The 115,343-nt window shown below is 50.8% G+C and carries 105 protein-coding genes and 2 rRNA genes (2 of these 107 only partly in view); 51 read left to right on the top strand and 56 right to left on the bottom strand.

Annotated elements, in window-relative coordinates:
* The 7 genes from QWY82_RS06975 to rimI form a co-directional block, all read left to right on the top strand.
* Positions 1 to 2,450 (top strand): 23S ribosomal RNA (locus tag QWY82_RS06975) (it extends 438 nt beyond the left edge of the window).
* Positions 2,451 to 2,701: 251 nt separating this feature from the next.
* Positions 2,702 to 2,817: ribosomal RNA gene (gene rrf / locus QWY82_RS06980) — 5S ribosomal RNA — on the top strand.
* Between the two features lie 862 nt (positions 2,818 to 3,679).
* The gene (locus QWY82_RS06985; RefSeq protein ID WP_353958679.1) at positions 3,680 to 4,162 is read left to right on the top strand and encodes a glutathione peroxidase; all 483 of its coding nucleotides are present in this window, start codon (positions 3,680 to 3,682) and stop codon (positions 4,160 to 4,162) included.
* Positions 4,162 to 4,602, top strand: a complete 441-nt coding sequence (locus QWY82_RS06990; RefSeq protein WP_290260845.1) for a MarR family winged helix-turn-helix transcriptional regulator — start codon at positions 4,162 to 4,164, stop codon at positions 4,600 to 4,602. The genes QWY82_RS06985 and QWY82_RS06990 overlap by 1 nt, the downstream gene beginning before the upstream one ends.
* 274 nt (positions 4,603 to 4,876) lie before the next feature.
* Positions 4,877 to 6,424: a 2-isopropylmalate synthase gene (locus QWY82_RS06995; protein ID WP_290260846.1), complete on the top strand. Its 1,548-nt coding sequence runs from the start codon at positions 4,877 to 4,879 to the stop codon at positions 6,422 to 6,424.
* Positions 6,425 to 6,442: 18 nt separating this feature from the next.
* Positions 6,443 to 7,213 (top strand): hypothetical protein, encoded by a 771-nt coding sequence (locus QWY82_RS07000; RefSeq protein ID WP_290260847.1) that lies wholly within the window; start codon positions 6,443 to 6,445, stop codon positions 7,211 to 7,213.
* 13 nt (positions 7,214 to 7,226) lie between these two features.
* Positions 7,227 to 7,679, top strand: a complete 453-nt coding sequence (gene rimI, locus QWY82_RS07005; RefSeq protein ID WP_290260848.1) for a ribosomal protein S18-alanine N-acetyltransferase — start codon at positions 7,227 to 7,229, stop codon at positions 7,677 to 7,679.
* A gap of 32 nt (positions 7,680 to 7,711) precedes the next feature.
* Here rimI and QWY82_RS07010 read toward each other — a convergent pair whose 3' ends face one another.
* Positions 7,712 to 8,230 carry a response regulator transcription factor gene (locus tag QWY82_RS07010; protein WP_290260849.1) on the bottom strand — a complete coding sequence of 173 codons (519 nt, stop codon included), beginning with the start codon at positions 8,228 to 8,230 and terminating at the stop codon, positions 7,712 to 7,714.
* 11 nt (positions 8,231 to 8,241) lie between these two features.
* A complete protein-coding gene (locus QWY82_RS07015; protein WP_290260850.1) occupies positions 8,242 to 9,546 on the bottom strand; it encodes an ATP-binding protein in 1,305 nt (434 codons plus the stop codon).
* A 150-nt stretch (positions 9,547 to 9,696) separates the two neighbouring features.
* On the opposite strand from QWY82_RS07015, the gene QWY82_RS07020 reads away from it, so the two are divergent.
* Positions 9,697 to 11,043: an MATE family efflux transporter gene (locus QWY82_RS07020; protein WP_290260851.1), complete on the top strand. Its 1,347-nt coding sequence runs from the start codon at positions 9,697 to 9,699 to the stop codon at positions 11,041 to 11,043.
* A gap of 42 nt (positions 11,044 to 11,085) precedes the next feature.
* On the opposite strand, the gene QWY82_RS07025 is transcribed toward QWY82_RS07020, so the two are convergent.
* The 8 genes from QWY82_RS07025 to QWY82_RS07060 form a co-directional block, all read right to left on the bottom strand.
* A complete protein-coding gene (locus QWY82_RS07025; RefSeq protein WP_290260853.1) occupies positions 11,086 to 11,862 on the bottom strand; it encodes an SDR family NAD(P)-dependent oxidoreductase in 777 nt (258 codons plus the stop codon).
* A 10-nt stretch (positions 11,863 to 11,872) separates the two neighbouring features.
* Complete coding sequence (locus QWY82_RS07030) at positions 11,873 to 12,640, bottom strand: SDR family oxidoreductase (RefSeq protein ID WP_290260854.1); 768 nt, start codon at positions 12,638 to 12,640, stop codon at positions 11,873 to 11,875.
* A 45-nt stretch (positions 12,641 to 12,685) separates the two neighbouring features.
* The gene (locus tag QWY82_RS07035) at positions 12,686 to 13,660 is read right to left on the bottom strand and encodes an NADPH:quinone oxidoreductase family protein (RefSeq protein ID WP_290260855.1); all 975 of its coding nucleotides are present in this window, start codon (positions 13,658 to 13,660) and stop codon (positions 12,686 to 12,688) included.
* 21 nt (positions 13,661 to 13,681) lie between these two features.
* Positions 13,682 to 14,728, bottom strand: coding sequence for a phosphotransferase (locus QWY82_RS07040; RefSeq protein ID WP_290260856.1), 1,047 nt, complete (start codon positions 14,726 to 14,728; stop codon positions 13,682 to 13,684).
* Positions 14,729 to 14,844: 116 nt separating this feature from the next.
* A complete protein-coding gene (locus QWY82_RS07045) occupies positions 14,845 to 16,056 on the bottom strand; it encodes an acyl-CoA dehydrogenase family protein (RefSeq protein ID WP_290260858.1) in 1,212 nt (403 codons plus the stop codon).
* 34 nt (positions 16,057 to 16,090) lie between these two features.
* Positions 16,091 to 16,771, bottom strand: a complete 681-nt coding sequence (locus QWY82_RS07050) for a histidine phosphatase family protein (RefSeq protein WP_290260859.1) — start codon at positions 16,769 to 16,771, stop codon at positions 16,091 to 16,093.
* Between the two features lie 319 nt (positions 16,772 to 17,090).
* The gene (locus QWY82_RS07055) at positions 17,091 to 18,050 is read right to left on the bottom strand and encodes an HlyD family secretion protein (protein WP_290260860.1); all 960 of its coding nucleotides are present in this window, start codon (positions 18,048 to 18,050) and stop codon (positions 17,091 to 17,093) included.
* Between the two features lie 3 nt (positions 18,051 to 18,053).
* Complete coding sequence (locus tag QWY82_RS07060; RefSeq protein WP_290260861.1) at positions 18,054 to 18,371, bottom strand: DUF3302 domain-containing protein; 318 nt, start codon at positions 18,369 to 18,371, stop codon at positions 18,054 to 18,056.
* A gap of 195 nt (positions 18,372 to 18,566) precedes the next feature.
* Here QWY82_RS07060 and QWY82_RS07065 point away from each other — a divergent pair, with 195 nt between their 5' ends.
* Positions 18,567 to 20,144: a peptide chain release factor 3 gene (locus QWY82_RS07065; protein WP_290260862.1), complete on the top strand. Its 1,578-nt coding sequence runs from the start codon at positions 18,567 to 18,569 to the stop codon at positions 20,142 to 20,144.
* Positions 20,145 to 20,219: 75 nt separating this feature from the next.
* On the opposite strand, the gene QWY82_RS07070 is transcribed toward QWY82_RS07065, so the two are convergent.
* The 4 genes from QWY82_RS07070 to QWY82_RS07085 all read right to left on the bottom strand — a co-directional run bounded on the left by QWY82_RS07070 (position 20,220) and on the right by QWY82_RS07085 (position 23,146).
* The gene (locus QWY82_RS07070) at positions 20,220 to 20,921 is read right to left on the bottom strand and encodes a gamma-glutamyl-gamma-aminobutyrate hydrolase family protein (RefSeq protein ID WP_290260863.1); all 702 of its coding nucleotides are present in this window, start codon (positions 20,919 to 20,921) and stop codon (positions 20,220 to 20,222) included.
* Positions 20,918 to 21,907, bottom strand: coding sequence for an amidoligase family protein (locus QWY82_RS07075; protein WP_290260864.1), 990 nt, complete (start codon positions 21,905 to 21,907; stop codon positions 20,918 to 20,920). The genes QWY82_RS07070 and QWY82_RS07075 overlap by 4 nt, the downstream gene beginning before the upstream one ends.
* An 85-nt stretch (positions 21,908 to 21,992) precedes the next feature.
* Positions 21,993 to 22,502: a Dps family protein gene (locus tag QWY82_RS07080; protein WP_290260865.1), complete on the bottom strand. Its 510-nt coding sequence runs from the start codon at positions 22,500 to 22,502 to the stop codon at positions 21,993 to 21,995.
* Between the two features lie 89 nt (positions 22,503 to 22,591).
* Positions 22,592 to 23,146, bottom strand: coding sequence for a BON domain-containing protein (locus tag QWY82_RS07085; RefSeq protein WP_290260866.1), 555 nt, complete (start codon positions 23,144 to 23,146; stop codon positions 22,592 to 22,594).
* A 719-nt stretch (positions 23,147 to 23,865) separates the two neighbouring features.
* Here QWY82_RS07085 and QWY82_RS07090 point away from each other — a divergent pair.
* From QWY82_RS07090 to QWY82_RS07110, 5 genes are read left to right on the top strand one after another with little or no spacing between them, the layout of a single operon-like run.
* On the top strand, positions 23,866 to 24,456 hold the full coding sequence (locus tag QWY82_RS07090) for a 1-acyl-sn-glycerol-3-phosphate acyltransferase (protein ID WP_290260867.1): 591 nt from the start codon (positions 23,866 to 23,868) through the stop codon (positions 24,454 to 24,456).
* A 9-nt stretch (positions 24,457 to 24,465) separates the two neighbouring features.
* The gene (locus tag QWY82_RS07095) at positions 24,466 to 25,065 is read left to right on the top strand and encodes a 1-acyl-sn-glycerol-3-phosphate acyltransferase (RefSeq protein WP_290260868.1); all 600 of its coding nucleotides are present in this window, start codon (positions 24,466 to 24,468) and stop codon (positions 25,063 to 25,065) included.
* 22 nt (positions 25,066 to 25,087) lie between these two features.
* Positions 25,088 to 25,840 (top strand): TSUP family transporter, encoded by a 753-nt coding sequence (locus QWY82_RS07100; protein WP_290260869.1) that lies wholly within the window; start codon positions 25,088 to 25,090, stop codon positions 25,838 to 25,840.
* Complete coding sequence (locus QWY82_RS07105; RefSeq protein ID WP_290260870.1) at positions 25,841 to 26,182, top strand: hypothetical protein; 342 nt, start codon at positions 25,841 to 25,843, stop codon at positions 26,180 to 26,182. It begins immediately after the preceding gene.
* A gap of 55 nt (positions 26,183 to 26,237) precedes the next feature.
* Complete coding sequence (locus QWY82_RS07110; RefSeq protein ID WP_290260871.1) at positions 26,238 to 27,308, top strand: AI-2E family transporter; 1,071 nt, start codon at positions 26,238 to 26,240, stop codon at positions 27,306 to 27,308.
* Here QWY82_RS07110 and QWY82_RS07115 read toward each other — a convergent pair.
* The 4 genes from QWY82_RS07115 to QWY82_RS07130 all read right to left on the bottom strand — a co-directional run bounded on the left by QWY82_RS07115 (position 27,286) and on the right by QWY82_RS07130 (position 31,628).
* Positions 27,286 to 27,612 carry a hypothetical protein gene (locus QWY82_RS07115; RefSeq protein ID WP_290260872.1) on the bottom strand — a complete coding sequence of 109 codons (327 nt, stop codon included), beginning with the start codon at positions 27,610 to 27,612 and terminating at the stop codon, positions 27,286 to 27,288. The two genes, QWY82_RS07110 and QWY82_RS07115, sit on opposite strands and share 23 nt — an antisense overlap.
* A 288-nt stretch (positions 27,613 to 27,900) precedes the next feature.
* A complete protein-coding gene (gene sthA / locus QWY82_RS07120) occupies positions 27,901 to 29,301 on the bottom strand; it encodes a Si-specific NAD(P)(+) transhydrogenase (protein WP_290260873.1) in 1,401 nt (466 codons plus the stop codon).
* Positions 29,298 to 30,161 (bottom strand): HDOD domain-containing protein, encoded by an 864-nt coding sequence (locus tag QWY82_RS07125; RefSeq protein WP_290260875.1) that lies wholly within the window; start codon positions 30,159 to 30,161, stop codon positions 29,298 to 29,300. The genes sthA and QWY82_RS07125 overlap by 4 nt, the downstream gene beginning before the upstream one ends.
* 51 nt (positions 30,162 to 30,212) lie before the next feature.
* Complete coding sequence (locus tag QWY82_RS07130) at positions 30,213 to 31,628, bottom strand: protein adenylyltransferase SelO (RefSeq protein ID WP_290260876.1); 1,416 nt, start codon at positions 31,626 to 31,628, stop codon at positions 30,213 to 30,215.
* Between the two features lie 85 nt (positions 31,629 to 31,713).
* Here QWY82_RS07130 and QWY82_RS07135 point away from each other — a divergent pair, with 85 nt between their 5' ends.
* Positions 31,714 to 32,262, top strand: coding sequence for a hypothetical protein (locus QWY82_RS07135; RefSeq protein WP_290260877.1), 549 nt, complete (start codon positions 31,714 to 31,716; stop codon positions 32,260 to 32,262).
* A gap of 55 nt (positions 32,263 to 32,317) precedes the next feature.
* Here QWY82_RS07135 and QWY82_RS07140 read toward each other — a convergent pair whose 3' ends face one another.
* Together QWY82_RS07140 and QWY82_RS07145 are read right to left on the bottom strand one after the other, a co-directional pair.
* Positions 32,318 to 33,523: a TonB family protein gene (locus QWY82_RS07140; protein ID WP_290260878.1), complete on the bottom strand. Its 1,206-nt coding sequence runs from the start codon at positions 33,521 to 33,523 to the stop codon at positions 32,318 to 32,320.
* Positions 33,524 to 33,689: 166 nt separating this feature from the next.
* Positions 33,690 to 34,214: a hypothetical protein gene (locus QWY82_RS07145; protein ID WP_290260879.1), complete on the bottom strand. Its 525-nt coding sequence runs from the start codon at positions 34,212 to 34,214 to the stop codon at positions 33,690 to 33,692.
* 197 nt (positions 34,215 to 34,411) lie between these two features.
* Here QWY82_RS07145 and QWY82_RS07150 point away from each other — a divergent pair, with 197 nt between their 5' ends.
* Positions 34,412 to 35,107: a cyclic nucleotide-binding domain-containing protein gene (locus QWY82_RS07150; protein WP_290260880.1), complete on the top strand. Its 696-nt coding sequence runs from the start codon at positions 34,412 to 34,414 to the stop codon at positions 35,105 to 35,107.
* 5 nt (positions 35,108 to 35,112) lie between these two features.
* On the opposite strand, the gene QWY82_RS07155 is transcribed toward QWY82_RS07150, so the two are convergent.
* Together QWY82_RS07155 and glpE are read right to left on the bottom strand one after the other, a co-directional pair.
* Positions 35,113 to 35,505 (bottom strand): ComEA family DNA-binding protein, encoded by a 393-nt coding sequence (locus QWY82_RS07155; RefSeq protein ID WP_290260881.1) that lies wholly within the window; start codon positions 35,503 to 35,505, stop codon positions 35,113 to 35,115.
* Between the two features lie 13 nt (positions 35,506 to 35,518).
* Complete coding sequence (glpE, locus tag QWY82_RS07160; protein WP_290260882.1) at positions 35,519 to 35,836, bottom strand: thiosulfate sulfurtransferase GlpE; 318 nt, start codon at positions 35,834 to 35,836, stop codon at positions 35,519 to 35,521.
* 196 nt (positions 35,837 to 36,032) lie between these two features.
* Between glpE and QWY82_RS07165 the strand changes: the two genes are divergently transcribed.
* From QWY82_RS07165 to QWY82_RS07180, 4 genes are all read left to right on the top strand, one after another.
* On the top strand, positions 36,033 to 37,148 hold the full coding sequence (locus tag QWY82_RS07165; RefSeq protein WP_290260883.1) for an efflux RND transporter periplasmic adaptor subunit: 1,116 nt from the start codon (positions 36,033 to 36,035) through the stop codon (positions 37,146 to 37,148).
* A complete protein-coding gene (locus tag QWY82_RS07170) occupies positions 37,145 to 40,330 on the top strand; it encodes an efflux RND transporter permease subunit (protein ID WP_290260885.1) in 3,186 nt (1,061 codons plus the stop codon). Before QWY82_RS07165 ends, QWY82_RS07170 begins: the two co-directional genes overlap by 4 nt.
* 117 nt (positions 40,331 to 40,447) lie before the next feature.
* Positions 40,448 to 41,107, top strand: a complete 660-nt coding sequence (locus QWY82_RS07175) for a flagellar brake protein (protein WP_290260886.1) — start codon at positions 40,448 to 40,450, stop codon at positions 41,105 to 41,107.
* The gene (locus QWY82_RS07180) at positions 41,104 to 41,751 is read left to right on the top strand and encodes a hypothetical protein (protein WP_290260887.1); all 648 of its coding nucleotides are present in this window, start codon (positions 41,104 to 41,106) and stop codon (positions 41,749 to 41,751) included. Before QWY82_RS07175 ends, QWY82_RS07180 begins: the two co-directional genes overlap by 4 nt.
* Before the next feature lie 3 nt (positions 41,752 to 41,754).
* Here the strand turns inward: QWY82_RS07180 and QWY82_RS07185 are convergent, their stop codons facing one another.
* Complete coding sequence (locus QWY82_RS07185; protein ID WP_290260888.1) at positions 41,755 to 42,981, bottom strand: CaiB/BaiF CoA transferase family protein; 1,227 nt, start codon at positions 42,979 to 42,981, stop codon at positions 41,755 to 41,757.
* Between the two features lie 64 nt (positions 42,982 to 43,045).
* Positions 43,046 to 44,236 (bottom strand): acyl-CoA dehydrogenase, encoded by a 1,191-nt coding sequence (locus tag QWY82_RS07190; RefSeq protein ID WP_290260889.1) that lies wholly within the window; start codon positions 44,234 to 44,236, stop codon positions 43,046 to 43,048.
* A 125-nt stretch (positions 44,237 to 44,361) separates the two neighbouring features.
* Between QWY82_RS07190 and QWY82_RS07195 the strand changes: the two genes are divergently transcribed.
* Entirely contained in the window at positions 44,362 to 45,252 is an 891-nt protein-coding gene (locus tag QWY82_RS07195) for a LysR family transcriptional regulator (RefSeq protein ID WP_290260890.1), read from the top strand.
* Positions 45,253 to 45,285: 33 nt separating this feature from the next.
* Here the strand turns inward: QWY82_RS07195 and QWY82_RS07200 are convergent, their stop codons facing one another.
* The gene (locus QWY82_RS07200) at positions 45,286 to 46,143 is read right to left on the bottom strand and encodes a hypothetical protein (RefSeq protein ID WP_290260891.1); all 858 of its coding nucleotides are present in this window, start codon (positions 46,141 to 46,143) and stop codon (positions 45,286 to 45,288) included.
* A 507-nt stretch (positions 46,144 to 46,650) separates the two neighbouring features.
* Here QWY82_RS07200 and dinB point away from each other — a divergent pair.
* The 3 genes from dinB (at position 46,651) to QWY82_RS07215 (ending at position 49,608) form a co-directional block, all read left to right on the top strand.
* Entirely contained in the window at positions 46,651 to 47,718 is a 1,068-nt protein-coding gene (gene dinB / locus QWY82_RS07205; protein ID WP_290260893.1) for a DNA polymerase IV, read from the top strand.
* A gap of 100 nt (positions 47,719 to 47,818) precedes the next feature.
* Entirely contained in the window at positions 47,819 to 48,697 is an 879-nt protein-coding gene (locus QWY82_RS07210; RefSeq protein WP_290260895.1) for a heme-dependent oxidative N-demethylase family protein, read from the top strand.
* A 104-nt stretch (positions 48,698 to 48,801) separates the two neighbouring features.
* Positions 48,802 to 49,608, top strand: a complete 807-nt coding sequence (locus QWY82_RS07215; RefSeq protein WP_290260897.1) for a GIY-YIG nuclease family protein — start codon at positions 48,802 to 48,804, stop codon at positions 49,606 to 49,608.
* Positions 49,609 to 49,616: 8 nt separating this feature from the next.
* On the opposite strand, the gene QWY82_RS07220 is transcribed toward QWY82_RS07215, so the two are convergent.
* Entirely contained in the window at positions 49,617 to 49,964 is a 348-nt protein-coding gene (locus QWY82_RS07220; protein WP_290260899.1) for a HopJ type III effector protein, read from the bottom strand.
* Between the two features lie 277 nt (positions 49,965 to 50,241).
* Here QWY82_RS07220 and QWY82_RS07225 point away from each other — a divergent pair, with 277 nt between their 5' ends.
* Entirely contained in the window at positions 50,242 to 50,664 is a 423-nt protein-coding gene (locus QWY82_RS07225; protein ID WP_290260901.1) for an ExbD/TolR family protein, read from the top strand.
* Positions 50,665 to 50,721: 57 nt separating this feature from the next.
* Here QWY82_RS07225 and QWY82_RS07230 read toward each other — a convergent pair whose 3' ends face one another.
* The 4 genes from QWY82_RS07230 to QWY82_RS07245 all read right to left on the bottom strand — a co-directional run bounded on the left by QWY82_RS07230 (position 50,722) and on the right by QWY82_RS07245 (position 53,599).
* Entirely contained in the window at positions 50,722 to 51,330 is a 609-nt protein-coding gene (locus tag QWY82_RS07230; RefSeq protein WP_290260903.1) for a class I SAM-dependent methyltransferase, read from the bottom strand.
* A gap of 108 nt (positions 51,331 to 51,438) precedes the next feature.
* The gene (locus QWY82_RS07235; protein WP_380736169.1) at positions 51,439 to 52,851 is read right to left on the bottom strand and encodes a sugar porter family MFS transporter; all 1,413 of its coding nucleotides are present in this window, start codon (positions 52,849 to 52,851) and stop codon (positions 51,439 to 51,441) included.
* Positions 52,852 to 53,030: 179 nt separating this feature from the next.
* Positions 53,031 to 53,354, bottom strand: coding sequence for a putative signal transducing protein (locus tag QWY82_RS07240; RefSeq protein WP_290260905.1), 324 nt, complete (start codon positions 53,352 to 53,354; stop codon positions 53,031 to 53,033).
* Positions 53,355 to 53,470: 116 nt separating this feature from the next.
* Positions 53,471 to 53,599, bottom strand: a complete 129-nt coding sequence (locus tag QWY82_RS07245) for a hypothetical protein (protein ID WP_290260908.1) — start codon at positions 53,597 to 53,599, stop codon at positions 53,471 to 53,473.
* A 278-nt stretch (positions 53,600 to 53,877) separates the two neighbouring features.
* Between QWY82_RS07245 and QWY82_RS07250 the strand changes: the two genes are divergently transcribed.
* Both QWY82_RS07250 and rhlP read left to right on the top strand, forming a co-directional pair.
* A complete protein-coding gene (locus tag QWY82_RS07250; protein WP_290260910.1) occupies positions 53,878 to 57,081 on the top strand; it encodes an alpha-amylase family glycosyl hydrolase in 3,204 nt (1,067 codons plus the stop codon).
* A gap of 152 nt (positions 57,082 to 57,233) precedes the next feature.
* The gene (rhlP, locus tag QWY82_RS07255) at positions 57,234 to 58,097 is read left to right on the top strand and encodes a rhombotarget lipoprotein (RefSeq protein ID WP_290260912.1); all 864 of its coding nucleotides are present in this window, start codon (positions 57,234 to 57,236) and stop codon (positions 58,095 to 58,097) included.
* Here rhlP and QWY82_RS07260 read toward each other — a convergent pair.
* From QWY82_RS07260 to QWY82_RS07270, 3 genes are all read right to left on the bottom strand, one after another.
* Positions 58,061 to 58,642, bottom strand: a complete 582-nt coding sequence (locus QWY82_RS07260; protein WP_290260913.1) for a rhomboid family protein — start codon at positions 58,640 to 58,642, stop codon at positions 58,061 to 58,063. The genes rhlP and QWY82_RS07260 overlap by 37 nt on opposite strands.
* Positions 58,624 to 60,018, bottom strand: coding sequence for a MipA/OmpV family protein (locus QWY82_RS07265; protein ID WP_290260916.1), 1,395 nt, complete (start codon positions 60,016 to 60,018; stop codon positions 58,624 to 58,626). The genes QWY82_RS07260 and QWY82_RS07265 overlap by 19 nt, the downstream gene beginning before the upstream one ends.
* Before the next feature lie 72 nt (positions 60,019 to 60,090).
* Positions 60,091 to 62,232 (bottom strand): ATP-binding protein, encoded by a 2,142-nt coding sequence (locus QWY82_RS07270; RefSeq protein ID WP_290260918.1) that lies wholly within the window; start codon positions 62,230 to 62,232, stop codon positions 60,091 to 60,093.
* A 91-nt stretch (positions 62,233 to 62,323) separates the two neighbouring features.
* Between QWY82_RS07270 and QWY82_RS07275 the strand changes: the two genes are divergently transcribed.
* Entirely contained in the window at positions 62,324 to 63,382 is a 1,059-nt protein-coding gene (locus QWY82_RS07275) for a PLP-dependent cysteine synthase family protein (RefSeq protein ID WP_290260920.1), read from the top strand.
* A gap of 128 nt (positions 63,383 to 63,510) precedes the next feature.
* Here the strand turns inward: QWY82_RS07275 and QWY82_RS07280 are convergent, their stop codons facing one another.
* Entirely contained in the window at positions 63,511 to 64,185 is a 675-nt protein-coding gene (locus QWY82_RS07280; protein WP_290260922.1) for a glutathione S-transferase family protein, read from the bottom strand.
* Positions 64,186 to 64,290: 105 nt separating this feature from the next.
* On the opposite strand from QWY82_RS07280, the gene QWY82_RS07285 reads away from it, so the two are divergent.
* From QWY82_RS07285 to murI, 4 genes are all read left to right on the top strand, one after another.
* Entirely contained in the window at positions 64,291 to 64,884 is a 594-nt protein-coding gene (locus QWY82_RS07285; protein WP_290260924.1) for a uracil-DNA glycosylase family protein, read from the top strand.
* Positions 64,885 to 65,054: 170 nt separating this feature from the next.
* A complete protein-coding gene (locus tag QWY82_RS07290) occupies positions 65,055 to 65,540 on the top strand; it encodes an RDD family protein (protein ID WP_290260925.1) in 486 nt (161 codons plus the stop codon).
* 94 nt (positions 65,541 to 65,634) lie between these two features.
* Positions 65,635 to 66,453: a M48 family metallopeptidase gene (locus tag QWY82_RS07295; RefSeq protein WP_290260927.1), complete on the top strand. Its 819-nt coding sequence runs from the start codon at positions 65,635 to 65,637 to the stop codon at positions 66,451 to 66,453.
* Positions 66,454 to 66,602: 149 nt separating this feature from the next.
* Positions 66,603 to 67,403 (top strand): glutamate racemase, encoded by an 801-nt coding sequence (gene murI / locus QWY82_RS07300; protein WP_290260929.1) that lies wholly within the window; start codon positions 66,603 to 66,605, stop codon positions 67,401 to 67,403.
* Positions 67,404 to 67,431: 28 nt separating this feature from the next.
* On the opposite strand, the gene QWY82_RS07305 is transcribed toward murI, so the two are convergent.
* Entirely contained in the window at positions 67,432 to 68,457 is a 1,026-nt protein-coding gene (locus tag QWY82_RS07305; RefSeq protein ID WP_290260931.1) for an AraC family transcriptional regulator, read from the bottom strand.
* 266 nt (positions 68,458 to 68,723) lie between these two features.
* Here QWY82_RS07305 and creB point away from each other — a divergent pair, with 266 nt between their 5' ends.
* The 6 genes from creB (at position 68,724) to QWY82_RS07335 (ending at position 76,442) form a co-directional block, all read left to right on the top strand.
* Complete coding sequence (gene creB, locus QWY82_RS07310) at positions 68,724 to 69,407, top strand: two-component system response regulator CreB (protein WP_290260933.1); 684 nt, start codon at positions 68,724 to 68,726, stop codon at positions 69,405 to 69,407.
* Positions 69,408 to 69,424: 17 nt separating this feature from the next.
* On the top strand, positions 69,425 to 70,837 hold the full coding sequence (gene creC / locus QWY82_RS07315; RefSeq protein WP_290263494.1) for a two-component system sensor histidine kinase CreC: 1,413 nt from the start codon (positions 69,425 to 69,427) through the stop codon (positions 70,835 to 70,837).
* 103 nt (positions 70,838 to 70,940) lie between these two features.
* On the top strand, positions 70,941 to 72,302 hold the full coding sequence (gene creD / locus QWY82_RS07320) for a cell envelope integrity protein CreD (RefSeq protein ID WP_290260934.1): 1,362 nt from the start codon (positions 70,941 to 70,943) through the stop codon (positions 72,300 to 72,302).
* 73 nt (positions 72,303 to 72,375) lie between these two features.
* The gene (locus QWY82_RS07325) at positions 72,376 to 72,816 is read left to right on the top strand and encodes a VanZ family protein (protein ID WP_290260936.1); all 441 of its coding nucleotides are present in this window, start codon (positions 72,376 to 72,378) and stop codon (positions 72,814 to 72,816) included.
* Positions 72,817 to 73,035: 219 nt separating this feature from the next.
* A complete protein-coding gene (locus QWY82_RS07330; protein ID WP_290260938.1) occupies positions 73,036 to 73,596 on the top strand; it encodes an ECF-type sigma factor in 561 nt (186 codons plus the stop codon).
* Positions 73,551 to 76,442: a serine/threonine-protein kinase gene (locus QWY82_RS07335; RefSeq protein WP_290260941.1), complete on the top strand. Its 2,892-nt coding sequence runs from the start codon at positions 73,551 to 73,553 to the stop codon at positions 76,440 to 76,442. Before QWY82_RS07330 ends, QWY82_RS07335 begins: the two co-directional genes overlap by 46 nt.
* A gap of 5 nt (positions 76,443 to 76,447) precedes the next feature.
* On the opposite strand, the gene QWY82_RS07340 is transcribed toward QWY82_RS07335, so the two are convergent.
* The 11 genes from QWY82_RS07340 to QWY82_RS07385 form a co-directional block, all read right to left on the bottom strand.
* Positions 76,448 to 77,368, bottom strand: coding sequence for a hypothetical protein (locus QWY82_RS07340; RefSeq protein WP_290260943.1), 921 nt, complete (start codon positions 77,366 to 77,368; stop codon positions 76,448 to 76,450).
* Positions 77,369 to 77,587: 219 nt separating this feature from the next.
* On the bottom strand, positions 77,588 to 78,475 hold the full coding sequence (locus QWY82_RS07345; protein WP_290260944.1) for a hypothetical protein: 888 nt from the start codon (positions 78,473 to 78,475) through the stop codon (positions 77,588 to 77,590).
* A gap of 651 nt (positions 78,476 to 79,126) precedes the next feature.
* Complete coding sequence (locus QWY82_RS07350; RefSeq protein ID WP_290260946.1) at positions 79,127 to 79,543, bottom strand: response regulator; 417 nt, start codon at positions 79,541 to 79,543, stop codon at positions 79,127 to 79,129.
* A gap of 13 nt (positions 79,544 to 79,556) precedes the next feature.
* Positions 79,557 to 80,438, bottom strand: coding sequence for a GGDEF domain-containing response regulator (locus tag QWY82_RS07355; protein ID WP_290260948.1), 882 nt, complete (start codon positions 80,436 to 80,438; stop codon positions 79,557 to 79,559).
* Entirely contained in the window at positions 80,435 to 82,576 is a 2,142-nt protein-coding gene (locus QWY82_RS07360) for a CHASE domain-containing sensor histidine kinase (RefSeq protein ID WP_290260949.1), read from the bottom strand. Before QWY82_RS07360 ends, QWY82_RS07355 begins: the two co-directional genes overlap by 4 nt.
* A gap of 247 nt (positions 82,577 to 82,823) precedes the next feature.
* Entirely contained in the window at positions 82,824 to 83,576 is a 753-nt protein-coding gene (gene blaDIM / locus QWY82_RS07365) for a DIM/SIM/IMP family subclass B1 metallo-beta-lactamase (protein ID WP_290260951.1), read from the bottom strand.
* 87 nt (positions 83,577 to 83,663) lie between these two features.
* On the bottom strand, positions 83,664 to 84,017 hold the full coding sequence (locus QWY82_RS07370; protein ID WP_290260953.1) for a hypothetical protein: 354 nt from the start codon (positions 84,015 to 84,017) through the stop codon (positions 83,664 to 83,666).
* A 1,034-nt stretch (positions 84,018 to 85,051) separates the two neighbouring features.
* Positions 85,052 to 86,272, bottom strand: a complete 1,221-nt coding sequence (locus QWY82_RS07375; protein ID WP_290260955.1) for a hypothetical protein — start codon at positions 86,270 to 86,272, stop codon at positions 85,052 to 85,054.
* Positions 86,273 to 86,415: 143 nt separating this feature from the next.
* The gene (locus tag QWY82_RS07380; RefSeq protein WP_290260957.1) at positions 86,416 to 86,784 is read right to left on the bottom strand and encodes a hypothetical protein; all 369 of its coding nucleotides are present in this window, start codon (positions 86,782 to 86,784) and stop codon (positions 86,416 to 86,418) included.
* A 90-nt stretch (positions 86,785 to 86,874) separates the two neighbouring features.
* A complete protein-coding gene (locus QWY82_RS19900) occupies positions 86,875 to 87,234 on the bottom strand; it encodes a nuclear transport factor 2 family protein (RefSeq protein ID WP_353958680.1) in 360 nt (119 codons plus the stop codon).
* 80 nt (positions 87,235 to 87,314) lie between these two features.
* Complete coding sequence (locus QWY82_RS07385; RefSeq protein ID WP_290260958.1) at positions 87,315 to 88,097, bottom strand: translation initiation factor IF-2 N-terminal domain-containing protein; 783 nt, start codon at positions 88,095 to 88,097, stop codon at positions 87,315 to 87,317.
* 794 nt (positions 88,098 to 88,891) lie between these two features.
* On the opposite strand from QWY82_RS07385, the gene QWY82_RS07390 reads away from it, so the two are divergent.
* The 5 genes from QWY82_RS07390 (at position 88,892) to QWY82_RS07410 (ending at position 95,229) form a co-directional block, all read left to right on the top strand.
* Complete coding sequence (locus QWY82_RS07390) at positions 88,892 to 89,857, top strand: integron integrase (RefSeq protein ID WP_290260960.1); 966 nt, start codon at positions 88,892 to 88,894, stop codon at positions 89,855 to 89,857.
* 165 nt (positions 89,858 to 90,022) lie between these two features.
* The gene (locus QWY82_RS07395; protein WP_290260962.1) at positions 90,023 to 90,616 is read left to right on the top strand and encodes an FMN-binding negative transcriptional regulator; all 594 of its coding nucleotides are present in this window, start codon (positions 90,023 to 90,025) and stop codon (positions 90,614 to 90,616) included.
* A gap of 45 nt (positions 90,617 to 90,661) precedes the next feature.
* Positions 90,662 to 91,267 (top strand): DUF2238 domain-containing protein, encoded by a 606-nt coding sequence (locus tag QWY82_RS07400; protein WP_290260964.1) that lies wholly within the window; start codon positions 90,662 to 90,664, stop codon positions 91,265 to 91,267.
* Between the two features lie 30 nt (positions 91,268 to 91,297).
* Complete coding sequence (locus QWY82_RS07405; protein WP_290260967.1) at positions 91,298 to 92,950, top strand: VRR-NUC domain-containing protein; 1,653 nt, start codon at positions 91,298 to 91,300, stop codon at positions 92,948 to 92,950.
* Between the two features lie 29 nt (positions 92,951 to 92,979).
* Positions 92,980 to 95,229 (top strand): ATP-dependent DNA helicase, encoded by a 2,250-nt coding sequence (locus tag QWY82_RS07410; RefSeq protein WP_290260969.1) that lies wholly within the window; start codon positions 92,980 to 92,982, stop codon positions 95,227 to 95,229.
* A 52-nt stretch (positions 95,230 to 95,281) separates the two neighbouring features.
* Here the strand turns inward: QWY82_RS07410 and QWY82_RS07415 are convergent, their stop codons facing one another.
* Positions 95,282 to 96,079, bottom strand: a complete 798-nt coding sequence (locus QWY82_RS07415; RefSeq protein WP_290260971.1) for a substrate-binding periplasmic protein — start codon at positions 96,077 to 96,079, stop codon at positions 95,282 to 95,284.
* A 100-nt stretch (positions 96,080 to 96,179) separates the two neighbouring features.
* Between QWY82_RS07415 and QWY82_RS07420 the strand changes: the two genes are divergently transcribed.
* The gene (locus QWY82_RS07420; RefSeq protein WP_290260972.1) at positions 96,180 to 96,629 is read left to right on the top strand and encodes a GNAT family N-acetyltransferase; all 450 of its coding nucleotides are present in this window, start codon (positions 96,180 to 96,182) and stop codon (positions 96,627 to 96,629) included.
* Here QWY82_RS07420 and QWY82_RS07425 read toward each other — a convergent pair.
* Positions 96,605 to 97,789 (bottom strand): acyltransferase family protein, encoded by a 1,185-nt coding sequence (locus QWY82_RS07425; RefSeq protein ID WP_290260974.1) that lies wholly within the window; start codon positions 97,787 to 97,789, stop codon positions 96,605 to 96,607. The two genes, QWY82_RS07420 and QWY82_RS07425, sit on opposite strands and share 25 nt — an antisense overlap.
* A gap of 188 nt (positions 97,790 to 97,977) precedes the next feature.
* On the opposite strand from QWY82_RS07425, the gene QWY82_RS07430 reads away from it, so the two are divergent.
* Positions 97,978 to 98,817 carry a LytR/AlgR family response regulator transcription factor gene (locus QWY82_RS07430; protein WP_290260976.1) on the top strand — a complete coding sequence of 280 codons (840 nt, stop codon included), beginning with the start codon at positions 97,978 to 97,980 and terminating at the stop codon, positions 98,815 to 98,817.
* Positions 98,818 to 99,047: 230 nt separating this feature from the next.
* On the opposite strand, the gene QWY82_RS07435 is transcribed toward QWY82_RS07430, so the two are convergent.
* From QWY82_RS07435 to QWY82_RS07445, 3 genes are all read right to left on the bottom strand, one after another.
* Positions 99,048 to 99,521 (bottom strand): CBS domain-containing protein, encoded by a 474-nt coding sequence (locus QWY82_RS07435; RefSeq protein ID WP_290260978.1) that lies wholly within the window; start codon positions 99,519 to 99,521, stop codon positions 99,048 to 99,050.
* Between the two features lie 406 nt (positions 99,522 to 99,927).
* On the bottom strand, positions 99,928 to 101,016 hold the full coding sequence (locus QWY82_RS07440; RefSeq protein ID WP_290260981.1) for an efflux RND transporter periplasmic adaptor subunit: 1,089 nt from the start codon (positions 101,014 to 101,016) through the stop codon (positions 99,928 to 99,930).
* Positions 101,009 to 104,344, bottom strand: a complete 3,336-nt coding sequence (locus QWY82_RS07445) for an efflux RND transporter permease subunit (RefSeq protein ID WP_290260983.1) — start codon at positions 104,342 to 104,344, stop codon at positions 101,009 to 101,011. The genes QWY82_RS07440 and QWY82_RS07445 overlap by 8 nt, the downstream gene beginning before the upstream one ends.
* 105 nt (positions 104,345 to 104,449) lie before the next feature.
* Here QWY82_RS07445 and QWY82_RS07450 point away from each other — a divergent pair, with 105 nt between their 5' ends.
* The 3 genes from QWY82_RS07450 (at position 104,450) to QWY82_RS07460 (ending at position 105,630) form a co-directional block, all read left to right on the top strand.
* Positions 104,450 to 104,638, top strand: a complete 189-nt coding sequence (locus QWY82_RS07450) for a YgaP family membrane protein (RefSeq protein WP_290260984.1) — start codon at positions 104,450 to 104,452, stop codon at positions 104,636 to 104,638.
* A 62-nt stretch (positions 104,639 to 104,700) separates the two neighbouring features.
* Positions 104,701 to 105,054, top strand: coding sequence for a rhodanese-like domain-containing protein (locus QWY82_RS07455; protein WP_290260986.1), 354 nt, complete (start codon positions 104,701 to 104,703; stop codon positions 105,052 to 105,054).
* A gap of 114 nt (positions 105,055 to 105,168) precedes the next feature.
* Positions 105,169 to 105,630, top strand: coding sequence for a hemerythrin domain-containing protein (locus tag QWY82_RS07460; RefSeq protein ID WP_290260988.1), 462 nt, complete (start codon positions 105,169 to 105,171; stop codon positions 105,628 to 105,630).
* Positions 105,631 to 105,716: 86 nt separating this feature from the next.
* Here the strand turns inward: QWY82_RS07460 and QWY82_RS07465 are convergent, their stop codons facing one another.
* The 4 genes from QWY82_RS07465 to QWY82_RS07480 form a co-directional block, all read right to left on the bottom strand.
* The gene (locus QWY82_RS07465) at positions 105,717 to 106,145 is read right to left on the bottom strand and encodes a hypothetical protein (protein WP_290260990.1); all 429 of its coding nucleotides are present in this window, start codon (positions 106,143 to 106,145) and stop codon (positions 105,717 to 105,719) included.
* A gap of 18 nt (positions 106,146 to 106,163) precedes the next feature.
* Positions 106,164 to 106,610, bottom strand: a complete 447-nt coding sequence (locus tag QWY82_RS07470; RefSeq protein WP_290260992.1) for a hypothetical protein — start codon at positions 106,608 to 106,610, stop codon at positions 106,164 to 106,166.
* Positions 106,611 to 106,780: 170 nt separating this feature from the next.
* The gene (gene feoB, locus QWY82_RS07475) at positions 106,781 to 108,865 is read right to left on the bottom strand and encodes a ferrous iron transport protein B (RefSeq protein WP_290260995.1); all 2,085 of its coding nucleotides are present in this window, start codon (positions 108,863 to 108,865) and stop codon (positions 106,781 to 106,783) included.
* 25 nt (positions 108,866 to 108,890) lie between these two features.
* Entirely contained in the window at positions 108,891 to 109,115 is a 225-nt protein-coding gene (locus QWY82_RS07480; protein ID WP_290260997.1) for a FeoA family protein, read from the bottom strand.
* Between the two features lie 245 nt (positions 109,116 to 109,360).
* Between QWY82_RS07480 and QWY82_RS07485 the strand changes: the two genes are divergently transcribed.
* The 3 genes from QWY82_RS07485 to QWY82_RS07495 all read left to right on the top strand — a co-directional run bounded on the left by QWY82_RS07485 (position 109,361) and on the right by QWY82_RS07495 (position 112,649).
* Entirely contained in the window at positions 109,361 to 110,563 is a 1,203-nt protein-coding gene (locus tag QWY82_RS07485) for an MFS transporter (protein WP_290261000.1), read from the top strand.
* Positions 110,564 to 110,639: 76 nt separating this feature from the next.
* Positions 110,640 to 111,830 (top strand): GAF domain-containing sensor histidine kinase, encoded by a 1,191-nt coding sequence (locus QWY82_RS07490; protein WP_290261002.1) that lies wholly within the window; start codon positions 110,640 to 110,642, stop codon positions 111,828 to 111,830.
* Positions 111,831 to 112,001: 171 nt separating this feature from the next.
* Entirely contained in the window at positions 112,002 to 112,649 is a 648-nt protein-coding gene (locus QWY82_RS07495; protein WP_290261004.1) for a hypothetical protein, read from the top strand.
* Here QWY82_RS07495 and QWY82_RS07500 read toward each other — a convergent pair.
* A protein-coding gene (locus tag QWY82_RS07500) for an EAL domain-containing protein (RefSeq protein WP_290261006.1) crosses the window boundary here: on the bottom strand, positions 112,642 to 115,343 show its 3' portion. 1,222 nt of this gene lie beyond the right edge of the window; only the last 2,702 of its 3,924 coding nucleotides appear in the window; its start codon lies off the right edge, out of view; its stop codon occupies positions 112,642 to 112,644. The genes QWY82_RS07495 and QWY82_RS07500 overlap by 8 nt on opposite strands.

Raw genomic sequence — 115,343 nt, forward strand, 5'->3', positions numbered from 1 at the left:
AGTGAACCAGTACCGTGAGGGAAAGGCGAAAAGAACCCCTGTGAGGGGAGTGAAATAGATCCTGAAACCGTATGCGTACAAGCAGTAGGAGCACCTTCGTGGTGTGACTGCGTACCTTTTGTATAATGGGTCAGCGACTTATTGTATGTGGCAAGGTTAACCGTTTAGGGGAGCCGTAGGGAAACCGAGTCTTAATAGGGCGTTTTAGTCGCATGCAATAGACCCGAAACCGGGCGATCTATCCATGAGCAGGTTGAAGGTTGGGTAACACTAACTGGAGGACCGAACCCACTAATGTTGAAAAATTAGGGGATGACTTGTGGATCGGAGTGAAAGGCTAATCAAGCTCGGAGATATCTGGTTCTCCCCGAAATCTATTTAGGTAGAGCCTCGGACGAATACCACTGGGGGTAGAGCACTGTTTGGGCTAGGGGGTCATCCCGACTTACCAACCCCATGCAAACTCCGAATACCAGTGAGTACTATCCGGGAGACAGACAGCGGGTGCTAACGTCCGTTGTCAAGAGGGAAACAACCCAGACCACCAGCTAAGGTCCCAAATGTTAATTAAGTGGGAAACGATGTGGGAAGGCTTAGACAGCTAGGAGGTTGGCTTAGAAGCAGCCACCCTTTAAAGAAAGCGTAATAGCTCACTAGTCGAGTCGGCCTGCGCGGAAGATGTAACGGGGCTAAATTAGCAACCGAAGCTGTGGCTACAGACTTTGTCTGTGGGGTAGGGGAGCGTTCTGTAAGCTGTTGAAGGTGTGTTGAGAAGCATGCTGGAGGTATCAGAAGTGCGAATGCTGACATGAGTAACGACAAGGGGAGTGAAAAACTCCCCCGCCGGAAGATCAAGGTTTCCTGTCCAACGTTAATCGGGACAGGGTTAGTCGGCCCCTAAGGCGAGGCGGAAACGCGTAGTCGATGGGAAGTAGGTTAATATTCCTACACTTTTTGTTACTGCGATGGAGGGACGGAGAAGGCTAGGCCATCACGGCGTTGGTTGTCCGTGTTTAAGGTTGTAGGCTGGGGGATTAGGCAAATCCGGTCCCCTAAGGCTGAGAACTGATGACGAGCTCAATTTATTGAGCGAAGTGGTTGATGCCATGCTTCCAAGAAAAGCTTCTAAGCTTCAGGTAACAAAGAACCGTACTGTAAACCGACACAGGTGATCAGGTAGAGAATACCAAGGCGCTTGAGAGAACTCGGGTGAAGGAACTAGGCAAAATAGTACCGTAACTTCGGGAGAAGGTACGCCACTGACGGTGAAGGATTTACTCCGTAAGCTGTCGGTGGTCGAAGTAACCAGTCCGCTGCAACTGTTTATTAAAAACACAGCACTCTGCAAACACGTAAGTGGACGTATAGGGTGTGACGCCTGCCCGGTGCTGGAAGGTTAATTGATGGGGTTAGCGTAAGCGAAGCTCTTGATCGAAGCCCCAGTAAACGGCGGCCGTAACTATAACGGTCCTAAGGTAGCGAAATTCCTTGTCGGGTAAGTTCCGACCTGCACGAATGGCGTAATGATGGCGGAGCTGTCTCCACCCGAGACTCAGTGAAATTGAAATCGCTGTTAAGATGCAGTGTACCCGCGGCTAGACGGAAAGACCCCGTGAACCTTTACTGTAGCTTTGCACTGAACTTTGAACCTATTTGTGTAGGATAGGTGGGAGGCTTTGAAGTCGAGACGCTAGTTTCGATGGAGCCGTCCTTGAAATACCACCCTGGTATGTTTGAGGTTCTAACGTAGGTCCCTTATCGGGATTGCGGACAGTGCATGGTGGGCAGTTTGACTGGGGCGGTCTCCTCCCAAAGAGTAACGGAGGAGCACGAAGGTTGGCTAATCCTGGTCGGAAATCAGGAGGTTAGTGTAATGGCACAAGCCAGCTTGACTGCGAGACTGACACGTCGAGCAGGTACGAAAGTAGGTCATAGTGATCCGGTGGTTCTGTATGGAAGGGCCATCGCTCAACGGATAAAAGGTACTCCGGGGATAACAGGCTGATACCGCCCAAGAGTTCACATCGACGGCGGTGTTTGGCACCTCGATGTCGGCTCATCACATCCTGGGGCTGAAGCCGGTCCCAAGGGTATGGCTGTTCGCCATTTAAAGTGGTACGCGAGCTGGGTTTAGAACGTCGTGAGACAGTTCGGTCCCTATCTGCCGTGGGCGTTGGAGATTTGAGAAGAGTTGTTCCTAGTACGAGAGGACCGGAATGAACGAACCTCTGGTGTTCGGGTTGTCATGCCAATGGCATTGCCCGGTAGCTACGTTCGGACGGGATAACCGCTGAAAGCATCTAAGCGGGAAGCCTCCTTCAAGATTAGATCTCCCTGGGACTTTAAGTCCCCTAAAGAGCCGTTGAAGACTACGACGTTGATAGGTTGGGTGTGGAAGCGCTGTGAGGCGTTGAGCTAACCAATACTAATTGCTCGTGAGGCTTGACCATATAACAGAAACGATTGTGTTGACGTTGTACTTTTTAGAAATAGAAAATGATTTGAGAACGATCTGAAGTATTGCGTGAGAGATCACACAACAAATTAATCAGATTTATGTAACACGAGACTCAGCATCGACAGAATTATTACGACGACTTTGTTATCGAAAGACAACAGAGCACATTTACCGCCCTATTTGGATAACGCATGCCGTTGCTTATTGAAAGTGACATAAGACACAGCGATCCATACCAGTTTGCTTGACGACCATAGCGATTTGGAACCACCTGATCCCATCCCGAACTCAGTAGTGAAACGAATTAGCGCCGATGGTAGTGTGGGGTTTCCCCATGTGAGAGTAGGACATTGTCAAGCATCTAAATTAAAATACCCCGAATCAGCAATGGTTCGGGGTATTTTTTTATGTGGCCCACATACCACTGAGGTGCTTGCCAATATCCTACGCTCGCATGGGGCAAGTCGGAGTGCCGCACCACCCTCTCTTTATTTGTGGGGCCGCTCACGCGGTCCGGCCGACAAGCGTAGCTTGCCGGCGCTCCGCGATGCAGGTTGCTGATCGCAACCTAAGCGCATCGCGGAGCCCCCATGTGAGAGCGTGCGAATAGCGAGTTATACTCGTACTTGATGACGTCCAGTTTGCGAAGATTGAGCGTAAGTAAGCGGATGGCCGTGCCGAACTTCGTTAAGTCGCAGCCGGAATGAATGCCGACCAACTGAACCGACGGATGGCGGGTGGCCGCCCCTCCGCCCCGTATCACTGGCCGCGCTATTCTGCGTAGGTTGCTGGTCGCAACCACAACGCGCAGACTAGCCCCATGTAAGAGCTTGCCACTAGCTGCTTTGTAACGAAAATAGCGCATTGCGGCCGTGCCGCTTGCTGTTAAAAGAAGATCCACAAAAAGCCCAATCGATTGCTCGGTTGGGCTTTTTTATTTGTGATTGGGTGTTAGCAAACGCACAATTTTGGCTTGCAGCTTGCAGCTTGCAGCTTGCAGCTTGCAGCTTGCAGCTTGCAGCCATCCGTCTTGCAGCTTGCAGGGGCCCGAGCTATCGGGCTAGGCGCTCCGCCGTTTGCCCTCCCGCCCGTCCTGTAAACTGTACCCTGTCAACTCAATCCTTCTTCAAACCCATCAATCACCCTAATAGCAATATCTTGCTGGCAATTATATTGTGCACAATGTAAATTCGACTTTTCTTTAAAGAGAGAGTGATTGCCGTGAGTGATATCTACCAATTTAGTGCACCCCGTTTGTCGGCTGAGCCAGAGGATTTTAGCGCCTATAAGGGCAAGGTTTTGTTAATAGTGAATACCGCCAGTAAGTGTGGTTTCACGCCCCAGTACAAAGGTCTCGAAGCACTTTATAAAAAGTATAAAGATCAGGGGTTTGAGGTTTTGGGTTTTCCCTGTAACCAATTCGGCAAGCAGGAGCCTGGCGATAGCGCTGAAATTAGCGAGTTCTGCGAGCTCAATTTTGGCGTCACTTTTCCGCTCTATGCGAAAGTCGATGTGAACGGTGAGACTGCCCATCCTCTGTTTAATTGGTTGAAAGCTGAGGCGCCTGGCGTTTTTGGTACCGAAGGTATTAAGTGGAATTTCACTAAGTTTCTTATTGGGCGCGATGGCAAAGTCATTAAGCGATTCGCCCCAAAAGATAAGCCGGAGGCCTTGGAGTCCGAGCTTAAGGCAGCGCTTGGCTAATGGGTAATGCAATTGATGATGCCAAGCTTGTGCATCTGGATCAGCAGCTGTGTTTTAAGTTGTACGCTGCTAGCCGCTTGGTCATTCGGGCCTATAAGCCACTGTTAGATAGCATGGGGGTTACTTACCCCCAGTACCTAGTACTCATGGTGCTTTGGCAGAGTGAATCGGCTGTCACGGTGGGGCACTTGGGCGACAAGCTGATGCTTGATTCTGGCACCTTAACGCCGTTGATTAAGCGTATGGAGGCGCTGGGCTTGGTCGCGCGCCAACGGGGATTAGAGGATGAGCGGCAGGTATGGGTACAGCTTACTGACGCGGGAAAAGCCTTGCAGCCTATGGCTATTAACTGGGTTAAGCAGGTAGCAACTGCTACGACTGAAGTCGATCTGGTCGCGCTGCGTAAGCAACTTGACTCGCTCTTGGAGAAAATAGGATAAATCATTCGTCTTAGGTTGTTTTTACGTAATTATACTTCTTTAGCTTTGGCTTAATGATCAAAGTTAGGATGGGTGTTCTTTTTCTGCTTGCTAAATGGAGGAGTAATGTTCTAAACTTCGCCCATTAGTAATGTAGAGTAGAGATTGTGTCTTACACGTCCTCCAAGTGCCTCCGACTTATCACCACACTTACAGGCTATTAGCCCTGTAAGTGTCTTTGGCTTGTCCAAGCCAGCCCGTTATTTCCCTATAAAATTTTGCTGCAAGGATTCCCATGAGTACTGATCGTTTGGTCATATTTGATACAACGTTGCGCGATGGCGAACAAAGCCCAGGCGCGTCCATGACAAAAGCCGAAAAAATTCGCATCGCCAAAATGCTCGAAAAAATGCGGGTTGACGTGATTGAGGCTGGTTTCGCTATTGCCAGCCAAGGCGATTTTGAATCTGTTAAAGCTGTTGCTGAAGCAGTAAAAGACTCCACTGTCTGTAGCCTCGCACGTGCTGCCGATGCAGACATCGACCGCGCTGGTGAAGCATTGGCGCCAGCGGCTGCAGGTCGCATTCACACCTTTATCGCTACCTCGCCAATCCACATGAAATACAAGTTGCAAATGCAGCCGGATCAGGTGATTGAGCGCGCGGTTCGGTCGGTGAAGCGGGCGCGTAATTTGGTTGCGGATGTGGAGTTCTCGTTGGAGGATGCGAGCCGCTCAGAACATGAGTTCATGTGCCGAATTATTGAGGCGGTGATTGATGCCGGCGCCAGCACCATCAACTTACCCGACACCGTTGGCTATGGTGAGCCGCTGGAATACGGTTTGATGTTTTCGCGTTTAATCGCCGCGGTACCAAACGCCGATAAAGCGATTTTTTCAACCCATTGCCACAATGATTTGGGCTTGGCGGTTGCTAACTCGTTAAGCGCCGTAAGGCATGGCGCTCGCCAAGTGGAGTGTACGATTAATGGCTTGGGCGAGCGCGCAGGCAACGCGTCACTGGAAGAAATCGTCATGGCCATGCGAACCCGCAAAGATGTGTTGAATCTAGACACCCGTATCGATGCCACCCATATCGTGCCAACCTCTCGCTTGGTGGCTAGTGTTACCGGCTTCCCGGTACAGCCAAACAAGGCCATCGTTGGCGCTAACGCCTTTGCACACGAGTCCGGTATTCATCAAGACGGTGTGTTGAAGCATCGCGAAACCTACGAAATTATGCGCGCCGAAGATGTGGGTTGGCACTCCAACAAGTTGGTGTTGGGCAAGCACTCGGGTCGCGCAGCGGTTAAATCCCGCTTTGAAGAGTTGGGTATTAGCTTTGAAACTCAAGAGGTTTTTAATGAAGCCTTCGTGCGTTTTAAAACGCTGGCCGACAAAAAGCACGAAATATTCGACGAAGACTTACAGGCCTTGGTGTCCGATGTGCGCGAGAGTCTGTCGAGCCATCAGTTTCAGTTCGAGACCTTAGAGGTGCTGTGTAAAACCGGTCAAGTGCCCAACGCAAAAGTGAGTGTCACGGTAGACGGTGAGTTAAAGCATGCCGAGGCCGAAGGCAGTGGTGCGGTGGACGCCACATTCAAAGCGATAGAGAAAATTGCCTGTAGTGATACCGAATTACAGCTTTATTCGGTGAACGCTATTACCCAAGGCACCGAAGCGCAGGGGGAGGTGACGGTTCGTCTGAGCAAGCAGGGTTTAATCGTCAATGGTACCGGCGCCGATACCGATATTGTCATCGCCTCTGCTAAAGCCTACATAGATGCGTTAAACTTGTTGGCTGAAGATAAGCACAAAGAGCACCCGCAGCGCGAGGGTGTCTAAGAGACGGTGAGCTAAACAATGCAGGAAATGGCCAGGCAGCAATATTTAGAGGCAATGGGTATACAAACCTACATGCCCAAGTGGGTATTGCCGTCTGCGCCCGTGCCGCTGCAGTGTGACTTAGCCAGCTTAAGTGTCGAGCTGACTGCAGCCGCGCCTAGTGAGTCTCCAGCGACTAGTTCCGTGCGTCAAGATCGCGCGCAAGAAGCGGCAGCGCCAGAGGCAGTGGGTAATATACTGCAATCGATGTTGGCGAACGCCAAAGTGACAGAGCCTGCTCGGTCGCCGAGTAAAGTCGCTAACTTATCCTTGCTGGCGAAGCAGCAGTCGGCCATCAGTGATGCCTTTGCGGTGAACTTGTGGCAGTTTGCTGGCTTAATCGTGGTTGCGGATCGGCAGGTACAGAAGGCGTTGCCGGTTAATGTTTTGCTAAAAAATATTCTCATTGCCTTGGGTCGCGCTGTGGTTGAAACGCAAAAACCGGAGGTTATTAAATGGCCTTTGGAGGGATTGAGCGCGGCGCAGAGTGGCCCGGCTGATACCTATTTAAAGTCAATTTTGCTGGCGCGCAGATTTGCTGGTCAAGCCACAAGCTTGTTGTGTTTTGGCGAGATGAGCTCGCGCAATTTGCTCGAGCAAGATACCGCGCTCTACGCCCAAACTCAGATAACCTTAGCGGAGGCAGATGTCATGCCTGCCGTTTGTCTGCCCAGTCTTGAGGCACTTATTGAAGCGCCGGCCATGAAAGCACCCGTTTGGGCCGCTATTTCGCACCTGCGTATTGCCTAAGAACCGCGTCGCCATGAATACTACTGAATCGCCTCTGCGTCTCCTGTTTCCGGCCGATATCGATCGAGTGATGGATATTGAGTCGATTGCGCATTCGCATCCTTGGAAGCGTAAAAATATGGACGATAGTTTGGCGGGCCATCATCGCTGTGTCGGTTATTTTGACGATGAAAAATTGCTCGGGTTTTATATCGCCTCGGCCGCAGGCGGCGATGCCGAGTTGTTGGACATCGCCGTAAGCCCAAAGAGTCAGCGCAAGGGGGTGGCGTCTGCCCTGATGGATGACTTGCTGCACTGGGCCGAGAAAAAAGCCGAAACCGTATTTTTAGAGGTGCGCGTTAGCAATAAAAAGGCGATACGCCTCTATCAACGCTACGACTTTATGGAAGTGGGCGAGCGGCCCAATTATTACCCAACCCTTAATGGCAAAGAGCATGCGCTGATCATGGCGCGGTATATGGCTTAAGCTGATTTATCTAAACCAAACTCATTCGAGTGTTAGCATTTTGCTGGGTTTTTCGAGAGTTTCCTTTGCAGAGTACGTCTATGCATATTGAGTGCGCGCGCCGTGGCAGAAATGTTGCCGTCCTGCTCGTGTAAGATCCGTTGAATATGTTCCCATTCCAATCTTTCCACCGACGGTGGCGCAATATCAATTTTTTCTGCTGTTAGCTTGTCGCCAAAGGCATTTATGATTTCGTCCGTATCGGCAGGCTTTGGTAAATATTGCACGGCGCCACGTTTAATGGCTTCCACCGCTGTCACAATACTGGCATAGCCGGTTAACATCACAATGGCGCAGTCTGGCTGGCGTTGTTGGATGCGCTGGATGGCATCTAGTCCGCTCTCGTGGGCCATTTTTAAATCGACGATCGCACGATCAAATTGCGCCTCAGACAGCCGCGAGTCTAGCTCGGCTAGGTTGTGACATTGGCTCACAGTCTGGCCGCGTCTTATTAGCGATCGGCTTAAGGTTTCCGTGAGGGCAGTATCGTCATCGAGTAAAAGATAATGCAATGCTTGGCGTCCTATTGGCTGGGTTCAATAATAATCGGTAAATCGATGCGGGTAATCTTACGCGCTTGTTCTTCGAGTAAAATTAACTTGCCCTGATGTCGCTCTATGGTGCTATTGGAAAGGTAAACGCCCAAGCCTAATCCCTCGGCTTTATTGCTGTTAAACGGTTGGCCCCACTGCTGTTTAACCTGCTCGGCAATGCGCCCGCCGAAATCGATGATATCGAGCTGTAACCTTGGGCTTGAGGTGTCGATGTGTAGCAACTCAATCTGCAGTGTAATTGCTTGTTCAGATTGTTCCGCCGCATTGTTCATCAGGTTGATTAGTGATTGGGTGAGTGTGGTGTCTGCATTTAGAAATGCATTGTCGGCGAGCGAGCTGAGGTCGTGCGCCAGGCATTTTTGCGGATTGATCAGCTGCCACTGGTCGATAGTGTGTTCGAGCCAGATTTTCAATTGTTGGCGCTTAAGTTGTATGTGCATGCCGGCTTCGGCTTGATCGCGTAGCTTTCTAAGGGAGTTTTGGCAGGCGTCTATTTGCGCGCTAATAACCGCTGCGTCTTCAGCGATATCTGCGCTGGGAGCTGCCGCCATAATATCTTTGGCGGCAATTTTTATAGTGGTCAGCGGTGTGCCTAATTCATGCGCTGCACCGGCGGCGAGTGTCGCTATGGCGGTGAGTTGTTCTGAGCGCAACACATGTTCTCGCTGGTTTTGAATAATTTGATCTTGTTCGCGCAATTCCCTCGCCATGCGGCTGAGAAAGGTTGCGATAATGCCGGCGCTGAACACAAAATTTAACCACATGCCATAAATATGCAGCGAAGAATCTTGCGTGGGCGCATGATGCATAGGGTGGGTGGGCGCTAAGTTCTGCACCGGAATATAACTACTGAGTAGCCACCAATAACAGCCGATGCACAGCGCCGCAATGACAAAGGTGAGGCGCGCGGGTAAGGCGATGGCGGCAATGCACAGTGGAATCAGTAGATAACTGACAAAGGGGTTGGTGGCGCCGCCGGTAAAATACAGCAGGGTTGATAAGCCAATAATGTCTACGGTCAGCTGCGCCATAAATTCGGCGTTGCTGGCGCGCACTTGAGATTGGATTCGCCAATGGGTGAGTAGGTTTAATGCGAAAAATACGCCAATGAGCCACAACAGTGTTTGGTATTCCAGCACCAAGTTTAGTTTGAAGTAGGCGGCACTTAGCGATAGGAGCAGTGCGGTCAGTAGCATCCAGCGCAGCAATACCAAGGTGCGTAGGTTTTGCGTCACTTGCCGTCTGGGTGAGTATTCAGGTTGGGCTATTTTCATGGGCGCATTATAAAGCTAAATCGCTGAATGTTACCGGGCTGCGACAATAAGCCGCAGCAATCCGATGGATGCCTAGTTGGCGCAGCCGCAAGCGGCTCCTGTTCGGGCGCCTTGGTGTATAATTGCGCTTTTCCAAGACCTTGAAGGCTCATGAATCCAGCTAGTCGGCCAGTCCTCACTGAAGGCGCGGTAGGTCCGCATTTGCGCGACATGGCAATGCCCATGGTGTGGGGCTTATTGGCCACCATGTCATTTAATGCTGTCGATACCCTTTTTGTGGCTCAGCTCGGCCATACCGAACTGGCGGCAATGAGTTTTACCTTTCCCGTTGTTATGGTGCTGACCAGTATTGCCATCGGTTTGGGCGCCGGCACCTCGTCTGCGGTTGCGCGCGCCATTGGCAGCAATAACCACCATCTCGCTCAGCGTATGGCAACCGACTCCATGACCTTAACCACTGTCATCAGCGTGGTGATGTGCGCCATTGGTATCTTTACCATCAACCCCTTGTTCACTTTGTTGGGTGCCGAGCCAGAACTGCTGCCGCTGATTCACGACTATATGTGGATTTGGTATTTCAGTGCGCCCTGTTTAATGGTGCCCATGGTGGGTTTGGCCTCATTGCGCGCCATGGGCTTGGCGCGTATTCAAGGCACGCTGATGATGGCGGCGGCGGTGTTAAACTTAATACTCGATCCGATCTTGATTTTCGGGCTATTCGGTTTTCCCCGTTTAGAGCTTGAAGGTGCGGCACTAGCAACCTTAATTACCCGCGCGATGAGCCTTGTAGTGGTGATATTCGTGTTAGACAAACGCCTATCGATGCTGGTAAATCCGTTTGCCAAGTGGGATGAGGTGATGGTGTCTTGGCGGGCGATAGTGCACGTCGGTGTGCCGGCCATGGTGAATAATATTATTATCCCGCTGGCTAGTGGGGTGGTGGTTTACTTAGTGGCTGCCTACGGCACAGTGGCTGTGGCAGGGCTTGGCATTGCCATGCGCGTCGAGCCCATTGTGCTCATTGTTTTCTATGCGTTGTCCGGTGTCGTCGGGCCATTTTGTGGGCAGAATTTAGGTGCTAAAAAGTTTGATCGCTTAGATGAAACCTTGAAAGTGATGACAAAGTTTTGCTTGAGTTTTGGCTTGGTGTTGGCCTTGTTCCTGTGGCTAGCAGGAGAGTATCTGGTCCGGTTATTTTCCGATGCCGATGCTGTTGTCGCTATCGCAATGAGCTATTTATTGATCGTGCCGATCAGCTATGGCGCCTATGGTTTAGTGATGTCGGTCAATGCTGCCTTCAATGGCATAGGTCAGCCAATGCCCGGTGTGGCGATTTCTTTTTTGCGGGTTATGGGGTTGTATTTGCCTTTAGCCTGGTTGTTTCAGTGGCAGTGGGGTGTTACAGGATTATTTGTTGCCACGGCGCTTTGTAACGCATTGGTTGGCTTTATTGCGTGGTATTGGCTTAAGCGACGCTTTCAACGGGTCGCCGCTTAAGCCTTTTATCGTTCAGGTTTTAGAGCGTAGATAGGCAGAAAATTAGATAGCCGATACACCGCCATCCACGGCAATCGCTAAACCGGTCATGTAGGTATTGCCCGGCGACAGCAACAATATCATCGCATTAACAATCTCTATGGGTTCCGCGCACCGACGTATAGGAGCGTTGCGGCTAAGTGTGGCTTTCGCCTGCTCTACGCCTGCGGCCGATAAGGCCGATTCCGTGACCAAGGGCGTTAAAGCAAAAAACGGGCAGATCGCATTGACGCGAATATTCAGCGCGGCGTTTTCAACGGCGGCGGTTTTCGATAAGCCAATCACAGCATGCTTTGCCGCACTATAAGCGGCGAGGCGTGGTGCGGCACCAAGGCCCGCCATTGAGCTAACATTGAGAATGACACCACTACCTTTGGTTTTCATTGCCTTGAGTTGGTGCCGCATACCGTATTGCACGCCCATCACATTGACGCGCCATTGCGATTCGAAGTCTTTGTCGGAAACCTCTTCTGTCAACTCTAATGCTTGGCCAATGCCGGCATTGTTGACGGCGATATCGAGTTGTCCGAACTGATCCATCGCGGCATCAACCATCGCCTTGCCGTCCGCTTCCACGGCAACGTTACAATTTTGCGCAATTACTTTTGCGCCGTTGGCCTTTAGCTTTTTTGCCAGCGCCTGCAGTGGCTCGGTTTTAATATCGCCGAGTACTAAATTGGCGCCGCGGGCGGCAAGCTCTTCGGCCAAAAGCGCGCCGAAGCCTTGCGCAGCGCCGGTGATTAAAACAGTTTTACCGGTGAAATCGAGTAATTTATCCATTTGAAATTCCTTAAGCGTTTAGGCCGCCATCGACCACAATACATTGCCCAGTGGTGTAGCTGCTGGCCGCAGAAACTAAGTACAACACAGCGCCGGCCATCTCGTCGGGCTCGGCGTGGCGCTTCATGGGGATATTGGCAATGGCGTGGTTGTAGATGCCGTCATCGGTAAACAGAGCGCCGGCAAATTTTGTTTTGGTGAAACCAGGCAGCAGTGCGTTGCAGCGAATATTAAACTCGGCACACTCGCGCGCGAAGGCTTGAGTCATATTTACTACAGCGGCTTTGGTGATCGAATAAATACCTTGAAAGTGGCCTGGGCTAAGTGCGTTGACGGATGCTGTATTCACGATATTGCCACCGCCGTTTTCGCGCATCAACTTGCCGCCTTCGACAGACATGAAAAAGTAGCCGCGAATATTTACATCCACGGTTTTTTGAAAGGCACCGAGATCGGTGTCGAGGATATGACCGAAATAGGGATTGGCAGCGCCATTGTTGACGAGAATATCGAGTTTGCCTTTGTGCTTGTCGCGAACAAATTGGAAGGTATTGGCAATGCTTTCCATATCCCCTACATGGCAGGCCCAGGCTTCGGCGCTACCGCCATCGGCGATAATCTCGTCGGCGACGCGTTGGCAGTCCGCCACTTTTCGGCTGGATACAATAACGTGCGCACCATAGGTGGCTAAGGTTTTAGCGATGGACTCGCCGATGCCTCGGCTAGCACCGCTAACGAGGGCTATTTTTCCTGTGAGGTCAAACAGATCTTTTTTCATTGCTGGTTTTCCGATAATAAATAAGTTTGAGGTTAGATTTTCTAATTAGGGCTTTAAAATTACTTTGCCAATGACCTTGCGGCTCATCACTTTTTCTAGGGCTTTTACGGTATCTTCAAGCGCAAACACTTGGTCGACCACAACTTTGACCTTGCCTGCCAAATACCATTGCAATAATTCCTGCATATTGGCGCCGAAGTCCTTAGGTTGCTTTTGGGTAAAGGTGCCCCAGAATACGCCCACTAAGCTAAAACCTTTCACCAAGGCGAGATTGACAGCCAGCTCGGGAATTTTCCCACTGGCAAAGCCAACCACTAACAACCGACCATTCCAGGCCATGTTGCGTGCGCAGGCGTCAAAGGTATCGCCGCCAACACATTCATACACAACATCCACACCTTGGCCATTAGTTATTGTTTTTAGTTCAGTTTTTAAATCTTTTTCTGAATAGTTAATTAAAATATCGGCGCCGTTGAGGCGCGCTTGTTCCAGTTTTTCAACGCTTGATGCCGCCGCGATAACCCGCGCACCCATCGCCTTGCCAATTTGTACTGCTGCTAGCCCAGTACCACCGGCAGCGCCGGTAACGAGTAGGGTTTCACCGGGTTGGATATTGGCGCGCTGTTTGAGTGCGTGATGCGCGGTGGCATGGGCGGTGATTAAACCCGCCGCTTCCTCAAAGGGAATCTGATTCGGCAGCGGCAGCACCATTTTGGCATTAATGGCCAATTTTTCTGCGTAGCAATTGAGCAGGTTGCAGCAAACTACGCGCTGTCCTGCTTTTAAATGCTTTACCTCTGCGCCAACGCTTTCGATAGTGCCGGCGGCTTCTGTTCCGGGAACGAAAGGTGTCGGGGGCTTCATTTGGTAGAGGCCCTGCACCAAGAGACCATCGGGGAAGTTAACGCCGCAGGCTTCAACGCGAATCACAACTTCATCGGGCTTTGCTACCGGGTCGGGCAGGTCACCGTAGTGAAGTTGGTCGAGCGGGCCAAAGTTTTTACAGATAACGGCTTTCATCTTGCTTATCCCTTTATTGAATTATTTTTCGTGTAAACACTGCAGCCCAAATTGCGCGAGTGGCGCAACCATGGCACCCACGGCGGCGGCCTTTTTATTCGAGGCGTTGCCTTGGCTGGCGCGCTTGGCCACGCCTTGGGCGATGGCGGCAAGACGGAAAAAGCTAAAGGCGAGATAAAATTCCCAATGCTCTATGCCACTGATGCCACGGTTTTCGCAGTAACGCGCGACATATTCTGCCTCGCTTGGAATGCCCAAGGCTTTTCGATCGACGCCCATTAAACCAGACATGGCCGTTCTATCAGTCGAATGGGGCAAGCGCATTTGCATGCATTGGTAGGCGAGATCGGCATAGGGGTGGCCGAGGGTGGATAGTTCCCAGTCCAACACGGCGATAATTCGACTGTTATCTTTGCTGAACATTAAATTATCTAAGCGATAATCGCCGTGCGCGAGCGCGACCATGCCGTCGGCGGCGGGCATGGCTTGTGGTAACTGCTCAATGAGTTGGTTCATGGCGCTGATTGGCTGCAATTCTGATGCGATATATTGACCGCTCCAGCGCTCAAATTGACGCGCAAAATAGTTGCCGGGTTTGCCGTAGTCACTGAGGCCCGCCGCGTCTATGTCGACATCGTGCAGCGCCGCCAGTACACGATTCATTTCGTAGTACATGGCGGTACGCTGGCGGTTGTCTTGCGCCTCCGGCAGTGCTGCGCCCCAATAAATATTCCCGTCGCAGAAATCCATGATGTAAAACATGGAACCCAGCACACTGGTGTCTTCGCACAGGTGGTGTACCTTTGCCACCGGAACCTCGGTGTTTGCTAAGGCTTTGAGCACGCGGTATTCGCGATCTACTGCATGGGCAGATTTCAACAGTGTTCCCGGCGGTTGACGCCTTAGCACATAAACGCCGGAACTGGCGGTGAGTTTGAAGGTGGGGTTGGATTGCCCGCCGGAAAACTTTTCTGCGCTAAACGGCCCGCGAAAGCCGGGCACATGTTGTTGTAGGTAAGGCCTGAGCTTGTCCGTGTCTAGATGTTGTACGGCATCTTTGTTAGACATGTTATTTTCCTGTCGCTATTTTTCGCTGCTGGTTTGGATCAGCTCGCACATAAAATGTTAAATCAGTGCTCAAGACATTTATGGTTCTCAAGACGCTTCTAGTTCTCAAGTCGATTTTAGTCTTCCAAGCGTTTCGCTAAATTTCTACCCAGTTGCATCATGTGCACTTGATCCGGGCCGTCGGCTAAGCGTAGCGTGCGCTGGCCGGCAAATTGCTGCGCGAGGAAAGTATCTTGGCTAACGCCAACGGCGCCGTGAATTTGAATGGCGCGGTCGAGTACGTCGAGCGCTACATTCGGCGCGACAATTTTAATCATTGCAATTAAATCTTGGGCTTCTTTATTGCCGGCTTGATCCATCTTTGCAGCGGCTTTTAAGGTAAGCAAACGCGCTTGCTCGATTTGGCAGGCCGAGCGGGCGATATCTTCGCGTACCGATTGATTCTTTATCATCGGCTGCCCAAATACCACGCGGGTATTGGCGCGCTTGCACATCAATTCAAGCGCCCGCTGAGCAACACCCACGGAGCGCATACAGTGGTGAATACGGCCCGGGCCTAAGCGCCCCTGCGCAATTTCAAAACCGCGGCCCTCGCCCAAAATTAGATTGCTCGTTGGCACGCGCACATTGTCGAAAATAACTTCGGCGTGGCCTTCGGGCGCGTCGTTGTAGCCGAACACGGTCATTGGGCGAGTGACCTTAACCCCCGGTGTATTCATGGGCACCAATACTTGCGATTGTTGCAAGTGGCGGCTCGGGTTGGTGGGGTCGGTTTTACCCATCACAATCATAATGGCGCACTGCTTGCGGCAGGCGCCGGAAATATAAAACTTCTTGCCATTGATAACGTATTCGTCGCCGTCGCGTTCGATGCGGGTTTCGATATTGGTGGCATCACTAGAGGCAACATCTGGCTCAGTCATGGCGAAAGCCGAGCGAATTTCACCTGCTAGTAGAGGCTCCAACCATTGTTTTTTCTGCGCGTCATTGCCGTATTTGGCCAAGACCTCCATGTTGCCGGTATCGGGAGCTGCGCAGTTAAAAACCTCTGGTGCCCAATGCACTTTGCCCATTTGTTCAGCCAGTGGTGCATACTCAAGGTTGGTAAGTCCGGCGCTGTATTTGCCATAGCTAAGGGGTAAAAATAGATTCCACAGGCCAGCTGCTTTCGCTTTCGCTTTTAATTCCTGCATCAAGACTGGGGTGTTCCATTGATCGGCTGCCACTTGCGCGTGCATTTCGGCTTCATTGGGATAGACGTGCTCATCCATAAACGCACATAGCTGTTTAAGGAGTTGTGACACTTTTTCAGAGTATTCGAAATTCATTGCTCATTCCTCAGTTATTTTCGGCATTTCATTTTTAGAAAAACGATATGTGTTGGCTTTTCTCTATCTCGTGCAAATGGGGTAGGTGATTAAAGCTGTGCAAACTGAAGCCCTGCGGATTGAAGTGACAGCGACTCACCGCGGTGTTGGCGGTTTGTAAATTTAGCGCAATCATCGTTTCTGCGTCGGCGCGTAAAATTTGCCGCAAGGCCATGGAAATGGCGCCACCAGAGCTTACGATGAGCACTTTGTTTTTATCGGGTTGGGCGATGATATGGCTGAGTGACGCGCTTACCCGTGTTTCAAATGTCACCCAGCTTTCATCTAGCGTCTGTTCAGGTAGTTCGCCCTTAGACCAGGCTTGCAGGCTCTTTTTCAATACTTCAAGAAATGCCCGCTTCGGCGCATCGGGCGCAGGTTGCATGTGTGGGTTGAGTGCGAGGTAGGCGGCCGCCAGTTGCTGAAACTGAAATTCATTCCAGCCCAGGTCTTGCTCTGCTTCGCAGCAAAAACCCCCTATGCCTTCACCAATAGCTGTTAGGGTTTGCCGATGCCGTTGCATGCCACCGCAAATGATTCTGTCGAAGGTGATCTCGCGCTCGCGAAAATATTGCCCAAGTAGGCGACTCTGCTCAAACCCTAAGGGTGACAGCTGATCGTAATTCGCAGCGCCAAATGATGCTTGACCATGGCGCACGAGATATAGCTCGGACATCTGTATTCACCCTTAACTGCGTTGAGTATAGATACTAGCTGAGTCATACAGATCAATATAATTTATTATAGTTATTCAGTGATATTCATCATGATGATTTTGCTTGATTGTGAGTCCAAACTATAGACGGCTGTGGCGTGCTTGAATTGGGCGGGTTGGTGCCTCGCTTTGCCGATATGGCGATGGGTGTCAGTGGTGGTCGGCGATCTGCCAAGGGCGGGCGATGCGATCTAGCGTTCGTTAGGTTGCAGCGATGATAAAATTGTTTGCTGGTATGAAAGCACAGGGCGTTTTAACCCGCCCTGTGCTTTTCTGGTTCTTAGTGCAGCGGGTAAATGTAGTTCATCCATGCTGCCATGCGCAGCAGTATCCTGCGGATAATGCCAAAGTGATGGGCGTGTTCAGAATAGACCGCGGCTTGGCCAAAGCTACCTAGAGGCAATTGGCTGGCGTACTTTGCATAGGCGGGGTCGGTAATATTTATCACTACGGCCACCCGGCCGGCCGGGATGCCGGCGTTAAAGGCAACCAGGTCGCCGGTTGGCTGCAGTTGACCTTCGCGCAGTGCCGGCACGACTTGCACCACTTCACCGCTGAAGACTTCACCAGGGATGCCATCTAGGGCAATTTCCGCCTCGTAGCCCGGTTTCAGACGCAGGGCGGAGTTCTGCCGAAAAAAGGCGGTGTAGTAATAGTTTTCCTTGTGCACAAACACCATCACTGGTCGCAGCGGCATAGCCACGGCGCGCATGCCTGGGCGCAGGAATAGTTGGGTCACATAGCCATCCGTAGGTGCCAGCACCTGAGTGGACTTCAGGTCAAACTCTGCTGAGACTAACTGCGCCTGGAGGTCTTCAAAGTTAGCCTGAGCCCGGTCCAAGTCGGCCTGACTTGCCACCTTGCGTTGCACCAGGGTTTTCTGTCGTTCGAAATCCGCTCTGGCCGACACAATCCGAGCCTGCAGTGACGCAACCTTGGCTTCAAAAGGCGTCGGATCAATAGTGAATAGCAGGTCACCGGCTTTCAGGGGTTGGTTGGGCTTTACGTCCACGCTCACTACCGTGCCACTGACATTTGGAATCACCGGTGTGGTGACAAAGTACTCGCGGGAATTCTCGGAATAGGGGTGGTTGTAGTTCATGATGAGCATGATGGCGCCCACCAGCACAATGCCGCCCAACACCGCTGTCGGTACTGTCCACTTGTTTAGTGGCACCTTGAATACCTTGAAGACGACGATGCATAAACCGGTGTATGTGAGTATTAACAGTAGATCCATGGCTTATTGCTCCTTCGCCGTGAATTGCTTTTCCAGCGCAGCGAGACGCGTCTGTAGTTCGGCCAATTGGGCTCCAGGTGAGTCTTGCCCGGAAAATCCCCAGCCGCGGTCATCGCGATACAGGCTGGCCCAGATCCAGAGGAACGGCCAGATCACGTGCAGGGTCATCAGGCTGACCCATCCGGCGATGTGGATAGCGTCTTGGTGGGGGTGGTTGCGGTGCTTGGCGATCTCGTAGGGTATGTCGTGAATGACAATGACACCGTAAAACACGGCCAGAACGGCAAAAATCAATATGAAAAGTGCCACGTAATCCAGCATGGGTAATTCCTTTTTTGTGGTGGGTGACTTGGTTTTGATTGTTGGCAGCTGAGTTTAGGTTAATTGGCATGGTTTGGGTATATTCCATGGCCATGTGCGACCGCCTCTCGATAGGCGTCAGGCGGAATTTCGGCTACCGGCATCTGGCCTTGGGCGCTATAATGGCGAGCTTTATGCCTCCATTTGAGTAACGCCATGAGCCAGCATCAGGCTGCAATCGCCAAACGCCGCACCTTCGCCATTATTTCTCACCCGGATGCGGGTAAGACCACCGTCACCGAAAAACTTTTGTTGTTAGGCCAGTTAATTCAGCTGGCTGGTTCAGTTAAGGGCAAGCGCGGGCCACATGCGCGCTCAGATTGGATGGCGATGGAGCAAGAGCGAGGCATTTCGGTGACCTCCTCGGTGATGCAGTTTCCCTACCATGATCGCGTGGTTAATTTACTGGATACGCCCGGCCACGAAGATTTCTCTGAAGATACCTACCGCGTATTAACCGCGGTGGATTCCGCGCTGATGGTAATTGATGGCGCCAAAGGTGTAGAAGATCGCACCGTTAAATTGATGAATGTGTGTCGCCTGCGCGATACCCCCATTCTGTCTTTCATTAATAAACTGGATCGCGATATTCGCGACCCCGTTGAAGTAATGGATGAGATTGAGGAAGTATTGAACATCGCCGCAGCGCCAATTAACTGGCCGCTGGGCTCTGGCTCCTTATTTCGGGGTATCTATAATTTGTATACCGATACCATCACCGTGTTTGAAAACGGCTTTGGTCACACCTTGCACGACTTTCGCGAAATCAAAGGCTTGGCCAGCGATGAGGCAACGGCTTTGCTGGGGGACGAAGCCGATGCTATACGCGATGAAATTGAGCTAGTGCGCGGCGCTACCCACGTGTTTGATCGGGACGCCTATCTTGCCGGCAAACAAACACCGGTATTTTTTGGCACCGCCTTATCTAACTTCGGCGTGAAAGAAATGTTAGATGGCTTCGTGGAGTATGCACCAGCACCCCAGTCGCGCGAAGCCGAGCCGCGCACTGTTGAAGCCAGTGAAGAAACGTTTTCAGGCTTTGTTTTTAAAATTCAAGCTAATATGGACCCGAAGCACCGAGACCGTATTGCGTTCATGCGCGTGTGTTCTGGTGCTTACAGCAAAGGCATGAAAATGCGCCATGTGCGCATCGGTAAAGATGTGAAAATTGCCGATGCGGTAACCTTCTTGGCCGGTGACCGCGAACAGGTGGTCGAGGCCCTAGCGGGAGACATTATCGGCCTGCACAACCACGGCACGATTCAGATTGGCGATGCTTTCACCGAAGGCGAAGAGCTAAAGTTTACCGGTATCCCCAACTTTGCGCCGGAATTATTCCGCCGTATTCGTTTAAAGGACCCACTGAAAACCAAACAATTGCAAAAGGGGTTGCAGCAGCTATCGGAAGAGGGCTCGACCCAGGTGTTTTTCCCCATGGCCAATAACGACTTAATCGTTGGCGCCGTGGGGGTGTTGCAGTTTGAAGTGGTCGCCTACCGACTCAAAGACGAGTATAAAGTGGACGCGATTTACGAACCCATTAGTGTGAACAGCGCGCGCTGGGTTGATTGTAAAGACGCTAAAAAATTCGAAGAGTTTAAGCGCAAATGCCACGATAATTTAGCCTTAGACGGTAGCGGCCACTTAACCTATTTGGCACCCACGCGGGTTAATTTATCGCTAGCTGAAGAGCGCCACCCAGACGTGCGCTTTAGAGCAACGCGGGAACACTAATCTTTTCCTTCTTTTCGTTGGTTATCGCTATTAGTGGGTTAGTGGTGTTGGTTAACGATGACGAGATCGCGAAGTTTAGCAGTTGAAAAGGCGGGCTTGGCTCGCCTTAGCTGCTGTGCAAAGGCCACGGAAAATGTGCCGCTGGCTTTGCTTGTAAGGCAGGTATTCCGGATGCCACTGAACGCCCAGTACGAATTGATCATTTTCGCCCTTGGCCTCCACCGCCTGCACTAGTTGGTCCTTGTCTCGCGCAACGACGGTTAAATTTTTCCCTGGTCTATTAATCGCTTGCTTGTGCAGGCTATTTACCTTGAGCTTGTTACGCTGGGTTAACTTTTCTAGGCGCGAGTCTGTAGCAATCGTAATGAGTTTCGAGGGCGTGATGTAATTTCTGTTGCTGCTGTGTTGTCGCAGCGGTCGAACATCGGCAATTAAATTCCCACCTTTAGCCACGTTTAACAGTTGCGCACCGCGGCAAATGCCGAGTATGGGTAGCTTGTGCGCCAGCGCTTGTTTGATTATGTCTAATTCAAAGCTGTCGCGCGCAGGGTCGTAGGGGTAACCGATAATCGGATCGCCCTGATAGTGGCTCGGTTGGATATCGCTGCCGCCGCCGATGATGACGCCGCTAATCGGAACTTTCGGCGGTTTATTTGACGGGCTCATATAGTGCGCCTGCGCTTCTAGCCCGCGCAGAATACAGTAACTTGCCCACCAACCTAATTTTAGCCCGCGATCTGGACCAGTGACCGCAATGTGTATCGGCTCTGTGTTCATCGGGCTAATTCCGCGCTGGCCCTTTTCTGCCATTGGTTGTCGACGTGATGGCCAAACCGATTTAATTCTTTACGGTAGGCGCTGCACATCTGTGTTAGGCGCTTTTCATCCTGCGCCAACCACTCTACCGCTAGCCATTCGTGCCAGGCGATGTGGATGCCCCAGTTAGGATTGTCAATGTCTGAGTTGGGTAGGCGAAAATGAAATGTAGGCCGCGACTTAATGCGTGGATCGTTTAGCGACTGCTTAATAAAGTCTTCGTTTAAAAATTGAAATAGAGGCAGTAAATCCAAGCTTCGATTGCGTGTGGGGTTATGTTCCACATAATCCGCCATCAGCGTTTGAAGGTCCGGCGCATAACTCGCAGCGATTATTTTTAAAATATAATCCTTATCAAAGTGGCGAATGTGCGGTGTTAGTTGACGGGCAAAATTCGGTCGCTCGCGCGCAACTATTCCGTCGTAGAGGCAACAATAGGCTTGTAGGTACTGTAAAATAGTCGCGGCGGTTAAATCGGGGAGGTCGGGATTTAAGTGCATGCCAAAAGCATACTGCGCGGCTTTGCGTGTACCCAAGGCTCCTTGATGGCGTAGGTCAATAACCAAATCATTGATTTGATCTAGCTGGGATACAGGTATTGGCGGGCTAACGAGTTCCCAAGGTACCCAGTTTTCGGCTAAATCTTTAACAATAGTATTGGCGTCTTCGAGCGGCCAAGGTAAGTCTGCATCATCAGCTAGTTTGTAGGCCTTTTTAACGGTTCTGGAATCCAGCTCAACTTTAAAATTACCCAGTTGAGAGTCTAATAATGCGTATTCTAGCGGCCCGTTCAACGCCTCATCGCCACCGAAGTGGCGCTTAATGGCTGCAATGATTTGTTTTGGCGCGAGGCCCGCCATTTCAATTTCTATACCGACTTGCCGCTCTTGGCTGCAGTGGTTTAATCGTTTGGGTGGAATTTCACAGTGCTTGTTTAAGGTGTTCATAGCTATTCCTGAAACTGATCGGTCGGTAGAGTATTCGTAAACGGTGGCTGGGTGAGTAGCTCGATACTTTTTAGCTAGATACTTTTTAGCTAGATACAATGGCTCTTAACATCCAGGCATTTTCTTCGTGCTGGCCAATGCGATCGGTTAATAAATCGGCGGTTTTGACATCTTCTATTTCTTCGGCGGCAGCCACTGCAACGCGTAGGCTTCGTGCGCAGCGCTCGTTGTCATCAGCCAATTGATTAATCATATTTTCCGCGCTGGGTGTTCCCGACTCCTCAATAATATCGGTCAGCTCGGCAAACTTGGTTAAGCTACCTGGTGCGACAAATCCCAGTGCGCGAATCCGCTCGGCGATCACGTCGATGGCGTCGGTTAGATCCCGGTATTGTTCCTCAGTTAGTTTGTGCAAACTGTAAAAAAGTGGGCCCATTACATTCCAGTGAAAATTTAATGTTTTCACGTTGAGTAAAAATGTATCGGCCAACGCTTTGGAAAGAAATGTCGCTAACTCACTTCTGTCGGCGCGATTTATGCCGTTCTCTGTAAGTTGCTCTTTGGGTTTGCTGCTTAATACTGTTGCGGTATTCATACCTACTCCTTGAACGTTGAAACTGGTTTGTCATTAATGGCTATTCGGGGTAACTAGCACCGCCGTATTTAGGCGGTGCTAGTTAGGTCTTAACTTGCTATTTGTAAGTTGTTGATGACCTTTTCCACATCTGATGTGTTTTCTGCAATGGCTTGTGCAAGTTCTCGCTCTGCGCTAGACGACACGGTGCCAGATAAAATGACGGCACCTTGATTCACTTCTACTTCAATGCTAGTTCCTGACACCTCTGTGTCCATTAACAGTCGCGCTTTCACGAGCGACTCGGTTTTGGTGTTCTGCATTTCATCCAAAATGGCATCGGTAGCATAGGTGTCTGGCGCCACCTTGAGTTGGTTGTTAACACTCGTAACGCCTTCAACACTGAGTACTAGTTCTTCGGCTAAGTGTTTATGAATTTCGCTATCGACATTACCGCGCAGGGTGACTTCACCATTTTTTACCAGTGTGTCGATAGTGAAATTATTGAGATTGGGGCTTAGCAATAATGTGGCTTCGGATTTTCCGTCGAGCCAGGCATCGTTAATCGACTGGTTTTTCCAATCTGATTCGTTGTCAGCCAGTGTATGGGCGCTCGCCGCCAATAAAAATGCTGAAGCGAGAAATTTTGCCTTTGGATAGTTCATAGGATGACTCCTTGTGTATAAGGTTCGACGTTTATGCTTTGCGTTCAATTACTTAAGTAGCAAGCGATGTGCCAGTGCTTTAATTGCCTGGTTTGTGGGCTGAATCAGTGGTTTTTGCGCGGAGTAGGGAGTGATAGTTGAAAAATTTTCATTGCTTTTTGTAAGTTTTACCAAGCCACTGGCAGCTCATTTTGGCGTCACCTAGTTCGATCGTCGCGAATTTTTCTAATAGTAGATGGTCGAAAATCTTTTATACGGGTGCTAACTGGCGCAGTTGGCGCCAATTGTAATTTTTGGCTGATTAAAATCTTAAGCGCAAAAATGCAGCGCCTGTCTCTGCGGCTTCTCAATGTCTAGAATTGAAAAATTGAATCGCGCTTCGGCGCTTTGGGTGCGAATTGTGGGTATTTATCACTGGTGCGAGACTAGTGCGTGCTAAGGGGTAGGCTAAGGTTGCGGTTATTTGGCCATACTAAAGGCGCCTTTTAGGGGCGAATCTAGGGGCGCATCGAGCCTATGGCAATTGAGATTACCCGAGCTGGAAACAGAGCTAACGCGCGGTGCAGCTGTGGGTTAGCGTTAAAACCCCCGGTGGCAGGTTAGAGATGCGCCGATTGGATGACTGATACTTAGGTAGGCACTGGCCGAACAGGCAGGTGCTAAACACCCTCAAAAGTACTAAAATCTCGAGCTGACTGTTAATAGACTAAAATAACACTATGTCCGTCGTTCCCCATCTTCCAGAAAATGCACCTGCATTAGGTAATTCCCTCTCCAAGGCTCTCGGGCGTTTCATACTCCGTGTGTTGGGCTGGAGGCTAGAGGGCGACTTGCCCAATGAGAAGAAGTTGATGGTGGCGCTCGCGCCGCACACGTCCAACTGGGATTTTGTGGTGGCTATGCCGATCATTATGGCGCTGGGGATTAAGGTTTCTTACTTGATGAAAAAAGAGGCCTTCATTTGGCCTTTCAGCATTCTTTTTCGTTGGTGGGGCGGTATCCCGCTAGACCGCGGTGCCTCGGGAGAGGTGGTTAACCAAGTGGCGCAATGGTATGCCGATCACGATGCGGTATGGGTCGCCATCACCCCGGAGGGCACCCGTAAAAAAGTCGGCCAGTATAAAACCGGTTTCGTGCGCATTGCGCACGCGGCCGGCGTTCCGATTGTGACCATCGCTTGGGACTTTCCCTCGAAATCCATGGTGGTCGATCGCGTCTGGACGACCACAGGCAATCATGAAGCTGATGCTGCCCTGATTCGCGCGCATATTAATAGTCACTATCGTGGCGCAGCGCCACAATTGCAGTAGGCCAACGCCATGACACAAGTGCCCGTTGTCCCCAAAACCCCAGCTGCATGGCCAAAACTTGGTAATGCTTTCACCCGGTGGCTTGGCCGCAATGGTCTGCGGGTGATGGGTTGGCGTTGTATCGGCCATATTCCGGAAACCGGTAAGTTGGTGGTGGTTGGCGGCCCGCACACGTCCAACTGGGACTTCGTTATTGCGATGTTTACGATTATGGCCTTGGGCGTGAAGGTGTCTTGGCTGGCAAAAGATTCTATATTTCGTTGGCCGGTAAAAGGCCTGTGGTTGAAGCTCGGCGGTATTCCGGTTGATCGCGCTTCTGCCAGCGGCATGGTGGGGCAGGCCATCGAAAGTTTACAGCAAAATAGCGCGCAAATTGTCTGTTTGATGCCGGAGGGCACACGCTCGAAAGTCGATAAATGGCGCACCGGTTTTTTGCATATTGCCAAGGGCGCACAGGTGCCCATTTTCATGGTGGGAATGGACTACCCTTCTAAGACAGTCACCTTTGGTAATATTTTTACTGTGGGTGATGATCTCGATGCCGACCTTGAAAAGGTAAAGCTGTTCGTACGCAGCTTTCGCGCTAAGAGACCTGCATTCCAATCATAAGGCGTAGGCACAGGAGTTAAGTTTGGATTGGCCCCTGTGGATCTACCTGCTACTTTCTTGTACCGCTTTCGTGGCTGGATTCGTCTCTTCCATCGCCGGTGCCGGCGGCATGATCGTTTTGCCCGTGTTGCTATGGGCGGGTGTGCCGCCGTTGAACGCTTTGGCGGTCAACAAGTTTCAGAGTGTGTTTGGCACCCTTAGCTCGACCATTAATTTTTTTAGTAAAGGCCATCTGGATTTCAAATCCAACAAACTGGGTTTGCTCTGCGCTTTCGTCGCGGCGTTGCTTGGAACTTGGTTGATTCAACGAATATCGAACAATGTGTTGATGTCTCTGCTACCGTGGATGCTGCTTCTTCTCGCGGTTTACTTTGCCTTTTCACCGGATATTTCCGATGAGCCTAAGCCGGCGCGTTTATCGAATGAGGTTTTTAATCTAACGGTGGGCAGCGGTTTGGGTTTGTACGGCGGTTTTTTTGGCCCAGGCATGGGGTCCTTTTATGCGGCCGCGTTTGTTCGCCTGCGCGGTCTTCCCATGAGGATGGCGACGGCGCAAACAAAACCTTTCGTGCTGGTCGTCAACACCACCTCTATGTTGGTGTTCATCGTAGCCGGCTATCAATGGTGGGATCTAGCGGTGCTAATGGCGGTTATGCAGTTTATTGGCGCCAGAATAGGCTCAAACATGGTGATTCAACGCGGTGTAAAACTTATTAAGCCGCTGCTCATCATCGTCACTTTTTTGCTTGCCATTAAGTTGCTGTGGGCGGCATAAATGTTGTTAACTTTTTTTATCAGTCTGCTTCTCTTTGGCCTAGTGATTGTTGCTTCACTGACCTATTTACGGCCAACTTATCGGGTGAACGCCAGTCAACTTATTGTGTTGTTCGATCAGGTGTTGGCCGGGCGCGCTAGCACGCAGGATTGGTTGGTGTTTACTGCAATGCCGATTAGATATGATCCTGATTTGGAGGCTATTCGGCTCCAATGCTTGGTGCTCGAGCAGGCGCATTTTCTTGGCGATGCATCGCGCTTTTTGTTTGATAGTACGGGCCTTGAGGCAATAGCGCACATACGGCAAGGGTTGATGGAGCGACAAGGCGGCGGGCACTTGTGACCTGTGGTATAAGGTGGTTCAATCACCGAATTAAAATTGCTCAAAGGAATGCGCTATGAATGACTCCCAATCTCGCCCGGTACTCCTTTTTATGATGGGGCTTGCGGCCTTCGTTGTGGTGGTTGCCGGAATGCGGGCTGCAGAAACCCTGCTGGTACCTTTCCTCTTGTCGCTGTTTATCGCGGTAATTTGCTCGCCGCCGCTACTTTGGATGAAAAAACGCGGTGTTCCGAATGCTATCGCGGTGCTGTTAATCATCGCGATTATTGTCTTGCTGGGCGCACTCATTGGTGCGGTTGTAGGCGCATCTATTACCTCTTTCAAAGCGGATTTGCCGCAATATCAGCAGCGCCTGCAAGAAATGAGTGGCGGTTTTCGCACTTGGTTGGAGCACCGAGGCGTGGTCATCGATCGCGCCTTTTGGGCCGATAATGTTAAGCCCTCCGTTGCCCTGGCGTTTGCTGGCAATACCCTGACGCAGTTGGGCAACCTCATGGCCAACGCGTTTTTAATTTTGCTCACGGTAATTTTCATTCTGGGCGAAGAGATGCGTTTTTCCGAGCGTCTGGGCCGGTCCAATCAAAATTTAAAAGCCACTATCGAAGGTATTCACCGCTTCACAAAGAGTGTGAATCACTACATGGCGCTGAAAAGTGGCCTCAGTTTTGTCACCGGCATTGTGGTGAGCCTGTGGTTGTGGTTTCTTGGGGTTGATTACCCGCTGCTGTGGGGCACCATGGCTTTCATTTTAAACTTCGTTCCCAATTTAGGTTCCCTGTTGGCTGCGGTACCGGCGGTCTTGCTGGCACTGGTTCAATTGGGTGTGCCTGAGGCCGTTTACACGGGCTTGGGTTACTTAGTGATAAATTTGGTTATCGGCAATGTGGTAGAGCCGCGCATGATGGGTAAAGGCCTGAACCTGTCGACCTTAGTGGTGTTTCTATCTTTGGTGTTTTGGGGCTGGGTGTTGGGTCCCGTGGGTATGTTGTTGTCGGTGCCCTTGACGATGACCGTGAAAATCGCCTTAGAAAGCTACCCAGGCACCAGTTGGATGGGTATTTTGCTGGGTGATGGTGCCGAGCCCGCTAATGGCGGGGCTGACGTTAAAAGCGATACGCCGCACTAAGTTCCATGCCATCGTCGGTGGACAATGTTTGTATTTGAAAGCCTCGGCTATAGGTGGGGCGCTCTAGCTGTGAAGTCGATACCGCTTTGTTGAGCAGTGATTGTATGCCTGAGGATGTTGGCGCGACTTTCTTGGCCTTGGCAAGTTGGGCGTAGTGCTGGAAGTGTATGGCTTGGGTTGTAGCTTGTTCAAGCGCGCTGTCTTCGCCGGTATAGAAAGTCTGGGAGAAGGTTTCACCAGCAAGGCAAGCGGGGCAAAGCGCGACGGCGGTGAGGGTTAATAGTGCTGCCAATGTTGTTTTCATGGTGACTACTCGCTACGGGGTAATATTCGCGCATCCCTTCCCGTGAATCCATGGCTTAACTATGCCTAACTAATCGCCTAGTTTCTGCTAACTGGTTCCGTTACTCATGCTAAATGACTATAGATGGGTTAAAAGCTATTCCAGAATCGCGTGTGCGGCGTCTTTTGGTTATAAAAAATGGCAATCCAGACAATTTCGATCCCATTGGGGCCGGACTGACTGAGGTGATGATCTTGACTTGCGGCTTGCGGCTTGCGGATCAGGCTCATCAGAGCCTGATCCGCGCGATTAATCGGCCTCGCGCAAGCTCCGTTGACCAATTACGGCCAGCGCGGCGACTCGGTAGGCTTCTGCTAGGGTTGGGAAGTTAAAAATGCTCTCAACGAAGATATCGACGTCTGCCTCGGCCAGTAGTGCCATTTGACCTATATGAATCAGCTCGGTGGCGCCTTCGCAGACAATGCTGACCCCCAGCAGCTTTCTCCCCTTGGCATCGCATATCAATTTCAGTAAGCCATCTTGTATGCCGGAAATTTGCCCGCGCGCAATCTCTTCAAAATTGGCTTTGCCAACGACAACATCGCCGTGTTCTTGTTGCGCCTGTTGCTCAGTTAACCCTACGGCGGACAGCTCGGGAATGGCATAGATACCTGAGGGAATGGTGCTGGCGATACGACCCAAGCTCATGCCCAAGGCATTACAGGTGGCGCGCCGCCCTTGCTCCATAGACGCTGAGGCCAAGCTCGGCGGGCCTATCACATCGCCGGCGGCATAAATATTCGGCGTTGCTGTTCGAAGGTTGTTGTCAACTGAGATTAATCCGCGCTCGTTGAGTGCCAAGCCCGCATTTTCAATTTGTAGATCTTTGACGTTGGCCAACCTGCCGGCAGCGCAAAGTAATTTTTCACTTCGAACTTCGACGCCGTTATCGCACTTAGTAATGACACCCGCGAGACCATCAAACTCAACCGAGGTGACATTGTGTTCGCCCAGCCAAGTACCGCCCATATTGGCAAAGGCGTGAACAAATTTTCCCGTGAGATCGGCATCTAAAAAACCGAGTGGACGCGGGTATTTATCGATCATCGTGACCTTGACGCCAAGCGCTTGAAAAATGGATGCATACTCGCTGGCAATTACACCACCACCGAGCACCACCAAACTCTTGGGAAGGTACAGCATGGAGAGTATTGAGTCGCTGTCGAAGATGTACTCATGATCTACGGGAATGTTATCCGGCTTACGCGGATAGGAACCGCTGGCAATAATGATATTTTGGGCGCTAATGGTTTCTGCTTCGCCGCGCACTTTAGAAATCTGTAGTTGATGGGGATCAACAAATTTAGCGCGGCCGTGGATAGTTGTAATGTTGTTGCGAAGAATTTGCCGACGCATGTATTCATCGTGCGCGCTCAGCACTTGATCTAAGCGATTGATGAGCGTCGCCATTTCGGTGTCTTCGGCCAGCTTAAAATTAGACAGCGCAGCGTTGGCGCGCATGTTTTTTACTCTTAGCGCATTTTCCCGCAAGGTTTTTGATGGAATGGTACCTCTGTGAACGCAGGCGCCGCCGAGCACTTTATCGCGTTCAACTAAGGCAACTTTTTTGCCGGCTTTTGCACCTTGTACAGCCGCCTTTTGCCCCGCAGGACCACTGCCGATGACAATGAGATCGAAGTCGTAATTCATCGCCCTAACATCGCCTCCATAGTGCTTTTTATATCGTCTTTTTTATCCATCAAGGTTTCGATTTCATCTTCGTACAAATTAAGATCGGCGAGAACGGGTAGTTCAATCAAGTTGGCTGCCGAAAGTAGATCTGGCGAGAGCTGGTGGGTGGCAAATACGGCGCCACCATTAATCATGGTGGTTTGCTCTTTGGCCAAATTTGCGTCTTCGTACTGGTGGAAAAACTCAATCGACTCGCAAACAATTTTCGGCATAGCCCAGCGCTGTGCCACCGCCATACCGACCTGTGTGTGATACTGTTCTTCTAGTTGCTGCACATCTTCTTCGCTGAGCTCTAGTTTCGCTTTGTGCGCCAGTTCGAGCACAGATTGCAAGGTGACAGGCCTACCAATGGAGTGAAGAAGGCCGCACAAAAAAGTAGCCTCCACATTGCGTCGACATACTCTAGCAATTTCTTTGCCCCAGAGTGCAGTAGCCAGGGCGTGTCGCCAAATCCCGGTTATGTGTTTTTCGTAGCCTGGTGCTTTAAACATCTTGGCGGAAATGGATGCTGCGAGTGCTATATCGCTAATGAGATTCATACCTAAGCGGGTGATGGCTTGTTGCAAGGAGATCAAGGACCCATTGGGCGAATAGGCGGCGGAATTGGCGATATGCATCACGTGACCCGCTAAGGCCTGATCACTTTGGATAAGCTGAGCAAGTTTATTCGCATCTGACTCTGGGTTTTGAGACAGGGTGACGACTTTACTGGCAACTTCCGGCAGCATGGGAACATCAAGTTGACTTTGCGCTATGCGGGTTTGGAGCATGCTAGCGACTTGGTTTGCCGCTTCTGAGAGGGCGGGGGTTTGGTTCATGGTCTATCTCAATTGGGTTGGTCTAAGCAAATTGGATAGACTGAGTGTAGATCAACTTGAGCAACTTACGGCGAGATGCTTGTCTTTATCTGCGGGGGGCTGGGCAAGATGGTCTAGCGCAGGATGTTCCTCAAAGGGTGAGGCCAGTACGCTGAGAAGCTGGTCAAGTCTACTTAAATCGCCGTTGTTTGTGCTTTCGATCACCTGTTGTGCCAGATAATTTCGCAAAATGTATTTTGGGTTGACCGCTAGCATTTGTGTAGTGCGTTGTGATTCCGGTATGTGGGCGCTGCAGGCTCGGTATTTTTCGAGCCATGCTTGTCCTGCTGCGCGGTCTATCAATAAGTCTAGGGCGTTGTCTGGGGCGCGACTAAGCGTGCGAAAAAAATAAGTGTAATCGGTGCGATCTTGCGCAAGTAATTTCAGCAGTTGTTGCAATAGCTGTTGGTTGTCTTCACTGAGTGTTGAGCTCAGGCCAAGCTTGGTCATCATTAATTGGTAATAGTGGCTGGATAGCACTTTTTCATAGGCGGCTAGGGTATTTTTAATATCGGCAATGTCAATGAAATTCGATAGCGCGTGTGCGAGCGCATTCAAGTTCCATAGCCCAATGTTAGCTTGGCGATCGAAGGCATAGCGGCCTTGATCGTCGGAGTGATTACAAATGTGCCCAGGCTCAAAGTCGTCGAGGAAAGCGAAGGGGCCAAAGTCAAAGGTTTCACCTATTAGCGACATGTTATCGGTGTTGAGTACCCCGTGTGCGAAGCCAATGGCCTGCCACTGAGCGATAAGTTTTGCCGTGTTCTGTGTTGCCATGTCGAGTAGGGCAAGTGCATTGTCACGGGTGTTCGGCGTATTCAAATTTAGATAGCGTTGAGCGCAGTAGTTGATAAGTTGCGCCTGTTCTTCTTGCATATTTTGGTAATAAAAATATTCGAAGTGACCAAAGCGGATATGACATTGGCTTACGCGCAGCAGAACTGCACCAGGCTCTAAGCTTTCGCGCCGGACCTGCTCCGATGTTGTGGCAATCGCTAACGCCTGGGTGGTTGGAATCTGCAAGCCCTGCATTGCGTTGGAGCCGAGATATTCTCTCAGCGAAGAGCGCAAGACGGCTCGACCGTCGCCGAAGCGAGAATAGGGCGTTTTCCCTACACCTTTTAAATGTAAATCCCAAAGCTGTTGGTTGCATCCTAGTTCGCCCAGTAACACGCCGCGGCCGTCGCCCATCTGTGGGCTGTAGCCGCCGAACTGGTGCCCAGCATAAACCATGGCGAATGGCTTACAGTTTGCCGGAAGATCGCTGGCTGTGGTCAGCGCCTTGATGCTGGGTAAATCGAGACCTAAATTTGCGGCGAGAGCGCTATTGTAGTGCAATAATTGCGCGTCCTTTAACGCCGTTGGCGCGACGTAGGAGCCAAAGCTTGAGCCAAGGTTTGCAAAGGTAGTTTCGAATTGGGCTGTCATTCATCTATACTCGATTAAAACTGCAGGCTATGATGCCATAGATGGCTTTCATTAGTGGCGAACAAGTATTTGGGGCGACGCTTTCATGGAACAGAATAAGGATCTCGTTTGGGATCTCGATAGTTTTGCCCACCGAGCTAGAGCTCATGAATTTGTAATGGGGTTTGAAAATAAACTGTGTGTATTCTCTCACTCGGTTAATCAGCTCTATACCAACTACAACATTTTCGTGCCGCGTGAAGAAAACCGTAAATTAGTTATATTGCCTAACCCTTACGCGCACCACGATACCTTTAACAACGTAGACCCTGCCGCTCTGGTTCCTACAGGATTACATATTGTTCCCGGTCATTCAGCGCAAGCGCCGCTGTTGTTGAGCATCCCGTTTAAGAGTGGCAAAACAAAACATCGCTTAGTGCCCTTACAGATGGGGGTACGTTTAGTTAATCAGAAGCGCACACCGGAAAATCCGTTTTTGCCCGTGTTGATGAAAGGCGATTTGCGAGAGATGAATGCGAGCACGCCCTGTTTGCATTTGCACGCATTAAGCCTGGCGAAGATGGGCGATCTGTCGGCGCTGGATCGGGGCGCTATTGCGCGGGTTATTCAACAGCGCTTGGCGGCATTGGGTTAAGTGCTTTGTTTTAAGTAAAAAGGCCTCATGAGAGGCCTTTTTTTGTTTTACCGGGTTATTCTTTTGGAATACTGAAGGTAATGGGCAGGGTGAATTCAAATTTCTCGCCCAGTACATCTTGCGGCATGGGGGGGAATGGGTCTGACCGCTCCACGGCCTTTATCGCTTCGGTATTAAGCAAAGAGTATTTTGTGCCCTCTAGTTCCATACTGTTCAGCACCTTGCCATTGCGGTCGATAGTGACGGCGATGCGAACACTGCCCTCCTGTTCCCGCTGAAGTGCACGCTTGGGATAGCGAATGTTTTTGTAGGTCCAGCGCAGCAGCTTGGAGTGGTAGAGCTGGCGGCTTACCAGTGATGCCGCTGTCAGCAATGGCTCTTCTTCTTCGTCGAGCTCGTCGTCATCTAGAAAGGCGTTGTTAGCGGTTTTAACGGTGGCCACTTGGGTGGGCTTCGGTGTTGGCTTGGCCGGTGCAGGTTTGGCGGCCGCTGGCTCGGGTTTGGCTACCTCAGGCTCTGGTTTGTCTATTTTTGGTGCGGCGGCAATGCTCGGTGCTTGAATGGTTGGCGCACTCACGGATGGTTTTGGTGCTGAGGGCGTAGGTGCCGCGGCGACCACTGTCGCTGCGGCGGCAATTGCGGCTGGTTTGGGTGCTGCCCATTCTTTCACGTCAGCAACGCGGTCTGTGGTGGGTTGTGTGGCTCTGAACCGAGACAGTAAGTTGGCATCGATGTTACCGGACGCCATGATGCGGTCGCGGAAATCGGATGACAGGGGCACCGAGCCAATCCAAGTCGATAACAACATGTTAAAAAGGTCGGGCGCACGGCGAATTTTCGCGACATTGACCCCGTTAATGGCCACGCTAATGCCTTCATTGGGCATGTCATCAACGGTTATGGTATCGCCAGCCTGTAGCCGCCCTTTGACGATCTTGGTGAATTCGACCATGCCGTCGGCGTTGTTCTGTAAGGTGTCTCCGGCGATGTTAATGGCCATGCCTTCGATCCACATACGGCTTAAGCCGCGGGAGGAGACGTCGCTGGCGGTAATGCGCAGTTCGATTCGGCGCTCGCCGGACTTGGTCATGGCTGCGGCCACATCAGCCGTAGTAGCGGGTAGGTAGAGGCCGGCTAAGAACTGCTCTTGACCTAATTTGGAGTAGGGCGCAATACCGTTCAATGTGGGCTCAGCCTGTGCCAAGCTGAAGATTAAGCTGGCTGTAACAGCGATGAGCCAGCGGTTTAAGCAGATTGTCATGGCGGGAAGTCACTCTAGTTAGTCAGCAAAATCGCTATCTTTATAGCGTATTGTTATGTGAATACATGTTTTTTGTAATCATGCCAAAGGCTTACTGTACAGCGTTTGGTTTTTACTTCAATAGGCAAATGGCCCCCTTAAGGTGCTCGAGGGCCGCGCTGCGGGTTTAGAGGTGGGCTGGGTGAAGAGGGTTATTCCAAGTGCTGCCGGAGCCAGCTGCTACCGCATCCGGGTGGTGTGCCATGAGACTTTCGACGGCTGTGCGCCTCTCCGTTGGCGTATCTACCATGACTAGGATGCTGCCAGCGTCTAATTCGTCCTTGAACATGCCTAATTTGTAATGTCGCAGGCCTATACCGATAAAGCCGCCTAACCAGGTAAAAAAACTTGTACATAGTACCATCAGCCCGACGTAGGCCATCCAGTAGGTTTTGATATCTAGCCCATAAGCGTATAGCCCTAGGCAGGCACAGGCGCCGACAACCAACCCGATCACAAGGCCTCCCTCACCGGCAGGCAAGATATCCGTTGTTTCCAGCGGTGAGGCGGTGGGTAAATGGTGTTGTTCTAGCTCGCCGTCATTTTTGGCGATGAGATGAAGTTGATGTTTGAATAGGCCGTGGTTGAGTAAATCCGATGTTACGTGCTCAGCCGCTTGTAGGGTTTTGGTGAGATAGTAGAGGCGTTGCATGGGTGTGCCCTCACTGAAGTTGAATTTTAGCTCGGATGTTAGTGACTTTTGGTGGCTCCAAAATGTTAACAGCACCATGAACTATAGTGGATTGATAGGCTAAAATGATGCCTTGCTCAGATTGACTGGTGCTAACTTTACGTCCTTTTGTTATAGCCACTCGACATCAATTTTGATTCCACATAGGTTTGCGTTTTATGGAAGTTAAGCCACTGGCGCGTTTCCCTCGTGCAACCATAGAGGCTCTCCTCGCACCTATCCCGTTTTATAAAACCGTAAAGACGGAAGACGCCCAGCAGTTTGAGATGCTGTTAAGGCACTCGCAGATTGTCGAGTTCAAACCCGGCGAGGTTGTGTTGCGGCGGGGAGAAAAGGACCCGTGGCTTTATTTCCTGTTAAAGGGCCAGCTCGCAGTGTTTGCGAATGATAATCAAGGCCAGCAAATCATCAACTACATAACACCCGGTGAAGTATTTGGTGATATTGCCGCGCTGGTCGAGCAAGAGCGCTCGGCTACGGTGATTGCCGACCACAACTGCAAACAGGTGCTGGTATTCGGCACTGACTTTAAAGCCTTCGGTGCGCTGGAAAATTTTGGCGTCATTAATTTACAGACTAAATTGACCTACTTCAGAAATTGCACCCACAGCTTGCGGTGGAAGTTAGAAGTGTATCGGATGCGCTACCCAGAAAGTGCCTTAGCCTCAAAACACCGCTCGGTGAAGCTGTACACGGGAGCCAAAGGCGGCATTGAGGAGTTGCGCGCCGTGCATGCACAAGCGCGTGAACTCGCGTGCTTATTGTTGAAGTGGAATCAGGAGTTCGGCGCGCCGTTTATGGGCGCGGGCGGAAAGTCCGCTCCTTTACCGGAGCTGGTCGACAAGGTTCGCTAGTGTGCTTACACGGTCAGCAAGCTTTTTAACGAATCTCGCTGTGCTTTGGTCAGACCTTTAACGGCATCTAATTGGGTTAGGTCGGTATAGGGTCTCGCATCGATAACCCGTTGCGCCGCCGTAGCACCAATACTGGGAATACGCTGCAAGCCGGTTTTAGAAATGGTGTTGATATTTATCCGGTCTGTGGCCTTGATGATCTCGTCCGCCGAAATGCCTTTTTTCACCGGTGTTGGCAATGGCTCTTGAACCGGCGCAGGTTTCGGTTTTGCTTGCCGAAGTGCCGCCACCTCTTTGCGAAGATCTGCTAAGTCATCGCCGTAGGCCGTAAGCAAGAACCGAATGCGACTGAGTAAATACGCAATAACGGCGAGAAGCACTAGTATCAGCAAGCTCATTGCTTAATCCTCTTTATTGACAATATTCTGGAAATTGCAGCTGCCACTGCTGAAAGCCGCCATCTAGGCTGTACACCTGAGTGAAAGCCTGGGACGCTAAATACTGCGCGGCACTTTGGCTAGAGTTGCCATGGTAGCAACATACTATAGTGGCAAGGTCTTTGTCAGCAGCAGCGATAAAAGCGGCCGCAGATTCGTTACTCAGGTGGATAGCCTGCTTTATATGACTCGTCTTGTAGCTTAGCTCATCCCGAATATCGACAATCACGACTTCGGTTTCACGCATGAGTTGCCATGCGCTCTCGCAACTTAGGTGTTTGAACTCGGTCATAAAATAATGCACTCCAAAGGGGTTGGGTTTAGTGGCTGGGCTGCTAGCCATATTGCCATGAGAGTGGCTAGGCTGCGGTATTAAAATTTCAATTTAGTCTTTTTAAAGGCTAGAATGCCGAATCACACTGGTCAGTACAATTTGCTGGCGATCAGCGTGTCGATTACTTCAAATTCATTTAAACGAGTGGGTCTCCATGAATCGCGTGCAAGAAATTTGGTCACACAAAAACTACCGTATGGCCATTATCTTTAGTCTTGTGGTGTTGGTCTGGATGGCTAGCGGGCTGCTCGGTAGCGAACCAGAGCAACCCAGCTTAAGCGCTGCGCCGGAAGTGACTGTACCTAGCGTACAAGCGCAAATAATACACGCGCAACAATACAGCCCTAGCCTCGTTATTCGCGCGCGCACTGAGCCCAATCGAGCGGTGCATCTGAAGGCAGAGGTGAGTGGTCGCGTTGAAGCATTACCCATCAAAGAGGGCGCGCCCGTGAAGCAGGGTGACGTTATCTGCCAGTTGGCGGAGGAGGATCGGGCACTGAAGGTTCAGGAGGCGGAAGTTAATTTACGCAAGGCGCAAATAGATTTCGACGGCTCGCAGCGGTTAAAAGTGCAAGGTTATCAATCTCAGTCGGCCATTGCTGCAGCCGAAGCCCAATTAGCGCAGGCGCGCTCCTTATTAAAGCGACAAGAGTTGGAGCTAGCCTACACCAAAATCCGCGCGCCCTTTGATGGCATATTGAATAGCCGGCAAGTGGAAATCGGTACTTTTATGCAGCGTGGCGATATCTGCGCCAGCGTGATTGATCTCGATCCTTTGGTGGTGGCCGGGCAGGTGTCTGAAAATGAAATTGCCGGCTTGCGGGTTGGCAGTTTAACGCAAGTGCAATTGGCTGATGTGAGTCGCGATGGGGAAATTCGCTATATAAGCCGCGATGCGTTAGAGCACACCCGCTCCTTTTTAGTCGAAGCGTCGGTCGCCAACCCTGGCATGAAAATTCCGGGCGGTTTAACCACCACCTTGACCGCGCAACTCGCGAGCTTTAATGCGCAATCCCTATCGCCAGCGTTATTGACCCTCGATGACGCGGGCAAATTGGGTGTGCGTATTATCGATGAGCAGTCGCGGGTGCAGTTCGTCAACGTTCACATCGTAGGCGACAGTGCGGAAGGCGTTTGGGTGACAGGTTTGCCTGAGACAGTATTGCTGATTACCGTTGGCCAGGAATACGTGGCGGTGGGCGAGCAGGTGACTTATCAGCTGGTGGCTGCAGAAGCGTCGAGCGTAGTGGCTGCTGGAGCTGCAGAATGAATGTCTTAAAGTCTGCGGTGAGTCGCTCGCGCGCGACGCTGTCAATTTTGGCGTTGATATTGCTGGTGGGTATTTTCGCTCGCGTCACCATGACCGTGGAGGCCAATCCAAATATCCAAGTGCCCTATATTTTTGTGCAGGTCTATCTCGATGGCGTATCGCCCGAAGACGGCGCTCGATTACTGGTGCGACCGTTAGAAAAGGAGTTGAGAATCGTAGAGGGTGTGGATGAAATTATTGCCACCTCGCGCGAGTCTATTTCCTATTTGTTGGTCAAGTTTGAAGCGGATGAAGACCCGCATAGAGCACTGCGTGAAACCCGTGTGGCGGTAGATAGGGCCAAGGCAGAGTTGCCGCCGGCTGCCGAGGAACCGGTGGTGAAAGAGCTGGCAGCAACACCCATGCCGGCCATTGTTTTGACTTTGGCCGGCGACGGTGCATCTGAGCGATCCATTTACCGCACGGCGAAAACGTTACAGCGCCAAATTGAAAATATGCCCACGGTGCTTAACGCCAATTTAGTAGGCTATCGCGAGGAGATGGTCGAGGTTATTGTCGACCCGGCACAACTGGAACACTACCGTATTACTGCCACCGAGCTCGCCAACGCGGTGGTTAACAACAATCGCCTAGTGCCCGCCGGCGAAATGGATACCGGTAAGGGTCGCTTCTCAATTAAGGTGCCTGGCTTAATTGAGACCGCAAGTGATGTTCGCTCCCTGCCAATAAAATCAACCGCCCAAGGGGTTGTGACCTTGGGTGATGTCACAGATATTCGCCGAACCTTTAAAGATGCGGACCGCTTCACCACGGTCAATGGTAAGCGCGCGATGACCATCGAAGTGGAAAAACGCAATGGGGCAAACTCCACCGATGTCGCCGAAGGCGTGCGCGCTTTGGCTGAATCTATGCGCTCAGACTTGCCGCCCGGTGTGAGCTTGGGCTTTGTTTTGGATCAGTCTGAGTTTACGCGCAGCATGGTGAGTGAAATGGAGGGTAATATTGTCACCGCCATGGCCTTGGTGATGATTATTGTGGTGGCAGCCTTGGGCTTTCGATCTGGCGCCTTGGTGGGCTTTGGCATTCCCTTCTCGCTGCTGTTTGCCACCATCGTGGTAAGCATGATCGGCTTTTCCTTCAATTTCATGGTGATGTTCGGCATGTTGCTGGCATTGGGAATGTTGATTGATGGCGCCATTGTTATCACCGAGTTTGCCGACAGGAAAATGGCAGAGGGTTTAACTAGCCGCGTGGCTTATGAAATCGCCGTTAAGCGCATGTTTTGGCCCGTGGTTGCTTCTACCGCAACAACCTTGGCGGCTTTTTTACCGATTATGTTTTGGCCTGGGGTAGCCGGCCAGTTCATGCGCTATTTACCGGTGACCGTATTCGCCGTGTTGGTGGGTTCGTTGATCTACGCATTATTTTTTGCGCCGGTGTTGGGCTCGCTCATGGGGCGAACCAAAATGTCACAAAAAGTGCAGGATTATTTAAAGAGTTTAGAGCGCGAATCGCCCTTAACCTTATCGGGCATTACCGGTGCCTACGCGCGCTTGTTGCATCGGGTCATGCGCTGGCCGGTGTTGGTAGCCATCGGTACTTTTATGGTGCTCTACCTCATTTTTACAGTCTATGGCGCCTTCAACGCCGGGGTCGAATTTTTTACCGAGACAGAGGAAAAGTACGGCACCGTGGCGGTGCGGGCGCAGGGCAACTTTTCCGTTTATGAAATGGATGCATTGGTCTCCGAGGTCGAACAGCGGGTGATGAAAATTGATGGGGTGCATGTGGTTTACACTGCCACGGGCGCTGGGTCTAGTAGCCAAGCCGGCAACCGCGAGTCGTCTAAAGATCAAATTGGAACCATGTTGGTGGAGCTGCGGGACCCCGCAACGCTCGGTCGTTCTAGCCACGATGTATTTCGTGAAATTCGAGAAAAAACCGCCGATATTCCCGGTGTTAAAGTGGCTGCGGATGCCTTTGAGGGTGGCCCCACCCAAGGCAAGCCGATTCAAATTCAATTGGAATCGATTAACAGCGAAAAGTTGATGGCAGCAACGCGATTATTGCGCGACCGACTGGAACAAGAATTTCCAGGCTTGCGCGATGTGGTTGATACCAGCCCACTGCCTGGCATCGAGTGGGAAATGAAAGTGGATAGAGCAGTCGCCGCGCAGCTAGGCGTTAATATGACTGACGTTGGCCACGCTGTTTCTTTGGTAACTAGCGGTGTAAAAGTAAGCGAATACCGACCCGACGATGCCGATGACGAGGTGGATATTCGCGTGCGCTTTCCTCTCGATGCCCGCGGCGTTGGCGTGCTCAATACCCTGCGGGTGAATTCGGCTAATGGCCCTGTGCCAATGAGCAGTTTCGTCACCCCCGTCGCCAAGCCCAAGGTCGATAAAGTCCAGCGCAATAACGGCATAGAGTTTATGACCGTAAAAGCCGATGTACAGGTGGGCGAAAACGTCGATCAGCAAGTAAGCTTAATTCAAGAGTGGTTAAAGAATAACCCGTTAGACCCTGACGTACAGGCGGCCTTCCGTGGCACCAATGAAGAGCAGGCCAAGTCGTTACAGTTTTTGGGTGTGGCCTTTTCGCTCGCGTTGTTTTTAATGTTTATTATTTTAGTGACGCAGTTTAATAGTTTTTATCAAGCCTTCTTAATCTTGTCGGCCGTGGTCATGTCTACCGCTGGTGTCTTGCTTGGCTTGTTGATTACCCAATCGACCTTTAGCGTTATTCTCACTGGCGTTGGTATCGTTGCTTTGGCCGGTATCGTGGTGAATAACAACATTGTGCTCATTGATACTTACAATTATGTGCGCGCGAAGAATCCCGATATGTTGCCGATCGATGCCATTGTCTCTGCCTGCGCACAGCGTTTGCGCCCAGTATTTTTAACCACGGCAACCACGGTGTTAGGGTTGCTGCCTATTGCGATTAATATGTCTGTGGATCTCATCGGTCGACATGTGGTTATGGGCGGAGTTATCGCCTCTTTTTGGGTGCCGTTGGCGAGTGCCATCGTGTATGGCTTGGTGTTTTCAACCTTGCTGACACTGCTGGTGACCCCCGCCATGTTGCTAGTGCCGGCGCGCTTGAAGTACTTTTTTGTCGCCTTGAGCGGGCGATTACGCAGGCATTCCAGTGCTGCAGCCGTGGAATCGCACCAATAGCAGCCTGTTTGGCGCTACCCTTGAACTGGCTGCGGCAAACCTCGTGGTTTGAGTCTAATATAGCTAGGGGCTTGGCGTTAATGAACGGCCCCTTGTTGATATGAAAAATGGCTCTCAATGAAATTTGAAGATTATAAATTACCTTTCGGTTATCCCTTGTCGCTAGAAGGTGCTAGCGCTGGTGGTGTGCCTTTTAAGTTCGCGAGTAAAGTTATTGGCTGCATCCCTGGCGACGTATTGATTCTGTCTCACCCCCGCGCTGCTAAGGCGTCGACATTGCGCCCGGGGCAGAAAATTCTTGTCACCATTATGGCGGGTAATGGCGTCTTGGCCTTTGCCTCTGTGATTGATCAAATTATCGCTCAACCGCGGCCATTGGTGTTTTTAACATACCCGACGAAATTAAGTTTTAAGGAAATTCGCGGTGCTACCCGGGTCGAAATTCGAGTGCCTATCGAAGCGGTTTGTTTATCGGGATTAGTCGCGACAAAAACTACCGGTGTTATTACCGACATTAGTACATCGGGTGCCAGAATCGAATTAACTGAATCCATCGGCGATATCGGTGGCAGCATGGAAGTGTCTGGTGCAATTACTATCGCTCGCATGGAAGAAAAGTTTAACTTTCCGGCCGTTATTCGCTCGCGCGTTGAAAGAAGTACACGCGAAAGCGAGGCAGAATTTCCGGCTATTTATGGCATAGAGTTTGTTGAGGTTCCACATTCACAGCGGCTGCTACTCTATGCGTTCGTTTACTCATTGCTGGCGACCAAATGAAATTATTAGCACAAGGTTTACTGTTTTTTACTTGGCTCTGTTCGAGCACCTTAATGGCTCAGGAACCTGAACAAACGCTTGATATGAAGCGGTTATGGTTGCCCAAAAGCTATAGTCAATATTGGGCGAATTTACGGCAAGTGGCAGAGTATCAGCTCGCGCAAGAGCGCTGCGCCGAGGTTATAAGGGCGGAATTGGATCGCGGCCAAAGCAGCTTAGAGGCTCCCGTTTTTGCCGTTATTTGCCGCGACGCGAATAGACGAACCTTCGTAGAAAAGTTTGACGGGGTGAGCCTAGTTTCGCTCGCGCCGGTGGCCGATGAAGCCCCAGAGGCAGTGTTAGAGGAGGTTGCCGTTGATTTACAGCCGGTTATCTACCAGCGTTGTCAGGAGTTGTGGCGCACTGACGTCGCTCTGATGGCGGGCCTGCAATGGCTCGATGACATTGAAAACCCGGCTGTTACCGAGCGCTCAGAAGTCGACACCGACGACAATCCAGAAACCACCACAACAGTGACGCAATTTACCTTTGTGCGTCGTTTTAATGCCAATGATGCTGCTGGCAATGAACTCAAATATTTGGCCAGCTGTACCGGCAATAGTTTAGAAACCACGCTGACAGAGGTGTCTATTCGGCGAGACTAGGCCTCAACGGACAATCTTTTTCAAGGTCAGCTGATCTATCTCATCAGCGCCGAGGCCGAGTAGATCGCGCAGAACTGTCTCTGTATCTTCACCTAATAGCGGCGGCGCTTTCGTTTGGTTTAATTGGCTTCTGCTGTAGCGAATAGGGTTGCCGGCGAGCTCCACGGAGCCGGCCAAAGGGTGCTCCACTTGGATGCGCATATCTCGACTTAACAGTTGCGGATCATTGAATACCTTGTCGATGGTGTTGATGGGGCCGCAGGGCACACCTTTCTGTTCTAGTGCTGCTAACCAATCTTCACTGTTTCGTTGTTTGATAAGCGTGGCGATGTGTTCGCATAGCACCAGTCTATTGGCCACCCGGCTAGGATTGGTTGCAAAGCGAGCGTCGAGTGCTAATTCTGGGCAACCGGCTAGGTCACAAAACTTTTTAAACTGACCGTCGTTGCCAACGGCCAAAATAATATGGCCGTCTTTACTGGCAAAGGCTTGGTAGGGCACGATGTTCGGGTGCGCATTGCCCATCCGCTGCGGTGTAATGCCGCCGACCAAATAATTAGATGCCTGATTAGCTAAAACGGCGGCCTGAACATCAAATAAAGCCATGTCGATATGTTGGCCGAGGCCGGATGCTTGGCGTTCGATGAGCGCGCCTTGTATGGCAATGGTAGCGTAAAGCCCGGTGAACACATCGGTAACTGCAACGCCTACTTTTTGTGGCCCGGCTCCTGGGTTACCATCGGCTTCGCCGGTAATGCTCATCAGCCCACCCATACCCTGAATCATAAAATCGTAACCCGCGCGCGCGCGGTAGGGCCCGGTTTGACCGAAGCCGGTAATGGAGCAGTAGATCAATTTTGGGTTTAACGCGCTCAGGCTTGCGTAGTCGAGGCCGTATTTTTTCAGGCCATCGACTTTATAATTCTCGATCACGATATCCACATGAGCCGCTAATTTTTGAATCAGTGCTTGGCCTTCGGCCTGAGTGATATCCACCGCGATCGAACGCTTACCCCGGTTGGCCGATAAAAAATACGCGGCCTCCGAGGTATCTTGGTTGTCTGAATTTTTTAAGTAAGGCGGGCCCCATTGCCGAGTATCGTCGCCGGCTTTGGGATTTTCCACTTTGATGACATCGGCGCCCAAATCCGCTAATAATTGTCCCGCCCAAGGCCCAGCTAAAATGCGGGAGAGGTCAAGTACGCGAATTCCATTGAGTGGCGTATTCATGCTTAGGCTCGATGTTGTAGTAGAAAAGTTTGCTCGCCACCCATAGGGTGGCGAGCAGTGCGGATCAATAGAAGGCTTGAATACCGGTTTGCGCCCGGCCGAGAATTAACGCATGCACATCCTGAGTACCTTCGTAGGTGTTAACCACCTCAAGGTTGACCATGTGGCGCATAACGCTGTACTCGTCGGAAATGCCATTACCACCGTGCATGTCGCGCGCCTCACGGGCGATTTCGAGAGCTTTCACACACGAGTTGCGCTTGAGCAATGAAATAAGTTCAGGCGCGAGTTGGCCTGCATCTTTTAATTGCGCTGCGCGTAAGCAACCTTGTAGTGCCAGGCTAATGTCAGTTTGCATAATCGCGAGTTTCTTTTGAATCAGCTGGTTCGCAGCCAGTGGGCGGTTAAATTGCTTGCGCTCCATGGTGTACTCTCGAGCCGAGTGCCAGCAAGCTTCCGCGGCGCCGAGTGCGCCCCAAGAAATGCCTAAGCGGGCGCTGTTTAGGCAGCCGAAGGGGCCTTTAAGGCCGGTCACATTCGGCAGTAGATTTTCCTCGGGCACGAAAACATCTTCCATCACGATTTCGCCAGTTACCGACGCGCGCAATGCCAGCTTGCCTTCAATCTTGGGCGCACTTAAACCTTTCATGCCCTTGTCGAGAATGAAACCGCGAATAACACCTTCGTCATCTTTGGCCCACACCACAAAGACATCGGCAATGGGGGAATTGGTGATCCACATTTTGGCGCCGCTGAGTTTGTAACCACCGTCGGCTTTACGCGCGCGGGTTATCATGCCGCCAGGATCAGAGCCGTGATCTGGCTCTGTCAATCCAAAGCACCCTATCCATTCGCCGCTGGCGAGTTTAGGTAAATATTTTTCCTTCTGTGCTTCAGATCCATAGGCATAAATGGGATACATGACCAAGCTCGACTGCACGCTCATCATCGAGCGGAAGCCAGAGTCGACGCGCTCGACTTCGCGGGCAATCAAACCATAACTGACATAGCTAACACCAGGGCAGCCATAACCTTCCAGCGGTGAGCCCAATAAACCCAGCTCGCCCATTTCTCTAAAAATAGCGGGGTCGGTATATTCGTTGCGAAACGCTTCCCGGACCCGCGGTTGTAATTTTTCCTGTGCGTACTGGCGCGCTGTATCCCGCACCATCCGCTCTTCTTCGCTGAGTTGCAGATCCATAAGAAAAGGATCTGTCCAATCGAAATGCTTTGACCAGTGATTTTGCGCGCTCATTAGGCAGGTTCCGTCGTGAGGTTTGTGGGAAATATCTGTGCAGGTGAGTATAGCAACGAGAAAACCATACATAAAATATATAATTTGTATGATAATGATCTGTTTAAGTGATTTAAGGGGCGGTGATGGATCTCAGGCAACTCAAGGTTTTTATCCAGGTGGTCGAAACTGGCAGCTTTACCCGCGCCGCAGAAAAACTGCATATTGCGCAATCGGCCATCAGTGTTTCAGTGCAAAAATTGGAGCTTGAGTTAGGTCTCACCTTGTTCGATCGCGCCGAGCGCAGACCGCGCTTAACAGCGGAGGGCGAGGTGCTATTTAGTCGCGCGCGGAAATTAGTTGAAGAATTCCAGAAAACACAACAGGAAATGCGCGAGTTAAGCGGCGGTGCAAGCGGTACGGTGCGCTTGGGCACCTCGGCAATGCTGGGCTCCTATTATTTACCCGAACAAATTGTGGCCTTTCGCCAGCGCTACCCGAAGATTAATTTCCAGGTTGTGGGCGAGGGCACAAGTCGTGCGCAAACTCAGCTCATTGCCGGCGACATTGATATGGCGATGGTGAATCTGGTGAACCTTCCCGCCGAATTGGAGGCTTTTCCGCTCGTGACGGAACCCGTGGTGGCCTGTGTGGCCAGTTCACACCCATTGGCTAAGCGAAAGACCATCACATTTGAGCAATTTGCTCGCGAGCCTCTCGCGCTCTATGGCGCTGGCTACTATTTACGAGAATTGGTTGACCAGCAGTGTAAGCAGGTACAGGTAAAGCCCAATATCGTACTGGAAACAAATATTCTTCGCTTGATGACGAGTCTGGTAATAGCAAAAGGTGCCATTGGTTTTGTATTGGAGCGGGTAGTCAATGAAGAGGCAAAGTTAAAAGCGATACGCTTTGATAAGCCATTGACACTGAGTTTGGGGATTGCGTGGCGAAAAGATAGCTATCTTTCGGTGGCGAACAAGCGATTTGCGGATTTTTTAGTGGCGCAGATGCAGGGACAGAGGTTGGAGAGTTAGGTCAGGCGCAAGGCACCTGACCTACATCAGGGCTTAAGCAGCCTTTGGCTTGCGACCGCGCTTAGCGCCGGCTTTTTTTGGTGCTTTAGCTTTCTTGGCTTTAGGAGCCTTTGGCGCTTTAGCAGCTTTCGGTGCCTTTGGCGCTTTAGCAGCCTTTGGAGCTTTGGCTGCTTTTGGTGCTTTGGCTTTTTTAGCTTTAGCAGCGGCTTTCTTAGCTTTTGCTTTTTCTTTAGCAGCGGCTTTCTTAGCGGCTAATTTGGCTTTAGCAGCGGCTTTCTTAGCTTTTGCTTTTTCTTTAGCGGCGGCTTTCTTAGCAGCAACTTTAGCTTTGGCAGCAGCTTTCTTGGCTTTTGCCTTCTCTTTCGCTTTCTGAGCTTTGGCTTTAGCCTTGGCTTTTACCGCAGCGGCTTTAGCAGCAACTTTGGCTTTAGCGCCAGACTTCTTGGCTTTAGCTTTGGCTTTAGCAGCGGCTTTCTTCTCGGCAGCGGCTTTCTTCTTAGCGATAGCAGCTTGCTGCTTGGCGTAGGCCTTGTCTAACTGAGCGGCAACTTTGTTGTCTGCTTTGATGGCTTTCAGCGCGGCTTTGGCATCGGCAACAGCGGCTTTGGCGGCAGCGGCGGCATCTTTAGCAGCGGCGGCAGTGGCAGCGGCTTTAGCTACGGCTTTAACAGTAGCGGCAGACTTCTTCTTCTTTTTGGCAGCAGCCAAAGCGGTTGCTGCTTTTTTGGCATCGGCAGATGCTTTAGAGGCAGCTTTGGTCAATGCAGCGATTTCTTTGGAAGCATCGGCTTCTTGTTTAACGCGTGCTTTGCTCAATTCGGCCTGAACTTTGGCCAGTTGTTGTTGCAGTTCTGCAACGGGGTTAGCAGCTTTGGTTTTACGTGCAGCCATGGTGTATTTCCTTGGTTGTTTTTGTTGAATAGATGCCAGCTGTTAGCTAAAAAATATTAGGCGTGTATAAGTTAAGCAATTGTGGTGAAAATTCAAGCAAATTACAAAAAAAATCTGACGAAAAACGATTTTTTTTGCATAAAAATCAAAAAAAAATCCAAATTAGGGGGGTTCTGGGTGTCGAGCCGTATTTTTTTTCGTTTTTTTGTAAAAAGTGATGTTTTTTGGAGCCGGCCAAAGGTCTTGAAAACGGGCCTCCAAAAATTCGTTTTCGAGTGGGTAAAGGTTGCTACTACCGACACCGGTTCGACCTGTTTTTGGGTTTGCAATCGAACCTTAAAAGAGTCTTTTTTTGAATCTTTGGGGTTTTGCGGTTTTTGTACTTCGGCGAATTAGAAATAATTCTCAAAATTGGTTTTGTTGGTTGTTGCGGAGGCAAAAATTTTATCTTTGGCCGTTGCTCCCGTAGGTGTACTGTATATAATTACAGTTGGTGTAAGGGGGCTCATGCAGCGAAAAATAATTCATATTGATGCAGATTGTTTTTATGCGGCCGTCGAGGTGCGAGATAATCCTGCATTGCAAAATAAGGCCGTGGCTGTTGGCGGTGATCCTGGCCGGCGGGGGGTTATTTCTACTTGCAATTATGCCGCTCGCGCTTTTGGGGTACACTCGGCCATGGCAACAAAAACTGCGCTGAGACTTTGCCCCCATTTGACCTTGTTGCCACACAGATTTGATGTATATCGCCAAGCCTCCCTGCAGATGCGGCAGGTATTTGCAAAATTTACAGACTTAATTGAGCCCTTATCCCTCGATGAAGCTTTTCTCGATGTAAGTCAGTGCGATCAATACCAAGGTAGTGCCACCAGAATTGCACAAGCAATTCGCGCCGAGATTCAACGCGAAGTTGGTATCACTGTCTCCGCCGGTGTAGCACCAAACAAGTTTTTGGCCAAAGTGGCCAGCGATTGGCGCAAGCCCGATGGGCTGTTTGTGATTCGACCTGATCAGATAGATCAATTTGTCGTGCAGCTACCGGTGAAACGCATTTTTGGCGTCGGCAAGGTGACGGCTGCGAAGATGCTTAGCTTAGGCGTAGAAACCTGTGCGGACCTGCAGCAATGGAGTGAATTGGAATTAACGGTTCAGTTCGGTAGCTTTGGCTCGCGCCTTTATCAGCTAGCACGAGGTATCGATAACCGCTTGGTAAGTTCTGAGCGGGTGAGAAAGTCTTTGAGTGTCGAAAATACTTACGCTACCGATTTAAAAAGCTTTCTCCAGTGTCGCGCCCAGCTACCCAGTTTGGTTGAGGATCTGCTCGGTCGCTTAGCTAAGTTAGACCAAGCCTATGTGCCGGTTAAGTGCTTGGTTAAGGTTAAATTTGCCGATTTCACCAGTACCACATTGGAGCGCACCGGCCTTGCGCCCAACCTAGAAACCTATGCGGCCCTGCTAAAAGAGGCGCTGGAACGCAAATCTTTACCCATTCGCTTATTGGGTGTGGGCGTTAGATTTAACGAGATGGATTCCGAGTTAGCGCACCAGTTAGATTTGTTCGAGTCCAACATTTAACAGTATTTCTTCAGCTGGATTTACCCTGTAAGTTCATGCTTCTATATATAGGTGCTATAGCGCAGCAAATGTTTTGTCCGTTCAGCCCGGGAAACTCTCCATGTCTCGATATGCGTTTCAGGATCACAGCAAGCTGTTATCGATGGGGTTGCACAAACTCGATTTGGCCGACTGGCTGATAGAGGACGATCTTTTAATCGAGCAAATTGCCTTAAAGCGAGCGCTATATGATGCCGACGTAAAACAGGTCTACCAAGCCCTGCCTCAATCTGTTCCGGCGCAGCGCGAAATTGCACAAGCGCTCGCGCTTTATTTAGTCAATAAATACCCAAACCTCTACCGCGCCTCAAAAACGGGTATCTACTGCAAGTTCAACGAGACTGAGCTGGATTTGTTGGAGGATGAAAACACGCTATTGCGCGCATCTTGGGCAGTGCAGGAGGATCTTTGTCTGCTTGAAAGCCCAGATGGCTTAGAATATTTTCTGACTGCAGCGAGTTTATGTGCGCCTAGCTATTGGCGCCTAATGGAAAAAATCGGTAAAAGCCTCGACCTCATACATGCCCCTATTCCCGAATATCAGGATAAGCTCGGCGCTAGCGTCAATCGATTCTTTCAGAAGCTGAAAGTCGATGCGCCCGTCTGGCGGGGTAATTGGTCGGTGGTCACCAGTTCCCGGCTCTATCAACCCGGCGATAGCGAGGCCATGTACATCTCCGACCCCGAGGTTATTGCCAATAATTGCTATCTCCGCGCCGAGCGGCAAACCTTGCGCCGCTTACCTCGGTCAAATGCCATAGTCTTCACCATTCGCGTATCGGTTGAGCCAATTGCGGCGATTGCGTCTGATTTGGCTGCGTTGCAAAGCTTGCATTTGGCGTTAAAGAGTATGTCGACAGAGGAAAAGATCTATAAATCGCTCGACCACCTAGAGCCAGCATTATCTATTTGGTTATTGCAACGGATAAATTCACTCTGAATTTGTAAAATCACCGGCTTTTCTGCTTTGTCAATCTAGTGCTTTTTTTAACGATCTCTATAATTTCCTGCCTTTGTCAGTAAGCTATTAACCGAGGTATTTGCGTGATCGTTTTTTCCGCCACACACAACCCCACTGGACGGGCATTTGTGGGCAGCTGCCGTATCGAATTGGACTTTCATTGGGCTCTTTTAGAAACTCAGGCTGAAGAGGGGGTTGAAGGTTCATTTTTTGACCTGATTCGGGCGGATGGTGGCCGCGCTTTTTCAGTGGCTGAATACGGTGAGGCGGAGTCGGCTAAAGAGTTGGCTGAGTTGAGTCGCGACGCCCTAGACGACTTGGATGCAGAACCGATTAAGTCTGCCGCTCGGCAGCCGACGAGACTCGCGCAAGCACCTGGCAAGGCTAAAGACGACGAGCTCTTGAATATCGATCAAGAGGCAGATGCCGATGATGATGTGGACGGTTGGATCAGCGACAGGCGCGAGGCATCGGCTAAACGCTCAGCGTCTTTGACCGTTGCCGTGCCCAAGGTCACCGCCCCCAGTGCCGACGAGGCAGCCAAGAAAGGCCCCTTGCGGGAATCAAAAAGCACCACTGAAGCAGCCGCCATGAAGGCCGTTATGGCTGGTATTGAGGCGCGCCGTTTATCCCAGCGCAAGAGCCCACCTAAGAAGCCCGCCAAGCGTGGCCCCAGCGCTCGCGCGGCACAGGCGGCGGCCGCAGCACCGAAGAAAGAAAGTGCGGCTGCGCGCGAACGCCGGATCAAGGCGGCGTTGGCCGAGCAGAAGAGCCAGCGCGACGAGGCTAAGGCCTTAAGTGTTCAGGCCCAAGCCGACGAAATGGCTGCGATTTTAAATCGACTAGACGAGCGCGCTAAGGTTGCCGACAGTATTCGCCGGCGCCGTTAAGAGGCAGCCTAGGCTTTTAGCCGCAGCGGGAAATGGTCGAAGCTAATCTGGGCCAGCCCAGTTTTCAGTAATTGGCGAATGTTGCCGTGATCGTGGCCATCTGGGTTTTGCAGCACGTCGATGCGATAGAAGTCACCGAAGCATGCCAAGCAGGCTTGATCAGAGAGTTTGAGGTGCTGAGCGAGGGCAAAGATTTTACACGAGCCCTCGTTTTGACCGGCCTCGCTGCGCAGGCCGGCGTTATCAAATCCGCTCGGTTGGTAGTCAAAGTGCTGCTCGATGAGTGACATAACGGCTGAAAACTCAATATCTGCTGGCGATGCGATCAGTTTGTTTGAAAAGTGTTCTAGATTCACCTGGTTCTCCTGTTTTTCGGGTTGGCATGAGATTTTAAAGCTAAATACGTCCTTTTAGTGACTCGCAAGGGTTCTTTGGGGCACAATAAGGGCTTGCTTGAGATGGGGTTAAATGGGTATCGTACCCGCCCATCAGGCCTGTGGGTCATCAGAGTGGAGAGTCTGGTGAGCCAAATTGGGCAAGTTAGGTGGTTATCGGGCTTACAGCGGTTCGCTGGGTCAGAATATCGTGGTAAATACGCACAGGCACGAACCTGTGAGCTGAGGAGAATAAATAGTGAGTCGTAGAAGAAAGCACGGCGAAGCAGAAGATAATTCAGAAATCGATTTGACGCCCATGCTCGATGTGGTCTTCATTATGTTGATTTTCTTCATCGTTACTGCATCGTTTGTTAAAGAGTCGGTTATCGATACCATGATTCCGCCACCAAACGAACAGCAAAATCCACCGGATGAGGACAACCCCTCTATCGTGGTGACTATTCGCAGTAATGACGATATTTGGATGGAAGATCGTCGTATCGATGTTCGCGCCGTTCGCGCCAACATTGAACGCATGCACGCCGAGCACCCTAAAGCGGCTGTTGTTGTTCGCGCCCACATTAAGTCGAGCGCGAAGAGCTACGTGGCCATCGCCGATGCGGCTCGCGAAGCCAAGGTGTACAACATCGCACTGGTACCTTACGACGAACAAATCTAAGCGCCTGCGAATCAAAAAAACCCGCTTCGGCGGGTTTTTTTATGCCTGTCGTTTTATTTATAAATCGAGTATTAAGCCCCAGGCATTGTGCGGTTCAGGCACGTCCCAGTCGGTATAGGTGCTGTCTGGCACTCGCTCGTTGAGTTGCTCGGCCATGGCGCGAAACGGCGGTCGGCCTGGATCTGCCAATATAATTCGGCCAACGTCCGCGGCCAGCGCGCGCTCCATCAGCTGAGTCAGAGGTTGTTGCAGTTCATCCCAGAAACAGATGTCTGCACCAATCACCGCATCAAAACCGCTGAGGTCTTCTTCGCTAATATCCTCGAAGCGCCCGCAGTAAGTGTTTACGCTGACCTTATTGATGTCGGCGTGTAATTCTAAAAACGGGAAGACACTTTCATCTGCATCGAGCGCGACGGCGTCTGCGCCGAAATGCTTGGTACAAAAAATACTGCCCAAGCCCCAGCCGCAGCCAAGTTCGAGCACGCGGCTGTGTTTTTCCAGCGGAAATTCGAGCAGGTAATCCATCATTACATAGCTGGATTTCCACAGCTTATTGCCGTGCAGCTCGGCAACACCCTGAGCTTTGCGCAGCCGGCGTATGTCTTTATGTTGGCTGCTGAGAATGTGTAAGCCGAAGGCTTCGGAGCTATTTGAGGTTGGCATAACAGCGTTTCTAAGTGGAAGAAGTGGAAGCGGGTGAGTTTATCAGTATTGAAAAGTTATGGGCATGGTTTGGCAAACATCGCGCCACCACGTGGGTGGCGCATTGGTTTAGCCCTGCATGTCTTCCAGTTCAATGCCGCGGGTTTCGTGCACGAATTTCAGTACGAAAAATACCGAGATCAAGGCGCAGGCGGCGTAAAAGCCGTACGCACCCGCGAGTCCGATGCTGGTGAGAAAGATGGGGAAGGTCATGGTAATAATGAAGTTGGAGCCCCATTGAAACAGGCCCGCAACGGCAAGGCCCGAGCCGCGAATTTGATTGGGAAACATTTCGCCCAACATCACCCACATTACCGGGCCCCAGGAGGCGTTAAAGAAAAACACGTAGGTGTTGGCTGCAATCAGCGCCACTAAACCTTGCTGGTCACTTAATTGCAGTTGACCTTGGCTATCGATATCGCCGGTAATAAAACAAAGCGTGAGAAGGGCCAGGGTAATCGCCATGCCCACAGAGCCAATCCAGAGTAGTGGTTTGCGCCCGATGGTGTCGATGATCAAAATCGTTAACACACAAGCGCCAATGCTGACGCCGCCGCTGATAATATTAATGAGCAGTGCATCGCTCTCGGAAAAACCCACCGATTGCCATAGAACTGCGCCGTAGTAAAACACCACGTTAATACCTACTAATTGCTGGAAGGTCGCGAGGCCGATACCAATCCAAACGATGGGTCTAACTTTGCGGGTCACTTTGTCCAGTAAATCGCTGAAGCGGGGCTGATGGTCGGCTGCGAGGGAGGCTTCAATGTCGGTTACTTTTTGCTGTGCTCGTTCATGGCCATAAAGCCGGCCGAGTACCTCTAGGGCCTTGGTTTTACGGCCGCGGCTGACTAAAAAGCGCGGGCTTTCGGGAATGAAAAGTAAGGTCAGGAAAAAGAGCACCGCGGGCACAAGCTCGATCCAAAACATCCAGCGCCAGGCCTCAAAGCCGAGCCATAAATTGAGCGTTGCCGAGCCCGCGGACTTGGCCAGAAAATAGTTACTAATAAAAGCGCAAAACAACCCGGAAATAATGGCGATTTGTTGCACGCTGGTCATGCGGCCGCGATAGCGGGCTTCTGCCACCTCGCTGATATAGGCCGGCGCCATGACACTGGCGGCGCCCACGGCGATACCGCCGATAACCCGGTAGATAACGAACTCCATTGAGCTGGCGGCGATGCCTGAACCCCAAGCCGAGACAATAAAAAATAGTGAAGACACAATCAGCAGTGCACGCCTGCCGTAAATATCCGCCAACCGGCCAGCGAAAAATGCCCCCACGGCGCAACCCAAAAGCATCGAGGCAACATTAAAGCCCGTGCCCACGCTATCGGAATTAAAGGCGGCCTGTAATCCATCGACAGTGCCATTGATAACGCCACTGTCAAAGCCGAATAAAAAACCGCCAATGGTGGCGATGCAGCTAATGAGAATAATAAAACCTGTGTTGCCTTGCTGTGTTTGAGCTGTGGAGGTCATAACATTGCCTGTGCCGTGATTATTATTGTTGCCAGAATTATTTGGTTTTTGGCCAGCATAGCACTTTTTTTGTTAAATAGATTAGCGCTAGTATAGGTGCGTCACGACCTTGAATAAGTTGCACGTCACTGCATAAGTGTTGGGGTGGTGGATTGTGTTAGATTACACAAAATGATTATCTATTCTTCGCAAACTATTAGTGGAGCCTGGCAGTGCCAGCAGCGCTGAAAATTTCCCGGGCAAGCATTGCCACAAATCGTGCAGCGAATTTCTGGCCGTTCCGCGTCGCTCGTAGGTGAAAATAAGGCAACAATAGCCCTAGCTTTGTCGAGTTTAGATTCGTCTAGCAACCAAAGTTCTGGCCAGCAATCCCAAACGGGCAGCTCGCCCATCGCTCCGCCGGCAAACTCGTTGCGCACCTGTGTTTCTAGCCCTGCGAAGTCGAACTGATTGCGAATTAGTTGTAGTTCGAACAGCGTATTTGCAGTGAAAATCTTTATCATACGGTGTTGTTCCGAAAGCCCAAGCTGTAATTTTACCTTGTGATGAGAAGACGTGTGCAGACCTAAGTTATCCGTTATTGCCATGGGTCTAAATATAGTCGATTTATGCCGCCAGGCTACTCGTGGCTGGGCGCTCGTGACGTAATCGTGGCTTTGGTCATTTTAATGTCGAGAAAAACACCGTGGATATCTGGCGCCACCTTTGTGTTTCTGCGCGCCGCATCGCCTTTTGAATACGTATTCATTTTCACTTTGCTTGAATTGAAACCCCAGTTGCGCTGATTATTTGTCGCGCCGAAACAGCGGTTATTGCTGGATTTGGCAGCGGAGTCATAGTGTGGCTTGCGTGTATTCCCTCAGAAGCTGGTATCCCCTGAGTGCCATTGCTGGTGCTTTTCGAAACCTGTTAACCACGTGCGTTAACCAGATGCGTGAAAGCTGATGTCCAGTAACCGAAATTCGGTTACGCGCTGATTGTCGGTAAGAAATCAAAGCCCTAATAACAATAATAGAGGCAATGAAAATGAAAAAAATGCATGTTACGGCGTTGGCCCTCGCTTGCGCGGGTGTCAGTGGTTTTACCCAGGCGGATTGGTTTTTTCGCGGTACTTCCAATGCGTGGGCTGCCACTGCCATGGTGGCAGAGTCGGCCACGCAATATTCCACCTGTCAGGTTTTCGCCGCCGGTGATGGCGGCGGTGGCGCGCGATTTAAAATTGATCGCACCGGTAATTGGGCAGAAAGCTATCCGGCAACGGATTTCAATGTCACCAGTGGCAGCACGCTAAAAATTTTGTTTAATAGTCAGACCAAGGTTATTAGCGTAAGCCCTGTCGAGAGCTGCGGCCAAACAGGATTTGATAAAGTATTTAGCCAGCTCAATGCGCGCGGCACGTTTAATGGCTGGGCCTCTACGTCGATGACCTTAAGTGCCGATCATCAATGGCAGCTAGATGTTCATTTGGATGGCCAGTCGCAGCAGCGTGTAAAGTTCGATGTACTAGGCGATTGGTCGACTAACTATGGCGACACTAATAGCGATGGCGTGTTGGAAAAATCCGGCGCCGATATTTATGTCACCGGCACGGGCGATCATCGATTAACGGTGAATGATCAAACCTTGGCCTACACTGTGCAGCCCTTGGGCACGTCCAATCAATTGCCGATGGCGGTCATCAATCCGGCATCGCCCATCACTTTATTGGTCGGTGAAAACATTGCACTCGATGCCTCCAGCTCGGTCGATACCGATGGCTATATCGCGAGTTACGCCTGGAGTGATGGCACCAGTGCCGATATGACAAATTTTACCGCCGTGAGCCCCGGCACCTTTACCGTTGAATTAACCGTAACCGATGATCAGGGAGCCGAAGCTAGCACCTCAGTGACCATTCAGGTGCAAAGCGTCAGTGCCGATCAGTGGTATTTTCGCGGTACGCCAAACAGTTGGTCTGCGTTGAGTATGGCATCCAGCGACGGCACCAACTTTTGTACCCAACAACATTTTGCGAGTGACAATCCGCGCTTTAAGATTGACCACTTTGGTGACTGGACCGAAAGCTACCCCGCGCAAGATTATATTGTTGCCGCGAATCAGACCTTTGATATTTGTTTCAATGCCAGCACCAACGTTATTGATGTGCAGGCAGTAGCGGGTGCGGATACCCTTGCGCCCACGGTAACCGCCAACCCCAGTGCCGGAAGTTACGCTGCATCACAGGCCATTAGCTTAAGCGTTGCCGATAATCAGGATTTAGCGCCAGCGGTGTATTACACCTTGGACGGCAGCCAGCCGACGCCTTCTTCAAGCCGTTACAACGGAGAAGCGATTGTCGCGAGCGATATCAATGGCGACATCGACTTGATGTTAAAGACCTTGGCCGTGGATGCCTCCGGTAATGAAAATGTGCAGGTGTTTAATTACCGTATCGGCGCGCAACCCCTGTCCGGTGATTTTAGAAGCGAAACTATTTACTTCCTAATGACCGCGCGTTTTTACGATGGCGATGAAACGAACAACTACTATAACCGCGATAGATACAAAGCCGGTGATCCCCATTGGCGCGGTGATTTTAAAGGCCTTATCGCCAAGCTGGATTACATTAAAGACCTCGGCTTTACCGCGATATGGGTAACGCCACCGGTGGAAAATCGCTCGGGGCTAGATTATCACGGCTACCATGCCTACGATTTTTACAAAGTTGATCCACGGCTCGAATCGCCAGGTGCGGATTACAAAGCCTTTATCGATGCGGCGCACGCCAAGGGCCTGAAGGTTATTCAAGACGTGGTGGTCAATCACTCCGGGCAATACGGGTTGCGCAATCACGTGTGGATTGATCATCTGCCCATTAAATATTTTGTGCCCGCCGGTTCATCACAGGGCTTAATCGATAACGGCCCCTATCAAGGCAACTTGGGTGATTATGTTAGCCTTAACCGCTGCGACGACGATAACGCCAAGGCACCCGATTGGTATCGCGCGCGCTGCAATTCAGATCCCGAGGGCGTGACTCCCTTGGTCGACCCGAAGACCGGCGTCACCGTGCCCTTGGCAGGCTATAACGCTAATCGATTTTTTGGCATAGATGCACAGGGGCTAGATCCCGCTTGGTACCATCTGGACGGTTTTATGGCTGGTGGCGATTGGGAAAACCCCGATGCGCTACAGAAAAAACATCTGGCCGGCGATACCATTGATTTGGCAACGGAAAATCAAAACGTCAAAGATTATGTGAATAACGCAATTCATCAGTATTTGGATATGGGTGTTGATGCCATTCGCATTGATACGCTAAAGCATATCGAGCGCGATGAAATGTTGAGTTATGTACACGATTGGCAAGCCTATAAACCCGGCTTATTTGTCTTTGGTGAAAACCTTGTTAAGGGCACCGGTTTCGGTTCGGAAATTGCCAATGACAATGCCTCGGCGGTTATTCGGCCTTGGTGGTATACCCGCACCACGCAAGATCCATCCAACCCAAATGCGGGTGGCGACTCGGGCCTGTCGGTGTTGGACTTCTCACTGTTTTCCACTTTCCGCGATAACGTTACCCGCGGTCATTTTGGTGGCGTGGGGGGTATCTTTGCCATGGATTGGATATATGGCGACGCCACCAAGCTGGTGACTTTTTTCCAAAATCACGACGTAGGCCCAGATAACGATTTTAAATATCGCTTCGGTGGCGAGCAGGCGAATGCGGCCTTGGTTTACAATTTACTGTGGACAGCACGCGGTATTCCGACGCTCTATTACGGTGAGGAAATCATGTTTAAAGCTGGCTTCCCGCAAGATATTGCCAGCGCCAACGACACCTTAGATCAAACTGGACGGGCGTATTTTGGCCCGCACTTGGACGATCTAGCGACCACCCAAAGTCACCCCATGTACCAGCACATCAAGCGGTTAAATCAAATTCGCAAAGCGGTGCCGGCGCTGCAAAAAGCACCCATGAGCCAGGTTAATGAATGGGGCGCTGGCATCAGTTTTGTGCGCGATCTCAGCACCGAAGGCAGCTATGCACTGGTGGGATTAGCGGCTTCGGGCGCGCAGAGTGTGTCAATGTCTGGCATTAAAAATGGTACCTACCGCGATGCGATAACCGGTAGCACTCTGGCGGTCAGTAATGGCAGCGCGAGTTTTACCGTGCCGGCCTACGGCGCTCGCATCTGGGTGCTCAATGGCCCGGGCAAAATAGGCGTTAGCGGTACATACCTGAATTGATATAGGCGTTGTAAACCCCTGGCGGCCTAGCTCAAATAGGGCTGGCCGCCTTTTTGTTTTTACTTCCAAATTACCCTGCGCTGATACAGAATCGATGCCTCGCTCAACCAATCGGTTGGTGTGTGAGTCACTTTCTTGGCAGGGATATTTACATGAAACAGATATTACTTGTACTACAAGGACTGATGTTAGTCGCGTTATTTGGCTGCAGTTCGTTGGTTAACGAGGGCAGTAATCGCAATGCTGTCTCCAGCAGTTTGGTGGATTATCTCTACCCAAACAAGGACGATCGCAGCGAGGTCACAGCTCAGCTACCCCTGCTTCAACTGCCGGTGAAAGTCGGTTTAGCCTTTGTGCCATCGGCTGGTTTTAGCCCTAGGCAACAACTCTCTATGGCGCAAGAAATGGCGCTGTTGGAGAAGGTAAAAGCGTCGTTTACCCGCTATGACTATATTGATCGTATCGAATTAATTCCCAGTACCTATTTGCGTAACGGCCGGGGTTTCGATGCCCTTGAGCAATTGGCGCGCTTGCACGATGTGGATGTAATGGCCCTGGTTTCTTACGATCAGGTGATGCAAACAATCGATAACAACGCCTCGCTACTGTACTGGACGATTGTCGGCCTGTATGTGATTCCCGCCAGTGACAACTCCATCCAAACCTTTGTCGATACCGCAGTGTTCGATGTTAAATCGCGCAAGATGTTATTTCGTGCCCCCGGTGTGAATCGCATTGATCAGCGCTCTACCGCCATCGGCGTAGCCGACACCATGACCGAGAATAGTTTTAAGGGTTTTGATGCAGCGGTTCAGGACATGGTAGTCAATTTAGATGCCGAGTTGGGTCGATTTAAAGACCGGGTTAAAAACGAAAAAATAGCCAAGGTTGAGCATCGCGAGGGTTATTCTGGTTCGGCTGGCGCGCTTGACTTTGTCTTTTTAGGGCTGTTGTTGTGCGCCTGTTTGGTACAGCTTTTTCAGCGCCAATGGCGCCAGCCGCGAAACAGACCATAAAGAAAAATACTGATACCTGCCGCCGCTAAATGTACATCGGTGGCAGCCGGCAGATCGGTGTTCGACAAGGGGTAGAGAGCCAAATAGCTGGCGCCGAATTGCATGGCCAAGGCAAGTAATATCAGCATACTCATGACTTTCTGTTGGCCAAACTGGCTCAACGCCGCAAACAGAAATAAGCCGTACAAAATGGATGACAGGCCGAGATAGAAATCTAAGCGATAGAAAAAATATAAGTAAATATTGGTGCCAACTAGTAATGCACTCACCAGCAGCGCGAAGGCGAGGGCGGTAAAGCAGCGGCTATAAAGTAGCGCGAAAATACCGAGCCCCGTTGCGTTAAGCGCCCAGTGTTGCAACGATGTGTGGCAGACGTGGCCGGTGAGCCATTGCAGGCTTAGAAGATCCCGTGCAGGGAAAATACTGCAGGCTAGGAATGATTCGCTTTGGCTGGGAATAAACGCCAGAAGCAGGGCGGCTAGCAGTAACAGCGGCAGCCCCGCGTGGTGGGTAAAGCGCGCCAGCCTTAGTGGTTGACTTTGCATTGCAGGTAAAATGTATTCCAGTTGGAGCCGCCGTTTACGTTGTTGTAAATTTCTGTCTTGCCGAAAATACCCGAGCGATGGTGAATGCTATAGCCCAGGTAGCAATGCTTGGCCGAGGGCGCTCTGAACAGGTCGCCCATATTCACGTCCCAGCTGTAGTCTAGGTATTGCAACAGACGCGAGTCATTAATGTTTTTTTCCAGCACGCTTTCGGTCTCCTGAAAGGGGACTTTATCGCCGTAAGAAAAACCGTAGCCAAAGCCAACGCGTGTTTCCACAATGTGCGACCAAGGGAATTCACTGAAGTAGCCCTTTAACGCAAATACATATTCGTTGAAGTCGCTCTGTAAATCTTTCTCGAAATGCCGCACCAGGCCGCCGGTGACGTGCATTTGAATCGGCAGGTCGAAGGTGCGCTCGGTGATTTTTTTACTTAAAAATGCACTCACCATGGCGGTGTCGTTGGTATCCACGGCCATGTTGTTGAGGTAAATCATCTCGATGAAATTGCCATCTTTGTAGTAGCCGCCGGCCAGGCGCCACTCCCAATCGCCCTGGAGCCATTGCGTCTCGCCAGCTTTAGCCACAGCCTGCGCGGCTGGGTTGTTGATAAATTCATAGCGATAGCTGAGGCGCAATTCCGTGCGGCTGCTGGCGTCGGTAATCGGGCTTTGCTCGACACTGGCGTCGTATAGCGTGTGGCTCAGGCCGGCGCCGAACAGGTGTGGGCCACCTAGGCGATACCAGCTGTCCACACCGAGCCGATAATTGATGGCGCTATCGGCTCGGTAGGCAGCTCGCTCTGAGGTTGCCTCCTCGGGTTTGACGCCAAAAAAGTAATCGTTTACCTCGGCGCTGTCGTAATCCATGGCCACAAAGGGCTCGAGTTTCCAGCCATTGGCCTGCCAAGCGCCGCGCCATTCGAGGCTCGAAGACCAACCCTGATGGCGGTTTAAGGTGTCGTGGCTGGCGCCGATGCTGAACTCGCCTAGCTCGCTGTCAAATGCCAGCTTGGCGCCGGCCTCCAGCGTGCCCAAGCGGCGCATACCTTGCAGCGCATCTGCGTTCTTTTCGCTGTAGCCGCCAAAGCGGTAGCGGCTGAAGGCATCGAGATAGAAGCCCTGGTGGTTGCCGCTGCGCCAGCCCGCTTGTGTGCCATCGATATACCACTGCTCGCCCTGATAATTAATTTCAGGAATGAAATCGTTTCGCAGGCCCTCGCCCTCGTAGGGGGAGTCGAAGCTTCTCGTGGTCATCCCCATGGACCAAACGCCGGTACTTGGCTCAGTGGTTGGCGAGGGTTCGATGGCGAAGGTTGGGGCTGTCACGGCGGCGATCCCGACGCACAGGACGGTCAGAGGAAGTGTGGCTTTCATGGCCGAAAGAAATCCTTGGCAAGCTAGTAATGGCGCGCATGATACCAGAACTGCTGTGCCTAGGTGCGCGGTTTAGAGGGCGTGTTTGGCCAGCGCTTCCTTGAGGGTGTTTAAGCTTAGAGGCTTGGTTAACACATCATCCATGCCGGCCTCTCTATAGCCGTCCAGCTGCGATTGGTAGGCGTTGGCTGTGAGTGCTAATACCGGCGTGCGCGTCGCTTGCTGCTGGGCCTCAATTTCCCGAATGCATTTAAGTGCACCAACGCCGTCTAGCACGGGCATTTCGCAATCCATGAGCACTAGATCGAAGGGGCGGCTGTTATTGATAAATTGGCTGACGGCGTCTTCGCCATCGCAGGCGAGGGTGCAGCGATGGCCAAGTTTGGCGAGCATGGCAGACACCACCGTGCGGTTCACAGAATTATCGTCGGCGGCGAGAATATTCAGGGGCCGGATACCCGTGTGTGGGTCATGTTGTTTGGCTTTGGTTGAATCTAGATGTAGGCAATCTAGCAAGAGTGGTTTAAGCAGTGCACCAAAGGGGGGCCGATCCTTAAAGCCAGAGCTAACTTCGCCGTGGCTGTTGACCCACTCGTTACTTTGGCCAACATCGTAGAGTTGCAGCGCTTTATGGCCGGCCTGTTTGCACTGTGTTGCTAGGGCGTCGCTTTTAGCGTGGTCACTGAGGTCGATGACCGCAATGATCGGTTCGGCGCTCTCCCTAGCCGCTGAAAAACTTGGCTTATCGGTATCCAGCTGTTCGGTTTGCAAGCCCCAAAATTGACAGTATCGTTGATAGTCGTGCATCCGTTTTGGGTCTTCAATGCACAATTGGATACGCGGTTTTGGCGCTGGGAAGTCGATGTCTTGCTCTCGCTCGGCCAGCTCGGCGGGGATATCGACTATAAACTCACTGCCTTGTTCCGGGGCGCTTTTTACCCTTAGTTCGCCCTGCATTTGCAAGCAGAGTTCGCGGCTGATAGTAAGGCCGAGGCCGGTGCCGCCGAAGCGGCGGTTGATGCTGGTATCGGCCTGGGTGAAAGGCGTAAATAGTTGGCTAATGGCTTGCTCTGTCATGCCAATGCCGGTGTCGACACAGCTGAAACACAGGCGCCCACCCTGGCAGCGAATGGTCAATTCCACGCCGCCCACCTTAGTGAACTTGAGTGCATTGCCGACGAGGTTGACCAAGATTTGATTGAGCCGCACCGAGTCGCCCATAAATTGGTCGGGAATTTCTGGTGCTATATCGATGTGCCATTTCAATTGTTTTTCCGCCGCTGTGTGAACGAACAGATAAAACAAATTACTCAACAGGCCGCGCAGTGAATAAGGAATATGCTCCAGCGACATTTTGCCCGCTTCTATGCGCGAATAGTCCAACAGGTCGTTGATAAGAATGAGCAGAGATTGCCCTGAGCTGTGAATGGCTTGGTTGTAACGCACTTGTTGTTCGGTCAGTGGTGTTGCACCTAACAACTCGCTCATGCCTAGCACGCCGTTCATGGGGGTGCGGATCTCGTGGCTCATCTTGGCGAGGAAGCCAGTGCGGCTGTGCGAATCCACCTCTACTTTGATGGCATTGCGCACAATGGCGGCCACGCCTATGGCGACCACTAGGCTGGCGAAGATGACGATAAATAATGTGGCAATATAATAATTGCCTGCCGTGTCGTGCAAGGCGTCAGCTTCTAAGCCGATATCGCGTTCGAGCCGCTCGGTAAAATCGTGCAGTTGGTTTGCCGGCTGTCGATCAATACCTCTAAGTAAACTGTCGACTGCTTTGAAATCGAGATTGGATTGCAAAAAAATGTCGAAACCTTGCCGATAACGCTTCGCTAGGTCTTTGTGCGAGCGCTGGAATTGATGCAGAGCTTTTCGTGTTGCAGGGTTCAGTGCTTTGCTTTCTAGTTCGTCTAAGGCTTTGCTTACCTCGGCCTCTGTACTTAAAAAGCTTTGCCAATACATGTCGCGCTGGTTTGGGTCGTGGCCGCGCAACAGAGTATTTTTCCATTCCTGAACTTGCCGTTTAAAGAGCGTGTCTATGTGATGCAGCTGGTTCAAACTGGCGATTCGCGTGTCGACTAAGGTGGAGTAGCGCTCGGTGATGCCATGTAAGGCAATCTGGGCACCCAGCGCCGTAACAAGCAGCAGGGCACCACCCAATAAAATGGTTAAAGTGGCCTGGTGGCGGGATGGATGAAATAGGTTCATGGGCTTAGGGTGTGACCGACACCCTTTGAGTATAGTAAGGTCTCGGCAAAGCGCTGAACCTATTGGTGTAATTTTATAAATTGAGGCAGATATGCGCACCTGGATTGAACAAGCCATTGAGATTATCAACGCCGATTTTCAGCGCTCGGCCGACACCCATTTGATTAAGCTCTCGCTACCGGCATCGCCGCACATTACTTTGTATTTAAAGGATGAGTCCACTCACCCCACGGGCAGTTTAAAGCACAGGTTGGCGCGCTCACTGTTTTTGTATGGCTTGTGTAACGGCTGGATTCACCGCGAAACCACGATTATTGAAGCATCGAGCGGCTCTACGGCGGTGTCTGAAGCGTATTTTGCCCAATTGCTCGGGCTGCCCTTTGTGGCGGTCATCCCTAAAAACACCTCGCCGGAGAAAATTGAAAAAATCGCCTTTTATGGCGGCAAGTGTCACTTGGTGGAGCCCTCCCAGTTGTACGACGAATCAAGGCGTTTAGCCGATGCACTGAACGGCCATTTCATGGATCAGTTTACCTACGCCGAGCGCGCCACCGACTGGCGCGGCAATAACAATATCGCCGAGTCAATCTTCTCGCAGATGGCGCACGAGCCGAACCCGGTGCCGAGCTGGGTTGTGGTGGGCGCGGGCACTGGCGGCACCTCGGCCACCATTGGCCGCTTTATCCGCTACCAGCGCTACCCCACCCGTCTGTGCGTCGCCGACCCGGAAAATTCGGTGTTTTACGATTATTTCCACAATCGCGACGCCAGTATCGTCGCCTCGGTGCCGTCTCGTATTGAAGGTATAGGCAGGCCCCGGGTGGAGGCGTCTTTTGTCCCGTCCATTGTCGATGACATGATGCAAGTACCGGATGCCGCTTCCGTTGCAACGGTGCGGTTTTTAGAGCGGCATCTCGGGCGCAAGTGCGGCGGCTCGACCGGTACTAACGTATACGCGGCCTTCCAGTTGATGGCGGAAATGCAGTTGCGCGGCGAGTCGGGCAGTGTGGTGAGCCTTATTTGCGATGCTGGCGAGCGCTACCTGCCCACCTATTACAACGACAATTGGGTGGCAGCGCAAAAGCTCGACCTGCAACCCTATCTGGCTCGGCTAGAACATTTTTATGAAACTGGCCTGTGGCAGGTTTAACGCCGCCACCGCGCAGAGGGCTTGCGCCTATGACGAGCCTAGGCGGCAAGGCATAGGCAGCTACCTAGGGTAGCTCGGCCAAGCACTTAAGCCAGACACTTATGCCTCCGGGTAACTAGGCCAGGCACTTAGGCATAGGCGTATTCGCCGCCTCGTTTAAGCGCGCGTTGGTAGGCTGGGCGTTGGTGGCAGCGCTCGACAAAGGCGCGAATGGCCGGAAAGCGTTCATCGATTAAACCCGAGGCAACACCGGCTTCCAAGGCAAAGCTCATTTGAACATCGGCGCCGGAAATGCGCTCATCATTGAACCATTGGCGCTGGTGCAAGTGGCTTTCAATAAAGGCTAAGTTTCGGCTGATGTTCGGCTGGACAAACTGAGCTAACACTTTTGAGCAAATAGAGCGCGCTATGGGTTTCGCAAAAAAGGGCATGGGCGCTTTACTGACGCCAGCCATCACTAAGCGCATCACCAAGGGCGGCATGACCGAACCCTCGCTGTAGTGCAGCCAGAAAACATAATCCCAGTATTCAGCTTGGTCACGGTGCCTTTGCCATTGGCTGTCGCCATAGACTTGAATCAAGTATTCGATAATAGCGCCGCTCTCCGCCATAACCATCTGATTGCTTTCATCGACGATCACCGGGCTTTTGCCGAGCGGGTGTATGGCTCGCAGGCTCGGCGGTGCGAGCTGGGTTTTCGGGTCGCGTTGGTGTTGTACTATGTCGTAGTCAACGCCAAGCTCCTCCAGTAGCCAAATAATGCGCTGGGATCGTGAGTTGTTAAGGTGGTGTAGGGTAATCATGGCGGGTCCTGAATAGAGAGTGCTAGCCCTTACGTAGTCAGGGGCGGTTTGGATCTTCGCTATAGGCGTAAATGAATAAACCTAGCACCTGCAAGAGGTATAGATATGACTACAAAGGCTAATTTGGCGCGGGATATTGCCAACTGCCAATTGTGCGCCGGGTTATTGCCCGACCCGCCTAAACCGATCTTGCAGCTAGGTTTCAATGCACCGATTTTAATTGCCGGTCAGGCGCCTGGGCGTTTGACCCGCGTTAGGGGGCTCGCCTTCGATGATGCCTCTGGTGATCGATTGCGCGCTTGGTTGGGGGTGACGCGCGAGCAGTTTTATAACCCCTCATTGTTTAGCATCCTACCCATGGGTTTTTGTTACCCCGGCACTGGCACTAATGGCGATCTAGCGCCAAGAGCGGAGTGTGCCGCACACTGGCGCCGCAAGGTCTTAATACAGCACGAAGGCTTAGCGTTGCAGCTCGTCATCGGTCACTATGCGCAGCAATGGCATTTGAATAGTCAGACCAACCTTACTGAAACGGTGCGCAACTGGCGCGCCTTTTGGCCCGCAGCGCTACCGCTGCCGCACCCAAGCCCGCGCAATAACCGCTGGTTAAAAGCCAACCCCTGGTTTGCCGAACAGGTGCTGCCCGAGCTACAGGCTCAGGTAACCCGATTGCTTGCCGGCCGCGCTGGGTTGTACTAACACTGGCGAGGTCGATTGGCGAGCTTGATTGGCGATCGCGATTGCCGGTTAAACCCAGGGTCAGCATGGGCCGAATATTTGGCTTGCTTAAGCGCTGTCTCCCGCGCTAATCGGCTTTGATTGTGCATCAGCTTCGAGCTACAGTGCTGGCTTTATCTAGGAGCAAGGCCATGGAATTACAGCTAGATCTCGACCACACCGAGCCTAAATACGCCGGCTTTTGGATACGCTTCTTGGCCTTTGTAATCGATTCAGTGGTGTTTGGCGTGGGTTTGGCGCTACCGTTTTATTTCATCTTCGATAACCCTCTCGCAACTATGGACTACAGCGCACCGCTGGACCAGCAAATGCTGGCGTTGGCGGCGCTTGGCCAGCAGTTTTTGGCCAAGGGTGGTGTTTACTTAGCTATCTACGTCTTCTGCTGGATGAAGTTTCTCGGCACACCTGGAAAGCTGGTGTTAGATACCCAAATCGTCGATGCGAAAACCTTGGCGCCGTTGAGTTTCGGTCAATCCTTAATTCGCTATCTGGGCTATTTTGTCTCTGCTTTTGCGCTCTTCCTGGGATTTATTTGGGTTGGAATCGATGCGAAGAAGCGCGGTTTCCACGACCTGATGGCAGGCTCTGTGGTGATTTACAAACCCGATGCGCGTTAGCAAGCTGAGACGGGGGCGCTACTTAGCGCGTCGGTATGCCGTATAATCGCCGTCATTGTTGACTAGGTTAATTAAAAAGGAAGCTTTGAGAACCATGATTAAACACCTGATTTACCTGTTGTGCCTTTCTACGCTGGTGGCGGCCTGCACCACTAGCCCTACCGGCCGTCGCCAATTAATGCTGATATCGCCGGAATCTGCCATTGTCGAATCGAAAAAAGCCTACTTAGGTACGGTGGCGGAGTTGGATCAGCAGAAGAAGTTGGTAACCGACCCGAAAGTCGTCAAGCGGGTGCAGAATGTGACTGGGCGCTTGGTCACTGAAGCCGTGGCTATGTACCCAAACAGCGCTGATTGGGAGTGGAGTGTCGCGATTATCGATGACCCGGAAACCATCAATGCCTGGTGTATGGCGGGTGGTCGCATGGCTATCTATACCGGCATTATCAACAAGCTCGATTTGTCCGATGATGAAATGGCGCAGATCATGGGCCACGAAATATCCCACGCCCTGGCCAATCACACGGCCGAGCGCATGTCGCGGGCTATGGCTATTAATTTAGGTGTGGTTGCCGCCGGTGTGGCCGCCGATAACCACGCCGTGGCGCTAACGGGAGCGGCCTTGGCTGCGAAGTTGGCGCTTGAGTTGCCTAATAGCCGCACCGCGGAATCAGAGGCCGATCGCATTGGCACCGAGCTGGCCAGTCGCGCCGGTTACAAGCCCGAAGCGGCGGCAAGTTTGTGGCGTAAAATGGGCGAGCAAAGCGGTGGTGCTGGTGGCCCAGAATTTCTAAGTACCCACCCCGCGCCCGGCAATCGCGAGAAAACCCTTACCGAACTAGTGCCAGAGATGAAAGCGCTCAACCCCAGTGGTAAAAAATCGGCGGTTTACCCGATTACCATCGTGCAGTAGTTTGGTTGTCTAAAGCCGATTGTCTAAGCCGCCCCTAAGGGCGGCTTTTTTATGCGGCGCATAAGGCAGCCTCAGATGGTTAGGCTTGGCGACACTGTTTATTAAAAAAATACGTTAAAAATACATGACGTTGAAACAAAGGGTGATGTGTGATTGGCTCAGAGCAAGCGATAGGTGTATTTGATTCGGGGGTGGGAGGCCTGTCTATTGCACGTGAGATACGAGCGCTATTGCCCGGGGAAGATATCGTTTATGTTGCAGACACGCTGCACGCGCCTTATGGCGAAAAAACAGAAGCTTTTATTTATAAAAGAGCGTGCAGTATTGTCGATTTTCTATTGGCGCAGCAAGTTAAGATTGTGGTGGTGGCCTGTAACACGGCCACTGTCTCGACCATTGAAAAACTCAGGCAAACGTATTCGATCCCCTTTGTGGGTGTGGAGCCTGGTATCAAGCCCGCTTGCCAAGCGAGCAAACGCGGGGTGGTGGGCGTTTTGGCGACCCATCAAACCATCAAGAGTCCGGCTTTTCTGGCGTTAGTCCTGCGCTTAGCTGATGCGGGGCGTATTGAGCTGCAAGCTTGCCCCGGCCTAATGGAGCAGGTGGAAAACCTAGCCTTTGATGAACCTGACACTAAACAGTTAATACAACAATATGTGCAATCCTTAGTGGCTCGAGGTGTCGATCAGCTGGTGCTGGGTTGCACCCACTACGCTTTTCTAACCGATGCTATAAAAACCATTGCCGGCCCGAAGGTAGGTATTATTGATACCGCGCAGGCCGTCGCCCGAGAGGTGATAAGGCGGTTAACGCAATTACATTTGATTCGTCAGGGGCGCCTGCCGGGGGCTGATATTTTTTTTACCAGCGGCAGTGAAGGGCGCGTTAGCGAGCAGTTTTCAGTGCTTTGGGGAAGACGCGTTAAGGTTGCTAAGGCCTCAGCGCTGTGAGTTGAGTAGCCGGTTGAGGCTAAAAAGCTTAACGGTTAGCGGCTGATTGTTGTATCGCTAGTTCCAAAAACTGTGTCGGCGTTAAGCCATGCCAGCGCTTGAATGCGCGGGTAAAATTGCTGTGGTCGGAAAAGCCGAGTTGGTGGGCAATATCGGTTAATGATTTTTGTCTGCTCTTTAGTAACGCTAACGCACTTTCTTTTCGGATACTATCCACTAAATCACTAAAGCTGGTGTTAAGCGCCTTTAGCTTTCTTTGCATGTGACGACTGCTGATATTTAGCTCTTCAGCGATCTTGGTTTGATTAATGTGCCCCGCGTTTAACTGCTGGCGTAGTCGCGCGGTTACTTGCTCGATAAAGGTGTTTTTTTCAAAATCGAAGCCCTGTTTCTGCAGTTGTTGTTGCACCAGTTTTTCATGGTGTTCGGTTAATTCTGCGTTGGCAAAGGGCAGGGGCAAATAAATGTCTTTACGGTAAAAAACTTGTTTGGCAGAGGCTTGGCCGAAGAAAACGTCCTCACACTGATAAAATTCCTGATAGCTTGTCGCGTCGCAATTTTCAGTGCGGGTTAAGCTCAGGGATTTTAGCTTTAACTGCGCAGGAAAAATCGCGTTGAGTAGCTGAAACCCAGTGGCCATGCCAAATTCGAGTGATTCAACACCCGGCAATTGTTTCGATACCGGAAAGGTTTCTAGCGTAAATGTTTCAGTGCCTTCATAAGCCTCAATTCGAATCGAATCGCTGATAAAAGCCGGGTATTTAAGCAACAGTGAAATGGCGTGATGCAAATTTTCGCAGGAAAGTACGGCGTGCCCCAGCGCTCCCCAGCTTGCTGGGTGAATCGCCTTGGCAGCATGTATGCCAATTGATGGTTGGCCAGATAATTGCGCGGCTAGGCGCCATGCTTCAGCGGTTTTTTCCGCCGGTAGGCGCTCGCCCTCTTTGTGATTGGCGAGCCCGAGAGAACTAAGTAAGGCGTGCCCGTCAACGCCAAAACGGGCGAGCACATGCGGAATAGGTTTTACCCAGTTGCCATAACTCGAAAATTGCACGTTTGTACCTACTTATGACTGGCAAAAGCTTGCGGGTCAGAATTTTAACGGTGTCGGTCAAGTGGGGGAAGGGGTAGAACTTGTCGGTCAGCGGCCGGAGTAGTCGTTTCACCTAGGCCGTCAGGGTGAAAACTCGGTTGAGTCGAACAGCTGCGTTGTTGCCTTTCTTTCGAGTGAGCAAGTTTAGACGATTGCATAGCTCACCCAATAAGCTGCGCATCAATGTTGTAGAATCCAATTTTAAACTCACGCATCCCAGTAGATTCATGCCGCATATATTGATTTTGGAAGATGAAGCCGCCATCGCAGAAAGCTTGAGTTTTGTGTTGCAGCGGGAAAGCTTTACCACCCACTGGCAAAGTCTCGCCGCTAATGCACTGAATTATGTGCGCGAGCAAGCGGTGGACTTGGTGATCATGGATGTTGGCTTGCCCGACATAAGTGGTTTTGAAGCGTGTAAATTGCTGCGCGAGTTCTCGCAAGTGCCGGTGTTATTTCTAACGGCGCGCAGTGATGAAGTCGATCGAGTTGTCGGCCTAGAAATCGGTGCCGACGATTATGTGGTTAAACCTTTTAGCCCGCGCGAAGTGGCAGCGCGAGTAAAAGCTATTTTACGGCGTTATGCCGTTGTCCAGCCCAGCGCGCAGATGACGCCAGCCCAATTTTCCATTGATACCGCGGCGATGAAAGTTCATTACTATGGCCAAACCCTCAATTTAACGCGTATTGAATATCTACTGTTACAAACACTCCTGTCCCAGCCGTCGCGAGTTTTCAGCCGAGATCAGTTACTCAATACCATCGGCAGTTCAGTCAACGGCGCCTATGATCGCAGCATTGATACCCATATCAAAGCATTGCGCGCTAAACTTCGGGCAGTCAACGCTGGGGTTGAGCCCATCAAAACAGAGCGTGGTTTTGGCTACAGTTATCAGCCGGGCTTAAATTAAGGTCGCTTAGTGCCCGCATTTTTCTGCTCTATGTCATTTTCATGTCCATTGCCGGCTATGTCTTGGTCAACAGTGTGTTGAATGAAATCAAGCCGGCTATTCGCCAAACAACCGAAGAAACCTTGGTGGATACCGCCAATCTTTTGGCTGAGATATTGCGCGATCCATTAAAGACGAACCGTTTAGGTGATACAGCACTGGCGGAAATTTTTGCAGCCTATGGGCAGCGGACATTAGACGCCAATATTTGGGGGGTAGATAAAACCTCAACCAATCACCGCATTTATGTAACCGATGACGTGGGGCGAGTGGTGTTTGATTCAGCCAATCAAGCTGCGGGCCAGGATTACTCGCGTTGGAATGATGTTTATCTGACCTTGCGCGGGCAATACGGCGCTCGCTCTTCTACCGAAATGTTTAATGGGGAGCCTTCGAGTGTTATGTATATTGCGGCACCTATTATCGACAAGGGCAAAATTATTGGTGCGGTGTCGGTGTCTAAACCGAATCACACCATGGAGCCGTTTTTACAAAAGGCGCGCAATCGGCTGATACTACAAAGTGTTCTGGTGATTACTGTCGGCTTGTTGTTGGGTTTGTTGTTTACCTGGTGGTTAACCCGTGAGTTGCGGCGTTTACGCCACTATGCATTAGCGGTGAGTCAGGGGCAGCGCCCAGCTCTGCCAATTGGCAAAGTGACCAGCGGCGAACTCAATGAATTGGCCTGCGCCTTGGAGTCGATGCGCGTTGAGTTAGAAGGTAAGGCCTATGTGGAGCGCTATGTGCAAACCCTGGCGCACGAAGTGAAATGCCCGTTAACCGCCATTCGGGCCGCCACCGAATTATTGCAATCGCCCATGACAGAAGCAGAGCGCCGGCGGTTTATAGATAATATCGATAGTGAAAGTTTGCGCATGCAACAGATGATCGAGCGCTTGTTAGGTCTAGCGAAAATAGAACAGCAGCAAGGCTTAAATACGCGCGTGGCCGTTGATATCAGCGAACTTTGGCAAAGCATTCTAGCGAGCCAGGCTGCCCGTATTATTCAAGCGCAGCTACAGCTAAAAAATCATCTGGCAGAGGGGCTAATGGTGCAGGGGGACCCATTTCTTTTGCGCCAGGCCTTTACAAATTTGCTCGACAACGCCTTAGATTTCTGCCCGGACGCTGGACAAATAGAAATATTTTCGCAAGCGCAGCCAGGGACCTTGACGCTCACAATAACAAACACTGGGCCACAAATCCCCGAGTTTGCGCTGGCGCGGTTAACCGAGCGCTTCTACTCCTTAGCGCGTCCAAAAACGGGTAAAAAAAGCACAGGGTTGGGTTTGAATTTCGTTCAAGAAGTCGCTCATTTACACGCGGGTTCACTCTCCATTTGCAATACTGGCGCTGGTGTAGCGGCTTCAATCCTGATCTCGACAGTTTAAATCTGCTGGGTGCTCGTAAAACTCACCCGATCTTCACAATATCCACATCCTACCCACACACAGGGCGTTCAGACTAAAGCTTCGACCTAACTCGGAGTTTAGAATGAAGCGCCCTTTACTGTATAAATGTTTATCGCTAGCAGCTTTGATACTGCTGCTATTGGTGCCTATCAGCATGATTGATGGCGTTATTGAGGATCGGCAGCAGACACATCAGCAAGTCCTGCACGAAATTGCACAGAGCTCTACGTTTAGTCAAAAAGTTTCTGGCCCCATTCTGGTGCTGCCCTATCGAAAAAAGGTATTGCAGTGGAAAGTTGAGGCTCAAACCAATGCCCGTGTACAGGAAGAGGTGTGGCAGGCTGGTGTGCACTATCTGCTGCCGGAGAAATTTGACCTCAATGCCAATTTGACTACCGAGGTTCGAAGCCGTGGTATCTACGAGGCATTGCTCTACCACGCAGATGCGACATTGTCGGGCCACTTTCAGGTGCCCAGTAATTTTGGCGTGCAGGGCGACGACGAAACAACACGCTTCTCTGATCCCTATATCGCACTGGCAATCGAAGATATTCGCGGTATCGAAAATGCGCTGACTATCGAGGTAAATGGCAAGGCCATCACCATGGCGCCGAGTGCCAATGTGTCCAAGCTTGGCGAAGGCGTGCACGCCATGTTGGAGCGGTTAGATATCAGCAAAAAGACGCGCATGGATTTCTCTCTCGCCTTGCGCTTACAGGGTACCGAATCCCTCAGTATTACCCCTGTCGGCAAGGAGACCCGCGTTCAATTGGTTTCTGACTGGCCGCACCCAAGCTTTATGGGAAATCAGTTACCCGCAAGTCGAAGTGTTGGCGCCGAGGGGTTTTCAGCTACGTGGAATACATCGTATTTTTCAAGCAATATTGTTGAAAGCTTTGATCGTTGTATGGCCGGTGAGTGCAACGCTTTTGGTAGTAAAGCCTTTGGTGTTAGTTTAATCGACCCCGTTGATCGCTACGTGAAAAGTGATCGTGCAATAAAATACGCCTTGTTATTTATCGCCTTAACATTTGGTAGCTTCGTATTATTTGAGGTGTTGAAACGGCTGGTGGTACACCCAGTGCAGTACGCATTAGTGGGGTTGTCATTAGCTTTCTTTTATTTATTGTTGGTGTCTCTTTCTGAGCACATTAGCTTCGGCTTGTCCTACACCATTTCCGCTGCCGCCTGCATATTACTTATTGGTTTCTACCTTAGTTACGTGTTGGCTAGTGTCTATAGAGCCCTAGGTTTTACAGCGGGGCTAACCGCGCTCTACGGGTTTCTTTATGCCTTGCTTTGCGCCGAGGATTACGCCTTGTTAATGGGCGCGATACTGCTGTTTTCGGTGTTAGGTCTGTTTATGTTTTTGACTCGTCATATCGATTGGTATTCGGTTGGTCAAAAGCCACTCGATAGAACGTCAGACTCAGCCTGCCAGTAAAAATCATAGTCAAAGGTCAATCGTTAATATGCGGCCATTGTGGCCGCCTTTCACAATAAGATCCTAGTCGAAAATGCGCATATTTTTTGGGCTTCTAACCTTGCTATTCTTTGTTTTCATCTGTTGGATAATTATTTCAGCGGATGTCGGCTTTCAAGGTGCAATATTTGAATGGGTAAAGCGAGTGCCTTATGGCGACAAATTAAGTCACTTTACGCTCTACCTTGTGCTCGCCTTATTGCTGAACATGGCATTACAAGGTGCCGCATTTACAATGGAGTTTGCTTTTTTTCCGCGTTTAGGGTCGGTAAATTTCATGTGGGGCAGCGGGTTGGTTTTTGTGTTCTCCGTTATTGAAGAGATAAGCCAGTTCTACATTCCTGTCAGAACGCCCGATGGCGGCGATGTATTGGCGAATTTGTGCGGTGTTTATGTGGCAGCGATATTGGCTCGGCGTTTTGGCGTCGCGTCGATGTTTCGATTTAAGGGTTTACCTAGTGGGAGACAGGATTAAGGGTTAGTGCCTAGACGTCTAAAAATGGTACTTTCTTCGTAAGAGCCAGACGTTAGTCAATATTCTACCTGAGCCATTAGATTTGTATTCGGTAGCGCCAAGATTGAAATAGGTTGGCATTCGTGACATCGGGTTACCGGGATCACAGACAGGCTTCGCGCTTTACGTTAGCCTATACAATAATAAAAACCGATGTGTCGTTCGACGAGGTCTTTGGCTATGCCCTATAACCTGGATATCACCCAGCTACTCAATGAACACCTGCAGGGTAAAGACGACGTTCTCGATCGTATTTTTCCGGTCGTCTATGAAGAATTGCGCAAGATTGCCCGCAGTCAATTGCGCAAGGTTTGGTCGGTGGACACCATCTGCACCACGGCTTTAGTCAATGAAGCCTATTTAAAATTACTCAATAACCAGCAGGCGCAACCCGGCAATCGGGAACATTTTTTTGCCATTGCGGCAACGGCTATGCGTCATGTATTAATCAATTATGCGGAGCAAAAAAATGCGCAAAAACGAGGCGGCGACTGGCAGCAGGTTACCTATGCTGAGGCAGACCTACAGGGCGATCACAATGTGAGTACGCTATTGGCCGTGAACGATGCGCTCGAGGAAATTCGAGCGATTGATGCACAGCTTGCAAGGTTGGTAGAGATGCGCTTTTTTGGCGGTATGAATGAAGCTGAAATAGCGTTGGTGTTTGCCGTAAATGAACGCACGGTTAGGCGTAATTGGCAAAAGGCCAAGGCACTATTAAGTCAGGCACTGATGAATTAATTTATATGGCGATAAAATACTCCAAGGCGCGTTGGCAGGAAATTCAGTTGGTTCTCGATCAGGTGTTGGATCAACCTGAATCTGAACAATTGGCTTATTTAGCCGCCCAGTGTGGGCAAGATCATGAGTTGTTGGAAGAGGTTGCAGCGTTGCTGCGAGCTGGCCAGCATGCTCCAGCGTTTTTGGATAGGCCAGCATTGGATTTGGCTGGCGATTTTTCGCAATCACTGCCACTTGAAACAAGCACCTCACTTGAGCAATCTAGTTCGCCCTCTGACTATACCGGCGCACTGATTGGCCCCTACCGTTTGTGTGAGGAAATTGGTCGCGGTGGCATGGGGCTTGTCTATCGTGCCGAGCGCACCCAGGGCGCATTTGAGCAGCAAGTCGCGATCAAATTACTGCTTAATGATAAGGGCCGGGCGTTAGTGATCGAGCGCTTTCAGCGTGAACAACAGTTGCTGGCATCGCTGGTCCATCCCAATATTGCGCAGTTGTATGACGGTGGTTTGACCGCCGACGGTTTGGCTTATTTTGTTATGGAGTATGTGGCCGGGCAGCCTATTCACACTTATTGCGATAGCCGTAAGTTGTCGGTAGATCAGCGCTTGCGCCTGTTATTACAGGTGGCTAACGCGTTGGGCTTTGCCCACCAACATTTGATTGTGCACCGCGATATCAAGCCCTCCAATATTTTGGTCACGGCTGATGGCCAGGTTAAGTTATTGGATTTTGGCATTGCAAAGCTGTTGGGTGAGACAGACCTGTCGGATTTAACGCGCACGGGCGAGCAACTTTTAACACCGGGTTTTGCGGCGCCAGAGCAATTAACGAATAGCGCAATTACCGTGGCAACCGATGTTTATCAATTGGGGTTGGTGGCTTATGAGTTGCTCACTGGGCGTCGCGCCTACCGCAATCTAGCCACGTCTGTTGCTAAGCTTGTTCGAGCTATTTGCGAGCAGGAGCCGACCCGGCCAAGCTCTGTGGTGATGTTGCCGGTAGCGGATGGGAGCGATCAGCTGACCTACACGCCTGAGCAAATCAGTCAATTGCGCGGGGTTGAATTGCCGTCCTTGCGGCGCAAACTTAGCGGCGATCTGGATGCCATCATTGTTAAAATGTTGGCCAATAAAATGCCGCAGCGCTATGCCTCCATGGACATGTTTCGCGCCGATGTGGAAGCTTACTTTGAGCGAAGGCCGCTGCTAGCGCAAAGCCCTAGCTGGTCCTACCGCAGCACTAAATTTGTCCGTCGTCATTGGCGCGCATTAGCAGCAGTGTCGGCTTTCGCACTACTATTGGTGGTTTATGCGGGCACCGTTACCTACCAATCCGGCCAGATTCGACGCGCCTTAAGCGCGAGTCAAATCGAGCGCGACAAAGCGCAGCAGGTGTCTGATTTTCTGGTTAATGTATTCAAAGCTGCCGATCCAAATGTTGCTGGCCTAGATTCCATTACGGCCAAACAACTGCTCGATAAAAGTCAGTCGAAAATATTGACCGACTTGGATAATTTGCCTGAAATTCAGGCTCATATGTTGACCTTGATAGGCGAGGTTTATTTCAGCCAAGGTAACTACAGCAACAGCTTGGCTTTGCTCGAGGATTCGCTTGCGCGTTTGCGCCGAATGGATAAACCGGTCGGCGTGGAGCTGGGCAACACCCTCACCCAGCTGGCTTACGTTTACGCCTACACCAACCGTTATGATGAGGCCAAAGCGCTATTCGATGAGAGCTTGGCCATTCATCGTCAGTTAGCTTTAGCCACTGGCGCACAGCCCAGTTATGAATATGGCGAAGCGCTTTCCGGTTACGGCTTATTACAATACCAGCAGCGCCTGTATCCGCAGGCCAAGGCAACGCTGCATCAGGCATTGGCAGTGCTGGCACGGTTTAATGCTGGTAACAATGAAGAGCATGCCAATGCGCTAAATAATTTGGCGCTAGTGGAGCACTTACAGGGTGATTTTGAGTCGGCACGGGAACACGTCGAAAAGGCTATCGCTATTTTAAAAGTTGTCTTGGGTGAAGCGCACTCTTACTACACCGTTCATTTAATGAATTTTGTCATCATGCTGACGGATATGGAGTATTACGGGCAGGCGGAGGAGATTGCCGCGCAAGCGCTGCAATTACAAAAATCCATACTGGGTGAGCGCCACGCTTATGTGGCTAGCAGCCTGCGCAATATCGGTGTTTTACAGTACCGGTTGGGCCGCTTAACCGAGGCAGAAGCTTATTTGCGTGAAAGTTTGGCGCTGAGTATTGATTTGCAGGGCAGCAACCGTATGCAGATTGGTGCTACTTATATGTGGCTGGGCGCGGTGTTGCGCGACGCCGGTGACTATACCGCTGCGGCTGAGGCGTTGGAAAATATGCAGGAAATATTTATCACCACAACCAAAAGCGGAGAAATAATTGGCCGCGGTAAATCCCAGTTGGCGCTTTTGGCGTTGGCGCAGGGGGATGTAGATCGGGCCGGTCATACGTTTTCTGATGCACTAGAAATTATGTCGCCAGAGCAAATTCGCACCACTTATGCGCAAGTGGGCTACGCCCAAACGTTAATTGAAGCCGGCCAGCCAACGGAGGCCGAAACCTTGTTGCGCCAGGCGTTGCAAATACGCCTTGATCATTTTCCTGAGCAGCACAGTTTGGTGGCTGAGGCGCAGGTGTTGCTCGGTCTGGCGCTGTCAGAGCGCGGGGCTAGCGAAGAGGCACTGGCGTTGTTAAATGTGGGCATGGTGCAACTCAGCAAGCATGCCCTGTTTCAGGTGGGTTACCGGCAACGTTTGTTAGCGCGTGGCGCGGCGGTGCAGCAAACCTTAACCTCGGTAAATTAATGGGATTAATTGGTCAGGTCGAAATCTGGCAGCCCTACACAGTTGAGATGTTCACCTTCGCCAGGCGGTAGGCACATCACGACCGGTTTGGCGGTGAGATCTAGCGCGCCGTCGCCGTTAAAGCCGGGCATGTGACCGATGATTACAGTTGAGCTATCGGGGCAGCAGCCTGGGTCATCCACAATGGCCACCTTGTCGCCTGGGCGGTGGGTGCAGGGAAAACTACCGGGCCCACAACTTACGGCGGTTGAAATTGGCAAGCAAAAGCCGCCAACCGCATGTTTAGTCCAAAACGTTGGGCAATCTCCCGCCGGTGGCGTGATACCAAAATTCACCCGGTCACTGGTGTTGCGAGCGACGCTGTAGGCGATGCAAAAGTGCACGTGGGGTGGTTTGATGAAGCCCGGTGCGCAGTCGGGCATCGCGATGCTGGCGTCTGTTGCTTGGCCTTGCCCCGTCTGAATGGCGGTGCATGAACGCGCTTTAGGCAACTGCTCAAAGCCTTGCGGACAGGCCAGTTTTGGCGCCAGTAGTGTCAGCGTTCTGTCCACCAGCGCCAAGGATAAGTGAGTGGCAATACACACTTGGCTGCCGGGTACGCGGCTGAAGTTGCTCGGGCAATCCTTGTGAACGGGGCCGGTGACCAAATAGTGTTCGTTTTCCCAGTTCAACGCCACATTAGGCCGGCTACAAAACTGGGTGCCTGGCGTGTGCTCATAGGTTGACGGGCAGCCGTTCGCGCTGGACAGGGGTGTGATGGTATCGCTGTTAAGACTACTGGCCACGCAGACGCCGGGTAGCGTTGAATAAAAGCCTGTCGGACAATCGCTGCCGGCACTCTCTTGCGCTTGCGCCGGCGCGGTGATTAAGGCACCTAAAGTGAAACTAGTGAAAAGTATTAAAGAAAAATAGTTTGAATATTTCATGGTAAAGGCACTCCGTTTGCCTGAGGTTAAATTGCGCCCTTTGTAATGCCTGAGCGGTAAAAAGGGGGCTTATCGGGTATTCGGGAACTGACACAAGCCAATACAACAGCTATGTCAGTACTAAAACAAGAACGCGCTAAAAAACCGGACACTGATTTCCCTGTGGCTCCGCGCGGAACACAGCCGCGCGGTCCAGTTTACGCCTTATCTTTGCCAGCGTTAACCGGCAGGGTCGAGGCTTTCAGGGATGCAGGTGCGAGTAGCGGTGTGACCAACCACAAACAAGCCTTGCTCGTCGTACACTGGCATATCCCACCAAATTTCAACGCTACCTGCTGGGCAGGGCGCTAACTCATCGCCTTCATAAGCTGGCTTGATGGCGATAGTGGCAAAGTCGGTGCCGCATTCGCGGCCACAGGCAGAGGCAATGTTTTTGGGAACGCAGAAGTTTACGTTGCGTGGTTTGGTCCAGCCCTCTGGACATATGCCCTGTGGTGGTGGCAAGTCGTTAAGGCGGCCCTCGTCGGCGAAAAGCATGTTGGATGCTATGCAGAAATGTACACCTGCAGGGCGGATAAACCCGGGCGGGCAATCCTGAGAAGGTGGTGCCGACAGGGTTTTAAGGGTCAGATTTTCGGCTACGCAAAAGCGCGAGCCAAGCGGGCGGTGGAAGCCACGAGGGCAGTCGCCGGTAAAGCGCGCGAGCTTGACCTCGTTGTCTACCAGATCCAACACCAGATTATCGGCGGTACAGATAGTGGTACCGGGTGCCCTTGAAAATCCAGGGCCACAGTCGCTGCCGACAAATTTGCTGATTAACAAGGTGTCGTCTTGCACGTCTAACGACAAATTGCTGGCAATACAAAAGCGCACGCCGGCAGGCCGCTCAAAGCCTTTTGGGCAATCCGTGCCTGGTGGAATATCCCAGCTGATATCGCCGGTCAAGTTAACCGCGGCACAGGCTAAACCAGAAGGAATGGGCGCAAAGCCCTCGGGGCAGCCCAGGGTTCCTGAGCCGGTGGTGGATTGCGCCAAACTATTAACTGATTGGGTGGCGGCAAATATGACCCAACAACTGAACAGTAAGGTTTTCAGGGGTGTTTTCATTGGTAAACTCTCCATAGTGATGTTGTCTGTAAAAAGGCATGAATCATTCATCCTTGTATGCCTTAACAGGGATGGAAAGAAAAAGCGGACACCCGCAGCAATCTTTTTTTGTGCCCGACAAGCTGGGCGTTTCGGCAGGGCACGCAAAGCCCAGAAGCAGAGCAGCAGGCCAGCAGAGGATTAAAGGGTTGGAGGCTTTGACTGAATCCCCCGGTGGTGGGCTAGCTCGCGCGATCCTATTGTCGTGGCCGGATAGTTACGCCGCGAGGTGCCAAGCGTCGGCGGCTTTTTCCACCGGCAAGCGCCCGCCTTCTTTGTGGTTCGCAAGTCCGAGGGAATCGCGTAAGGCGTGCCCCTCTACGCCAAAGTTGGCGAGCGCATGGAGAATGGGCTTTACCCAGTTGCCATAACTCGAAAATTGTATGTTTGTACCTGTTGGTGGCTGGTAAAAGCTTAGGAGCCTGGATTTTAACGGCGTCGGCTGGCTGAAGAATTAGGGAACGCTTGTCGGTCTACGTCGACGGGTGAAGATTGCGATAACGAGTAGCACCTAAAGCGTTGTGGCAATCTGTAAGCGTGCGCTTTCGCTGCCATTAAGCGTCATTCATTTGATGCTGCGAAAAGAGAGTTTAGCCGGCGACAGATTGTAGGCTAGTTGCCGTTAGGTACGACGCAAACCTCAAGCCAGTAGCGAATAAAGTGCTTGAGTTTATCTTTCATTGGCCCGAGGCCGACGGGCTTGGTGATGTAGCCGCTGGCGCCGGCGCTATAGCTTGCGGCGATATCGATTGGATTTGCCGATGTCGAGAGCATGATGACAGGTAGAAGTGCGAGCTGTCTGTCGGCCTTTACCCATTTTAATAAATCGATGCCTGATCCATTGGGTAATTTTACGTCCGCTAAAAGTAAATGTATGTCGCTTGATCTATCTTGTAGCCGAGTAAGCGCGAGCTCCGCTGTTCCTACATGGCTTAGTGTGATGGCGCTTTCATCGAGCGCAGTCTTAATTAGCATGGCGTGATCCTCGTTATCCTCAACGAGCAGCAAATTAAGGTGTGCACTTTTCATATTTTCTTTCAATCTACTCAGACACTACGCAGTTTTTACAAGCGCTTTTGGCTTGGTAGAGCTTTGCATCGGCGCGCTCCAGAATGGACTGTAGGCTAGCTTCTCCACAACTGACGAGGCCACAGCTGGCCGTTAAGCAATAGTCTTTCCCGTCCACCGTTAAGCTATTGTCCTGTAGATGGGCTAAAAATCGCAGCAACGACGTTTTGGCATCGGCAATCTCTGTGTTTGGAAAGATCATGAGGAATTCATCGCCGCCAAATCGCGCGATAATGTCGCCTGATCTAACCACCGTGGTCATGGCGTCGGCAATGAACTTGATGGCCTTATCGCCGGCTAAGTGGCCGAGCGAATCATTTATCGATTTTAGGTCATCCATGTCAATAATGGCGAGGGAAAAATTTCTACCGTAGCGTCTTTTATCGACAATCAGCCGGGTAATTTCTCGCATCGCGAAGCGTCTGTTGTATAGGCCGGTTAATGGGTCGTGCCAAGATTCTTCGATAAACTGGTTTAAGATACACTGGCGTTCAAGTGCGTGGCGAATAATACGTTTCAAAAGCCTGGGAGATAGTTCACTTTTGGAAACAAAATCGGCGGCGCCTTTTTTCATCAGTTGTGAGTCTAAATCATCATCCTCGTGAACCGTTGCGACAACGACCGGCACGCCCTCAAACCATTTGAGCATGTCTTCGCTGGTGCTATCACCCATTTGGTAGTCAAGTATCACCAAGTCGAAATGGTTGTTGCTCGTGTCCAGTAGCGCCTTTACTTCCTCGCGACTTTTACATTGCACGAGATCGTGAGCAAGCCCGGCTTTTAACAGCATGAACTGCATGATCTTCAAGTGATCAGGCGAGTCATCGATATGAAGGATGTGTAGAGGTTCACTCATTGTTGACGGCCTGCGTGGATCAGTGAACCTGTCTGCGCCGGGATCGTCACCAAAAAGGTCGCACCGGCATCTTCTTCGCTCTCGACAGAAATACTACCGTGATGGCGCTCAACCACAGATTTACAAATTGACAAGCCCACCCCAGAGCCCAAGCCATCGCCTTCGCCCTTGCGCACAAATAAATCGAATACCCGACTCTGCCATTCAGGCGAAATGCCAATGCCATTGTCTTTTATCTGGCTGATAAATGAGCCTTTGTTATCTGTTTGCATAGATACGTCTACTTTAAGCGTCCGAAGCGGTGACCGATACTTAACGGCGTTACTGATGAAATTGGTATAGAGTTGTAGCAGCAGCGTCTTGTGGGCATTGAAGCATCCCTCAGTGAAGGTTACATTCAAGCTGCCTCCGCAGGCTTCAACGGCTTCCTTGTTAAGTAGCAACACTTGTTCAGCAAGGTCGGTGATATCGACAGGCTCTAGTTCTAGGGCTTTATAGGCCACTCTAGACACCTCGAGTAAGTCGTTAAGCAGGCGTTCCATTTGCCGAGTGTTGGCCGATATACGTTGTACTAAATAGTCTAGTTCACTGTCTTCATTGTTCTCCAGTTTGCTGGAAACCAAATCAGCTAAACCGGAAATGGCCACCAGCGGCGACTTTAGATCGTGCGATACTGCGTAAACAAATTGCTCCAAATCCGAAGACTTTCGGCGTAGCAGATTTTCTTGCCGCTTGCGTTCGCTAATATCCACGATCGAGCAAACAGTATAGCCAGACTTATTCAGTTGTGCCGGCATGATGGCGATATCAACCGGAAGCTCCACACCATTTTTGGTTTGACAGTACAAGTCACGGCCGGAACCCATGGCTCGCTGCTCTGGTTTTTGTAAATATTTAGCTCGGTACTCTGGGTGCTCGGCCCGAAATCTGTGTGGTACTAAATCTTCAATGGATAATCCAACTAGCTCTTGTTCTGAATAGCCAAAGAGTTGCAGTGCTTGTTGGTTGTATAGGTCAATCTTGCCGTGTTTATCCACGGTAATCAGCGCGGTGGGCGCAAAGTCGGCCATTTGTTGAAACTTTTTCGAAAGATGCAACTGGTCAGATAGCTGTTCGGCGTTCTCCAATGCCGATCGGCGATGTGAAAAAAGCGTTAACGCCATGATAAACAGCAGCAAGCTATCCACTAAGCCTGCAATCAACACGAGTAGGGCGCTATTATCAGTTTGCTCTAGGTCAAATGCCTCTGTGCTTAACGTGTTGATTTGCCACGTCCTACCGGCAAAGGTCATATCGCGTTGGTCAAAAAAACTGCCCGGCGTTTGCGTTTCGTCCGGGTCTGAATGAAATAACTCTAAGGTTTCTACGGCGTCAGCGGTGTCGGTTATACGGTAGATAAGTTGGGTGGCACTGGCGTCGGCGATGTTGGCCAACAACTTTTTCATTCGAAATGGGGCATACACAAAACCCTGCAGTTGGGCGCGTTTGGCCATCAAATCTTCAGGTACAAATTTTCCACGATAAACGGGCAGGTACATAAGAAATCCCGCTTGTACATCTTTATCAGTTTCCTGCACGAGCACAACATAGCTACTAATGCTCGCCTCACCAGTATCGCGGGCGCGTTCCATTGCTGCGCGACGCACGGGTTCGGATAGCATATCGTAGCCAAAGGCGCGTTGATTGCGCCAATCGAAAGGCTCTAAGAAAGTGACAGGCGCGTAGTAGTCGCGTAGGTATGAAGGTTCCAGCGTGAAGTTCTCAAAGCCCTCTGCACGTATTGCCGCCTCAAAGGCTTCTCTTTCCGAATGGGGAAAATACTGCGCATAACCAATGCCTTGAATACCCGGGTAAAAGCGCTGTATCTCCAGCGTTTCTACAAACTTTTGCCATTCGCTGCGGTTGAGTGAGTCAGACGCGTAATAAACCCCTACACCGGCACGCAATAAGCCCAAATAGGTGTCTAGATGGTGCAGTATATCGGCGTTAAGTTTCTCTACTTGCCGCTGGAATCGCTCTTGTCCGGTTTTTTCGGATTGTAAATTGGTAATATGAGCAGCGAAGAAACTAATAGTTAGTGATATAAGAAGCACCAACCATGGTGGTTTAGCCGTTAATGACGCTGCTAGAGATTTCAATCCTGGGCACCTAACCGAATCCTTTGCTTAAATCTAGCTAAAGAAACCTAGGTCTGCAGAGTTTTCGCACTACTTAAGCGCTTTGTCATTTTCTGTTTGTGGGCGCTTGGGCAATATTTACTAGTAAAATTTCGCTAGCAATGTTGCGTCAGATGCATGAGGTGTAGTGTGTATGCCGATGGAAACAATAGATTTAAATTATATGCAATCTGACGGTGCCGGTATAGAAATAGAGCCCGTGATTATCTTAATCTATCGATGCATCTATATTGACTGGCGGGAGTTTTGTCGCAGCTAACTTGGCGAGTGCTATCGTGTGATCCAATATATCTACTTTACCAACTGAGCCATGCCCGGGCACAACTATGTCAATCGTGTACTGCCTGGCTTTAATGTTTTCAACTGAGCTCGCCCACATGTGAATGGAGGCGTCCCCTACGTAACCTAAGCTTTTCCATTCATGGCTTCGCACCAAACAGCCGCCAAACAGAACCTTATTTTTTGGCAACCAGACGACAATATTATCAGCTGTATGCCCAGCACCCGGGTAATAGAGTTCAATAACCCCCTGTTTCAACGTGAACTCATTGCCCTTGAATGTATGTGTTGGAATAGGCTTGCCCGCGCTAAAAAGAATCGACTTGGTGAGTTCCGATGTGTAGGTCGGCACTGTGTGGCTATTGAGCAGTTCGATGCCTGCGGTACGGTCTTCGTGCGAGTGGGTAGAAATACTGGCCGCCAGGGTCAAGCCTTGAGCCGCAATCCAAGCGAGTAGTGACTCAGTATCCGCTTCAGACCAAGGCGTATCGATAATATAGGCGTCACCCGCGTCCACCACAATTAATCCATTCGAGCCCACTTGCCCGTAGCCCTCTATTATTTTGTAAGAGGTGTGCATGTATACCCCTGGTGCTATTTCCGTAATGTCTAATGCTGCGCCGCTCTGTGCGCAGGTGGAAAATGCGACAAGCAGGAGAGTAAACGTGAGGCTTTTTTTCATGGGCGCTCCGGTCGTTTGCCATGGATTCGGCATATAGTTGATGTATATACAGCTTGTGTGCATGACTCCGAAGGTCGAGAAAATAATCTATACACATCCCTTACACCTTGCAGGGTGATTTTCATCACTGCCGGGTTGGTTTGGTCTAGCGATTGCCAGCACCGGGTGGCCACAAGACCAACACGAAAATGCGATATTGCTTCCTAGTGCATCGGCCAGAATGCCATCGCCGTTTTTATACAAGATAAGAAAATCCGACATTTCCAAGTTTTCTACCTTATTAAGTAGGCGGCCCAGCACGAGATTTTCCTGTACGGCGTCTCGAGCACTGCAAACTATGATGTCTTCTTGCCAGCCATTGTTCAACAATCTTGTCGAGATCAACAAGGTTCCAGGGCAGGCTTTTCTGCCGATAAAGTCGCCTTCCTTCACGGAAAACACGTCGTTACTTATTTATGCGTCCGCTACACCCTCGAAAATATAAGCGCACTCTTCTTCGTGATAGTGATTGTGAAACTCTGTAGATTCATGACCGAGCTCTACTTCAATGATAGGGAAGCTAAAACTTGTTATACCGGTTAGATTGCCGAGAAATGTATTAACTCGCTTTGCATTGTCGTTGAGAAAATGCGTTTTTGATAGCCCTTAAAGTGTTTCAATTTCTTCTTTGGTAACGCGGTATTTATCCATGAATTTCTCCAGCGGTAGAATTCTGTACTTAAGCTGCACCATGAAGCGTAGCGTTCTGGCTGACCCATCCGTAGGCGCTAAGGAAGACTTGTATGGTTTCTACGAGATCCATAGAACCTTGCATTCAATATTTTCTCTATTAGAAAAGTCTTTTACTTTCACTTTACATTGTTTTGAAGATGAAGATAGAGGCCCATTCCAAACCATATATTTAAACGTGTAGAAATTTTGTTGCGGTTCGAATACGTCCGAAAAACTGACTCTCGTTATCCCATTTCCGCAATCGAGCAGCTTATAGCCATAAATTTTCATAGATAACTTAACTGCATCAAGGCTAAATGTTGAATCGCCTTTTAAGCAGAACTCCATATCCGTTGGAACCATCTGCTGAAGCGCGTAAATCACTATCAAGTCTTTACTTACCGTATCGTAACGATTAACGAAAGTATTCTCCTTCAGGTACCGGAGTTTATCCTCATCGGTCATTGCCGTCTTATTTGACGTGCATGCCGTCAGGAATATAACCATCAGAAACAGTTTCTTCATGGATTGACCATTAACGCCAAGCTAATAGGCGTTTTTGTTGTTGATTGTTTTGTGCTATTTAAGCACAAAACGAGCGACGGCAAAAACGTCCTACTGAGCGTCTTGTTAGAGCTAGCGGCTGCACTGCCCTGCTATCTGCACTTGGGCGTAGCGCCAGCAGGAGTATTTGCGATAGGTATTAAAAGCACAATCATATTAAGTTGCATCTATCTTGAAAGACGGCTTCAGTCATATAAGTATTAGGGGCTTTCTCCAATCGTGTTCCAACCACCTATACTAGAACCTTTCTCCGAATAAATTTCAGCCGCCAACACCTCGAGTAGCTCGTACTCACTATTTGTTTGAATTAAAACCCTAACAGACACCTTATCACTCAACGCGATCTTGAACTTTTCAGACGCTGATGCAATTTTATTTTTTAATGATTTATCAAGAATTTGATGCTCAGAATTTTTCTCGTCAACGAACACATATCCTTCCTTGCTTTGCTTAAGGTTACCTTTCCAGCTAACAATTCGCCCATTAAAATATTCTGGGTAGGACATGTTTAGACCTTCGTCAACCTCATCTAAGTCTTCAATGGTGACTATTTTAGGATAACGTATCCACTCAGGAGGCATATAGATGCCATCAACTAGGGCGGCCGCAACAATTGCTTCATCCAACGACATTCCAGGTTGAATCTCTACAAAGAACCCGCTATTGGTTCCCAATGCACGGCTTCTTAAGCGCAGCACCAACAAATGCTCTACATTCCCTTGCGCAAAGGACCAAACATATCCTAAGTAGCCATTTAGTCTATATGATCTTCGATATGCAATGCCGTTATTGGGAACGAATCCTGACCTGTTAATCATTTCTCTCGCGCAGGATTCAAAAGCCGGTATATACCAATTCCAGATTTTCGAAGGGTATGGCGCCGCTATCTCTTTGCCTGAGAAATCCCCATTCAAATCTGCCAATAATTTAGTGGGATCATCAATCACATTACCGTTTGAATCATAATGACTAACTTCTTTTCGGAGCTTATCTATAGCTTCTGGTGTTAGCTCTTCTTTGCTACTTTCCCACTCGCACCCAATTTTTATGTCACCCAGATCCTTATGCCACCAATCGTAGATCAGGGGCATTAAGTCTGTATCACCCTGCGGATCTATAGATTTACATGTAAGCATTCCAGCATTGATGATAAAAAAGTGTTCATCCCATCCCTCTCCCCTAAAGTAGGCCCAGACTTTATGGGTGGTGTTTCTTTTCATATAATATAGGCATGCTTCAACTCTCTCCTTGGACAAGCTCGAAACCTCATAAAAACAGATATTTCCAAATATTTTATTTCGACATTCAAACAAATATTCTTTTTTGAGGCCGAACATCAATTCCTCAAAAGAAGATTGAAATTCTTTTTCAACTAATAATGCGAATAACTCCTCATCACCTGACATAAACTTTATAATCATAAGCTAACCTAATTTTAAATAAGTAATAATTTTAGTGATAAACTTGGGGGGCCTAGCGCCGCCAGCAACCGCGAGCGAAACGAAGTGTAGCGAGTCGAGGCAACGTGTTTTTTGCGTTGCCGGTGTTGGCTGGCCTTGTTAGGCTATTGATCTTCACCAAGATGCTTCTCAATTTTCTTAACCTGTGGTGGCAGCTCACCATATATTTTTGCTTTTCTAATAGACTCCAAAGTCTCTTGCTTCCGACCAAGGAAAAAGTTTTTCGTGACATTTTTTAAATGATGCATTCGCCGCTGATCTTGGATTTCTTGGCCTTGGCTTAATTCAACTTTTTCCGCAATATAAAAGAATGCCAATGCAACAGGAATCATGACAACTAGTGGCAACAGCGTCTTGAAAATCACTATAATTGGAATACAAATAATTACCAAAAACAGGGTAATACCCACATAAGGAATCGTAGCAGCTCCACTACCTGATGGTTGTTTATATCCGTATCTTTTGTACCACATCTGATTGCCTAACGCCCGCAACAAACGCGAGCGTAGCGAGTCGAGGGCGACAGCCCGTTTTGGTTGCGTTTGTTAAGGTATGATCTATTACTACTCAATGCTTGTACCTTGATGAAAAACCATTTTCCAAACATCTCCATATCTCTTCCAAATACTACAGCGTAGGGAATTTTTACCTTTGCAATTACCCGACGCCCTATGGAATGACTTATAAACCAACATACAAATATCTTCACTGAGACGGCTAAATTCAAAGTCTTGAGCTTTAGCTTCCCATCCGTTTTCTTTAGGTAGCCTCTCTAAGACATCTTGTAGATCTACGATTTCACCTGTCGAGGCTATCTCCCTAAATTCGGGTGCAAGCCGACTTCTAAGCTCGGAAATAGAGCTGCGTATGTCACTTTGGAAAAGTGATTTTTCTAGCTCTATTATCTGTGACTCGATTCCCATGGAGACCTTAACGCCGCCATAAGAGGCGCGCGATTAGCGCGTCCAGTGGAGCGACAGCGGAACGGTTTTTGATGGCTTTGTTAGGAGCGAACATAGTCAGGTGCTTTGCCTATTGGCGGTGCTTCTGGCCGCCTACCATAAAGTGTTAAAAGTAAATCACGATATGACGGGCTAAATGTATCTTCGCTAGTTAGATCTATATATTTTTTTGAGTGCAATGCTATTGGAACTGACCCAGAATAGCTTTTAGATTTTAGTATTGGTATGTATTTCCGATAGTTTGAATTCGATAGCATATCAGAGGATATGATAGATTCTTCATAGCCGACACCGCCGACTCTTGCATCAGATTTTTCCTTATATTTTTCTGTGCAAATTATGAGAACAAAATTTGCATCTCTGATGCCTTGTTCCATAAACTGCGTAATTGGATCGCCTGGGTGTAGATACCATTTATCTAAAATAGCCTCAATGCCATCTGAGCGAAGCATTTTTGCTAGTTGCTCCACCCAAGTTTCATGTTCTTTGGAGTCGTAGGAATAGGATATAAAAACCTTTGGAATTTCTTCGGCAAGTATTTCAGCCTCTTCTTCAGGAGAGAGTCTTTCCGGCTTAGAAGAAGTTGCTGCATTTGATAAGCCAGAGCCAGTAACCCCTCTTCTCTTTAGAGCTACTTTTTCCGGTGATGAAGAAGATGCTCCATGCGATTCTTTTAGAAATGCTAAAAGAACTTGTTTGTCATGATCAGTTACGCATTCATTAGCGCTATTTTGAGAGAGACCAGCATCTTGCATCTGTTTTAGAAGTCGCTCTACTGGAGCACCTACAGCATCTGCTAGTTCTGCTACGGTAACATCTGCCATATTCGATCCTTGTCTCCTAACGCCCGTAACAGCCGAGAGCGTAGCGAGTCGGCTGGTTGCGATTGTTAAGGTGCGACACTCGGTTTTGCTACGAAGTACTTCGCGGAGCGCCAGCGATGCCACACCTAATTAATTTTACCCGCAAGAATGCCATAGTTGATGGTCCTGCGAAACTCAAAAGTAGAGAGGAAGGAACTGCGATATTTACGCGGCACGTTCCTTGATACCGCTTTCTAAAACTTGCTCAATGCTGATTACTAGAACCGTAACCTTCCAAAAATGCAGAGAACATTAACGCCCGTAACAGCCGAGAGCGTTAGCGAGTCGGCTGGTTGCGATTGTTAAGGTGCGACACTTGCCCTTGCTACGAAGTACTTCGCGGAGCGCCAGCGATGCCACACCTAATTAATATTACCCGCAAGAATGCCATAGTTAATGACCCTGCGAAACTCAAAAGTATAAAGGAAGGAACTGCGATATGGACGCGGCACATTCCCTGATACCGATTACTGCATTCTTGCTCTGTGCTGATTCTCTGCACCGAGCCAATCTTTTTTGCAGAGAACTTTAACAGCCATATTCAATGCCTCGGAGGCGCAATATATTACGCCTCCGAGGCATATATCCAGAGCAGAACTATCGTGCCAGCCCTAACTCTCCCTTTAATTTCAAGACGTTACCACAAATCTTAAAAAGGGGCGCAAAATAATACGCCTCGGAGGCATATATCACATTGACGAAAGTGCCTACCCCTATATACTGTATAAAAAAACAGCTTAAATGGGTGTTCAGGGATGAAGTCAGCCTTTATGCAGGAATTGCGCGATGCCATTCGCGCCAAGCATTACAGTATTAAAACCGAGCACACCTATCTTTATTGGGTGGGTGGATATTTGCGGTTTAGTCGGTGCAAGGCAAGAGAAGAAATTGGTGGCGCCCTCGCTATTCGTAACTACTTAAATCACTTGGCGCTCGAGCGCAATGTCAGCCCGAATACGCAGAAGACGGCACTCAATGCCATTGTATTCATGTACCGTGCAGTTTTGGGGGTCGAGCCCGGAGACTTTTCCGATTTTCATAAAGCTAAAGGCCCCTTAAAACTGCCAACCGTGCTGACGCACGATGAGGTGCGTAGGTTGTTTGCTCACATGCAAGGGCCAACAAGGCTGTGTGCGGGACTGATGTATGGCTCAGGGTTACGCGTGATGGAAACGGTGCGATTGCGGGTGCAGGACATCGATTTTGATCGGCTATGTGTTTACGTGCGAGATGGCAAGGGGCGGAAGTCGCGAATTACAACATTGTCTCCTCATTTGGTTAAAGCCCTAAAGGCACAAGTGACAATAGTCACTGGCCTATTTCAGAGGGATTGTTCAGAGGCACTGTGGGACGGCGTGTACCTACCTCATGCCTTAGATCGAAAATACCCACGCGCGCCCTTTGAATTGGGCTGGCAGTATTTATTTCCTGCTGATCAATGGAGTCGTGATCCTCGCTCGGGTAAACATAGGCGCCACCATACCGTTGAATCCGTTGCCCAACGCGCAGTAACCGCCGCCGTGCGCAAAGCTGATATTCATAAGCCGGCTACCTGCCACACATTGCGCCATTCATTCGCCACTCACTTACTTGAAGGCGGCGCAGATATTCGCACCGTGCAGACGCAGTTGGGCCACGCCGATGTTAAAACAACGGAAATTTATACCCATGTGTTGAACCGTGGTGGTCAGGCAGTCAAAAGCCCGTTGCTGGATTTTTAGAGTGCCTTTAACTCACGTGGGGCGCACGCGGGTAGCGAGCGGTTAGATTCTTGGGTTGTTGTACCGCAATAGGTTAAAAACGCTTGATCTTTCCGTCGCTAAGTTCGGCTAGTGATCTAAACGCCACGCTATTACCATGTCTGCTTTTAGCAAAGGAGCATGCAGATGTACGTCCCCAAATATTTTGATGGTGGTGATGAAGCCGCTGCGTTTGATTTTATCGATGCCCATGGCTTTGCCCAGTTAACGGGTTTGATGGATGGCGAGTTGTTTTGTAGCCATTTGCCCTTGCTGTTGGATCGGGAAGGGCGGCGCTTGTTGGGGCATGTCGCTTTGGCGAATCCCCAGGCCAAGGCCTTGGCCGGGCAGAAAGTGCAGTGTACCTTTGCCGGCCCCCATGGTTATGTATCGCCTAGCTGGTATCACTCTTCAGGTGTGCCCACGTGGAATTATCAGGCTGCGCATGTATACGGTACTTGCCAACTGATTGAGGATGAACAGGCTGTGCACGATTTGCTGCGCCAATTAACCCACCAATACGAGGCGGGTGAGGCAACTCCTTGGCAGCCCGACTATAACCCCGGCATGATTAAGGCCATTGTCGGATTCGAGATAGCGTTAGAGCGAGTCGACTTGAAATTTAAGTTGAGCCAAAACCGTTCCAAGGTTGATCAGCAGTCGGTGGTACACGCCTTGCGTTTACGCAATAATCAGGCCTTGGCAGAGGCCATGGTGCGGCAACTCGATCTTGATCTTTAGTTCGCAGCTTTGTTGAGCGGTTAACAATCATAAACAGGTAACAACATGAAACTTTCGGAAATACTCTGGTTAACCATTTTTGCGTTGGTGTTTGTGTGGTCGGCAATAGACCCGAAAGATCGCTTTACTTGGTTTTTGGAGGTGGCGCCGGCGTTAATTGGCTTGCTGGTTTTGTTGGCTACTTATCGGCGCTTCCCGCTCACGCAAATGTTATCTGTTTTAATTCTTGGCCATTGTATTGTGTTGATGGTGGGCGGCCATTACACCTACGCGGAAGTGCCTTTGTTCGACAGCATGAAGGAGTGGTTTGGCTTCGAGCGCAACAATTACGACAAAGTGGGGCACTTTGTTCAAGGTTTCGTGCCCGCCATTTTAGCGCGGGAAATTCTTATTCGTAAATCCGTGGTTAATGGCCGCGCCTGGCTAAATGTGTTTGTGGTGAGCATCTGTTTAGCCTTTAGCGCTTTTTACGAATTACTTGAATGGTGGGTGGGTGCCACTAGTGGTGAGTCGGCCGAGGCGTTCTTGGGTACGCAAGGTTATGTGTGGGATACCCAATCCGATATGGCTCTAGCCTTGCTTGGAGCGATGTGTGCCCTTGTGTTTTTATCCCGCTGGCACGACAAGCAACTGGCGCGCTTGCACCATTGAAGCACGCGCGTTTCGCAAGTAGGGTAAAGTGTGAAATCGGTTCAACCTGCACCACTGTATTATTTGCATAATTACCGCACTTTATTGCAGTGGGTGCGGTCGCGCTATGTCGACTTGTTAAGTGAAGCCGAAACCTGTTACGCCGATAATTTTTTTCAGCTGTCTGAACCGGCGCAGGCCTTGCTTACGCGGTTGATCACTCGCAAAGGCGAATATTTTCGCTTGAGTAAGATCGCCTACGAGGAAATTCCTGATATCTCTCAAGCCCTCGAACCGCTCACGCAACTGGGTTGGTTGACGCTAAGCCCACAGGTAAGCATAAACGAGGTATTCACGTTTTTAACCCGTCAGGAATTAACCACTTGGCTGGGTAAATACGCCGGCTCGAAGACCCAGTGGCAAGCAGAGTTTGCGCAGTTGTATCCCGGCACTAAACCCTGGGATGACTGGTTTAATGAAGCAGAACTTTTGCTACCTAAGACTAAGGATTTCACCGGTGATTTATTGGCCGTGACAATCATGCCGTTGAGCGATGTTTATCGCTTGTTGTTTTTTGGCAATCACTATCAGGCGTTGAGCGAATTTGTGTTGGCAGAGTTGGGTGTGTTTCAGTACGAGCGAGTAGCCTTTAGCAGCAAGTGTCTAAGTTTTACCCATCGCCGAGATCTAGAGGTTTATCAACAATTACAAAGAGCGCGCGAGAAATTTGAGCAAGATGGCGATATTTCCGCGGCCTTGGCGAGCATGCCTAGCGCTGCCAGTTCGCCGGATTGGTTGGCGCGGCGCCAGCACCGGTTTGGCTTTCAATTCGGGGTGAAGTTAGAGCAAGCGAAAGACTACGAGCGCGCCTTAGACGTTTACGTAAATTGTGGTTTTAGTGAAGCGCGGGCTAGGCGTGTGCGGGTACTGGAAAAATTGGCCCGCCAGCAGGAGGCGCTTGCCCTGTTAACGGAGGCCTTAGCGGCGCCATACAGCGAGGCAGAGCGACAACAACTTGAGCGGGCTAGGCCGCGCCTGCAGCGGGCGCTGGGTATTGAATCGGAAAAGCCCCCAGTATTTCGCCCGGCTTCATCACAGCTGACTTTAAAGTTTGGCGAGTGGCGCGTCGAACAGGCGGTGGCCGAGCATTTACATTGTGCGCAGGCGCCGGTGTTCTGGGTTGAGAATTATTTGTGGACCGGCTTATTTGGCTTGTTTTTTTGGCCAGCTATTTATGCTCCCGTGCAGGGTGCCTTCTTTAACCCTTTTCAAGCGCGGCCGAAGGATCTATATCATCAACGTTTTGCCGAGCGTCGGGCCGAACGCATACAGGAATGTTGGCAGCTGTTAGTTGCTGATAACTATAAAGCAACCTTGCTGCAGCGTTACCGCGATAAGCAAGGTTTGCAGTCGCCTCTGGTGAATTGGGCACAGCTTAGCGAAGACCTAGTAGCCTTAGCCTTAGATTGCATAGCGCCAGAACAGTTAAGCGCGATATTTACCCGCATGTTATTCGACTTAAAGGCCAATAGCGCCGGTTTTCCTGACCTCATACAATTTCTTCCTGCGCAGCGGTGTTTTCGTTTAATTGAAGTGAAGGGCCCGGGCGACAAGCTGCAAGATAATCAGCTGCGCTGGCTCGAATTTTTTCGACATAATGATATAGCCGCTGAGGTTTGCTATGTAGAGTGGCAGCAGCCATGAGTACAAATGCGCCATTATTAGGGGCTTCAATGGCTGACATTGGTTACAAGGTTTCCGTGCGGTCGCTGTGTGAATTCGCGGCTAAGCGCGGCGATTTGGACCTGCGTTTTACCCCGGCCACCACTGCAGCAGAAGGTGTTGAATTACATCAACTCGTGGCTAGGCGACGGCGTGCCGAACACGGTGATCATTATCAAGCCGAGATTCGTTTGCAGGGTGAGTTTGAAAATCTGCGGGTGAGCGGTAGAGCCGATGGTTGGATAGTGCCCACGCAAACCTTGGAAGAGGTGAAAAGTTTTCGCGGTAGGCTCGACAAAATGCCCGACAATCATCGGCAATTACATTGGGCTCAGTTAAAAATCTATGGTCACCTCCTGTGCCAACAAGACCAGCTTGAAACCATAACCTTAACTTTGGTATATATCGACGCGGCTGACAACAGTGAACACTTGTTGGTTGAGCACTGGCGTGCGGAGTTGCTGGCCGCGTTTTGGTGCGACACGTGTGGCGCCTTTCTCAGCTGGGCCAAGGCCGAACTACTACTGCGTCAAGACCGGGATAACAATCTGCGGGCGCTGAATTTTCCATTTCCTGATTTTCAACGGGGGCAGCGCCAACTTGCGGAAAATATTTATCAGGCAATTAAGTCAGAGCGCTGTTTACTGGCCGAGGCGCCCACCGGTATCGGCAAGACCTTGGCCAGTTTGTTTCCAGTGCTGAAGGCTGGCGAAAAGCTCGATAAAATTTTCTATCTCTGCGCCAAAACGCCTGGCCGCGCACTGGCGCTTGATGGCCTAGCGCAACTTAAAGTGCCTGATTTAAAAGTGTTGGAACTCATTGCTCGCGACAAAGCCTGTGAGCATCCGGATCTCGCCTGCCATGGCGACTCTTGCCCTCTGGCGCGCGGCTTTTACGATCGCTTAGCCGATGCCCGCGCCGCGGCCGTGGCTTTGCGTTGGATGAGTGCCGACACCGTTAAAAAGGTAGCGGCGGAGCACCAAATTTGCCCCTACTATTTGAGTCAGGAACTGTGTCGCTGGGCCGACCTTGTGGTGGCAGACTACAATTATTATTTTGACGATTCCGCGTTGCTTTACGGCTTAGCGGTGAGCTTGCATTGGCGGGTTGCAGTGTTGGTAGACGAAGCCCACAACTTGATTGAACGCGCCCGCGCTATGTACTCCGCTAGGCTCGCTCGCGCGCAGAGTAAGTGGGCCTTGCGGGTCGCGCCCAAAGCCTTGCACGCGCCGATTAAGGTCTTGGAAAAGCGCTGGCAAGCGCTGCTAAAAGGCAAGGCGCTGGCGCAGCGTTTTACCTTTGATCAATTGCCGGATAATTTCCTTATCGCGCTGCAAAATCTCATCACAGACTGCTCGCGCTGGCAGGCGGAGAAAGGCCAGCCGCTTGAGCCCGCGCTACAAGAATTATTTTTTGCCGCCGGCCAATGTTTGCGCATTGCTGAGCTGGCCGACGATAGCTACATATTTGACGGCGAAAAAACCGGCCGCGGCGAGGCTGAGATTCATTTGCGCAATGTCGTGCCCGGGCCTTGGCTGGCGCCACGTTTCGAATACAGTGTTGCCACGGTATTATTTTCTGCCACTTTAAAACCCTTAGATTATCAGTGTCAGTTGTTGGGTTTGCCGGCGGATACGGTTACCCTCATGGTGCCGTCGCCCTTTACCGCCAGCCAATTGCGGGTGACGATTTGTCGCGATATCTCAACCCGCTATCAACATCGCGAGACATCCTTACCCCTGATTGTCGACAAGATATTTACGCAGTATCAGGCAGAGCCGGGTAATTACTTGGTGTTTCTTTCCAGCTTTGATTATCTAGAAAAACTTGCGACTGCGCTGCAGCTAGCGGCTCCAGAATTGACACTATGGCAGCAGCAGCGAGGCATGAACGAAACCGAGCGGCAAGCTTTTGTAGAAAATTTCCAACCGCAGGCGAATGGCATAGGGTTGGCGGTGTTGGGCGGCGCCTTTGGCGAGGGCATCGACCTCACCGGCGATCGCTTGGTGGGCGCCTTCATTGCCACCTTGGGTTTGCCGCAATTCAATCCGGTCAACGAAGACGTAAAGCAGCGCTTGGATGCCTGTTTTGGCAGTGGTTATGACTATGTGTATTTATACCCGGGTTTGCAAAAGGTGGTGCAAGCGGCTGGGCGCATTATTCGCTCTACCAAGGACCGAGGTGTTTTGTATTTATTGGACGATCGTTTTAGCCAACGAAAGGTAAAGGCTTTGCTGCCAGATTGGTGGCAAGTAAATTAACTATGTATTGAGCGGTTTGAGTCGACCTTTGGCTCGGTTTCCGGTGAGTTGTTTAGGGTGTATTGGCGTCGCTGGGCTGTAGGTAGAGTTGGCTGTCGCGAGATTGGAATTCTTTCATTTTGCGGGCTTCATCGCCTTTAATGGTATCGATGGCCGCCTGCAGTTGCTTAACCAGGCGGGGCTCTATATCGCGATTAAAGGCATAGTAAAGATCGAGAGTTTTAAGTACCCGAACAACTTCGTAATCCCGTGGGTTGGCACCAATGGATTTTAGCGTTTGCAATGCACTGGATTCGCCATAGGCCCATAAATCTACGCGCCCACTCTGCAGCATTTTGGCAATACTATCGGGTTGGACGCCAAGGGTGATGATGGTTTTTTCAAGGTGCAACTCGCGCAAAAATAGCTCGCCCACGTCGTCGCGTACAGCGCCGACTTTGAATTTGTTCAACCCATCTAGGGATTTTAATTTAATACCTCTTGCGCGTTTGGCAATGAGTACCACGTGATTTTGCCCAATGGGCCCCACCCACTGAAATAACTTTTCCCGTTCGGCAGTGCGCGTGGTGGAAAAGAGTACGCGATTGCTGCCTTCAAGCGTATTGTGGAAGGCTCTGGCCCAAGGTTGCACCTGAATATTTTTAGCAATAATGGGGTGGCCGGCAAGTGCTGTGGCCGCAATCAGCAATTCTACGGCCTCACCGCGCAAGACACCGCCTTCCACGTAATTGAAGGGTGGGTAATTTTCGGTGATATATTCCAGTTCGTCTAATTCTGCGGCAAAGAGGGGCGTAGACCATAAAATCGTTAGGCAGAGGGCGAAGAGGTAGTTAGCGGGTCTGGTCTGCATGTAGCCTCTTTTGCATGGCAGAGTGAGTGCATTAGTTTTAGTGTAGGCTAGGCAGGTTTACTCTTGGGCTTAATTTAAATTCGATAAGGTTATGAAAAGTATGTTGAACATTAGAAAAGCAAATTTACAAGATGTAGCTCAGCTATCTGTACTGTTTAATGACTATCGAATTTTTTACCAACAGGCATCTGATCTCACGCTTGCCGAGACTTACCTGGCTGCGCGGATGCAGGCACAGGAGTCGATAATTTTTGTTGCTGAATCGGCCGGGTTGCTCATGGGCTTTAGCCAGCTTTACCCAACCTTTTGCTCGGTCGCCTGCGCGCCATATTTTGTCTTGTACGATTTGTTTGTTGCGAAATCTGCACGGCGCCAAGGCGCGGCGGAAGCCTTGCTAAAAGCATCCGCTGAATTCGCCCGTGAACAGGGCGCCGACCGACTAGAACTTGCCACCGCGATCGATAACACTCAGGCGCAAGAACTGTATGAAAAATGTGGTTGGGAGTTAGATCAAACGTTTTTCCATTATGCACTGCCACTCAAAACCTGATTGGGTATTTTTGGCGCGCTAGTCGGTAATGGCGCCAAGCCAAATAACCAGCGTAGGGTGCGCTGCCGGCGGATAATTTCATAGCCAAGAATACAGCCTAAAAAGGTGAGTACAACAATACTCGTGGGTTCGAGCCAAGGTTTTAGATTGAGTGCAACAATGCCATAGCCAAAGCTCACGGTTAGGGTTTGGTGCAAAATGTAATAGGGGTAGACGGCGGTATTAGCATACTTCAGCACCCGGCTGTTGTGGTTGGCGTAACGTTGCGCAAGGCTACACAGCGCCAATATCCAGCACCAGATGTTTAATAGTTCTATGCCGAGAAACACATGGCCACCCCAAAATTCTTCGGCGGGGCTGAGAACCAAATCGTCCGGCAATGAGCGAGCCCACATCAATAACCCGTAGCAACAAAATGCCAGGGCCAGTAACGGCACCTGCTTGTTTTTAAGCTGCTGCCAAACATGGTCGCTTCCGGCAAAAATATAGCCGAGCAAGAAAACGGTAAAATACAGCGCGTGATTATACCAATCATTGAATAGGGCGTGACTCTCTGGGTAGTAGGGCTTTAGCACCATACCGTATAGGGTCAGCAAGCCTGCCGGTAGCAGCACAAGCGTGGGCAATGTTAGGTACCTTAAGCCGCGGATCAGCGGTGCGACCAAGCGTTGAGCCAAGAGCATCAACACTGAGTAACACCAGAGGTAGGGGATGAACCAAAGGTGATTCCAGGTCATTTGGCCAAAAAGCGGGGTGCGATGCTGGCTAAATAGCGGGTGATCGGGCGTTAGGTAGGCGAGCCAGAATTGCCAATAGTTGCCGGTGCTCTCGCCCGCTTGCCGCATCTCAAAGAACAGCTGTGGTGGCACAATGACCAGAATGCCAAATACTAAGGGTATGAGCAGGCGCTCGGTTCTGAGGCGCAGTAACACGCCAGATCGGTAGCGCTGCAAGGCAAAGTAGAGCGCGCAGCCGGAGATAAAAAATAGCAGCGACAGGCGCCAGGGGTTAACCCATTGCATCAGCCATTTGAGGCTTTCGCTTTGGTAGGCGCTGGTGATATGCCAATCCCAGCTTACGTACATCATGCCCGTGTGATAGAGAATTAATAAAGAGAAGGCGATGACTCTAAGCCAATCTAAATCATAGCGACGTTGCATGGGAGTTCCTCTGAGTTTTTCGCTAGATTGGCGAGATCGCTATAAAAGCAGAAGGCCTAAGTGACTAATTGCGGGTCTTTGTGATGAGCTGACGGCTCGCGGGGTTAAGTGGCTAGCACCCCAGGGCTGCTCGCCCTAAGATAGTGGCCAGTTTACAGTGAGTGTTCATAGAGCTAGGAAGACAGACTTTGACCTTTGCAGATTATCAACGCCATCAAGTTTGGTGGAACATCCTTATTTTCGGTGGCGCCATTTTGCTCGATGTTAGCGTTAATGCTACCAGCGTCTTGATGGAGCATCGCTTGTCTGGCGAGGCCACCGCCGCGTGGGAGCCCTTTGTATGGGAATCTACTAGCGCTTTGAGCTTTGTTTTGTTGCTCCCGCTTATTCTTGGTTTTGATCGGCGCTACCCGCTGGGCTGGGGCTATTGGTCTCGGAATGGTTGGCGCCACTTCTTGTTTAGCGTGTTCGTCTCTATCAGCCATGTGTTGTTGATGTTCGGTTTGCGCGGGTGTATTTACTATGCCATCGGCTGGGACTATCAGCCGGATGAGTGGGATTGGGTGTTTATCTATGAGTACCGGAAGGATTTTTTAACCTATGCCTTGATTCTCGCCATTAGCTATACCCACCGCTTTGTGGTGGGGCGCTTGGCCGGTGAGGCGGCCTTCGTGGGTGAGGGCGAGGAGAGCGAAGCGCGCACGAGCGAGCGTTTCTTAGTAAAGAAGCTGGGCAAGGAGTTCGTGATTCAATTAAAGGATGTGGATTGGATGGAGTCTGCAGGGAATTATGTCAACCTTCATGTGAAAGATCGCGTTTACCCCGTGCGCACTACGATGGCACAAATGGCGACCGATGTATCGGAGCGCGCATTTTGCCGTATTCACCGCTCGGTGTTGGTTAATTTAGCGCGTATAGCGCACTTGGAAACGCTCGAGTCTGGCGATGGGACCGTCACCTTGGTGGGCGGGCAAAGGCTTAAAATGTCGCGTCGTTACCGTGCGCAATTAAAAGCCTGTATGAATTAAGTTTTTATCTGTTAGCCTATTGGAAGCCTCAAGCCTCAAGCCTCAAGCCTCAAGCCTCAAGCCTCAAGCCTCAAGCCTCAAGCCTCAAGCCTCAAGCCTCAAGCCTCAAGCCTCAAGCCTCAAGCCTCAAGCCTCAAGCCACAAGCTAAAATAGTTCTTGCGCGCCTAATATCTATGTGCACCATAATGGCTTGCAGGGGGCGGCCCCCCGCATTGCAGCTTTGTCACTTTTACGTTTCGGCAATAAGGCCGAGAATATCCGAGGTGGAAACAACGCCCTCAATTTGTTTGTCGCGGGTGACGAATACGCGATGAATGCCATTGCCGACCATGGTGCGGCAGATGTCCTTAATATTGCAGTTTGGCTCGACCGATATCACTTCCTTATTCATAATTTGATGAACCGTGCAGCTCTCTTCTGCGGTCAGGCTCCAAGATTCTAAATCTTTCTCATGAAAATTGAGCGCGTAGCACTCTTGATAGTAATCTTTCAGTTTGGCGAGTTTCTGTTCTCGGCCTGAGTTTTCAAAATTGAAGACGTCGGTCACGCTAACCACACCGACTAATTCATGATCGGATGCGACGACAGGGGCGCCGGTTATCTTATGTTTGCGAAAGAATTCACCGAGGTATTTGATCGACCAACCCTCGTAGGCAAATAGTACTTCCGTTTTCATAATGTCTTTGGCGGTGAGTGCTAGCATAGTTTTCTTCCTTATAGGGCATAGCGTCTGCAAGGTGTTGCGGAGTTGGGTACCTGCGTTATAGAGACTACAAAAGTTAGGTGCTAAATACTACTAAGCGCCATTTCGCGGCCTCAGCAAATACAGTTTAGTTGATCTCTCGCAAGATTTTAGTCGGCCCAATGGAAGGTTATTTTTAACAGCGCGTGGCACAGGGTGTCGTGCGCCCTAATGGTGCAAACTTTAATTATTACTTTTAGCTAGCCCATTAGATTACCTGGACTTTACGGCCAGCAGCTTAGCGAACTGGTTGAAGCGATTTAAGCGCTGGTGCGTTTAAGCAGAGGCTGAATAGCGTGGCCTTGGCCACGAGTGCTGCCGCGGATGGCCGCACTCATTCATGGGACTTCTAGGACAGGTCGCGGGCTTAGTGTCGCGTGGCTTCGGCCCGTGTCGGGATGGGTAAAATCCTATCGCCGTCGGTTAAGCCAGAGAGAACTTCTATCTCGCCGCCATAGGTATTGCCGAGTTTTACGAAGCGGCGATAGGCCTGGCCATCTTGTAATACCCAAACCAAGTCCAGCTGGCCAACAGTCACGATTCGATCGGCGGGAATGCGAATTTGTTTAAGGCTTCCCGCTGGCACCAGCAGGCGGGCGTACATGCCGGGCTGCAATTGGGCGTTGAATGGCATGCGCACTTTAATTAAAAAGCTGCGCGACCCTGGGTCGGCCGCGGGCACTCGCTCTTCCAGTTCGGCATCGATTTTTAATTTCAGCGCTGGAATTTCCACCTGCAATAATTGGTTTTCTTTTAGTGTCAGTGCCAGTTGTTCGCGCACTTGGGCTTCTACCCTTAGGGTGAGAGGGTTATAGAGCGTTAACAGTTTGCTACCGGGCGCTGCGGTATCGCCCGGTTCGGCAAATCGGTCCACTACACGGCCGTCGATGGGCGCTTTAATCTCAGCATAGCTGACGGCGATATTCGCCTCTTGCAGGGCTTGTTGCGCGGCGGCGAGGTCGGCTGTGAGTGCATCGTGGTTGGCGCGCGCCTTATCTAAATCAGCGGCCGCGAGCAGGCCTTGTTGTTGCAACTTAATGGCACGTTCTAAATTTTGTTGTGCTTCTGTTAACCGCGCGCTCACTGCGCGAATTTGCTCGCCGGCCTGTTTAGCTTTAGAGGTTAAATCAGTCTTTTCCAGGGTGAGTAATAATTGCCCTTGTTTAACGTCATCGCCGGAGCGCACCTTGATGGCGGTGATGCGCGCCATGATGCGGGCCGAGATAACCGTTGCCTGTTTGGCTTCTACCGACGCCGGTACCGCTTCATAGATGGCATAAGTAGCGGAACTTACTTCAAGCCCTTGATCGCTACTGACGTTGTTACTATTTTCGGCATTTTGCCCGGCACCGGGCGCTAATTTATCGCTGAACAAGCCGGCCATCCAAGCCACCATTAATAATAAAACGATGACGGCTAGCGTTGGTAAGCCCCAACGCTTAATCAGACTATTCATGAGCTAAACCTTCTTGAGTCATATTTTCTTCTGCGCCGAATACCAGCAGATACACCACCGGTACGACAATGAGGGTAAATAGGGTAGAGGCGATAATGCCGAAAATGATGGCGAGTGCGAGCCCGGAAAAAACCGGGTCCAAAATAATCACTAGATTACCCAGCAGCGTTGTGCCCGCGGTGAGTAGAACGGGGCGCATGCGCACGGCGCCGGCGTTGACGAGCGCCTCTTTAATCGATGCGCCGGCGGCGCGCGCCTGAGTAATAAATTCCACTAAAATAAGCGAGTTGCGCACCACAATACCGGCCAATGCAATCATGCCGATCATCGCCGTGGCGGTGAACAGCACCGGCTCTGGGCTTCCGGCAATCGTCCGCTCGCCAAATTGATTGAGCAACCAAAACCCAGGCATGATGCCAATAATGGTGAGCGGAATTGCAGACATGATAATGAGCGATAAGGCTGTGGACGCCGTTTGCAAATACAGCACCGCAAAAATAGCCACCAGTGCAAAAGCGAAAGCGAGGCCCATATCTCTAAACACATCTTTGGTGATTCGCCATTCACCTTCACCGGTCCATTTGATGCTGGTGCCAGCGGGTAGGGTCCAGCCGTCGCCGGGGCCGCGGATAAAACTTTCTATGAAGTTTCTATTTTTCCAGTCGCTACGTGCTTCACCGGCCGGTTGGTTCATGTCGGCATTTACATCGGCGATGACTTCTGCCGGCGTGCGACCGTTAAGTTCGGCCATTACGTAGGCGACGGGTTTTAAATCTTTGTGGTGAATCGTGTGATCGGTGTAGCCCTGCTCAAACTGGCCAAGTTCACCAATGGGCACAAGCGGCTGCGGTGCGCTCTCCAAACCCTGTAAAGTATTTTGTTGCACTATGCCGGCCCGGCCTTTGACGTTTAAGCGCGCAAAATCGTTCAAGTGCACGCGGTTTTCTGGCGCTAGGCGCAAGTAAATCGGCAGCGGGTTAGCCGCTCGCTCTGTGTGCTGAAAGCCCTGTAAAAATCCGGCTGCGTAACCAGCGTTGGCCATGGCCAAGGTTTGATTGATGTCATCGGTAGATACACCCGACAGCGCGGCCTTTTGTTTGTCGACGATAAAGCGCTGGCGACTTTTTTGCGCTTCTACCGTTGAATCAATTTCGCTGACATGAGCTTCGCGCATTAGCCGAGCCATTAAGATTTTAGCCGCCGCTTGTTGGCTCTGATAAGAGGTGAAGCGATCACCGTAAATCTCCGCGACTAAGGTGCTTAACACCGGTGGGCCTGGCGGGACTTCAACTACTTTGATGTTCACGCCGTCTTGGTTTAGTGGCGCAAGTAGTTCGCGCAAGCGAAGCACAACGCCGTGCGATTGATGCTCTCGCTCTGTTTTGTCAATGAGTGTTAGGCGCAAGTCTGCCGTATGGGGCGCTTCGCGTTGGTAGTATTGGCGCACCATGCCATTGAAGTCGATGGGCGACGGAATGCCGACAAAGGCTGCTACGGCTCGCACTTCCGGCACTTGGCTTACCTGTGCGGAGATGCGACGCGTCATCGCCGCGGTTTGTTCCAGCGAGCTACTTTCCGGCATGTCGACAATAATTTGCACTTCGTTTTTGTTATCGAAGGGCAACAGCTTTAGTGGTACCGCGCGCATCATTGGTAAAAGGGCCGCGCCTAGGAATAGCCCGAGCATTAACCAGAGTACGAGCTTTGCTTTGCGCGGATTTTCTAACAAAGGTGTAATCAGGCGCGGGTATAGGCTACCTTGGTTTACGTTAACGGGTTCCTGGCTTGGGTCATCGGCACGTAAAAGCTTCGATGCCAACCAAGGTGTCACTAAGAAGGCCACTAAGGTGCTGGCGACCACAGAAACCGGCACATTAAATGCCATGGGTGCCATGTAAGGCCCCATCATCCCGGTGATAAATGCCAGCGGTACGAAGGCAAGTACAATACTGACAGTGGACATCACCAGCGGTACTTTAATTTCACCGATGGCGGCAACGATACGATCGCTTTTATCGCCTTTGCCGTCTTTTAAAAAGCGCGAAATATTATCGACCCCCGTGATAGGGTCGTCGACCAGTAAGCCAAGCGATAAAATCAGCGCAAACAGGGTAACGCGGTTAATGGTGTAGCCAAAGGCCATGTCTAAACCGAGTGTGGCACCATAGCAAATAGGCACCGCTAAACCGACCACCAAGGCCTGGCGCCAACCGAGGAAGACACCGATAAAAATCACCACCGTGAATATGGCGAAGCCGAGGCTGCTGGTGAGGTTGTTGACTTTTTCGTCGGCGGTCTGGCCGTAGTCGCGCAGCACCTCGAGATGTATTTCCGGTGGCAAAAGTTTGGCGCTGACGTCGGCCATTAATTCGTGTACGGCAGCGGCAACAGAAACGGCGTTGGAGCCGCGCTGCTTGGCAATGGATAAGCTCACCATGGGGTAGCCGTCGTTTGCCGCTTTAAAGGCGGGGTGGCCGGGTGCGAAATCTATCCAGGTGTAGTAACTGGGCTCGGCCGGGCCGTCGTTAATGTGCGCAACTTCTTGTAAGTACACCGGCACGCCGTCAATCACATTGACGACCAGTTGTTTAAGTTCCTCGAGGCTGCGAATAAAGTCGCCGCTTTCCATTTCGATGGCTTGATTGTTAAACGCCCAATAGCCGCCCGATTGCAACAGGTTAGACACTTGCAGTGCGGCAACGATATCGGCGGTGGTGGTTTTGCGCGCGCTCAAGCTTTCCGGGTCTATGTACACCGTCACAGTGCGCGGCCTGCCACCCACCACATTCACTTCACTGGTTTGGGGAATCGCTTGTAGGGAGGTAGATAATTCTTCGGCGAACCGGCGCAATTCGAAATCTGTGTAGCGCTCGGGCTTATCGCTCCACAGCGCCAGCACCATGATGGGCACATCGTCGACCTCAACCGGCCGCACCAGCCACTGTTCGACCACGCCCGGTATTTTATTTTGGTTCGAGAATAACTTGTTGTAGGTGTTGAGAATGGCGTCTTCGCGGTCTTCACCCACATAAAAGCGCAGCGTAACGGCGGCTCGACCAGTCATGGAGCGCGAGTAGACGTGTTCAACACCGGGTATTTGGGCGAGTAATTTTTCCAGCGGCGTGGTGACCTGCTTTTCTACTTGCTGTGCCGCTAAGCCAGGGGCTTGCACCAGCACATCGACCATGGGCACCACTATCTGTGGCTCTTCTTCGCGCGCAGTGAATTGCAGGGCGAGCACACCCGCAAGCAGCGAAATGATGAAGATGAACAGCGGCAGGCCACCTTTTAGGGTCGCGTGAACAGTGTTATCGATCCAGTTATTCATAGGCGGTGTCTAGCGTGAGTGAGCGATGTTTAAGTTTAAATCAGATGTTGCTAATTAAGCAATGTCTAATATATTATGATTTTAGCTTGAATAGGAGGCTATGTTATGACCATTAATGAAGCTTTACGGCTTATTGCCGGCGTTGTTGTGCTTGTGAGTGTAGCGCTTGCTGTCGGGGTTAACCCTTGGTGGTTGGCGTTGACCGCCTTTGTAGGTGCTAATCTGCTGCAATCGGCCTTTACCCGCTGGTGCCCCATGATGACGTTATTGAAGAAGTTAGGGCTGCCGGCTTAGTTGTGAGCAGCATGGGTGCTGCATTTACTTTAGAAAGTCGTTGAACATAAGGAGAAAGGTCAATGTCACTATTAACGGTTCCAGCGCTCGTTGCTGAGGCGCGTACTAAGGTGCGCTGTATTACCGCGGCACAGGCTAAAATTGAAATCGCTGCTAACCAGGGCTTGCTCTTGGATGTGCGAGAGCCGGCGGAAGCCGCACTGAAAAGTGTTGCTGGCGCAATCAATGTGCCGCGCGGGGTCTTGGAAATGAAGATGGGCGAGCTGTGTTCGTGTGCGGAGCAACCCATCTACATACATTGCGCCACTGGCGGCCGCGCCGCCCTCGCGGCTGAGCAGCTGGTACGCATGGGCTACCAGCAAGTTAGCGCGATAACCTGCGCTGTTGATCAGGTGTGTTTTAGTCTCGGTAGCTAGCATTAGCGTGACGCATGGGTGGTACTGCCATTCCTTTAGGGGTAGTGGTTGGGCTATGGCTGCTAAGATCGCGTAGACTTCAAGATCGATTTTATTCGTTGATTGGAGGCAAGTGTGTCCCGTTGCTTGGCGGTTACCGATTTCTTTGTACGCGACCACGATCGTTTAGATTGCTTGTTGGAAGCCGCTTACTACGCCGATGATGTCGATCACAGTCGGGCGCTGTTTGCGGCTTTTCGATTTGGGCTAGAGCGTCATATGGCGTGGGAAGAGCAGTTGTTATTTCCGCTGTTTGAGCAGAAGACTGGCTGGGTCGACGTAGGGCCTACGGTGGGCATGGTGGCAGAGCACCAGCAAATTAGGCTACTGCTCGCGCTTATGGCGCAGTATGATTTTCCTGTCCACGCGCCGGAAGCAAAAAAACTACAATCTATTCTTGCTTGTCATAACAACCGCGAAGAGCGGATTGTGTATCCAGGTATCGATGACGATTGCACTGAGGTAGAAATTAAAACCTTGCTCGCAGAGCTGTACGATAATCTTGCGCAGGCGGACGATTTATATTTGGTTATGTAGTTCAATCGCCGATATGAGCGGGCTTGGAGCTGCGCGCCGCCCCGTCAGAAAAGGCCTTTCGCTGCGGCGCGCGTTATAAATTCCGATTATTGTGCTGCTAATTTAGTGTAAGCGTCGGCAATGGCGAGGTCGTGAATGGCTTTGGTTATGCCACGGCGTAAATTCGAACGCCAGCGGTCGATATAGGCCTGTTCAATCTCACACTTTTCACGTTTCGCGACCACGCAGTTGATGCGCTTTTCCGACAGTGATGCTACGTCGATCTGAGTCGCGCTGTAGCTGATAGCAACCCGCAGTTCGTAGTCTTTATAAACAAGCTTTGCGATTAAGCCGCTGGCATCTTCTGACTCTACGAGCCAATCATATTGTTGCATGCCTTTTTTTATTGCTGCGGCCGGATCGGTCACATAAGCTTGAATCTTGATGGGATCTTGGTACAAAGTGTGGGCCAAGGCTTTTTGGCATAAGCTAAACAGTGCTACGACGGCAACAAGGATTGCGCAATAGTTTTTCATGGTTTCTTCCTTGGTAATTTACAGAGCTCGGCTCAGATCTTTGCGAAAGTTGGCGCCATACTTAAAATAGTTTCGATGAATTTTGTAGCAAAAATAACCGACCAATTTTTCGCATGCGTAGGCATTAATACCACCACCGTATTTGATTTGTACGGCTTGGTCATTGTATTCAACGCGGTGAAATATCGCGTGGCCCTTATAGTCCCAACGGCAGGTTATAAAACCCTCGCCTTCCTCTTCGAGTAGACATGCTGGGCCTTTGATACTTTGCATAGTGCGCAGAATTACCAGCCTTGCGTTCGCTGCACTTTGACTCGAGTTAGGGATGATATCGTAAAGTTTGCGCATTGTTTTTTCTTTTGCGCTGCCGCGACCTTGGTCTTGATAGACAAATTCACTCGGTTCAGCCTGAGCTTGAATGTTGATGGCAAGGCATAGTGCGATACCAAGAAGGGCTTTCCACATAGCCAATATCCTTTGTAGCGTGGCGTTAAAATAATGGGCTGCATCATAGTGCAAAACAGGGCAAAAGTGTGTTGCTAAAAGTTTTGGACCGATGAGAGCGAAGCTATTGTCAGCAATTTTCTGCAAAAAAAATACCTGCATATGCAGGTATTTTTTTGCAAAACCGCAGGTTAAGCAATATTAATAACGTTGATTTCACCTAGGTGTTTTTCTCTAACTCGTTTCACAATTAGCCAATACACCAGCGCTAGTACCAGCGTTGAGCCAATAAACCAGAGGCTGGAGTAGAGCGGTTGCTGCAGGATTAAACTGAGCTGCCATAAATTACTGGCGATCCAGTAGGACAGCATCAAGCTCCAAATCAGTGAGAAGCGCAACCAGCCCGAGCCCGCTTCCCGCTGCATGGCGCCAAGAGTGGCAACGCAGGGCGCGTACAAGAGCACGAAGGCAAGGAAGCAGAAGGCGGCCCAGGCAGACGGGAAGAGGTTACCGATAGGGTTATCGGCAATCAGCGGTACGTCCGCGTCGGCATCTGGCACTGGCTCTAAACCAAACATGGCTTTGGTGTTGTCGGCCACGCTGGTGAATGCGGCGCCTAGGTCGCCGATGAAATCGGGCATGGGAACCTCGGCATCGGCGTTTACATCGGCGTCTTCCCGGGTGTAAAGCGTTTGGATGGTGCCCACCATGACTTCTTTAGCAAACAGGCCGCTGAATAAACCGAGGGTTGCCTGCCAGTTATCTTCGCCTATACCCATGGGGGTGAGGGCCGGGGTTAATTTTTTGCCTATCCACGCGAGTGCGGAATCCGAGCTGCCGGGTGCGCCCCAGCTGCCATCGGTTTTGACCGCCCCCAAGCAGGACAATACGATTACCACCAGCATAATGCGCTTGCCGGCGCGCAGCATGAAGCTGTGCAACCGGTGCCCGGCTTGGGTGAAAACATTGCGCCACACCGGGCGGCGGTAGGAGGGCATCTCCAAAATAGAAGGCTCGTGATAGCGGCCAAACAGGGTTTTGCGCAGCAGCCAGGCCGAGCCAACGGCGACCAGTATGCCGAGCAGGTAGAGCGAGAAAATGGCGAGGCCGGCTTGCTCCGGAAAAAAGGCGCTACCGACAAACACGTAGACCGACAGGCGAGCGCTACAGGACATAAACGGTGCGATAAAAATCGTGGTCAAGCGCGCCGAGGTGGAGCTGAGCGAGCGCGCCGCCATGACCGAGGGCACGTTGCAACCGAAGCCGACAATGAGCGGAATAAACGCTTGCCCAGGTAGGCCGATGCGGCTCATCACCCCGTCGATGACAAAGGCCGCGCGCGCCAAGTAACCCGAGTCTTCGAGCCAGCTCATACACAGGTAGAGTGCGCCAATGACGGGAATAAAGGTGGCGATCAGTTGCAGGCCGGCGCCGACGCCGTCGGCCATGAAGGCGATGAGCCAGGCGGGCGAGCCGAAGCCGGCGAGTACCCAGCGCAAGCCCTCGACAATCCAGCTGCCGAGCCAAATATCGAAGAAGTCGATAAACACCGCGCCAAACTGTACCGACACCATAAAGAGCAGATACATCACAAACAAAAAGCTTGGAATCGCCAGCGCCGGGTGCAACAGCCAGCGGTCTATGCGCTCGGTCAGTGTTGGCTCGCCGGTGAAGGTGGTGGCCTTGTCGACGGCGCTAATTAGGCCCTCTAAACTGAGTTCGTTGCGCGGCAGCGGCTGGCAGGCGCAATCGTCGCCGTCTTCTGTGGCGGGCGCTGGCGTTGAAGTGAGTGCTAACTCTAGCGTCTTTTCTAGGGCTTTTAAGCCGGTTTGTTTGGCGGCGGATACTTCCACCAGGCGCTCGCCCAAGAGCAGCTTGAGTTCGGTTAAATCCAGCTCGAGGCCATGATCGGCCAAGGCGTCCATCATGTTCAGTGCGATAACCACGGGCCGGCCTGTGGCTAACAGCTGAGGGATAAGCTCGGCCTGACGCCGCAATTGGGTGGCGTCTATCACCAGCAAAATGGCGTCGGGTTGGGCGTTTTTGAGGTAGTCGTTGGTGACTTTGGCGTCGATGCTCAGCGGGCAGTCAGTGAGCATGTGCACACCGGGCAGGTCAATTAACTCAACCCGCTCAGCGCCAACTTTGAATTCGCCGATTTTTTGCTCGACGGTGACGCCGGCCCAATTACCGGTGCGTTGATTGGATTTGGTTAAAACGTTGAAGAGGGTGGTTTTGCCGCAGTTGGGGCTGCCCACCAAGGCAATTTGTTTCACACGATGACCTAATAGTAAGGGAAAATTAAACCGCTACTTCTATGGCGGCCGCATCTTCCTGGCGGATGGCATACAGGGCGCCATGTACTTTGGCTTGCAAGGGGCCACGCCCTTGCGCTTTGTGCAATATTTCGATCGGCGCGCCGGGCGCTATACCCAGCTGCGAACAGTGGCTGTGCAACACATGGTTGCTACCCTTAATGCTAATGACGCGAGCAGATTGGCGCAGATCGAGCTGATCTAATGTCACGTTATTGTCCTTCGGCTCAAGCCGATTGAGAGAATGCCAGAACCTGCTAGTTTACCGGTGATCGAGATGTAAACCAAGATGAGAACCATTATCTTTTGTAATTATTTTCTTATCTATGCTTTGGATCAACCCAATTTCACTAAGGGCGGGCTATTCCTACCCAGTATTGCGCGCGAGTTAGGTTACACTGGGGCTCTGTTAGATCTGCTTTTGATTGTTTAACTTTTTGATTTAGAAGGTTTTTTGTGTCTGAATTGCCATCTTCGAAGTTGCTGTTGTTCACCGCTGCGGCCCTTGTGGCGCTGTCGCCCTTGGCAATGGACAGCTATTTGCCTGCCATTCCGGCGCTGGCCGACTATTTAGGGGTAAGTGCTGGTGCCGTAAGCTGGACAGTGAGTAACTTTTTACTGGGCCTCGCGGCTGGGCAGTTGATTGGTGGCGCTATTTCAGACCAGAAGGGTCGGCGCCCGGTGGTGCTGTTTGGTCTAATCTTGTTTGCCCTTAGTTCACTGGCCCTGGTGTTTATCGACAGTTTGTGGTCCGCCAACGGCTGGCGTTTACTGCAGGGTTTTAGTGGTGGTGTGGTGATGGTGAGCGCCATCGCCATGGTAAAGGATATTACCCCGCCTGAGCGCTTGGCTGCGCAAATTGCCCAGATCATTTTTGTGGTCATGCTCACGCCTATTATCGCGCCCATCATTGGCGCGGCTATGTTGCCCCTAGGCTGGCAGAGTATTTTTATATTGTCGTTGGTAGCCGCCGTTTTATTGTTACTGCTGGTCGTGGGTTGGGTGCAGGAGTCCAATGCTCACATCACCGGTAAGCTCTCCTTAAGTGGCGCCTTGGCGCAATATGGTTATGTCTTACGGTTTCAGCGCGATGGCGTTTACATTGCTCGCTGGCAGGCATTGAGCCTGAGTTGCAGCGCTTTGTTGGGCTTGGTGTTCGTCACCGCCTCTGGGCCTATCATCATGGATGAATACGGTTTGGCGCCGGAACAGTTCCCCTATGCCTTTGGCGCATTCGCGGTATCCATACTGGTGGGTAATCGCATCGGAAAATGGATGGTTGGGCGATTCCCTGCACACATCATTTTCAGACGCGGTGTGTGGATACAGCTGGCTGCAATCGTTGCGTTACTGGTTGTGCTCGGCTTCGTACAGCCGCCTCTGTGGCTGGCATTGGCGCTCATGATGGTGGCCTTTGGCACAGGGGCTGCTATTGGGCCTTCCGGCTCAGCCATGTTTCTAAATTTGCTGGACAAACATTTTGGCAGCGCCACGGCGTTCGAGACTACGCTTAGGTTTAGCCTCGGGGCGCTGCTCGGCAGTTTGGCGACGGCGCTGCCCATTGGTCACTTGTTGGCAACAACGCTCATCATGTTCGTAAGTTTACTGCTCAGTTTGTGGTCTTCTACCGTGACCAGACGTTTTTGGCGAAGCCTCTAATAGCCACATATGAATCGCGGTGATTACTTGAGGCTTGTCTATACTGGGTATTCCACGAACGTCTAATGAGACCACCATGAAAAGCGCCCCCGATCATCCTCTGGAGTCTGCCCGCATGTCGGCGCTGTTGGGCTACGAGGTGCTCGATAGCCAAGACGAGACTGCATTTGACGAGCTGACTGAAATCGCCAGCGCTATTTGCGGCACAGAAATCTCCTTGATTTGCTTTGTTGATTGCGAGCGGCAATGGTTTAAGTCACGGGTTGGCCTTGAGGCCACCGAGACGCCGCGCAGCGTTGCCTTTTGCTCTCACGCGATTCTGCAACAAGGTGTTTTTGAGGTGCAAAACGCGTTAAATGATGAACGCTTTGCTGATAACCCGCTGGTTACCGGTGATCCGAACATTCGCTTCTACGCGGGTGCGCCGCTAGTGACGCCCAGTGGTTTGCCCGTCGGCACTTTATGCGTGATTGATTCAAAACCTAAAAAACTCACTAAGGTACAGCGCCGAGCGCTAATAACGCTGGCCGATCAAGTGGTTGGCCAGTTGGAGCTGCGGCTGCATAATCATCGCCTGAAGCGGGTGAATGAGCGCAGAGAAAAAATATTCTCCGTGATCGCCCATGACTTGCGTGGGCCTTTCAATAGCATATTGGGTTTCTCCCGCTCCTTATCTAAAAAAGCTGACAACACATCGCCAGCGCGTATCGCGGACATGGCTAACTCGATATTGACGGCCTCGTTGAACGTGTACCAATTGTTGGATGAGCTGTTGCAGTGGTCGCAACACCAATTGGGTGCTTTCGAGGCACAGTTTAGTGCCTGTAAGGTGATCGATTTAGTCGAGAGTAACTTGGTGCTCTTACAGGATTCTCTCGATTTTAAAGAGTTGACACTGGTCATTGATGCTAGCCCAGAGTTGCAGGTAATCGCCGATCCAACCCTAACCAAGACAGTCATCAGAAATCTATTGACCAACGCCATTAAATACTCGCCTAAGCGCGGAGAGATAAAGGTAAGCGCCTGGGTTCACGACAGCGAAATTTGGCTAAGGGTTAGCGATCAAGGCAAGGGCTTATCCGACACCTTGAAGCAGCAGCTTTTCAAGGAAAGCCTAGACAGTGAGCCAGATACTGAAGGCGATATTGGCCATGGCATTGGCTTACATCTCTGTCAGGCGTTCATGCACATGCAAAACGGCAGAATTTGGTCAGACGATGTCACACTGGGCGCGTCTATCACCTTCAGCCTTCCAAAGACTCGCTAAGGTTGGTTCTTTCAGCTGAGTGTTTACCTAACTGCTGTGAGCGCCACGCTCGTGTTTAAAGATAAGCTTAGGTGCGTTGAGTTAAGTCGGTGGCCCGCGGTATCATAGCGCCTTCGGATGCGTTTTTTCAGGTCAAGGACATGGCTTATTTACCCCTGAGGCTGCTGTTTTATGTCCTCAGATAACTACACAAAGAGCATTAAAGCCCTGCTGTCGCGCGCGGTTAAGCCTAATCACCTCTCGCAAAAAACACTGGATGAACACTTCGAGTTGTTTTGCCGCGTCATGGAGCGGGGTTTTGCAATTCATACGGGCTCGTCCAACCGTCTGGTTGTTGACTACTCTTTGACAGATACCGGCTCAAACCGTCAGTTACCTAGGATTCACCCCTTAGGCAATATGAGTTTTCGCCTGCCGGAAACCTGGCTAGAGCCGAGTGACCATTTCCTATTTTACGACCCCTCCGATGAAACAGATTTTCCCCAGCTGGCTACCTATGACGACGCCAGCAATCGATTTGTGCAAGCTAAGTGGGAAGATCTGGTCGATTTAAATAGGTTACATGGACAGCAAATTTTGCCCTTGGCGAAGTTGGGCTCTTTGAAAGGCTTACATTACATTAAAGATATCGCTTGCTTGCAGCTATTTGAGCTCAATTTTGATCGCCTGTTTGAGACTGATGTAATTTTAGCTGAGCACCTTCGCGGTGTTTTGGCCGATAAAATGGGGCGTCATGTGGAAGCTTCTCGGCACTGGTTGAAAGCATCGCGCAGTGAACAAATTGCGCTCAAGTATTTGGCGAAAAAAGCAACTAAGTGATTTTGTTCTGATCTACCAACCGATGTTCAATGACAGCACTCGGTTCGGGCTTGCCAAATAAGTAACCTTGCATCTCATCGCAGTGTTTATCGCTTAAAAATTTCTGCTGCCGATAGGTTTCTACGCCTTCGGCGACAATTTTTAATTTTAAATGGTGGGCCATAGCGATGATGGTGGACGCAATGGCGGTGTCATCGGGATCGTCGGGTATGCCATCAACGAAAGATTTGTCAATTTTTAAAACGTCCATGGGGAGGTGTTTTAACCGGCTCAAATTCGAGTAGCCAGTACCGAAGTCGTCAATGGCCAGCGTAACCCCTAATTCTTTCAGATCGACCAGTGTTTCTAAGATGTTAATGTTTTCATCCATTACCATGCTTTCTGTTATTTCTAGCTCGAGATAGCGCGCTGGCAATTTATACTTATCTAATACGTATTCAATTTTTTCAATTAAGTTTTTGTCGTTAAATTGCCGAGGCGACAAATTCACCGCCATAGTGATATGGCAAATGCCGTCGGCCAGCCACTGGCTCAGTTGTTGACACGCTGTATCTAGCACCCAGTCACCGAGCGGAGTGATAAGCCCAGATTGTTCGGCCACAGGGATAAATATGTTCGGCGCGGTTAAGCCTCTGGTGGGGTGCTGCCAGCGCACCAACGCCTCAACACCGATAATTCTTCCCGTTTGATTGTTGATGCGCGGTTGGTAGTAGAGCAAAAATTCCTGCCTATCTAACCCTTTTCTGATTTCTTGCTCGAGGGTTATGCGCTCCACGGCGGTGCGGTTCATCTCTTCTGTATAGTACTTGACATTATTGCGGCCGGTTTCTTTGGCGCGGTACATGGCGGCATCGGCATTTCTGATTAAGGTGTTCGCCTCGTTACCGTCGTTGGGGTAAAGCGCTACACCGATTGAACAAGTCGCATGTAATACATGGTTTTCAACTTCAAATGGCTCGGCCATCGCGTCTAAAATTTTATGGGTGACGACTTCGGCGATGTTGTCAGAACTGCCATTTAGGATAACGAAAAATTCATCGCCGCCCAAACGCGATACCGTATCGTTGTCGCGCACGCAGTGCAGCAACCTTTCGGCGGCGTGCTGCAGGATGCGATCGCCAATGTGATGCCCTAGGCTATCGTTAATAGTTTTAAAAGAATCGAGGTCAATAAAAATAACGGCGAGCTTTTCTGAACGCCGCTGGGCATCCGCTATTGATCTATTTAGCCGATCCATACCCAAGGATCGATTGGGCAGTTTGGTGAGCGAGTCATAGAATGCTAGTTGCCTAATTTGCGATTCCCGTTGTTCGTGGCTAATAGCCAATGATGCCACGTGAGTGGCCATGTTTATTACCCTGCGGTGTTTATCGTTGGGTTTGCGCGGGGTCGAAAAATAAAGCGCAAAAGTGCCGAGCAGCTGATTTTTTGAAAAAATGGGCGTTGACCAGCAGGCGCGTAAATTATGCTTAAGCGCTAGTTCTCTGTAGTCATCCCAGAGTGGGTCGGTGGCAATATCTTCGACGATGATCTGTTTTCGCAAGTAAGCTGCAGTGCCACAGGAGCCCGCCTTTGGACCAATACTTTCTCCGTTTACAGCGGCGTTATACTCGGTGGGTAGGCTAGGCGCGGCTGCGTGCAAGAGTCGATTTCCTCCAGCATCTACCAATAGTATAGAACCGTGCATTTCAGGCGATAGCGCTTCTATATCGAGTAATAGTGCCTCCAAGCAAACCGGCAGTTCTGCGTTTCTTGCGATTAGCCCGAGAATGTGATCTTGGGTCGCCAGTAGCTTTTCATTATAGTGGCGCTCAGTGATATCCCTAACCATGCCAATAAAGTAACGCTGACCTTCGCGTGAATTTTCCGCCACACGAAGTTCCATTTTGAAAATGCTACCGTCGCGGTGTTGACCTTCCAGTTCATTACTTTTACCAATGATTTTCGGTTCGCCAGAGCCGAGATAGTTAGCCAGGTATTGGTCGTGCTGCGTGCGGTACGGCTCGGGCATGAGCATGCTAACGTTTTTACCGACGGCCTCGTCCTCCGCGTACCCAAAAATGTCGGTAGCGGCGTGATTGAACGTTAGGATACGACCCTGTTCGTCGATGGTGATAATGCCATCTATGACACTGTTTAAAATTGCTTGGTTGTTGTTCGCGCTATTTTCCAACTCGCTTTGTGCATGTCGGATGTCAGAAATGTCGGTATTTGTGCCATACCATGATAATATTTCGCCGTTGCTATTTCTTGTCGCCACTGCACGGCTCATGTGCCATATGTAGCGACCGTCGTGCCGTTTCATGCGAAACTCAGTTCGGTAGACATCGCCAGATTTTAGGCATTTTCGACCGGTTTCAAATACATAGTCTTTGTCTTCTGGGTGGATATGCTTTATCCAGGCTCCAGCTACTAAACTTTCGCAAGTTTCACCAAAGTATTCGGCACAACGTTGATTGACATAGGTCAAAGTGCCGGCGGCATCGGCTGTCCAAACATGTTGCGGCATTGCATTTGCAAGCTCCCGGAACATGGCCTCACTTTCTGCCGTTTTTCGCTCTATGATTCGTCGATTAGAAATATCCTCAAGGGTGGCGACAATATTATTTGTTTGGCCAATCCTTAAGGTGGAAAAACCGATGGCGGCTGGAAAAATACTGTTATCACTGCGCTTGACCATCATCTCGAAGTTTA

This window comes from Simiduia curdlanivorans, assembly GCF_030409605.1.
GTDB lineage: Bacteria > Pseudomonadota > Gammaproteobacteria > Pseudomonadales > Cellvibrionaceae > Simiduia > Simiduia curdlanivorans.

Excerpts from the sequence above, each read along its gene's own strand:
- QWY82_RS07470 (WP_290260992.1), bottom strand. The coding sequence starts at position 106,610 with ATGTGGAAAGCCCTTCTTGGTATCGCACTATGCCTTGCCATCAACATT.
- QWY82_RS07450 (WP_290260984.1), top strand. The coding sequence starts at position 104,450 with ATGACCATTAATGAAGCTTTACGGCTTATTGCCGGCGTTGTTGTGCTT.
- QWY82_RS07290 (WP_290260925.1), top strand. The coding sequence starts at position 65,055 with ATGGAATTACAGCTAGATCTCGACCACACCGAGCCTAAATACGCCGGC.
- QWY82_RS07260 (WP_290260913.1), bottom strand. The coding sequence starts at position 58,642 with ATGCAAAGTCAACCACTAAGGCTGGCGCGCTTTACCCACCACGCGGGG.
- QWY82_RS07130 (WP_290260876.1), bottom strand. The coding sequence starts at position 31,628 with ATGACAGCCCAATTCGAAACTACCTTTGCAAACCTTGGCTCAAGCTTT.
- QWY82_RS07330 (WP_290260938.1), top strand. The coding sequence starts at position 73,036 with ATGCCCTATAACCTGGATATCACCCAGCTACTCAATGAACACCTGCAG.
- QWY82_RS07045 (WP_290260858.1), bottom strand. The coding sequence starts at position 16,056 with ATGAATTTCGAATACTCTGAAAAAGTGTCACAACTCCTTAAACAGCTA.
- QWY82_RS07390 (WP_290260960.1), top strand. The coding sequence starts at position 88,892 with ATGAAGTCAGCCTTTATGCAGGAATTGCGCGATGCCATTCGCGCCAAG.
- QWY82_RS07190 (WP_290260889.1), bottom strand. The coding sequence starts at position 44,236 with ATGAGCGCGCAAAATCACTGGTCAAAGCATTTCGATTGGACAGATCCT.
- QWY82_RS07380 (WP_290260957.1), bottom strand. The coding sequence starts at position 86,784 with ATGTGGTACAAAAGATACGGATATAAACAACCATCAGGTAGTGGAGCT.
- QWY82_RS07410 (WP_290260969.1), top strand. The coding sequence starts at position 92,980 with ATGGCTGACATTGGTTACAAGGTTTCCGTGCGGTCGCTGTGTGAATTC.
- QWY82_RS07170 (WP_290260885.1), top strand. The coding sequence starts at position 37,145 with ATGAATGTCTTAAAGTCTGCGGTGAGTCGCTCGCGCGCGACGCTGTCA.
- rhlP (WP_290260912.1), top strand. The coding sequence starts at position 57,234 with ATGAAACAGATATTACTTGTACTACAAGGACTGATGTTAGTCGCGTTA.
- QWY82_RS07035 (WP_290260855.1), bottom strand. The coding sequence starts at position 13,660 with ATGAAAGCCGTTATCTGTAAAAACTTTGGCCCGCTCGACCAACTTCAC.
- QWY82_RS07030 (WP_290260854.1), bottom strand. The coding sequence starts at position 12,640 with ATGAAAAAAGATCTGTTTGACCTCACAGGAAAAATAGCCCTCGTTAGC.
- QWY82_RS07465 (WP_290260990.1), bottom strand. The coding sequence starts at position 106,145 with ATGAAAAACTATTGCGCAATCCTTGTTGCCGTCGTAGCACTGTTTAGC.
- QWY82_RS07070 (WP_290260863.1), bottom strand. The coding sequence starts at position 20,921 with ATGAACACAGAGCCGATACACATTGCGGTCACTGGTCCAGATCGCGGG.
- QWY82_RS07060 (WP_290260861.1), bottom strand. The coding sequence starts at position 18,371 with ATGCTGGATTACGTGGCACTTTTCATATTGATTTTTGCCGTTCTGGCC.
- QWY82_RS07440 (WP_290260981.1), bottom strand. The coding sequence starts at position 101,016 with ATGAATAGTCTGATTAAGCGTTGGGGCTTACCAACGCTAGCCGTCATC.
- QWY82_RS07080 (WP_290260865.1), bottom strand. The coding sequence starts at position 22,502 with ATGAATACCGCAACAGTATTAAGCAGCAAACCCAAAGAGCAACTTACA.
- QWY82_RS07125 (WP_290260875.1), bottom strand. The coding sequence starts at position 30,161 with ATGAACCAAACCCCCGCCCTCTCAGAAGCGGCAAACCAAGTCGCTAGC.
- QWY82_RS07175 (WP_290260886.1), top strand. The coding sequence starts at position 40,448 with ATGAAATTTGAAGATTATAAATTACCTTTCGGTTATCCCTTGTCGCTA.
- QWY82_RS07025 (WP_290260853.1), bottom strand. The coding sequence starts at position 11,862 with ATGGATAAATTACTCGATTTCACCGGTAAAACTGTTTTAATCACCGGC.
- QWY82_RS07445 (WP_290260983.1), bottom strand. The coding sequence starts at position 104,344 with ATGAATAACTGGATCGATAACACTGTTCACGCGACCCTAAAAGGTGGC.
- QWY82_RS07350 (WP_290260946.1), bottom strand. The coding sequence starts at position 79,543 with ATGAAAAGTGCACACCTTAATTTGCTGCTCGTTGAGGATAACGAGGAT.
- QWY82_RS07495 (WP_290261004.1), top strand. The coding sequence starts at position 112,002 with ATGTCCTCAGATAACTACACAAAGAGCATTAAAGCCCTGCTGTCGCGC.
- QWY82_RS07375 (WP_290260955.1), bottom strand. The coding sequence starts at position 86,272 with ATGATTATAAAGTTTATGTCAGGTGATGAGGAGTTATTCGCATTATTA.
- creB (WP_290260933.1), top strand. The coding sequence starts at position 68,724 with ATGCCGCATATATTGATTTTGGAAGATGAAGCCGCCATCGCAGAAAGC.
- QWY82_RS07085 (WP_290260866.1), bottom strand. The coding sequence starts at position 23,146 with ATGAACTATCCAAAGGCAAAATTTCTCGCTTCAGCATTTTTATTGGCG.
- sthA (WP_290260873.1), bottom strand. The coding sequence starts at position 29,301 with ATGAATTACGACTTCGATCTCATTGTCATCGGCAGTGGTCCTGCGGGG.
- QWY82_RS07340 (WP_290260943.1), bottom strand. The coding sequence starts at position 77,368 with ATGAAATATTCAAACTATTTTTCTTTAATACTTTTCACTAGTTTCACT.
- QWY82_RS07265 (WP_290260916.1), bottom strand. The coding sequence starts at position 60,018 with ATGAAAGCCACACTTCCTCTGACCGTCCTGTGCGTCGGGATCGCCGCC.
- glpE (WP_290260882.1), bottom strand. The coding sequence starts at position 35,836 with ATGACCGAGTTCAAACACCTAAGTTGCGAGAGCGCATGGCAACTCATG.
- QWY82_RS07055 (WP_290260860.1), bottom strand. The coding sequence starts at position 18,050 with ATGGATCTACTGTTAATACTCACATACACCGGTTTATGCATCGTCGTC.
- QWY82_RS06995 (WP_290260846.1), top strand. The coding sequence starts at position 4,877 with ATGAGTACTGATCGTTTGGTCATATTTGATACAACGTTGCGCGATGGC.
- QWY82_RS07235 (WP_380736169.1), bottom strand. The coding sequence starts at position 52,851 with ATGACCTCCACAGCTCAAACACAGCAAGGCAACACAGGTTTTATTATT.
- QWY82_RS07385 (WP_290260958.1), bottom strand. The coding sequence starts at position 88,097 with ATGGCAGATGTTACCGTAGCAGAACTAGCAGATGCTGTAGGTGCTCCA.
- QWY82_RS07240 (WP_290260905.1), bottom strand. The coding sequence starts at position 53,354 with ATGATAAAGATTTTCACTGCAAATACGCTGTTCGAACTACAACTAATT.
- QWY82_RS07075 (WP_290260864.1), bottom strand. The coding sequence starts at position 21,907 with ATGAACACCTTAAACAAGCACTGTGAAATTCCACCCAAACGATTAAAC.
- QWY82_RS07165 (WP_290260883.1), top strand. The coding sequence starts at position 36,033 with ATGAATCGCGTGCAAGAAATTTGGTCACACAAAAACTACCGTATGGCC.
- QWY82_RS07200 (WP_290260891.1), bottom strand. The coding sequence starts at position 46,143 with ATGGCTGCACGTAAAACCAAAGCTGCTAACCCCGTTGCAGAACTGCAA.
- QWY82_RS07135 (WP_290260877.1), top strand. The coding sequence starts at position 31,714 with ATGGAACAGAATAAGGATCTCGTTTGGGATCTCGATAGTTTTGCCCAC.
- QWY82_RS07285 (WP_290260924.1), top strand. The coding sequence starts at position 64,291 with ATGACTACAAAGGCTAATTTGGCGCGGGATATTGCCAACTGCCAATTG.
- QWY82_RS07395 (WP_290260962.1), top strand. The coding sequence starts at position 90,023 with ATGTACGTCCCCAAATATTTTGATGGTGGTGATGAAGCCGCTGCGTTT.
- QWY82_RS07000 (WP_290260847.1), top strand. The coding sequence starts at position 6,443 with ATGCAGGAAATGGCCAGGCAGCAATATTTAGAGGCAATGGGTATACAA.
- QWY82_RS07150 (WP_290260880.1), top strand. The coding sequence starts at position 34,412 with ATGGAAGTTAAGCCACTGGCGCGTTTCCCTCGTGCAACCATAGAGGCT.
- QWY82_RS07115 (WP_290260872.1), bottom strand. The coding sequence starts at position 27,612 with ATGAAAACAACATTGGCAGCACTATTAACCCTCACCGCCGTCGCGCTT.
- QWY82_RS07145 (WP_290260879.1), bottom strand. The coding sequence starts at position 34,214 with ATGCAACGCCTCTACTATCTCACCAAAACCCTACAAGCGGCTGAGCAC.
- QWY82_RS07425 (WP_290260974.1), bottom strand. The coding sequence starts at position 97,789 with ATGCAACGTCGCTATGATTTAGATTGGCTTAGAGTCATCGCCTTCTCT.
- QWY82_RS07110 (WP_290260871.1), top strand. The coding sequence starts at position 26,238 with ATGAATGACTCCCAATCTCGCCCGGTACTCCTTTTTATGATGGGGCTT.
- QWY82_RS07295 (WP_290260927.1), top strand. The coding sequence starts at position 65,635 with ATGATTAAACACCTGATTTACCTGTTGTGCCTTTCTACGCTGGTGGCG.
- QWY82_RS07180 (WP_290260887.1), top strand. The coding sequence starts at position 41,104 with ATGAAATTATTAGCACAAGGTTTACTGTTTTTTACTTGGCTCTGTTCG.
- QWY82_RS07020 (WP_290260851.1), top strand. The coding sequence starts at position 9,697 with ATGAATCCAGCTAGTCGGCCAGTCCTCACTGAAGGCGCGGTAGGTCCG.
- QWY82_RS07105 (WP_290260870.1), top strand. The coding sequence starts at position 25,841 with ATGTTGTTAACTTTTTTTATCAGTCTGCTTCTCTTTGGCCTAGTGATT.
- QWY82_RS19900 (WP_353958680.1), bottom strand. The coding sequence starts at position 87,234 with ATGGGAATCGAGTCACAGATAATAGAGCTAGAAAAATCACTTTTCCAA.
- QWY82_RS07415 (WP_290260971.1), bottom strand. The coding sequence starts at position 96,079 with ATGCAGACCAGACCCGCTAACTACCTCTTCGCCCTCTGCCTAACGATT.
- QWY82_RS07355 (WP_290260948.1), bottom strand. The coding sequence starts at position 80,438 with ATGAGTGAACCTCTACACATCCTTCATATCGATGACTCGCCTGATCAC.
- QWY82_RS07140 (WP_290260878.1), bottom strand. The coding sequence starts at position 33,523 with ATGACAATCTGCTTAAACCGCTGGCTCATCGCTGTTACAGCCAGCTTA.
- QWY82_RS07435 (WP_290260978.1), bottom strand. The coding sequence starts at position 99,521 with ATGCTAGCACTCACCGCCAAAGACATTATGAAAACGGAAGTACTATTT.
- QWY82_RS07490 (WP_290261002.1), top strand. The coding sequence starts at position 110,640 with ATGAAAAGCGCCCCCGATCATCCTCTGGAGTCTGCCCGCATGTCGGCG.
- QWY82_RS07040 (WP_290260856.1), bottom strand. The coding sequence starts at position 14,728 with ATGTCTAACAAAGATGCCGTACAACATCTAGACACGGACAAGCTCAGG.
- QWY82_RS07400 (WP_290260964.1), top strand. The coding sequence starts at position 90,662 with ATGAAACTTTCGGAAATACTCTGGTTAACCATTTTTGCGTTGGTGTTT.
- dinB (WP_290260893.1), top strand. The coding sequence starts at position 46,651 with ATGCAGCGAAAAATAATTCATATTGATGCAGATTGTTTTTATGCGGCC.
- QWY82_RS07270 (WP_290260918.1), bottom strand. The coding sequence starts at position 62,232 with ATGAACCTATTTCATCCATCCCGCCACCAGGCCACTTTAACCATTTTA.
- QWY82_RS07210 (WP_290260895.1), top strand. The coding sequence starts at position 47,819 with ATGTCTCGATATGCGTTTCAGGATCACAGCAAGCTGTTATCGATGGGG.
- blaDIM (WP_290260951.1), bottom strand. The coding sequence starts at position 83,576 with ATGAAAAAAAGCCTCACGTTTACTCTCCTGCTTGTCGCATTTTCCACC.
- QWY82_RS07275 (WP_290260920.1), top strand. The coding sequence starts at position 62,324 with ATGCGCACCTGGATTGAACAAGCCATTGAGATTATCAACGCCGATTTT.
- QWY82_RS07455 (WP_290260986.1), top strand. The coding sequence starts at position 104,701 with ATGTCACTATTAACGGTTCCAGCGCTCGTTGCTGAGGCGCGTACTAAG.
- QWY82_RS07195 (WP_290260890.1), top strand. The coding sequence starts at position 44,362 with ATGGATCTCAGGCAACTCAAGGTTTTTATCCAGGTGGTCGAAACTGGC.
- QWY82_RS07245 (WP_290260908.1), bottom strand. The coding sequence starts at position 53,599 with ATGAATACGTATTCAAAAGGCGATGCGGCGCGCAGAAACACAAAGGTG.
- QWY82_RS06990 (WP_290260845.1), top strand. The coding sequence starts at position 4,162 with ATGGGTAATGCAATTGATGATGCCAAGCTTGTGCATCTGGATCAGCAG.
- QWY82_RS07250 (WP_290260910.1), top strand. The coding sequence starts at position 53,878 with ATGAAAAAAATGCATGTTACGGCGTTGGCCCTCGCTTGCGCGGGTGTC.
- QWY82_RS07185 (WP_290260888.1), bottom strand. The coding sequence starts at position 42,981 with ATGAATACGCCACTCAATGGAATTCGCGTACTTGACCTCTCCCGCATT.
- QWY82_RS07325 (WP_290260936.1), top strand. The coding sequence starts at position 72,376 with ATGCGCATATTTTTTGGGCTTCTAACCTTGCTATTCTTTGTTTTCATC.
- QWY82_RS07095 (WP_290260868.1), top strand. The coding sequence starts at position 24,466 with ATGACACAAGTGCCCGTTGTCCCCAAAACCCCAGCTGCATGGCCAAAA.
- QWY82_RS07230 (WP_290260903.1), bottom strand. The coding sequence starts at position 51,330 with ATGCCAACCTCAAATAGCTCCGAAGCCTTCGGCTTACACATTCTCAGC.
- QWY82_RS07345 (WP_290260944.1), bottom strand. The coding sequence starts at position 78,475 with ATGAAAACACCCCTGAAAACCTTACTGTTCAGTTGTTGGGTCATATTT.
- QWY82_RS07155 (WP_290260881.1), bottom strand. The coding sequence starts at position 35,505 with ATGAGCTTGCTGATACTAGTGCTTCTCGCCGTTATTGCGTATTTACTC.
- rimI (WP_290260848.1), top strand. The coding sequence starts at position 7,227 with ATGAATACTACTGAATCGCCTCTGCGTCTCCTGTTTCCGGCCGATATC.
- QWY82_RS07065 (WP_290260862.1), top strand. The coding sequence starts at position 18,567 with ATGAGCCAGCATCAGGCTGCAATCGCCAAACGCCGCACCTTCGCCATT.
- creD (WP_290260934.1), top strand. The coding sequence starts at position 70,941 with ATGAAGCGCCCTTTACTGTATAAATGTTTATCGCTAGCAGCTTTGATA.
- QWY82_RS07420 (WP_290260972.1), top strand. The coding sequence starts at position 96,180 with ATGTTGAACATTAGAAAAGCAAATTTACAAGATGTAGCTCAGCTATCT.
- QWY82_RS07280 (WP_290260922.1), bottom strand. The coding sequence starts at position 64,185 with ATGATTACCCTACACCACCTTAACAACTCACGATCCCAGCGCATTATT.
- QWY82_RS07015 (WP_290260850.1), bottom strand. The coding sequence starts at position 9,546 with ATGAAAATAGCCCAACCTGAATACTCACCCAGACGGCAAGTGACGCAA.
- QWY82_RS07050 (WP_290260859.1), bottom strand. The coding sequence starts at position 16,771 with ATGTCCGAGCTATATCTCGTGCGCCATGGTCAAGCATCATTTGGCGCT.
- QWY82_RS07090 (WP_290260867.1), top strand. The coding sequence starts at position 23,866 with ATGTCCGTCGTTCCCCATCTTCCAGAAAATGCACCTGCATTAGGTAAT.